Here is an 89,894-nt window from a genome sequence, read left to right on the forward strand (position 1 = left end):
TGCTCCCCAACGGCCCCGCCGCCCCCATCGTCGCCGGTGCCAACGCCCGCCTCGAACTCCAGCACTTCATGGAAGATCCCATCGTACAGGCCCTGCTCGCCACCCACCCCAGCCTCGGCCGCATCCTCCGCCCGCTCCACACCATGCTCGGCCTGCGCTACCCAGCCAGCATCAAACGCCCCAAATCGACCAAGCCCCGGCCCAAGCGCACCCGCAAACCAAAGCGCCAGCCCAGCTTCATGGACCAATACAAAATCAACCCCGACGGCAGCATCGACTTCACGCCGGAACAACTCCACGAAATCCTCGGCCCACCCCCACCGCCCGTGCCGCCCTGGCACCAGCCCTTCGTGCCGTCCTTCAATGTGAAAAAAATGTGGCGCAAAGGGCCATGATTTCGCACGCCTATTTCGTTACGATAACGTAACTAAAAGCACAAAAGACAAAAGAAGTTCTTCTTTTTTGTGAACAAAAAAGAAGCAAAAAAAACTTTGTTAATTTGGGCCCGTGCCGGTTCAAACGCCCGTGCACCAGAGTCAGAAAGTTTTTTGCTTCTTTTTTACAAAAAAGAAGCCTTCCCTTCCCACCCTACCCCAACGCCCCCAAAACCCCCGCCAGCATCGCGGCATCCCCCAGCGCCAGCACCTCGCCCACGCTATCCAGCGTCAACCGCCGCCCCTGCCAATCCGTCACCGACCCACCAGCCGCCTCGATCACCGGCACAATCGCCGCCCAATCCCACGGTTTCAGCCCGGCTTCGGCGATCACATCGATCTGCCCGAGCGCCAGCAGCCCATAAGCATAGGCATCCCCGCCGTAGGTCACCCGCCGGCACGCGGCGGCGAGCCTGCCGAATTTCGCATGTTGCGCGGGATTGAACATCTCCGGCGCCGTGCAGGACAATTCCGCATCCGCCAGCGCCGCCAGGCTGCGGCAACCCGCCCGGCCGTGCCGCCCGGTAAACCGCAGCACCCCGGCATCCGCCAGCCAGCGCTCCCCGGTAATCGGCTGATCGATCAACCCGAGCACCGGCACGCCCTCATCGAGCAGCGCGATCAACGTCGCAAAAATCGGCCGCCCGGTAATGAACGCCCGCGTCCCATCGATCGGATCGACCACCCAGGTGAAGCGCCCGCTGGCCACCCCACCCATCTCCTCGCCGATAATCCCGAACTCCGGCGTCCGCTCGGCCAGCACCGCCCGGATCGCGGCCTCCGCACCCTGGTCCGCCAGCGTTACCGGGCTGTCGTCGCTCTTGGTCACCACATCCGGCAGCGCCCGGAAATACCGCCCGATCACCGCCCCCGCGGCATCCGCCGCCGCCGCAGCGACGGCGGCATACCCATCGCTCACTTCAGCGGCGCAGGGCTGGCCGATTGCGCGTTCAGATACGCCACCACATCGGCGCGCACCTGGTTATTCTTGATCCCCGGATACGCCATATGCGTCCCCGGAATATCCTTCATCGGATTATACAGCCACTCGTTCAGCTTATGCGGCGTCCATTTGCCATGCGCCGCCTTCTTCACCGCGCCCGAAAAACTATACCCCGCCTTGGCGAACATCGGTGACCCCACCACGCCGTACAAATTCGGCCCGACGCCGTTGGCCCCCCCACTGTTGATCGAATGACACGCCGAGCATTGCTGCTGGAAAAAACTCTCCCCCTTGGCGACCACCGCGCTGGCGAGCAGCGGCTTGATCGAGGGCGCCCCGCTGCTCAGCCCCGCCGGCGCCGCCGCCGCGGTCACCGTCGCACCGCCCGCACCCGGCTTGGGCAGCGGAATCGGGTTGGACGACAGCGTCCGCAAATACGCAATCGTATCCGCGCGCACCTGGTCGTTCTTGATCCCGGTATAGCCCATCCGCGTGCCCGGCACGTCCTTCTGCGGATCATCGAGCCATTCGTTCATCTTCTGATAGGTCCACACGCCCGACGCCTTCGCCTTCGCGGCCGAGGAAAAATCATACCCCGCCTTGGCGAACATCTTGTCGTTCATCACACCGTACAAATTCGGCCCGACCCCGTTCGCCCCGCCGCTGTTCACCGAATGGCACGCCGCGCATTGCTGCGCCACGAAGCTTGCCCCCTTGCTGACATCGGCCTTGACGATCAACCCGTCGATCGAGGGCACCCCACCCCCGGCCGGCGCCGTCGCGACGGCCGCCGTCGCAATCACCGGCTTCTTCGGCGCATCCTTGCCGGAAATAATCCCGGCCGCATGAGTCGCGATCCAGAACACCAGCCCGGCCGACAGAATGCCGCCCGCGATCTTGTTCAGCAGCAACGGATCACGACGCTTGCCGCTGGTACCGTTCGCATGGGGGTTCGGCGTATTCATCGTCAGGCATCCTCCAGAGCTTTACCGGGGGATGTATAACGATTTAGGAAAGTGCGACAAGCGATAACGTGATCGCACGCAGGGAGGCCGCAATTTCATCACCGATCATCATGATCCCCGCCCGGCTCGGCTCGACCCGCCTGCCCGGCAAACCGCTGGCCGATATCGCCGGCCTGCCCATGATCGTCCACGTGCTGCGCCGCGCCCAGGCCGCCGCGATCGGGCCGGTCGTCATCGCCTGCGCCGAACCCGCCATCGCCGATGCCGTGCAGCAAGCCGGCGGCACCGCAATCATGACCGAGCCCGATCTACCCAGCGGTTCGGACCGCATCGCCGCCGCCCTGGCGTCGTTCGACCCCGCCCGCACGCATGACATCGTGATCAACCTGCAAGGCGACCTGCCCGGCTTCGACCCCGCAACCCTGCACGACCTGCTCGCCGTGCTCGAAAACCCAGGCTTCGACATCGCAACCCTGGTCGCCCCGATCACCAGCCCCGATGAAGCCGCGGCCGATCAGGTGGTCAAAGCCGCCTGCGGTTTCGAATCAAGCGACATCGCCCCGGCACTCTATTTCTCGCGCCACATCATCCCCTCCGGCGCCGGGCCGCTGTGGCATCACATCGGCGTCTACGCCTACCGCCGCGCGGCGCTCGAACGCTTCGTCGCCGCCCCGCCCTCCCCGCTCGAACGGCGCGAGAAACTCGAACAATTGCGCGCCCTCGAACTCGGCCTGCGGATCGGCGCCGCACGCATCACCCACGCGCCGTTCGGCGTCGACACGCCAGACGATCTGGCCCGCGCCCGCCGCGAACTCGCCGCCAAGGACCTCAATCAGCCATGACCGACACCATCGCCTTTCAGGGCGTCCCCGGCGCCTATTCCGATCTCGCCTGCCGCACCGCCTTCCCCGGCATGGCAACCCTGCCCTGCCAGACCTTCGAAGCCGCGATCGATGCGGTCCGCTCCGGCGCCGCAACCCTCGCCATGCTGCCGACCGAAAACTCCCTGTCCGGCCGCGTGCCGGACATGCACACCCTGCTGCCGGACTCCGGCCTCTCGATCATCGCGGAGCATTTCCAGCGCGTCGAGCATTGCCTGCTCGGCACACCCGGCGCCACGCTGGCGGACGTGCGGAAAATCCACTCCCACGCCGTCGCCCTCGGCCAGATCCGCGCCCTGGTCCGCGAGCTCGGCGCGCAAACCGTGGTCGAGGCCGATACCGCCGGCTCGGCCGAGCTGGTCGCGCGCTGGAACCGTTCGGAAAGTGCCGCCGTCGCCTCATCACTCGCCGCCGAAATCTACGGGCTCGACATCCTCCGCCGCAATGTCGAAGACGCCGCCCACAACACCACCCGATTCTACGTGATGGCAAAAACCCCCCGCCTGCCGCCGGTCGAGGCAGATAATCTGATCACCAGCTTCGTCTTCCGCGTCCGCAACGTGCCCGCCGCGCTGTTCAAGGCGCTCGGCGGCTTCGCCACCAACGGCGTCAACATGACCCGGCTGGAAAGCTACATGGTCGGCGGCCAGTTCTCCGCCACCCAATTCCTCGCCGAAATCGACGGTCACCCCGAGCGGCGCGACGTCCGCCTCGCGCTTGAGGAACTCGATTTCTTCTCCCGCGAAATCCGCATCCTCGGCGTCTATCCCGCCGCGCCCTTCCGCCTGGCCCAGCGCGCGGCCCAGAGCGGCGCCGACTGAAACCTGGCGTTGTACGAACCCTCCGGCAACGAATCGTTAGATATTGCACCATGACCACAAAAGCACTGCCGAATTTCATTGTGACCAACGATCGGCTTTGCTAACACTCACCGCGATCGAGGCGCAATAACCGCCTCACAGGGCAGGCACCGGCACAAAACGCAACCGGTGATTGTCAGGAGAGTGCGATGACCGTGCCGAGCGAGACGTTCAACCCGATCAGCACACCGGCCGCCGACTGGAGCGATCCGGCGAACTGGTCGGGCGGCGTGGTGCCGGGCGCCGGCGTCGCCGCCGCCATCACCGGCACGACCGCCCTGCTCGACCCCGGCGTCACGATCGAAGCCAGCCTCGCCCTCGCCGGCGCCGCCGTGCTGAGCGGCAACGATGGTGCCGTGGTGCTCGGATCATCGGCCGCCGTCACCATCTCCGGCAGCGGCGCGCTCTACGCGAATGATTCCGTGGTCAACCAGGGTGTCATCGCGCTCGGCGCGGCATCGAGCCTCAGCGTCGTGGTCGAACTCGGCGCGCTCAGCGGCCTCACCGGCGCGGCACCGCCCAGCTTCGCCAGCACCGGCACCATCGCACTCGAAACCGGCGCCACGCTCGCCATCACCGGCACCGCATTCGAAAACACGGGCACGCTCGCGCTCGCAGGCGGCACGCTGATGCTCGACGGCGGCGCGCTCGGCGGCGGCGGCACGATCGATCTCACCGGCGGCGCGCTCGCCTGGCTGGGGGACGGCGTGGCCGACCAGCAATTCAGCTTCGCCGGCGGCACGCTCGCCCTGGCCGATCCCCTGCTCGGCGCCGCGGTCTCGCTCACCGGCTTCACCAGCGGCGATGTCCTGCTGCTGCCGACCCTGGCGGACGCGCGCATCGCCCAAAGCAACGGCCAGGTCACCATCGAGACCGCGACCGGCATCGTCGAAGGCAGTTTCGCGCTCGCCGGCGCGCCCGCGCTCAGCGTCGTCGCATCGGGCAGCGGCAGCGCCGTGGTCATCGCCGCCGCCAGCGCGCCCGCCCCGGCGAACGACCCGCCGTGCTTCGCGCGCGGCACCGCCATCCTCACCCCCAGCGGCTATCGCCCGGTCGAACACCTCGCGGTCGGCGATCCGGTGATCACCGCCAGCGGCGGCGTGCAGCCGATCGTCTGGGTCGGCCAGCATACGTCGGACCTCGCGACCCACCCCGCACCCCACCGGGTGCAGCCCATCCGCATCGCCGCCGGCGCGCTCGCGCACAGCGTGCCGCGCCGCGCCCTGCGGGTCTCGCCCGACCACGCCATCGCGCTGGACGGCGTGCTGATCCCCGCGAAACTACTGGTCAACGGCGCCACGATCATCCAGGAACAGGATTGCCTCGCGATCACCTATCACCACATCGAACTCGCCCGGCATGACATCGTGCTGGCCGAAGCCGCACCCTGCGAAACCTATCTCGATACCGGCAACCGCGCCGGTTTCAGCACCGCCTCATCCTGGCCGGTGCGCCAGAAACGCTGGGACCACGATGCCTGCGCGCCACTGGTCACCGCCGGCGCCCGCTTGCGCCGCAGCCGCGCCGCGCTGCACGACCGGGCCTGCGCGCTCGGCTTTGCCCCGGCAGCCGCCGCCACGGTCAGCCTCTGGATCGATGGCCGGCCCGCCGCGCGCGATGCCGCCGGGCGCTTCGCCGTGCCGCTGGTGCACGGCGGCCGCGCGATCATCCGCTCCCACCGCTTCATCCCCGCACATTTCGATCCTGGGTCGGACGACCGTCGCGAACTCGGCGTCGCCATCACCGCCCTGCGCGCCGGCCGCCGCCACTTCAACCCCGACGATCTCGCCCAATCGGGCTTTCACCCCCGCGCCAGCGGCGATACCGCCCGCTGGACCGATGGCAACGGCGTGATCCATCTGCCAACCTGTGTGCGATCGATCGCGGTCGACATCGCTGGCCTGCCCCTGGCCTGGCAGCGCGCCGCACCGCCACAGTGACAAATCGATGACACTGCCTCACCCCGGGTTGCGTCACACGCCGGGGCATTTCAAAAACCGGGCATCGTTCAACATCAAGGATCATCGATGACACGATTTCGCCTGGCCCTCGCGCTCGCCGCATCGCTCCTGCCCGCCATCGCCGCCGCCGCGCCGCCGCAGTTCGCCCTGACCGGCAGCATCCCGATCGCCGGACCGGTGAAATGGGACTATCTGACCACCCAGCCCGGCACCAACCGCCTGTTCGCGGCGGAGGGCGACCGCGTCGTCGTGGTCGATACCGAGACGCGGAAACTCATCGCCACCATCGCCCCGATCGATGGGGCCCACGGCATCGCCCTCGCGCCGCGCCTCAATCGCGGCTTCGCGACCGCGGGCATCGCCGGCACGGTCACGATGTTCAACCTGAAGACCCTCAAACCGATCAAGACCATCGACGTCGCCCCCGGCCCGGACGCCATCGCCTACGACCCCGCGACCGAACGCGTCTTCGTGCCCAATGAAAAAACCCAGGCGCTGATCGCGATCGATGCCCGCACCGGCAAAATCATCAAACGCATCCCGTTCCACGCCGATCCCGAATTCATCGTCACCGATGGCCGCGGCACCGCCTATCTCAACCTCAACTCGGCCGATCAGATCGCGGTGGTGAACACCCGCACGCTGAAGATCATGCGGCGAATCAACGTAGCCCCCACCTGCCACGGCCCCACCGGCCTTGCGATCGATCGGGCCCGCCAACGGCTGTTCGTGTCCTGCCGCAATCACGCGGTCGATGTCGTCGCGGCGCGCTCCGGGCGCATCCTGGCAACCCTGCCGATCCCGGCATTTTCCGATGCGATGCGGTTCGACCCCTCACGCAACCTCGCCTTCGCCCCCAGCATCGACGGCACCCTCACGGTGATCGGCGCCGCCGGCAAGCACGGCTATAAAATCGTCCAGACCCTGAAAACCGCGCCCACCGCCCGCACCATGGCGTTCGATCAGGCGACCCAGACCGCGTATCTCTCGGCCGCCACCATCGTCAAAACCCTGCCGCCGGCACCGGGCAAAACCTATGGCAGGCCCGTATTCGCACCGGGGAGCTTCCGCATCCTGATCGTCAGGGCCGAACACCATTGAGCCGAACCCAGCGCGTCCGGTGGGCCGCGCTGTCAGCCGAGCAGGCGGCCGATGACGCGGGCCGTGTAATCGACCACCGGAATGATCTTGCCGTAGTTGATCCGGCTAGGGCCGATCACGCCGATCGCGCCGACGATCCGATCATTCCGGTTGCGCGCCGGGGCGACCACCATCGACATGCCGGACGCCCCGAACAGGCCACTCTCCGCGCCGATGAAAATCCGCACCCCGTCCGATTGTTCGGCCAGTTCCAGCAGTTTCAGCATGGTCTCCTGCGCTTCGAGCCGCTCGAACAATTGCTGCAGCGCGGCCAGCTTTTCGACCTGGTCGATATCGGCCAGCAACCGCCCCTGGCCGCGCACGATCAACGACCCGCCGCGCCCCTCGCCCGACCAGGTGGCGAGCCCTGCCTCGACAATGCCGGCCGCGATCGAATCGAGCGCCGAACGGTCCGCGGTCATGTCCGCCGCCACCCGCCGCCGCAGATCCGCCAACGACAGGCCGGACAATTGCGCGTTCAGATAATTGCTCGCCTCCTGCAACGCCGAAGGCGGCAGGCCGAGCGGCGTCTCGATCACCCGATTCTCGACCTGGCCATCCGCCGAAACCAGCACCACCAGCGCCCGGCCGGAACTCAGCGGCACGAATTCGATATGCTTGATCGCGCCTTCCGATTTCGGCGCGAGCACGATCCCCGCCGCCGACGACAGGCCCGACAGCAGGGTGGATGCCTCAGTCAGCGTGTCCTGCACCGACCGGCCGGACTGCGCGAGCGCCGCCTCGATCCGCTCGCGCTCCTCATCGGATAATTCACCGAAATGCAACAACCCATCGACGAACAGCCGCAACCCCCGGTCGGTCGGCAGGCGCCCGGCCGAAATATGCGGCGAAAACAGCAATCCCGCCTCGGTCAGATCGGCCATGACATTGCGGATCGTCGCCGGCGACAGGCCCAGCGGCAACAGGCGCGATAACGTGCGGCTGCCCACCGGCTCACCGGTTTCGACATATTGTTCGACGATTTCGCGCAACACCGCAGCCGATCGGGCATCGAGCCCGGGCGGCCGTTTGGTCGGGGCGCCTGACTGAAACGTGCGCGGCGGTCGCGGGGGTGACTGGTCCATCAGCCGAGAAGAGGCTATCGCGGGGCGAAAATCAAGCAACCATCGCAACCGCACCGGAGCCCCCATCATGAACACCCCCACACGACCCAGCGGCCGCACGGCCGATGCGCTGCGCCGCGTTGAAATCGTCACCGGCTTTTCCCACCACGCCGAAGGCTCGGCGCTGATCCGCATGGGCGGCACCGAAGTGCTGTGCGCCGCCAGCGTGGAATCCCGCGTACCCGGCTTTCTGCGCAACACCGGCCTGGGTTGGGTGACGGCGGAATACGGCATGCTGCCGCGCGCCACCCACACCCGCGGCGACCGCGAAGCCGCACGCGGCAAGCAATCCGGCCGCACCCAGGAAATCCAGCGCCTGATCGGCCGCAGCCTGCGCGCCGTGGTCGATCGGAAATTGCTCGGTGAAATGAGCATCACCCTCGATTGCGACGTGCTGAACGCCGATGGCGGCACCCGCTGCGCCGCGATCACCGGCTCTTACGTGGCTCTGGCCCTCGCGATCAGGAAACTCCAGGCCAACAACGTGCTCAAGGTCAACCCGCTGATCGGCCAGGTCGCCGCGGTGTCCTGCGGGATATACGAGGGCCGCCCGGTGCTCGACCTCGACTATGCCGAAGATTCCAACGCCGAGGCCGATGCGAATTTCGTGCTGACCGCCGCGGGCGGCATCGTCGAAATCCAGGCGACGGCGGAACAGGCGACCTTCGACGAAGCCGCCTTCGCCGCCTTGCTCGGCCTCGCCCGGAGCGGCACCGCCGCGCTGTTCGCCGCCCAGACCGCGGCCATCGAGGCGGCGTGATGCGGCTCGAACGCGGCCAGCGGCTGATCATCGCGACCCATAACCCGGGCAAACTCGCGGAGTTCGCCCTGCTGCTGGCACCGTTCGGGTTGAACTGCGTCGCATCGAGCGCGCTGGGTCTGCCAGAACCGGCGGAAACCGCGCCGGATTTCGCGGGCAACGCACAAATCAAGGCCCTGGAAGCCGCACGCGCCAGCGACACCTGGGCACTCGCCGATGATTCCGGCCTGCTGGTCAGCGCCATGGCCAACGCCCCCGGCGTACGCTCGGCGCGCTTCGCCACCGAAGCCGGCGGCTACACCCAGGCCATGGCGCGCATCATCGCAGCCACCCGCACCAACGATCACGCCGCCTTCGCCTGCGCCATCTGCCTCGCGACGCCGGATGGCAAAACCGCAACCTACCTCGGCTACTGCCACGGCCATATCGCCGCCACGCCGCGCGGAGCCAGCGGCTTCGGCTACGACCCGATCTTCATCCCCGCCGGCGCAACCCAGAGCTTCGGCGAAATGGACAAACCCACCAAAGCCGCCATCAGCCACCGCGGCCGGGCACTCAGGCAGTTCGTGGCAGCGCATCGCGGGTGATGCTGGCCGGTGGTGGTGGGCGATTGAAGTAGGTAAGGCCAGGGGCTCTGCCCCTGGACCCCGTTAAAGGCGGAGCCTTTAAAATCCATTAGTTTTAGGCAAGGGGAGGGCGACCCAGGCCAGATCGACGGAACCACCGAGGCAGCGCCCTCCCCTTGCCTAAAACTAGCGGGTTCTAAGGGCTCCGCCCTTAGTGGGGGTCGAGGGGGCGGAGGAGCCGAAGGTTCCAGCGATGCTCTTCATCGCTGGAATGGCTCCGGAGGGAAAGCCCCCCGCCTTGCTTACTTCAAGCGCCCCTACCACCACCCGGCATTACTCCGCCGGCACCAGCACGCGGTCTGCCGTCATCATTGGCACGGGCAGGAATTTTGCGTAATCGCGTGGGACGATCATCCAGACGTGCTGGATGGTGCGGTCCCATGCGTTTAGCAGTGCTTCGGCGTAGCGGCTCTGGGTTTCGCGTGCGTGTTCGGTGACCAGGGCGCGCAGTTGGTCGGCCCAGTAGGGCTCGGAAACACGGTTCCATAATAGTGTTTCCGGGTTGATCCGCAGCTCGAAATCATCGCTGGCGTCGTAGACGAAGGCGATGCCGCCGGTGAAGCCGGCGCCGAAATTATCGCCGGTCGCACCCAGAATGACCACGGTGCCGCCGGTCATGTATTCGCAGGCGTTCGAGCCTGAGCCTTCGATGACGGCGACGGCGCCGGAGTTGCGGACCGCGAAGCGCTCACCCGCCTGCCCGGCTGCAAATAATTTGCCTGCCGTGGCACCATAGAGGCAGGTGTTGCCGATGATGGTGTTTTCGTTGCTGATCATGTTCGAGGATGGTGCCGGGCGCACCACGATGGTCGCACCCGACAGGCCTTTGCCGACATAGTCGTTGGCGTCGCCGAAGACTTCCAGTTTCAGCCCCTGGACCGCGAACGCGCCGAGCGACTGGCCGGCCGCACCGCGCAGCCGCACGGTGACATGATCGGGCTTGAGGTCCATGCCCTTCATGGTCCGCACGATGCGCGATGAAAACTTGGTACCGATTGCGCGATGGGTATTGCGGATGCCGTATTGCAGCTGCATTTTTTCACCGCGCTCGAAGAACGCGCCGGCATCCGCGATCATCTGGGCATCGAGCGTTTCGGGCACCTCGTTACGGCCTTCGAGCGTGCAGTAGCGCGCGTGCGGGCCGGGGTCGGCCTGGGCGAGAATCGCGTTCAGATCGAGATCGTCGAGAATCTCCGAGCCGCGCGAGACCTGGTGCAGGTAATCGGTCCGCCCGATCACATCCGCCAGATGGCGCACGCCGAGCGAGGCCAGGATATGCCGGACATCCTCGGCCACGAACGAGAACAGATTGATGACTTTCTCGGGTGTACCTTCAAACTTCGCACGCAACGCCTCATCTTGCGTGCACACGCCCACCGGGCAGGTGTTGGAATGGCACTGGCGCACCATGATGCAGCCCATGGCGACGAGCGATGCGGTGCCGATGCCGAATTCCTCGGCGCCGAGCATGGCGGCGATCACCACGTCGCGCCCCGTCTTGATGCCGCCATCGGTGCGCAGTTTCACCTTGTGGCGCAGGCGATTGAGCATCAGGACCTGATGCGCTTCCGACAGGCCCATTTCCCAGGGCAGGCCAGCGTATTTGATCGAGCTTTGCGGGCTCGCGCCGGTACCGCCGGAATGGCCGGAAATCAGGATCGCATCAGCCTTTGCCTTGGCGACGCCAGCGGCAATCGTTCCGATTCCGGATCGTGAAACCAGCTTCACGCACACGCTCGCCTGCGGGTTGATCTGTTTCAGATCATAGATAAGCTGAGCCAGATCCTCGATCGAATAGATATCGTGATGCGGCGGCGGGCTGATCAGCATGACGCCCGGTGTCGCGTGGCGCAGCTTTGCGATCAGGCCGGTCACCTTGAAACCGGGCAGCTGGCCACCCTCGCCCGGCTTGGCGCCCTGGGCCACTTTGATCTCGATCTCGCGGCAGTTGTTGAGATATTCCGCGTTGACGCCGAACCGGCCGGAGGCGATCTGCTTGATTGCGGAGGATGCGTTATCGCCGTTGGCGCGGGGTTTCGCGCGCTCGGCATCTTCGCCGCCTTCGCCGGAATCCGATCGTGCGCCGATCCGGTTCATCGCGATCGAGAGCGTCTCATGCGCTTCCGGTGAGAGGGCGCCGAGCGAAATGCCTGGTGCCAGCAGGCGTTTTCTGATCTCGGTGATGCTCTCCACCTCATCGACCGGAATTGGTGTAAGCCCCTCGCGGCGGAAATCGAGCAGGTCGCGCAGGGCGACCGGTGCCTGGCTGTGCACGGCATCGGCGTATTTTTTGTAGAGCGTGTAGCTATCGGTCGCGACCGCGGTTTGCAGCATGTGCACCATACCGCCATCGAACGCATGGGTCTCGCCCTGGCGGCGCAGACGATACACGCCACCGACCGGCAGGGTCACCGCATCGGAATCCCATGCGGTTGCGTGCAGTTCGAGCAGTTTGTGGGCGATGCCCGGCAGACCGATGCCGGAAATTCGCGAGAGCATGCCTGGGAAAAACTCAGCGACCAGTGCGCGTGACAGGCCGATCGCCTCGAAATTATAGCCGCCGCGATAGGATGAAATCACCGAGATGCCGAGTTTCGACATCACCTTGAGCAGGCCCTTGCTCACGGCTTTCTTGTAGCGCCCGACGCAATCTTTCAGCGACAGCGTGCCGAACAGGCCGCGCCGATGGCGGTCCGCGATGCTTTCCTGCGCGAGATAGGCGTTGATCGTGGTGGCGCCGACGCCGATCAGCACGGCGAAATAATGCACATCCATGCATTCCGCCGCGCGCACGTTCAGGCTGGTGAACGTGCGCAGCGACTGGCGCACGAGATGGGTGTGCACCGCGCCGGTCGCGAGGATCATCGGGATCGGGGCGTGGGTTTCGTTGAAGGCTTCGTCAGTCAGAATAACATGGGTGCGGCCGGCGCGCACACCTTCCTCGGCCTCGCGGCGGATGCGTTCGATGGCGGCGCGCAAGCCGGCCTCGCCGGCGGCGACGGGAAACGTGCAATCGACCACGCAGGCGTTGACACCCATGGTGCGGCGCATCGCGTCGAACTCGGCGGTCGACAAAACCGGGCTGTCCAGCTGCAACAGATCGCATTGCTCGGAATCTTCATCGAGCACGTTGCCCAGATTGCCGAGCCGGGTCTTGAGCGACATCACGCGCGATTCCCGCAGGCTGTCGATCGCGGGGTTGGTCACTTGCGAAAAATTCTGCCGGAAGTAATTGTGCAGGCCACGATAACGCTCGGATAACACGGCGATCGGCGTGTCATCGCCCATCGAGCCGATCGCCTCGCCCGCGTCCTCGACCATTGGGTGCAGGATCAGTTCGAGTTCCTCGAGCGTGTAGCCGACACCGAGCTGGCGGCGGCGGAGGTCTTCGCCGGCGAACAGCACGGGCTCCGGCGCATCGGTTTTCACGATATGATCGATCACGGTGATCCGCTTGGTCCAAGCACCGAAATCCTGGCGCGCCGCCAGCACATCCATCATTTCGTTGTGGTGATAAAACCGGCCGCTGGCGAGATCGACCGCGATGGTCTCGCCCGGACCGACATGGCCGCGTTCGATGATGCGGATTTCATCGAGTTTCACCATGCCGGTTTCCGAGCCGATGATCAGCAGATCATCGCTGGTCTTGGTGAAGCGCAGCGGGCGCAACCCGTTGCGGTCGAGCCCGGCGATGACGAAGCGGCCATCGGTCGCGGTGATCGCGGCCGGGCCGTCCCACGGTTCCATCACCGCGTTGCAATAGGCGATCAGGTCGCGATGGGCGGTTTTCATCGTGGCATTGCTGCCCATCGCTGGCGGAATCATCAGCGTCTTTGCCATCGGCGCGTCGCGCCCGCCGTGGATCAGCAGTTCGAACACGGCATCGAGCGTCGCGGTGTCGGAGCTGCCGGCCTGGATCACCGGCTTGATGTCATCGAGATGATTGTTGAGCACGGTGGCCGAGAGGCGGGTTTCGTGGCTTTTCATCCAGTTGACGTTGCCGGCCAGCGTGTTGATTTCGCCGTTGTGCGCGAGCGTGCGGAACGGCTGCGCGAGCCGCCAGGTCGGGAACGTGTTGGTGGAATAGCGCTGATGATAGATCGCAAAGCGCGAGACGAAACGATCATCGAGCAGATCGGGGTAGAATTCGGTCAGGCTTTGGGCAAGGAACATGCCTTTGTAGATGATCGAGCGGCATGACAGCGAGCAGATATAGAGTTCGGGAATCTGCGCCTCGATCGCGGATTTTTCGATGCGGCGGCGAATGATGTAGAGATCGCGCTCGTAGTCGGCTTCGGCCTTGCCGAGCGCGTTCCAGATCATGATCTGTTCGATTTCCGGCCGCGTCGCATTGGCTTTTTCGCCGATGCACGCAACATCGATCGGCACCTGCCGCCAGCCGTAGATGCGGTAGCCGAAATTCAGGATCTCGGTTTCGATGATCTGACGGCAGCGCTCCTGCGCCGAAAGATCGGTCTTGGGCAGGAACACCATGCCGACCGCGATCGGGCCCTGGCGCATCCGGTCGCCACCGCGCTCCACCGCATCGGCAAAGAAATCCTGTGGAATTTCCACGTGAATTCCCGCACCATCGCCGGTCTTGCCATCGGCGTCGACCGCGCCGCGGTGCCAGACGGCCTTGAGCGCGTTGATCCCGGCAACGACCACATCGCGGCGCTTTTTGCCGTCGAGGGCGGCGATCAGGCCGACACCGCAATTGTCGTGCTCCTGCGCGGGATCGTAGCTGCCGGCGAGTTTCGCGACATTGCTGTGCCAGGCTGCGAGAAATTCCGCTGCTGTCTCTTCGGTCATCGCATTCACTCCGCTGCGGTCGCGAACGACGCGCTCTGTTCGAGATATTGATGCATCGCGGCCGCGGCGTCGCGCCCGTCCTTGATCGCCCAGACCACCAGGCTCGCGCCGCGCACGATGTCGCCGGCGGCAAATACGCCGGGCAGCGCGGTCATGAAATCCTTCGAGCCAACCTTCAAGGTTCCCCAACGGGTCAGTGCCAGACCGGGCTCGTTGAAGGCACCGGGCAGGTCTTCGGGGTCGAATCCCAGGGCCTTGATGACCAGATCGGCCTCGACCGTGAAGGATGATCCGGCGACCGGTTCGACGATCTGCCGGCCCGATGCATCGGCGAGGCCGAGGTGCATCCGCACCGCGCGCACGCCGGTGACGTGATCATCGCCCAGAAACGCTTCGGGTGCGGCGAGCCAGGTGAATTCGATGCCCTCGTCGATCGCGTTGGTGACCTCGCGCATCGAGCCGGGCATGTTCGCCCGGTCGCGCCGGTACAGGCAGGTGACCGAGGCGGCGTCCTGGCGGATGGCGGTGCGTACGCAATCCATCGCGGTATCGCCGCCGCCGATCACCACCACGCGCTTGCCGGCGGCGTTGAGCAGGCCGGAGTCGTAATCCGGCACGTCGTCGCCCAATCCCTTGCGGTTCGAGGCGATCAGGTAATCGAGCGCCGGCACGATGCCGTGCAGGCCGGACCCGGGGGCCGCGATTTCGCGGGCTTTGTAGACACCGGTTGCGATCAGCACGGCATCGTGCCGGCCGCGCAGTGCTTCAAAGCTCAGTGCGCCGCCGATGTCCTGGTTCAGGTGAAACTGAATGCCGCCGTCTTCCAGCCACAGGCGGCGGCGCTCGACGATCGGTTTTTCCAGCTTGAAGCCGGGAATGCCATAGATCAGCAGGCCGCCCATCCGGTCGTGCCGGTCGTAGACATGGACCTGATAGCCCTGGCGGCGCAGCGCCTCGGCGGCCGCGAGACCGGCTGGGCCGGCGCCGATGATGCCGATCGACTGCGCGCGTTCGCGCCGCGGGCGGATCGGGCGGACCCAACCCTGCTCGAAAGCGGTGTCGGTGATGAAGCGCTCGACCGCGCCGATCGTGACGCTCTCGAAGCCTTTTTCGATGACGCAATTGCCTTCGCACAGCCGGTCCTGCGGGCAGATGCGGCCGCAGATTTCGGGGAAGGTGTTGGTCGCGGCGGAGATTTCGTATGCCTCCTCCAACCGTCCCTCGGCGGAGAGTTTCAGCCAGTCGGGGATGTTGTTCCCGAGCGGACAATGGATTTGGCAGAACGGAATGCCGCATTGGCTGCAACGGCTCGCCTGGGCGGCGGCGCCGGCCTGATCGAACTCCCGATAGATTTCGCCAAAATCCTCGCGGCGTTCCACTACTCCGCGTTTTTGGGGCGGTTGCTGCGGCAGGCGCACGAATTGCTGCATGTGCTCGGTCATCGGCACAACTCCGTTTCCGTTATTTGACTGTCCGGACTTCGTTTATCCGATCAAACGGGCCGATGCCAGCAATATTTTACCTATATGACAGGACAGGTATCATAGTTTGTTGTTTTTCTGCATTACGCGCTACGCTGATCACCTGGCGCGCCGATAAATAGGATCACAATCGGACCTATCGACAATTCAGCTCGGTTTTCCCTTGCCGCCGACCCGGTAGCGGCGCAGGTAATCGGGCACGATCAGGCGGATCGGCGTCGGCGTGATGCCCAGGCTCGCCAGCGTTAGCGCGCCGGGCGAGACCACATTGTCGTGGCGCAGCAGCAATAATTGATCGCGCGTGAGCAGTTTGCCCGGCAGATGTTCCAGCACGCTCGCCTGCACGCCCGCGAGCCAGCGCGGCAGTGCGATCAACGCGCGGTGCCGGCCGGTCTCGTGCAGGATATAGGCCATCAGCGCGCGGAAGGTTTCGATGTCCGGCCCACCGAGCTCATAGGTCTGGCCCATCGTGTCCGGCTGCGCGAGCGCCGCCATGACCGCCTGCGCGACATCACCGACATAGACCGGCTGGAATCGGGTATTGCCTTCGACCACCGGCAAAGCGGGCGAGATCGCGGCCATCGCGCCGAATCGGTTGAAAAACTGATCCTCCGGCCCGAACACGATCGAGGGGCGCAGGATCGTCGCGGTCGGAAATGCGGCGCGCACCGCAATCTCGCCGGCGCCCTTGCTGCGTGCGTATTGGCTGGCGCTGCTGGGATCGGCGCCGATCGCCGAGATCTGGATCAGCCGCGCAACGCCGCCCGCCGCCGCAAGGCGCGCGATCATGCCGGCACCGGCGTGCTGCACGCGCTCGAAATCGCCGCGCCGCCGCTCGGCCAGAATCCCGACCAGATTGACCACCACATCCGCCGATTCGACCGACCGGCGCACCGCCGCCTCGTTATCGAGCGGCGCGTAGAGTGGCACGATCTGCCCGACGCCGCCGAGCGGGCGCAGAAACGCCCCGGCCTCGGTATCGCGCATCGCGGCGCGCACCATATAGCCCTGATCAGCCAGGCGCTTGACCACGTAGCGGCCGATAAAACCGGAGGCGCCGAAAACCGTTGCGATCTTGCGCGATGCCATGAAATCTCCTGGGGTTGCTCTATAAAATGGTCGCACGATCACCCGCGGCAAGACAACTGCCCGCGGCTTGGCGCATTGACGGGCGCAGGCCGCTTCGCTAAAGCGCGGCTCATCGGTTGCCGCCTCTTGGTGCGGCGCTCGAAAGCCCCCAATGCCCAGGTGGCGAAATGGTAGACGCGCAGGCTTCAGGTGCCTGTGGCCGCAAGGCTGTGGAAGTTCGAGTCTTCTCCTGGGCATTTTGGTGGGGCATTTCAGTGGGGCGTCAGGCCGATCCTTATAAATTTGTTGGAAAATCACATGAGCCAGACGCAGTTTGCCGCCGGCGCGACCATCCATATCCATCGCCACGATCTGCCGGATGGCATCACGTTCGGCGCGATGGTCGCGATCGATACCGAAACCATGGGCCTCGACCCCAGGCGCGACCGGCTCTGCCTGGTGCAGCTATCGGCCGGTGATGGTACCGCGCATCTGGTTCAGATCATTCCGCCGGCCATGGGCGGGCGCGGGGCCGATTGCCCCAATTTGAAGGCGCTGCTGACCAACCCGGACGTGATCAAGATTTTTCACTTCGCCCGGTTCGATGTCGCCGCACTCTACAATGGGCTCGGCGTGATGACCGCGCCGGTGATCTGCACCAAAATCGCCTCGAAACTGATCCGCACCTACACCGACCGGCATGGGTTGAAGGATCTGTGCCGTGATCTCATCGGCGTCGATCTGTCCAAGCAGCAGCAGACCAGCGATTGGGGCGCACCCGAACTGACCGCCGAGCAATGCGCCTATGCCGCATCGGATGTGCTGCATCTGCACGCGTTGTGGGCGAAGCTCGATGCGTTGCTGGTACGGGAAAACCGGCGCGATATCGCCCAGGCCTGCTACGATTTCCTGCCGATGCGTGGCCGGCTCGACCTGCTGGGCTATGAGGACCCGGACCTGTTCAGCCACCGTTGAGCGCGCCACCGATTACACTTGGTTGCGCCCGGATCAGTTGACCCGACGCGATCCATCGTCCCATACAGGATCATGAGTCTGAGGCAGACATTGGATCATCCCCGCATCGGCCGCACGGCCGGGGGCGGCGATGACGAATTGGCGTCGGTTGCGCGCGATCTCGCGGTCGCGCGCGACGTGCTGAGCACCGAGGCCGACGCGCTGAAAGCACTGGCCGGCACGTTGGGTGCGGGGTTCTCGGCCGCGGTTTCGCTGCTGCACGCCGCAAGTGGCCGCGTGGTGGTGACCGGCATGGGCAAATCCGGCCATGTCGCCCGCAAAATCGCAGCGACGCTTGCTTCGACCGGCACCCCTGCCCTGTTCGTCCATCCGGCGGAGGCGAGCCATGGCGACCTCGGCATGATCGTGCCGGGCGATGTCGTGCTGGCCCTGTCCAATTCCGGTGAAGCGGCGGAACTGGCGGATATCGTGACCCATGCGCGGCGGTTTGCCCTGCCGCTGATCGCGATCACCGCGCGCGCCGACAGCACGTTGGCACGCGCGGCAACGCAGGTACTGCTGCTGCCGAACGCGCCGGAGGCCGGCCCGATCGGCCTGGCGCCGACCACCAGCACCACCATGCAGATGGCGCTGGGCGATGCGCTGGCCGTCACGCTGCTATGCCGGCGCGGCTTTACCGCGGCGGATTTTTCCTCGTTCCATCCCGGCGGCAAGCTCGGCGCGCGGCTCAAGCGGGTGGGCGATCTGATGCACACCGGCGCCGCGATCCCACTCGCCGCGCCCGATACCACGATGGACCGGGCGATTCTGCTGATCACGGAAAAGCATTTCGGCTGCCTCGGCATCGTCGATCCGGCTGGCACGCTGCTCGGCATCGTCACCGATGGCGATATGCGCCGCGCGATGGGCCCGGAGTTCCTGGGCCGGCGCGCCGATGCCATCATGACGCGGACACCCCGGGTGATCGGCGCGGCGGCGCTCGCCGAAGACGCGCTGCACGACATGACGGCGCTGGAACCCAAGGTGATGTCGCTGTTCGTGGTCGATGCGGCGCGGCGCGTGATCGGGATCGTGCACATGCATGATCTGCTGCGCGCCGGGGTGGCGTGAGCATGACCCCGCCAATCGCACCCGAACGGGCCGCCGTCCGCCCCGATCCACGCGGTGAGAAAAAAACGGGCTCGCTGCTGACCAGCGAGGGCATTCTGGCCGCACTCAGCCGCACGCGCGAAGAACAGCGCGCCGTGCTGGGACGCCACCGCCGCGCGGTGTCGATTTTCAAATATACGCTGCCAGCCCTGGCCGCGGTGCTGATCACCGCGCTGGCCGTGCTGCCCAACCTGCGCAACGGCGCTGCGATCGGCCGGATTTCATACAAGAAACAGGCGATTGCGGCCGGCGCGCCGCTTTCGCGCATGAGCACGGCGCGGTATCGCGGTGTGGATGCGCAGGGCGAGAAATTCACCATCACGGCGCAGCGCGTCATCCAGGTCACGCAGGACCGGCTGAACCTGGTGGCGCCAAAGGGCGACCTGACCACCAAATCCGGCAATTGGCTGATGCTGAACGCGCGCCACGGCTTGTATCACCAGAACAGCCAGTTGCTCGATCTGGCCGGCAAGGTGACGCTGTACCGCCAGGACGGCACGATCCTGCACACCAGCCGCGCCGCGATCGATATCAAGGGCGGCTCGGCCAAGGGCTCCGATCCGGTCAAGGCGTTCGGCCCGTTCGGCACGCTGCACGCGCAGGATGGCTTCGTTGCGACCAATCATGGCAGCGATATTCTGTTCAAGGGCGCTTCGCACGTGGTGCTTGATCAGGTTGCGGTTCCGGCCGTTGGGGGCGGATCGTGACGGTAAGGCAAGGCAAGGACTGCTTTTTTGTAAAAAAGCAGCAAAAAACTTTTATTAATCTGGGGCACGGGCGGTTTCATCGTCACGGACTCATGGTTGGAAAGTTTTTTTGCTTCTTTTTTTCCAAAAAAAGAAGTGCTTCCTTCCGTCTCTTTCTGGCGTTCGCAGCACCCGTAGCCGCCCAAGCCCAATCCCTCGGCTTCGACGGCGGGTCCGGCCCAACACCGGTGCCGATCAACATCACCGCGAGCAACGGCATCGCCTGGAACCAGACGGCGCACACCGTGACGGCGATGGGCAGCGCCCAGGCCGTGCGCGGCAAGGTGACGGTGACGGCTAACCAACTGGTCGCGCATTATCAGCCGAAAACGGGCACCTTGCCGCCCGCGACCAAGCCCGCCGCGACCGATGGCGGGCTGGGCGGGCTCGATTCCGGCTCGTCGCAGATCACGCAGCTCGATGCCGTCGGCAATGTGCATATTTTCACCGCGACCGATCAGGCGTTCGGCGATCTTGCGGTGTTCCATATGGACCGGCACGAATTGGTCCTGACCGGCAAGCACCTGAAACTGACCACGCCGACCGACACTGTGACCGCGCGCGATCAGATCCAGTATTGGTCGCAGGAGCGCAAGGCGGTGGCGATCGGCGACGCGCTGATCGTGACGAACGACCAGCGCTCGATCGCGGCCGATACGCTGACCGGCTATTTCGTCGCGGCCGCGCCGCCGGGTGTCGCGACGGCGGACCCATCGTCCGATCAGGCGAGCAAGCTGCGCAAGGTGGTTGCGGTCGGGCATGTCGTGGTGCGGACGGCGACCGATATCGCGACCGGTGAACACGGCGTGTATCATCCGGCGACCGGCATCGCGATCCTGACCGGCGATGTGCATATCACGCACGGACCGAACGAATTGGCCGGGCAGCGCGGCCAGGTGAACATGAAGACCGGCATCGCGACACTGATGGCGACCAAGGGCCATCGCGTCGAGGGCATGGTGCTGCCCAATTCCGCCCCTGGACCTGCCGCGAAGTCGCCGCAATCCGCGCGGAAACCGGGTTCATGAACGAGCAATCGCGCGTCAGCGAGGGCGGGTATCGGGAGCCGGCCGGTATGATTTCGATCCCATCGGGGACGGGGCTGGTGGCGACCGGTCTTGGCAAGAGTTTTCGCAAACGCCCGGTGGTGCGCAACGTGTCGGTCACGCTGCGGCGCGGCGAGGTGGTCGGGCTGCTCGGGCCGAACGGCGCGGGCAAGACGACGACGTTCTACATGATCGTCGGGCTGATCCAGCCGGATACCGGCTCGATCGTGCTGGATGGCGCGGATATCTCGACCCTGCCGATGTATCGCCGCGCCCGCCTGGGGGTTGGCTACCTGCCGCAGGAGGCGAGCGTGTTTCGCGGCCTGACGGTGGAGCAGAACATCATGGCGGCGCTGGAAGTGGTCGAAGACGACCGCGACCGGCGCGATGCGATGCTGACCGAGTTGCTGGCGGAATTCAGCATTCTGCACCTGCGGCGCACCCCGGCCGTCGCGCTGTCGGGCGGTGAACGCCGCCGCGTCGAAATCGCCCGCGCGCTCGCCACCGGCCCCAGCTACATCCTGCTCGATGAACCGCTGGCCGGTATCGATCCCATCGCGGTCGGTGAAATCCGCGACATGGTCACCCAACTCAAGGACCGCGGTCTCGGCGTGGTGATCACCGACCATAATGTGCGCGAGACGCTCGAAGTGATCGACCGGGCCTATATTTTGCACGATGGGCAGGTTTTGATGGAGGGCCTGCCGGATGAGGTTGTCGCGCATCCGGATGTGCGGCGGGTTTATCTCGGGGATCGGTTTATTCTGTAAAAGAAGGGTTCTTTTTTGTAAAAAAGAACCAAAAAACTTTTACTCGTTATCTTGCAAATAATTGGTCTGTGGTGTTCGAGATGTAGATCTCGTGGCGGGCGGTCAGATTGTCGCCGATCACCAGACGATTGTCGATCTGCGCCAGATGACCACCGACGGCAATGATCGGGTGATGCCAGACGAGCCCGCCGAAGATGAGCGTCTTGAAGCGGTACAGTTTTGCGATGAAGATCTGGTTGCCGACGCCGCTGTATTTCCGCTCCCCCACGATCTGTGGATGCTCCGCCGCGAGGCCGGAGGCGTGGAACAGGTATTCCGACAGAAAACTGCTTGCCGCACCGGTATCAAGAATCGCGGTCAGGCGATGACCATCCAGCGTCACCGGGAATTTCGGTGCGCCATTGCCCGCCTTGCCGAAATCGACCGGGTGTAGCGCACCGCTCCATGGTACGATCGTGCCGCAATCGAACGTATCGACCAGAAAGACCTGCTGCGCCGGCAGGTCGATGTCGATATCGTAATAACGCAGGATGTCGTTGCCGATCAGGCCGCCGAGATGCCGCCCATCAGGCAGTTTGTGGTCCGACAACGCGAGCACGGGCAGCAGGATCTTGCTGCCGCGCGCAGCACCGAGTTGAAAATCGCGCACCGTCGCGACCGAGGTGAACGTCGACCCGCCCGCTCCGGCGACCAGCAGCGATTTGCTGGCCTCGACCGGCAGATTGAGCGCGGTGGCGACCGACGGTGTCACGCTGGAAAACGCGCCACCGGTATCGATCATGATATCCACCGGCAATCCGTTCATCCGCGCGCGGACGATCGGCATCGGGCTGTTCGGAAAGGCGGTGTTGAGCAGGGCAACCGGCTTGGGTTTGCACACGCCCGATGAAGCACAACCGCCCAAAGCCAGCATCATCACGATACCAGCCAGCACAAAAGCAAAATTCACAAACATCCCCCCCTGATCGCAAACCGATTAGGGGGCGGAATGTTACGGTCCGTCCAATCACGTCACCGTGATCATGCGGCCGGCGTCAGGCGGCGGCTTTGGCCTCCCGGCGCCGGTCATGCAGGATGAATTCGGTATAACCGTTCGGCTGTGTGCGGCCCTTGAACACCAGGTCGCAGGCGGCCTGGAACGCGATGCCGTCGAAACCCGGCGCCATCGGCTTGTAGAGCGCATCGCCGGCGTTCTGGCCATCGACCACCGCGGCCATCCGCTTCATCGTCGCCATCACCTGCGCCTCGGTGACGATGCCGTGGTGCAGCCAGTTGGCGATGTGCTGGGCGGAAATCCGCAGGGTCGCGCGGTCTTCCATCAGCGCCACGTTATGAATATCGGGCACTTTCGAGCAGCCGATGCCCTGGTCGATCCAGCGCACCACATAGCCGAGAATGCCCTGCGCATTGTTGTCGAGCTCCTGCTGAATATCGTCCGGCTGCCAGTTCGGCCGGCCGGCCAGCGGGATCATCAGCAGATCATTCAGCGATCCCATCGGGCGGGATTTCAGCTCGGCCTGGCGGGCAGCGATATCGACCATGTGGTAGTGCAGCGCATGCAGCGTCGCCGCGGTGGGCGATGGCACCCAGGCGGTGTTCGCGCCGGCGCGCGGATGGCCGATTTTCTGCTCGAGCATCGCGGCCATCGCATCCGGGGCCGCCCACATGCCCTTGCCGATCTGGGCGTGGCCGGGCAGGCCGCAGGCGATGCCGATATCGACGTTGCGATCCTCGTAGGATTTGATCCAGGGCGTGTTCTTGATCTCGTTTTTGCGGATCATCGGGCCCGCTTCGATCGAGGTGTGGATTTCATCGCCGGTGCGGTCGAGAAAGCCGGTGTTGATGAAAAAGATGCGGTGCTGTGCCGCCTCGATACAGGCGGCGAGATTGGCCGAGGTGCGGCGTTCCTCGTCCATGATACCCATTTTGATCGTGTTCGCCGGCAGATGCAGCAGGGTTTCCACCGCACCGAACAACGCATCGGCGTAAGCGACTTCATCCGCGCCATGCATCTTGGGCTTGACGATGTAAATCGACCCGGCGCGCGAGTTTTTGACCCCCGTGGTGCGCTTGATGTCGTGCAGGCCGCACAGCGCTGTCACCACCAGATCGAGCATGGTCTCGGGAATCGGGTTGCCGGCTGCATCGAGCACGGTGTCGGTATAGATATGGTGCCCGACATTGCGGATCAGCATCAGCACCCGGCCGGGCAGTGCGAACTCGGTGCCATCCGGCGCGGTGTAGACCCGATCGGCGGCGAGGCGGCGGGTGAAGCGCGTGCCGCCTTTTTCGACCTGCTCTTCGAGCGTGCCGTTCATCAGACCGAGCCAGTTGCGATAGACCAGCACCTTGTCCTCGGCATCCACCGCGGCGACGCTGTCCTCGGCATCCATGATCGAGCTGATCGCGGATTCGATCACCAGATCGGCGATGCCGGCCGGATCGGTCTTGCCGATCGTGTTGGTCGCATCGATCACGATTTCGACGTACAAATTGTGGTTGCGCAGCAGGATCGCGGTCGGCTTTGCCGGATCGCCGCGGTAGCCGGCGAATTGCGCGCCGTGCTTGATGCCGGTTTCACCGCGTTCCAGCACGATCGCGAGATGGCCGTTATGGATGTGATAGCCGCGCGCCTCCTTGTGGCTGCCGACCGAGAGCGGAAAATTCGCATCGAGAAACGCGCGCCCGCGTGCAACCACGGCGGCACCGCGCTTTTCATTATAGGTCTTGCCGCGCGCCTGACCATCGGATTCGGCGATCGCATCGGTGCCGTAGAGCGCATCGTAAAGGCTGCCCCAGCGCGCGTTGGCGGCGTTCAGCGCGTAGCGCGCGTTCATCACCGGCACCACCAGCTGCGGACCGGCGATGGTGGCGATTTCCGCATCGACCGTGCTGGTGCTGACCGCAAACGTCGAAGGCTCCGGCTGCAGATAGCCGATTTCACGCAGGAACGCCTGATACGCCGCCTGATCGATCGGCTGCGCCTTGTGGGTGCGATGCCACTGATCGATCGCGGTCTGCAAACGGTCACGCTCGGCCATCAGCTCGGCATTGCGCGGCGCGTGCTTGGCGATCAGCGCGCTGAAACCGTGCCAGAATTCGCTCGGCTCGAGCCCGGAGCCGGGCAGAGCTTCGGAGGCGATGAACTGGTGCAGCGGTGCGGCAATTTTGATGCTGCCGGCATCGATATAGGTTTGGCTCATAAAGGGGGTCTCCATCCGTTGCGGTGGTTTTGGCCAAACGCCGGGCGCTTGTCGAGTGGGCGGGACCTGCGGGCTGACAACCTCCTCTTGCAACCGTGATTTTACGAACATATAGTGAACAAATGATTGATGGTCCGATCGATGGATGAAGCGCTCGACACAAAACTACGAATTCTGGCCGATGCCGCGAAATACGATGCCTCCTGCGCCTCGTCCGGCGGCAAAAAACGCGCGGCGGGTAAAAACGGCATCGGCTCGACCACCGGCTCGGGCATCTGCCATTCGTACACGCCCGATGGTCGCTGCATTTCGCTGCTGAAAATCCTGCTGACCAATTACTGCCTGTTCGACTGCGCCTATTGCATCAATCGCCGCTCCTCGAACACGAAACGCGCCCGCTTCACGGTGGCGGAGGTGGTTTCCCTCACCATCGGTTTTTACAAGCGCAACTATATCGAAGGGCTGTTCCTCTCGTCCGGCATCATCCGATCGCCCGATTACACGATGGAGCAGATGATGCTGGTGGCGAAAACCCTGCGCAACGAGCACGGGTTCGCCGGCTACATCCATCTCAAAACCATCCCCGAGGCGAATCCCTGGCTGATCGAGCAGGCCGGGCTGTTCGCGGATCGGCTGTCGATCAATCTCGAATTGCCGCTCCAGAAAAGCCTCGAAGATCTCGCCCCCGAAAAGAATACCGCGACCATCAAGACCGCGATGGGGCAGATGCGCGAACGCATCATCGAGGCAAAAGAGGAACGCCGGCATTTCGCGCCAGCCGGGCAGAGCACGCAATTGATCATCGGCGCCGATACCGCAACCGACGACGTCGTGCTCACCACCAGCGCATCGCTGTACAAAAACTACGCGCTCAAGCGGGTCTATTATTCGGCGTTCAGTCCGATCCCGGAGGCAAGCCGGTTCCTGCCCGCGAAATCGCCGCCGTTGCAACGCGAACACCGGCTGTATCAGGCGGACTGGCTGCTGCGCTACTACGGCTTCACCGTGCCCGAAATCACCGAAGGCGGCGATGCCAGTATGCTCGACCTCGACATCGACCCGAAACTCGCCTGGGCGCTGAAGCACCGCGCGCTGTTTCCGGTCGATGTGAACACCGCGCCGCGCGAAATGCTGTTGCGGGTGCCGGGGCTGGGCACAAGGGCGGTCGATAAAATCCTCGCCGCACGCCGGCACATGCGCCTGCGGCTCGATGACATCGCCCGCCTGACCAGCGGGCTCAAACGACTGCGACCGTTCCTGATCACGCTCGATCATCGCCCCACCCGGCTGATCGACCGCGCCGATCTGCGCCAGAGCCTGATCGCACCGCCGGTGCAACCGAGCCTGTTCGATTGAACACAGCCGTCACCCTCGCCGCCGGCGCCGACCAGGACGGATTTCGCCTCGCAGTCCGGCGCCTGCTCGCCGCCGATATCGCGCCGGATGCGGTGGTCTGGGGCACGCCGGATGCGGGCGATCTGTTCGGCGGCAGCCTCGCGGGCGATGCGCCACCGGTCATGCTGCCGCGGGCGCTCGCTGCGATGATCACGCCGGTGGTCTGCCATCGTGACCCCGAACGCTACGCGCTGCTGTATCGGCTGATCTGGCGGATGCGCCATGGTGAGCCTGAGCTGCTGGCCAACCCGGCCGACGCGCTGGTCCGCCGCCTCGAGATGATGCGCAAAGCCATCCGCCGCGATCTGCACAAAATGCACGCCTTCGTGCGGTTTCGCGAAACCATCGGACCCGATGGCACGGCACGCTACATCGCCTGGTTCGAGCCGGATCATTACATCGTCGAAGCGACGGCGGGGTTCTTCGTCGAACGATTCCGCAGCATGATCTGGGCCATCCTGACCCCGGTCGGCTCGCTGTTCTGGGATACCGAACGCCTCGCCATCGGCGGCCCAGGCACCAAAGACCACCTGCCGGCCGATGACGCGTTCGAAGCCGGCTGGTGCAGCTATTACGAAAGCATCTTCAATCCCGCACGGCTCAACACGGTCGCGATGCGCAGCGAAATGGCCGGCAAATACTGGCACAACCTGCCCGAAGCGCGCCTGATCCCGGCCCTCGTGCGCGGCGCACCGGAGCGGCTGCGCGATATGGTCGCACGCGAAGCCACCACCCCGATCCACCGCGACCCCGCGCTGGCGGTGGCCGCAATGGCCAAGCAAAACCCGAAAACCCTCGCCGATCTCAACCGCATCATCGCCGCCGCCCCCAGCCTCGTACCAGGCGCAACCCGCGCGGTGCTCGGCGAAGGCCCGATCGGGGCGGCCATCATGCTGGTCGGCGAACAACCGGGCGATGCCGAAGACAACGCCGGCCGCCCCTTCGTCGGCCCGGCCGGCCAAATGCTCGATCGCGCCCTCGCCGAGGCCGGAATCGATCGCACCACCACCTACCTCACCAACGCCGTCAAACATTTCAAATACCAGCAACGCGGCAAACGCCGGCTGCACGCATCCCCCACCACCAGCGAAGTGAAACACTACCGCTGGTGGCTGATGCAGGAACTCGGCTTCGTGCAGCCCAAACTGGTCGTGGCCCTCGGCGCGACGGCTCTGCTCGCCCTCACCGGCCAGCCCCTGCCGCTGCTGCGCAACCGCGGCCCCATCAGTTTCGACGGCCAGGCCGGCTTCGTTACAACCCACCCCGCCTACCTGCTGCGCCTGCCCGATCCCGCCACCCAACAAACCGCCTACACCGCCTTCGTCGCCGACCTCCAACACGCCCGGTCCCTGGCCTCCGCGTGTTAACCTGATGCCTGCCGTCTTGGGGGGCGCTTTGGGTGAGCAAGGCGGGGGGCTTTGCCCCCTCGACCCCCACTAAGGGCGGAGCCCTTAGAACCCGCTAGTTTTAGGTAAGGGGAGGGCGATACAGGCCAGATCAGCGGAAAGTCCGAGGCAGCGCCCTCCCCTTACCTAAAACTAATGGATTTTAAAGGCTCCGCCTTTAACGGGGTCCAGGGGCAGAGCCCCTGGCCTTGCTTGCCCAACGCGCCACCCCCAAAACGGCAGGCATCGGGTTGTCACGCGTGGCCCGGGGCCAGGAGGGTGGCGATCTGGGTGGCGAAGTCGCCCCACACTGCGGACATGGCGGCGGCGATCTGGGTGGGCGTGGTGCCGTTGGTGGGCGAGCGCAGGTGGATGAGGCGGGTTTGGCGGTGTTGGCTGGTTTGGGGTTTGATCGAGACATCGGCGTCGAGGGTGATTTGGCCGGTAGCATCGGGGTCGAAGGTCAGGATGTTGATTTCGATGATCAGGCTATCGGGCAGGTCGATGGCGCCGCCGCCGCCGATCACGGTGGCGTAGGGCAGGCGTTGGGCGAGGTTCTGGACCATGCTGATGCGCAGCAGGTCGGTGAGGGAGCCGGCCCATTGATTATCATCGAAGGTGGCGAAGCTGGTGCGGCTGCTGGGTTTGGGCAGGCCGCTCTGGTTCAGATAGGACGGGATGATGATCGGCCGCAGGGCGATATTGGCGTGCACCGTGCGATCGACGGCGCCTGGGGTTGGCGCGATGCGGTAATATTGCGTGACGACGGCGGTGCCGCACCCGGCCAGCGGGGCGCAGAGGGCGGCGGCGCCGGCGATCAGGGTGGTGCGGCGGGTTGCCATCAATGCTTGCTCCTTCCGAACAGGACCGCTTGCGGGTGCTGCGACAGGTAATTGGTCAATTGCTGGACCGATTGCAGGGTCTGGTTGCTCTGGCTGATCAGGCGTTCGAGGTTGATCTCGAAATCGGAATCCGGGCCATAGCTGCGGTTCAGCGATTTCAGCAGTTGATTGGTCGATTGCGCGGTCTGGGATACCGAGTTCAGGGTATGGTCGATCGGCGCGTGCTCCAGCGTACGGTTAGCGGTGACGATCAGTTTGTTCATGTTATCGCCAATCTGCTGGATCGGCAGTTTGTCGAGCTTGGCTGAAACGCTGGCGAGCGATTGCATGATGGCGTCGAGCCCGCCGGGCTGGCTGGGCAGCACCATCACATGGTGCTCATGCGTGACCGAGGCGGGTTTGGCGTGCGGCACCATGGTGAAGGCAATGATCTTCTGGCCGGTGACGATATTGCCGGTCTCGATTTCGACGCGCATGCCCCGATCGACCAGTTTCTGGAATTCGGTGGTTTCGTTGATCGATTGCAGCGCCTGCGGATTCGGGAAAATCCGGCCGGGTTGCAGGCGCATTTCGACCTTGGCGCGGATGAGTGCGGAGTGCAGATCGACCACGAGTTTCAGCTTGGAGACCACGCCGACCTGGATGCCGAGAAACATCACCGGCGCCCCTTCGGTCAGGCCGCTGACCGAGGAGGTGAAGTATGAAACGACCGGCAATTGCGTCTGGTAGCCCGCGGTCTCCGCCGCTTCGTGGGTCGGGTAGAGCGGGAACACCGCTTCGGAGGGGCTGGGTTTGTCCTTGTCCGCGCGTGGCGGCAACGCAAAGGTGACGCCGCCGGTCACCAGCGCCTGGATGGACTGCACCTCGATATGAAACGCGCCGCCGATGATGCCGGCGGTGATACCGGACGAGTTCCAGAACAGGCTCTCCGGCTTGACCAGATTATCGAACGGGGCGCGCACGAAAATCCTGATTTTCGCCGGGCCGAGGCCGTTGCCCAGATCATAGCCGAGCACCTCGCCCACCTGAACGTCGCGGTAGAACACTGGCGAGCCGGTATTGAGTGATCCGATGTCCTTGGCGCGCAGCACGAAGGTGCGGCCGGCGACATCCGAGCGCACGCCGGGCGGTTGTTCGAGGCCGATGAAATAGGATTGCGGCTTGCCACCCGGTGCGCCGGGATCGACGCCGATGAACGCGCCGGACACCAGCGTATCGAGGCCGGAGGGGTCCTTGAACGAGAAATGCGGCCGCACCACCCAGAACCGCGCATGGCTGGTGAGGAATCGTGCGCCGACATTGTTCATCCGCACATGCGCGATGACGTGGCGGTTGTTGCGGCTGAGATCGATGGTCTCGAGCGTGCCCAGCGTCATCGCCTTGTATTTGACCTGGGTCTGCCCGGCGACCAGGCCTTGCGCGGTATCGAATTGCAGGGTCAGCAGCGGGCCTTGCTGGGCCAGTGTGCGGTAGCCGAGATAGGCCGCAATCCCGATCGCGATCAGCGGCACCAGCCAGACGAAGGAGAAGCGTTTGCGTTTCAGCCGAGCCGGCTTCGGGGCGGGCGTTTCGCTCATGAGGGCTCCGCGATCAGCGTGGGGTCATGCGGGGTTTCGGGTGCGGCTTCGCGTGCGCCGTCCCACATCAGGCGCGGATCAAAGCTCTCGACCGCGACCATCGTGATCACCACGACACCGGCGAAGCAGGCCGCACCGGTCGAGGCCCGCACATTGGCGAACTGGCCGAACCGCACCAGTGCGACCAGGATCGAGACCATGAAGACATCGATCATCGACCAGCGGCCGATGAACGCGACAAAGCGATAGGTGCGTGTCAGGCCGAGCAGATGCCGCCCGCTCGGGCGCTGCGCCTCGATCAGCATGCAGGCCATCGACAGCAGCTTGACCAGCGGGATTGCGATGCTCGCGAGCAGCACGAGCAGGCCGAGCGGCCAGACGCCGGCCGCGAACAATTCCACGATGCCGCCCATGATGGTGAAGGGCGTGGTGCGGGCGAGCTGGGTGATCAGCATCACCGGATAGAGATTGGCCGGAATATAAAGCGCCATCGCCGCGATCACGAAGGCCCAGCTGCGGACGATGCTGTCGGGTTTGCGGTCGCGCAGCACCGTGTCGCACCGCGTGCACGCCATGCCAGGTTCGGCGCGGTTGATCAGGAAACAGCAATGGCACCCGATCAGATGGCCGCCGCGGTGATCGGCATCGAGCGGGCGTGGCGCGGGGCCGGTATCGAGCGCATCCCAGATCGCGCCGGTATCCAGCGAGCCATCGAGTGCGGCCATCGAGATCATCAGGCCGACCAGGGCGAACAGCGACAGGTCAAGATGCACGGTCGCCATCGCGGTCAGGCGCGTGTAGGCGACCAGGAAGCCGAGCAGATAGACATCGACCATCGCCCACGGCCCGATCAGCGGATACCAGCGGAAGATCGCCTTGAGAAAGCGGGTCGGTTGGTGCTCCAGACGGATGCCGAACAGGGTGAGCAGCACGATGCCGAGCTTGATTCCCGGGAATATAATGGTAACCGCCAGCACCAGGAACCCGACAAGATCGAACCCCTGCACTGTCAGTTGTAGCGGACCGGTCGCGATATCCGCGCGCTGCAACCGGCCAAAGATCGAAATCTGTACGAACGGGCCGGCCAGCGCGAGCAGATAGAACAAGCCGGCGGCAAGCGCCCAGCCGCGCGGGATGCGCATGTCGGGGTGCCAGATCCGCCCAAGACTGCTGGTGCATTGCGGGCAACTGGCCGCGACGCCGCGCACATTGTGAGGCACCGTCGAGATCAAGCCACATAACGGGCAGTCGCGCAGAGCGACGGAATGCGCGCCGTCACCCGTCAAGCGCGGCAGGCTCCGATCCGATGATCCGGGCAGAGTGGCGCGAGGCGGGTTCGGCGTCCGTCATGACGGTTATAGTGGGGATGCGAGGCAACCGGCGCAATGTGGGGATACACTAGGTAAAGGAAGGTCTTCTTTTTTGAAAAAAAGAAGCGAAAAACTTTCCGACCCTGGGGCACGGGCGCTGAAACCGGCATGGACCCAAATTAACAAAGTTTTTTTTGCTTCTTTTTTGTTCACAAAAAAGAAGACCTTCCCTTCCCTTCCTTTTTTGCCGTTACAGCCCGCCGCCGAAAAACCCAAGCCTCAATGATTATCGCGCGGCACGCCGAACCGCTCCGCGATCCGCTGATAGCCGACCGCGTGTTCCATCACCGCACCGGTTTCCAACTGGCCGGTGAAGCGGCGGTGGATTTCCTGCCAGGGGGTCTGGTTGAGCAGTTCCGGCAGTTCCATCGCCTCGCGGCGCCGGGTCAGTTCGGCTTCGTCGATCAGGATATTGGCGGTGCGGGTCTTGAGATCGACCCGGATGCGATCGCCGGTTTTCAGCAGCAGCAGGCCGCCGCCGACCGCCGATTCGGGTGATGCGTTCAGGATCGAGGGGCTGCCCGAGGTGCCGCTTTGCCGCCCGTCGCCGATGCAGGGCAGCTGGTTGACGCCTTGTTTCACCAGCGCATCCGGCGGCAGCATGTTCACCACCTCGGCCGAGCCGGGATAGCCGATCGGGCCGCAGTTGCGGATCACCAGGATGCAATCGGCATCGATGCCGAGCGAGGCGTCGTTGATCCGGTCGTGATAATCCTCCGGCCCTTCGAACACGATGGCGCGGCCCTCGAACGCATCGTGATCGCCCGGCTTGCGCATGAAGCGGTCGCGGAACTCGGGCGAGATCACCGAGGTTTTCATAATCGCGCTGTGGAACAGATTGCCGGTGAGCACGGCGAACCCGGCGTGTTCGTGCAGCGGGGTTGCGTAATCGGTGATCATTTCGGCATCGATGCTGCGCTTGCCGCGGTTTTCCTCACCCATGGTGCGGCCGGACACGGTCAGCGCCCCTTCGCGGATCTTGCCGTGGCGCATCAGCTCGCCGATCACGGCGGGCAGGCCGCCGGCGCGGTGGAACCGCTCGCCGAGATATTTGCCGGCCGGCATCATGTTGACCAGCAGCGGGATTTCGTAGCCGATTTTGTCCCAATCCGCGATGTCGAGTTCGACGCCGATATGCCGCGCGATCGCGATCACATGCGGCGGGCAATTGGTCGAAGCACCGATCGCCGAGGCGCAGACGATGGCGTTTTCGAACGCCTCGCGCGTCAGGATGCGCGACGGGCGCAAATCTTCATGCACCATGTCGACGATGCGCTTGCCGGTCTCGTAGGCGATCTGCGCGCGCTCGCGGTACGGGCCGGGGATCGCGGCGCAGCCGGGCAGCGACATCCCCAGCGCTTCGGCCATCGCGTTCATCGAGCTGGCGGTGCCCATGGTGTTGCAATGGCCCACGCTGGGCGCCGAGCCGGCCACCATGTCGATAAATTTGTTGTAGGCGATTTCACCGGCGGCGAGGCGGCGGCGGGCTTCCCACACCACGGTGCCGGAACCGACCAATTCGCCCTCGAACCAGCCATCGAGCATCGGCCCACCGGACAGCACGATGGCGGGGATATCGACGGTGGCGGCCCCCATGATCATCGCCGGGGTCGTTTTATCGCAGCCGGTGGTGAGCACCACGCCGTCGAGCGGGTAGCCGAACAGCACTTCGACCAGCCCGAGATAGGTCAGGTTGCGGTCGAGCGCCGCGGTCGGGCGCTTGCCGGTTTCCTGGATCGGGTGGACCGGAAACTCGATCGGCACGCCGCCGGCGGCGCGAATGCCATCGGCCACCCGCTTGGCGAGTTCGATATGATGGCGGTTGCATGGCGACAGATCGCTGCCGGTCTGGGCGATGCCGATGATCGGCTTGCCGGATTGCAATTCCTCACGGGTCAGCCCGTAATTCAGGTAGCGCTCCAAATAGAGCGCGGTCATGCCGGGATTGCCGGGATTGTCGAACCATTGGGCCGAACGCAGCTTGGTCGGGGTATTGCTCATCGGGGTTACTTTCAGTTCGACCAGCCGCCGTCGATCACATGAGCGACGCCGGTGGTGAAGCGGGATTCATCGGAGGCGAGATACAAGGCGAGCATCGCCATTTCATCGGGCGTGCCGAGCCTGCCCATCGGCTGGCGGCCGACGAACTCCGCCTCGATCGTCGCGGTATCGGTGTTGCGGGAAGCGGCCAGGGCGGCAATGCGGCCGCGCAGCGACGGGCTTTCCACCGTGCCGGGGCAGATCGCGTTGCAGCGCACGCCTTTGGTGACGTAGTCGGCCGCGACCGATTTGGTCAGCCCGACCACGGCGGCCTTCGACGCGCCATAGGCGAAGCGGTTGACCGTGCCCTTGATCGACCCGACCGTGGAGGCGATGTTGATGATCGAGCCGCCACGCTGTTCCAGCATGCCCGGCAGAAACGCCCGAATCGTGTGAAACATCGATGTCACATTGAGATCGAACGAGAATTGCCAATCCTTGTCGGCACAATCGAGCACCGAGCCATGCGCGACATAGCCGGCGGCGTTGACCAGAATATCGACCGCGCCGACCGATTGCGCCATTGCCGCGATCGCGGCGGCATCGGTCACGTCGAGCGCCATCGCCCCCTCGATCCCGGCGAGCAGGCTGGCATCGCGGTCGGTCGCGATCACCATGGCCCCCTCGCGCATCAAGGTTTCAGCAATCGCGCGGCCGATTCCCTGCCCCGCGGCCGTGACGAAAGCGGTCTTGCCGGCAACGCGTCCTGTGTTCGACATCGTCGTTCCTCATCATCATCTTGTTGCTTGCCAGCAGGGCCGACTGGACCGAAACTGGTGCGGTTGATAGATGACGATTACCAATAACCAACACACACCGCAAGCAGACCAACGCGCGCAGAAAGCAAGAGGGGGGGGACACCGACAATGACCGAAGGTTACCATATCTATGATCCGCGGATGCGGCCGATGCTGCTGATGAACGCGGCGGTCGAACGGATCGCGACCGGGTTTCGCTGGGCGGAAGGCCCGGTCTGGTTCGGCGATGCGAATTGCCTGCTGTGGTCCGACATTCCGAACGACCGGATCATGCGCTGGTGGCCGACCGGGGAGATGGATGTCTATCGCGCCCCTGCCCGCTTCACCAACGGCCACACCCGCGACCGGCAGGGCCGGCTGATCAGCTGCGAACACGGCGGGCGCTGCATCAGCCGCACCGAATACGACGGCCGCGTGACCGTGCTGGTCGACCGGTTCGAGAACAAGAAGCTGAACTCACCCAATGATGTGGTGGTGAAATCGGACGGCTCGATCTGGTTCACCGACCCCGATTACGGCATCATGTCCGATTACGAGGGGCACCGCGCGGAGAGCGAAATCGGCGCCTGCCGCGTCTACCGGTTCGACCCGGCGAGCAACACGCTCGCGGTGGTCGCCGATGATTACGAACGGCCGAACGGCATTGCCTTCAGCCCGGACGAGCGGTTCCTGTACGTGGCGGATACCGGCTTCACCCATCGCGAGGGCGGCCCGCATCACATCAGGGTGCACGAGGTGATCGATGGGGTGCGCCTCGGCGCGGGCCGGGTGTTCACCGTGATCGAACCCGGCTTCGCGGATGGGTTCCGGCTCGATGAGCACGGTAACATCTGGACCAGTTGCGGTTCGGGCAATGCGGTCGCCGCCTTCGCGCCGGATGCCACGCCGCTCGGCAAGATCGACATCCCCGAAATGGTGAGCAACCTCTGTTTCGGCGGCCCGAAGCGCAACCGGCTGTTCATCACCGCGACGACATCGGTCTATTCGCTCTACCTCGGCGTGCGCGGGCATCCTATTTCATAGCGATGAACCGCAACACCGCCCTTCTCGTGATCGATGTGCAGCGCGATTTCTGCGCCGGCGGCGCGCTCGCCGTACCGGATGGCGATGCGGTGGTGCCGGTGATCAACGCGCTGGCCCAGCACTATCAAACCGTGGTGATCACGCAGGACTGGCATCCGCCGCAGCACGTCTCGTTCGCCAGCACGCATCCCGGGCGGGCACCGTTCGAGACCATCACGCTCGACTACGGAACCCAAATGCTGTGGCCGGATCATTGCGTGATGGCCAGCGCGGGGGCAGCACTGCACCCCGATCTCGCGATCCCGCACGCAGCACTGATCCTGCGCAAAGGGTCGAACCGGGGCATCGATTCGTATTCGGCGTTTCTCGAAGCCGACCGGACCAGCCGCACCGGGCTCGATGGCTATCTGGCCGCGCGCGGCATCACCGCCGTCGATCTGTGCGGGCTTGCGACCGATTATTGCGTGTCCTGGTCGGCGCAGGACGCGCGGCACTTCGGGTTCGCGGCACGGGTGATCGAGCCAGCGTGCCGGGCGATCGACGTCGATGGATCGCTGGCGGCGGCGTGGGCGGCGATGGGGGGTGCGGGTGTTGTGCGGGGTTGAGAGAAGGGAAGGCTTCTTTTTTGAAAAAAAGAAGCAAAAAACTTTCTGACTCTGGGGCACGGGCGCTGAAACCGGCACGGGCGCAAATTAACAAAGTTTTTTTTGCTTCTTTTTTGTTCACAAAAAGGAAGACCCTTACCTCCCTCCCCGTTTTCCGCACTTCCGAGCCCGGGGGTCGCACAGAGCCGCCCGGTCTGATACCAGCGCGCGCATGAGCGACGCGGCGGATCATCGGACCAGGGTTGCGCGGCGGATCATTGCCGTGCTGGTGGTGATCGGGCTCGCCGCCGTCGCGATCGTCTACCTGCCGCGCATCGCCTCGGGCAATTACCACCGCGCGGCGATCGAGCGGCTGGCAAGCGATGCGCTGGGGCGGCGCGTGAGCATTGCCGGGCCGATCGAATTGTCGCTGCTGCCCGATCCGCAGCTGCGCGCTGACACGATCACCATCGGCAGTCCGAAGGGCGGGCTGATCACGGCGGCGACGCTGAAGCTCGACCTCGCCCCCCTGCCCTTGCTGCTCGGGCGGCTACGCGCGACCAGGCTGACGCTGCGCAAACCCGATGTGACGCTGCCCTGGCCGCTGCCGGGTGGTGCCGCCGCGGTGGCGCCGCCACTCTGGCTGGCATCGCTGCATGCCACCATCGTCGATGGCGTGTTCCGGCTGGGATCACTGACATTCGACCATGTCGATCTGTCGATTTTCACCGGCGGGCCGAACGCCGTGCTGGCGGCATCCGGCACGCTGACGATCGGTGGCATGCCGGCCTCGGTGACGCTGGATATCGACAATACCGGCGGCGCCGCGCCCGCGCCGGTGCAGAGCACGATCCGGCTCGACGGCAATGCCGGGCGGATGGCGTTCAAAGGCACGCTCGACCACGCGAGCGTGCTGCGCGGCACGCTGAGCGGCATGTTGGCCGGGCTCGGCGGCACATCCGGCCCGGTGGATTTCCATGGCGACCTCGCCGCCGATGGCGCGGTGGTGATGCTGCGCGAGATCGATGCGCGCGTGACCGACCCCAGGATCGGCGATGCCAGCCATACCCGCGGCAGCGCCACGATCGTGCTGCGACCGGCGCCGCTGTTGCGGCTCGACCTGACCGGCGCGCGCTGGCGGATCGGCGCCGGGCAGACAATGCTGCGGCGGATGGCGGCGGTGCTGCCGATTGCGGCGCGGCTCGACCTGACGGACAGCCGGTTCGACCATCTCACCGTCAAATCGATCCACGCCGATCTCACGAGCGATGCGGCGGGGACGCAATTGCAGGCGCTGGCGATGAGCCTGCCGGGTGCCGGATCGCTCACGCTGGCACGATCCACCACGCCCGGCGAGGCGGAACGAGTACGGATTGCCGCCCCCGATCCGGCCCGCACCATCGCTGCCCTGCGCGCCAGCTACGCTTGGCTGCCGGCCTGGCCGGATGGGCTCGGCGCGCTGACGCTCACGGGACATTTGCGAATGCGGGCGGATGGCGCGATCGACCTCGCCGGGCTGAAGGGCGCGCTCGGCGGCAAGACCTGGCCGCGCTCGGGCTTCACCGGCGGGTTGAAGGTGCGGCCCGGCCGGCATGGTGCCACGATGGCCGCAGACCTCGCGTTCGACCGGCTGCGCCTGACGCCGGCCGCACTCGGCGCGCTGCGCGCCGCGCTGCTGGCCAAGACCGCCACCATCACCGGGCCGATCGCGCTGCGGGCCCGCACGCTCGACATCGTGACGCAGGCGAAGACCGCGCCGCCGCTGTTCACCGGCACGCATCTGCTGATCGACGGCGCGCTGCGCGATGCCACATCGGGCGGCGGTGTCGCATTGTCGCTGGCGACGCTGCGGATCGGCCAGACCCTGCTGGTCGGGCATGGCGCGCGGCGGAGCGATGGCGGCATCATGGCGGCGCGCTGGCTGATCACCGGGCCGGATGCGGCGGCGACGCTTGCGGCGGTCACGCATGGATTTGGCGGCAAGCCGCCTCCCTGGTTCGGCTTGCCGGTGTGGCATCACCGCTTCGCGGCCGCCCTGGTCGCGGCGGGGCCGATGCGGGCGCTGCATACCGGGCTCACGCTGCATCTCGGCGCGATCCGGGCGGCGGCGCTGCCGGTGATCGATCTGGCCGGCGGCATCGCGACCGGCGCGGTGACGCTGCATGCGCCGAACGCGGTGGCATTGATCCGCGATCTGGGCGGGGCCGCGGTGCTCGGCCCGCGCAACGGGCTGGACTGGCCGGGTGCCGGGTCGGTCAGCCTGCGGGCCTCGGCGTTTCTGAGCGATGACCGCATCGGCCTGCCCGATTTCGTGCTCTCGCTCGGCGCGCTGACCACCAGCGGATCGTTGAGCCTGCGCTTGGGCGACCGGCCCGCGGTCGCCGGCAGCATCGCGGCCGATACGCTGATGATCCCGGCGGCGGGGACACTGCTGCATCTGGCCGGCGCGGCGATGGCGGGCAAGGTGCGGATTGCGCTGCCGCGCATCACCGCCGCCCGCATCGCGGATGCGGAGACGGTCGTGGCCCGGCATGTCGCCGGCAGTCTCGCCCTTGGCGATGGCGCGGTGACGCTCGGCGTCGACCGGGCGGATGTCGCGGGCGGCGTGCTGGGTGGCGAAGCGACAATCACCGACGGCACCGCCCCCGGCCTCACGATCAAGGCGCATCTGCAGAACGCCGACGCCGCGAGGCTCGCGCAGGACAGCGGTATCGCCGCGCCGATCGGTGCCGGCACAATGGGTGTTGCCGCCGATCTGACGGCGCACGGCACCACGCCGGCAGACTGGCGCAAGACGCTCACCGGCAGCGTGATGGCGCTCGGCAGCGCACTCGCGATCCGAGGGGTCGATCTCGCCGCGGCGTCCAACGCGCTGGCACAGGCGCTGGCCCGGCAGCCGGCGCACCCGGCCGATGCGCTGCTGCGCACGGTGGTGCGGGCCGCCTTGCAGAACGGCACCACGGTGTTCGATACGGCAACGCTGCAAGGCGCCGTGGCGGGCGGGGTGATGACGCTGGATCAGTCCAGCCTCACCGGCACGGCGGGATCGATCGGGCTCGGCGGCACGGTGGATTTCGCGAACGATCGGCTGGCGCTGACCGCGACCCTGCAACCGCATCTCGATGGAACCATCCCGGCCCCGGCGCTGCCGATCGATCTGACCGGCTCGCTCGATCATCCGCACATCGTCGCGCATCGCGGGGCGTCACCGCCATGACGCGGGAGCGGCGCTGGCAACTCGCGGCCTATTTATTGCTCAACGGCGGCTTCTTCTTTTTCGACACCGCGATGGGCCTGTTCGATGTCGCGACCTACGGGTATTTCGCGCGCGAGCACGTGGCTTCCTATCTGTTCGCGCTGGATTTCGTGATGGTCAGCGTGCCGATGTTGCTCGGCGGCTGGCTCGCGCATCTGCTCAACCGGCGGTTCGGCGTGCGCGCGGTGATCGGGCTGGGCTACACGATCGCGACTGCTGGGTTTTTGGTGCTGTTTCTGACCGGGCTGTACCGGATTCCGCTGTGCCTGCTGATCGTGGCGTTTCTGCTCGGCATCGTGTTCAGCGCGATCCTGCCGGCCCTGTCGCGCTTCATCCGCGATGTATTCGGCGCGGGCAAAGGGGCTGTGCTGGCGCTGAAGCTCGATGCGATCTTCATGGCGGTCGGCATGGTCGCCGGTGTTGGTTTCGGCACGGTCTGGTTCGATCGCGAGGGGCTGGCGGTGTTCTTTCCCCTCGCGACCGGCTGTTTCGCGCTGGCGGGGATGATCCATGTCAGCACCCTGTTTTTCCCCGGCGTGCTGCGCGACTACGCCGGGCCGGAAGTGCCGGCGCGCTGGGCGGCCACGCTGCGGGCGATGCGCCGGGCCGAGACGAAATGGCGCAGCCTGATGCTGCAACCCTCGCTGAACATGGTGATCGTGCCGCTGATGGTCGGGCTGCCGGCCGCCGCCGCCGAGCGGCACTACGGCGCGCTGCCGGTGATCGGGCTGGTCGCGGCCCCGATCATCGTGTTGGCCGGGCGGCGCACCGGCATGCTGGCCGGGCGGCTGCTGGCGCCGGAATTCGTGCTGCGGCTGATGGTCGCACGGCGCGGCGCGGCGCTGGTGCCGATGATCGGGTTTTTCATATTATACGCGCTGGCGTTCGTGGTGCCGTCGCTGCCGCTGGTGTTTGCCCTGGTGTTCTGCGCGCATCTGCTGAGTAATGTCGTGGCGGGTGCGGTGTTCTATGGCGTGCAGACCGAGTTTCCCGCCGGCGAGACGGCTGCGGCCAGCGCGCTGCAATCGCAGCTATCGACCGGCGTCTGGGTGATCGTGGCCTCGCTGGCGACCGTGCTGCTGGTCTTTCTGCCGCCGCCGGCCACAATCGGGCTGGCCGGATGCGGGCTGGTGGTGGCGGCGCTGGTGTTGCGCGGGTCCGGCATCGGCGGGTTGCAACCCGGCGTGGCGCGCCCGATCGCGAAATGAATCGCGGCGATCAATGATGACGCGGCACGCGACCGTCAATGAAGCGCCGAAGACGACCCTGTTCCACCGCGCGGCAGAGCACGCCGCCTGAACGCGCGATACGGCCGGATCGCGCATCCGGCCCAAAGCGCCAGCGCCAGTCCCGCCAGCGCGACCGATAGCCGCGTGCCGCGCGGGCGGTAGCTGAACGTCACGCTGCTGCGCCCGGCCGGCAGCGCGACCGATTGAAACAACGCGCCGTGCCGGGCAACCGGCACCGCGCGCCCGTTCAACCGCGCCCGCCAGCCGGGAAACCAGGCTTCCTGACGGGTCAGGATCGCCGGTGTCGCGCACTCGGCACTGACTTTGTCGCGCCCTGTCGCGCTCAGGCGGCAGGCAGGCGTCGCGCTGAAATAGCGGTGATACGACCGGATGCGAAAAATCGACATGACCGGGTCGTGATACACCGGCATGGCCGACCCACCCGGCAGCGTCTGGCTCAGGCGCAGAGCGGGCATCGTCGCGCCGGCAGCAGAGCGGCGCAGCCAGAGCGCCACGGGATGCGCGCCGGTCACATGGGTCAGGCGCAGATGCAGTGCCGCACCCGCGGTCAGGTCGATGGCTGGATGCAGGGGGATGTTCAGCCAGGCATCGTCCTGCGCGGTGGCGAGCGGCGCGGTGCCGCCGGCGCACAGCGCCCCCGCGCAGAGGCGGGCGGACAGGATGCCGGTCGAACTGCCGTCGTAGGTGCCGATCAGGACGGCGACATGATCGATCCTGGTCAGCGTGGCGGCCACCGCCGCGACCTGCCCGGCAGCGAGCGTCGTATCGCGCGAATCGCCGGCACCCAGAGCCGCGGCACCCGCAAAAATATCGGCGCGCGGCAGGCTGACGCTGCGCAGGAACGGGCTGATCTGGCCCGGGCTGGTGATGACATATTTCACGCCGATCGCGGCATAGTCGCGCACATGATCGAACAGAATGGTTCGCCCCTGGCCGCTGCCGGGCGGCGCTTTCCACCATCCCACGAACATCATGCCCGTGTCATACGGATCGAGATGGTGCCTGATATAGTCGCTCCACGCCTGCGACACCGGCAACTGGCTGTCATCGATCGAGGCGAGGCGGTAGCCGGCCGGGTAGTCCGGCCCGAACGGGCGGAGCGAATAGACCCGCGCGAGCCCGAGATGCGCCTTGAGATACGCGATGCCGCCGGTGTAGTACCGATACGGGCGCGGCGCCGAGAGTTGCGGCAGGGCTGCGACCACGAAGGCATCGAGCAGCATCGCCGCCGCGATCATGCGCGCGCGGTTGCGGTGGGCCACAGGGTTCAGCCCGGCCAGCGCCGCCAGAATGACCAATCCTGCCAGACCCTCGAACACCGTGCCCAGCACGATCGTGGCGCGCACCGGCGGGCTCGCGAAATGATACCAGCCGGTGATGATGGCCCGGTCAGGCAGGATGACGGCGGCGATCACCGCGACGAGCAGGGCGCCGATCATGCCGCCCTGCCGCAGGCTCAGCGTGCATGTGATGCAACGATCGAGCCCGATGCCGGCGAGCACGAACACCGCCATCGACAGCGCCGGCCACAGGAACCGCGCGGTGTTGAGCAATCCAAGATCGGGGATGATGGCGTTCAGCACGAAGGCGACACCGGGGACGCCGTAGCAGCGCGCGAGACCGACGCCGAGGAACATGCCAAGGCCGATGATCAGGCCGCGCGCGGGATCGGTCCGGGCGCGCAGCAGCGCGGCCAGAGCCGGGATCACGGCGGTGAGGCCGAACCAGCCGCCCAGCTTGACCAGCGGCAAAGTCGGCAGAGCGGCCGCGACCCAGCCGGCCGATGCATGGATGCCGGTCGGGCCATAGATCAGCGGGAACAGCGCCAGCGGCATCAGCATCGGCGGCAGGTGATCGACCGCGTAGGCCGCCTTGTGCGCGCCGAGGTAGCTCTGGGCGGCATAATTCAGGAACGGCACCACCAGCGGCAACGCAAGAGCGAGGCCGATCATCACGGCAAGGATGATCTTGCCGGCAAAGCGCCAGCGCGCGGCGCCGAGGGTTCCAAAACGTGCCAACGTCCAGGCCGCGGCCAGCAATCCGTCAAGGTAGGCGACCTCCGGATAGCCGCCGTACAGCGAATAGGCGAGGCCGAACACGATCCAGTGCCAGCCCTGCGCCGCACCCGAGCGCGCGGCGGCGGCGCTGCGCTCGATGCCGAGCAGGATCAGCGGCAAAAACGCGAGCGACCCCATGGCGTGCGGTTCCATCAGGAACGCGCCGTTCAGCGCGAACAGGCCGGCGCTGACCAGGCCAGGCGTGCGCCGGCAGCCGATCTGGAGCATCAGCGCATAGGTGCCGAGCCCCGCGATGACCTGCATCAGCAGTTTCACGACGAACCAGCCCTGCCAGTATTTCATGATCAGCACGAAGGGCAGGAAGAACGACAATGTCTGCATTTCGGCCGCGAGCGGCATGCCGATTCCGGTATAGGGATTCCACCAGGGGACGACGCCGCGCAGCCAGTCCGATGCGCTGAGCCGGGCCAGGGGTTGGGTCAGCAGGCCGATCGAGGCGTCCCAATAACCCGGCGGGCCGCCGAGCAGCGTGGGCGAGCCGGGCGTGGTCAACGAACTCCAGACGTCGGCGGGGTTGTTGCTGCGCAGGCCCAACACGAACAAAGCGCTGGCCGCGACCGGCAGCAGGATGAGGGCGGCGATCGGCCAGAGATGCGGGCGCAGCCGGGTGAGCATCGGTCGCTTATCGGACCAACGCGGTCAGCAGGGAGTTGAGCCGCTTGCGCCCTTCGGCGGTGGCGATCAGACGGTCGGGCGTCGCTTCGAGGTAGCCGGCGAGCAGGGCCTGATCGAGGATGTCGGGGTCGAGCGTGTCGATCAGCGCCCGGCCGGTGCGGGCGGCGTAGGCCTTGGTGTCGATGCCTTCGGCAAGGCGCAGGCCCATCAGCAGGGCTTCGCGGGCGCGTTCATCGGCGCTGACCTCGGCCTCCTCGACGCTGCCATGGCCGCGCGCCTCGACGCGCCCGGCCCATGCCTCCGGCGCGCGGTGGCGGCGTGTGGCGATCAATTGATCGCCGATGGTGATGCGGCCATGCGCGCCGGCGCCGATGCCGGCGTAATCCTGATAGCGCCAGTAGGCGAGGTTGTGGCGGGATTCCTGGCCGGGTTTCGCGTAGTTCGAAATCTCGTACGGCGCGAGGCCGAACCGGGCGGCGATCTCGGCGGTGGCGTCGTACAATGCGGCGGCATCCTCATCGTCCGGCAGGGTGAAGGCGGCGCGGCCGTAAAGAGTTGCGAATTGCGTGCCGGGCTCGATGGTGAGTTGGTAGAGCGAAAGGTGATCGAGCCCGACGGCGAGCGCGGTGGCGAGTTCGGCGCGCCAGGCGGCGAGGGTCTGGCCGGGGCGGGCGTAGATCAAGTCGAAACTGGCGCGGGGGAAAATATCGCGGCCGATTTCGACCGCTGCCATCGCCTGGGCGGCGGAGTGGTTGCGGCCGAGGAAGGTCAGCGCCGCGTCATCGAGGCTCTGCACGCCGATCGAGATACGGTTGACGCCGGCATCCCGATAGGCGCGGAAGCGGCCGGCCTCGATGCTGGTGGGGTTGGCTTCCAGGGTGATTTCAAGATCCGGTGCGGGGGTGAACAGCGCGGTCGCATCGGCGATCACGGCTGCGACGCTTTCAGGTGCCATCAGGCTCGGCGTGCCGCCGCCGAAAAAGATCGAGGCAAGCCGGCGCGGGCCGAGGCGGGCGGCTTCGAAGGCGAGTTCGGTGCGCAGGGCGGCGAGGATGCGGGCTTCGGGGATTGCCGCGCGGACGTGGGAGTTGAAGTCGCAATAGGGGCATTTCGACAGGCAGAACGGCCAGTGGATGTAGAGGGCGAGGAATTGCATGGGGCGGTTGTGTCGTATTTGGCGAAACGCGCAAGGGAAGGGAGAGTCTTCTTTTTTGTGAACAAAAAAGAAGCGAAAAAAACTTCGTCGATTGGGGCCCGTGACCGTGAAAACGCCCGTGCCCCCGAGTCAGGACGTTTCTTGCGTCTTTTTTACAAAAAAGAAGCCTTCCCTCCCCATCAACCCAACCCAGACCACCAGCGCCGCCAGCGCCAGGCTCACCGCAAGCCGCGTGCCGCGTGGGCGATAGAAAAAGCGCACCCGGCTATGGCCCGCCGGCAGCGTGATCGATTGGAACACCGCCCCGGTTCGCCGGATCGCGGCGGGATGGCCATCGATGGTGACGTGCCAGCCCGGGAACCAGGCTTCCAACCGGGTCAGCTTCGCCGGTGCGGGGCAATCGGCGTCGAGCTTGTTCAGCCCGTAAGGGGTCAGGCGGCAGGCGGGCGATGCGGTGAACAGCGCGCGGTGCTGCGGCAGGCGATAGATCGTCATCACCCGATCCTGATAGACCCGCCTGATCTGCTGGCTCTGGCGGTCCGTGCTGATGGTCAGCCGCGGCATGGTCGTGCCATCGGCGTTGCGGCGCAGCCAGATCGCCACCGCACCCACCCCCTGCCGGTGGGTGAGGCGTAGCGTGATCGTCTGACCGGCCGCGATCGGCAGCGGCGGGGTGAGATTGATCGGCAGCGGCGCGTCATCGGTTGCGTGATCGAGCGGCGCTGAGCCAGTTGCGCAGATCGACCCGGCGCAGAGCCGGGCGGCGAGGCTGCCGTGGGCGTGGCCGTTGTATGTGCCGATCAGGATGGCGATGCGGTCGATCGGGTTGGCGGTGCCGCGGATGATGCTGGTCTCGGCCGCCGGCAGGGTGGTTTCGAGTGACTGGCCGGAACCCAGCACGGCCGCACCGGCGGGTGGGGCGTGGTCCGGCACCGGGCGCTCGACGCGGAACGGATCGGTGCCCGGATCGGCGATGATGTATTTCACGCCGCTCGCCTCGTAGTTCGCGAGATTGCGGCGCAGGGCCGCGACGCCGCCTGCCATGCCCTGCGGGGTCCACCAGCCGACGAACATGATCGCGTCGGATTCGGCGTTGAGCCGGCTCGTGATGTAGTGGCTCCAGCCGCGCGAGACCGGCAGTTGATTGTCGTTCAGCGCGGCGAGTTCGTCACCGGCCGGATAGTCCGGGCCGAACGGGCGCAGCGAGTAGAACCGGTTCAAACCGAGATGCGCCCTCAGATAGGCGATGCCGCCGCGATGAAACTGATAGGCGCGCGGCGCGCAGAGTTGCGGCACACTCGCGATGATGAAGCTGTCGAGCACGATCAGGCCCAGCACGAGCGATGCGGCCAGCCTGGTCGGGCGGCGCAGCAGCGCGATCAGGATGGCGGCGCCGGCGGATAGTTCCAGCAGATTGCCGAACAGGATGAGATGACGGAGCGCGGGGGATGACGCGTGATACCAGGCGAGGATGGCATGGGCGGCGGGAAGCACCGCGGTGAGACCGGCCGCGATGAGGAGTGCCACCAGCGCTGTGGCGGTGGGCGAGCGGGGTGGCCCGTCGTTGATCCACCGATCGAAGCCAAAGCCGGCCAGGATGAAGACGGCGAGTTCGACCGCCGGGATGATGAACCTGACCGCATCGATCCGCGCAAGATCGGGGATGATGGCGTTGAGGATGGCGGTGACATACGGCAGGCCGAAGCAGCGCGCGAGGCCGATCAGGCTGAACAGGGTGAGTGCCACGATCAGGGTGCGGTTGCGGTCGGTGCGGGCGCGGACGATGGCGGCCAGCGCCGGCACCACGGCAGTGAGGCCGAGCCAGCCGCCCAGATCGGGCCAATCATAGATGAAGGGGGCAGGAATGCCGAGCGGCCGCCCTGATGGGATCGGGCCATAGATGAAGGGGAACAGAAAGACCGGCGCCATTTCCGGGCGCAGATGCAGGATCGCGTAGAATCGCTTGTGGAAGCCGAGAAATGTATGGCCGACATAATGCAGGAACGGGATGATCTGCGGCAGGGTGAGCATGAGACCGATGGCTGTGCCGATCGCGAGTTTGGCCGCGAAGCGGTGTCGGTGCGGGCCGAGACCGGCCAGGCGGACCAGCGCCCACACGGCCGCCAGTAATCCATCGAGATAGGCGACCTCGGGGTAGCCACCGTACAGCGAATAGGCCAAGGCGAAAGGGATGAGGTTCCAGCCACCCGTCTGGCCAGCGCGGGCGGCTTGGGCGGCGCGTTCGAGCCCCAGCAGCAGCAGCGGTAGAAAGGCCATCGACCCCATCGCCTGCGTTGCCATCAGGAAACTGCTGTTGAGGGCGAACAAGGCGCCGGTCAGCCACGCCGCTCGTTTGCGGCAACCGAGCGCGCGCATCAGGTAATAGGATGATAATCCTGCGATACACTGCATCAGGATTTTCACGACCAGCCAGCCCTGCCACCATTTGAAGATCAGGATGAACGGCAGGAAGAAGGACATGGTCTGCATTTCGGCCGCGAGCGGCATGCCGATGCCGGAATAGGGATTCCACCAGGGCACGATGCCGTGCAACCAGTCGAGCGCGCTGAGCCGGCCGAGCGGCTGGTTCAGAATGCCGATCGAGGCGTCGACATAGCCGGGTGAACCGAACAGCCAGGGTTGGCCGTGGTAGGTGGCTAGAAAACTCCAGGCTCCGGCGGGGTTGACCGCGACGACGCCGAGCAGGGCGAGGATGCTGGCGCCGATCGGCAGGGCGATCAGGCCACAAAGGGCGAGCGGCTTCATGGCGCGGTTTTGTCCGAACTGGCGAAACAAGCAAGATCGGTCGCGTGTGACGCATAGGTTTGCCCGATGAACCAGATATGGAGAATCGACTTCACCTATAACGCCATGGGGTGCTCTAAGGAGGCTTCGTGGCGGAACTGAATCAATCAACAAACCAACGGAGACACAATGGACGGCGATAGCAAATGCCCGGTTGCGGGCGGCGGGTCTGACAGGCGCACGGTGCTTGCGGCGATGTCGAACCAGACGTGGTGGCCCAACCAGCTGAATTTGAAGATCCTGCATCAGAACGGATCGTTGTCCGATCCGCTGGGCGAAAGTTTCAACTATGCCGAGGAATTCAAGAGCCTCGATCTGGCGGCGGTGAAGGCGGATCTGTTCGCGCTGATGACCGATTCGCAGGATTGGTGGCCGGCGGATTATGGCCATTACGGGCCGTTCTTCATCCGCATGGCGTGGCACAGCGCCGGCACCTACCGGATCGGCGACGGGCGTGGCGGCGCGGGTGCGGGCACGCAGCGGTTCGCGCCGCTCAACAGCTGGCCCGACAATGCCAATCTCGACAAGGCGCGCCGGCTGCTCTGGCCGATCAAGCAGAAATACGGGCGCAAACTGTCCTGGGCCGATCTGCTGATCCTGGCCGGCAATTGCGCGCTGGAGTCGATGGGGTTCAAGACCTTCGGCTTCGCCGGCGGGCGTGAGGATGTGTGGGAGCCGGAAGAGGATATCTACTGGGGCTCGGAAGACACCTGGCTCGGCGATCAGCGCTACACCGGCGATCGTCAACTCGAAAACCCGCTCGGCGCCGTGCAGATGGGGCTGATCTATGTCAATCCCGAAGGGCCGAACGGCAAGCCCGATCCGCTCGCCTCGGCGCGCGACATTCGCGAGACGTTCGCGCGGATGGCGATGAATGATGAAGAGACGGTGGCGTTGATCGCGGGCGGCCACACCTTCGGCAAGACCCATGGCGCGGCGGACCCGGGCCGGTATGTCGGGCGTGAGCCGGAAGGTGCTTCGATCGAGGAGCAGGGGCTGGGGTGGAAGAACACCTACGGCACCGGCAACGGCGCGCATACCATCACCAGCGGTCTCGAAGGGGCGTGGAGCCACAACCCGACGCAATGGGACAACAATTATTTCGACAATCTGTTCAACTACGACTGGGTGCTGACCAAGAGCCCGGCCGGTGCGCATCAATGGACCCCGGCCGATCCGGCGGCGCACGATGCCGTGCCGGATGCGCATGATCCGGCCAAGCGCCATGCGCCGATGATGCTGACCACCGACCTCGCGCTGAAGGTCGACCCGCAGTATGGGCCGATCTCCAAGCGGTTCCATGAGAATCCGGATCAGTTCGCCGAGGCCTTCGCCAAGGCGTGGTTCAAGCTGACCCATCGCGATATGGGACCCTACATCCGGGGACTCGGGCCTGAAGTGCCGGCCGCACCGCAGATCTGGCAGGACCCGGTGCCGCCGGTGACCCATGAGCTGATCGGGCCGGCCGAGATCGCGGATTTGAAGGCGCGGATTCTGACTTCGGGCCTGTCGGTTTCGCAGTTGGTTTCGACCGCGTTCGCCTCGGCCTCGACGTTTCGGGGGACCGACAAGCGTGGCGGTGCGAACGGGGCGCGCATCCGGCTGGCACCGCAGAAGGATTGGGAGGTCAATCAGCCGGCGGTCTTGGCGCAGGTGCTGGAAACGCTGGAAGGCATCCGATCCGCGTTCAATGCGGCGCAGACCGGCGGCAAGGCGGTTTCGCTGGCCGATCTGATCGTGCTCGGCGGGTGCGCCGCGGTCGAGCAGGCGGCGGGGCACACGATCGAGGTGCCGTTCACGCCGGGGCGGACCGATGCGTCGCAGGACGAGACCGATGTGCATTCGTTCGCGGTGCTCGAGCCCAAGGTTGATGGGTTCCGCAATTATTTCGCCGGTGGCCATCGCCGCTCGGCGGAGGAATTGCTGGTCGATCGGGCGCAGTTGCTGACGCTGACGGCGCCGGAAATGACGGTGCTGCTCGGCGGGTTGCGGGTGCTCAACGTGACCTCCGGGCAGAAGGGGGTGGGCGTGTTCACCCATCAGCCCGAGCGGTTGACCACGGATTTCTTCGTCAATCTGCTCGATATGGATATCGTCTGGCAGAAATCCGCGGTGTCGGACGACGTGTTCGAAGGGCGCGACCGGCGGACCGGCGCGGTGAAATGGACCGGCAGCCGGGTTGACCTGGTGTTCGGCTCGAACTCGCAACTGCGGGCGATCGCGGAGTTGTTCGCGTGCTCTGACTCGCAGGAGCTGTTCGTGACCGATTTCGTTCGGGTGTGGGACAAGGTGATGAACCTCGATCGGTTCGACCTGGTCTGATTGCAGCGATCGGTTGAGGTGCGGCGGCGTCGGTGACGCCGCCGTACTGATTCCGGGGGTTTGGTTTCGTTGTTTTGTTGCTATATCGTAACGATTTAGGCGTGCGAACTCATGGACCCTTGCGCCACATTTTTTTGACGTTGAAGGACGGCACGAAGGGCTGGTGCCAGGGCGGTACGGGGGGTGGCGGCGGGCCGAGGATTTCGTGGAGTTGTTCTGGCGTGAAGTCGATGCTGCCGTCGGGGTTGATTTTGTATTGGTCCATGAAGCTGGGCTGGCGCTTTGGTTTGCGGATGCGCTTGGGCCGGGGCTTGGTCGATTTGGGGCGCTTGATGCTGGCTGGGTAGCGCAGGCCGAGCATGGTGTGGACCGGGCGGAGGATGCGGCCGAGGCTGGGGTGGGTGGCCAGCAGCGCCTGGACGATGGGATCTTCCATGAAGTGCTGGAGTTCGAGGCGGGCGTTGGCACCGGCGACGATGGGGGCGGCTGGGCCGTTGGGGAGCAGGCGGATGAGCCAGGCGAAGCCGCGCGGGAGGGTTAGGGCGGGTTTGGGTTTGGGTTCGGTGGCTTCTTTGCGTTCGGTCTTGGCGCGGATGCGGGGGGTTTGCGGGGGTTTGGCGGCGATTTTGGCGAAGCGGGCGATCTGGCGGCTGAGGTAGTTCCAGATCAGGACGAGGAGCGGGCCGTGGATTTTGAGGCGGTAGCCGTTGTCGGCCACGGAGCGTTGCAGGGCGCGGAAGATCATCGCGAAGCGCTCGGACGGGTCGGCGGGCATGAAAGGCGCGTTCGAGATCATGGGGGGAGATAAACATAGAGGGTGGGGGGTGAGAAAGGGGTTTGTTAGGGGATGCGTTAGAATTTTTGGTTTGGGTTCTGGCGGGGGTGGATTGATGGGCTTCGCAAGGGCTCTGCCCATCCTACAGCCTGCTGATGAATAAGAGTTTTTTGGTTCTTTTTTGCAAAAAAGAACTGCTTCCTTGCCTTCCCTGCCCTTCTGCGGCATACCGCGCGCGTCAGCTTTTGCTGATAATTCGCACATGGAGCGCCTTCCCCTGTTTGGGGTCCGGTGCCGCGAGGCATGGCTCTGTGGAGGTTTTAACCGGACGATCGCCGAAGTGCGGTCATAGAAAGGATGTTGCTCATGGCTATGCCAGAGGTTTCGTTGCGTCAGTTGCTCGAGTCGGGTGTGCATTTCGGGCACAACACGCGGCGGTGGAATCCGCGGATGGCGCCGTATTTGTTTGGCGTGCGCAATCAGGTTCATATCATTGATTTGCAGCAGACGGTGCCGATGCTGGAGCGGGCGTTGCGCGAGGTGCGTAATGTTGCGGCCGGTGGCGGGCGTGTGTTGTTTGTTGGCACCAAGCGCGCGGCGGCGGATCATGTGGCCGAGGCGGCGACGCGGTGTGGGCAGTATTATGTCAATCATCGGTGGTTGGGCGGGATGCTGACGAATTGGAAGACGATTACCAATTCGATCCGCAAATTGCGCCAGATGGAAGACACCGTGAGTGGTGAGGCGCAGGGCCTGACCAAGAAGGAAATTCTGAACCTGTCGCGCGAGAAGGAGAAGCTGGAGCGCGCGTTGGGTGGCATCAAGGAGATGGGCGGGCTGCCGGATATTCTGTTCATCATCGACACCAACAAGGAGAAGTTGGCGGTCGAGGAGGCGAACAAGCTTGGGATTCCGGTGATTGCGGTGCTGGATTCCAATTCGGACCCTGAGGGCGTGACCTATCCGATTCCGGGCAACGACGATGCGATCCGCGCGATTACGATGTATTGCGATCTGATTGCGGGCGCGGTGCTCGAGGGGATCAGTGCTGAGATGGCGGGTTCGGGTGTGGATATCGGGGCGATGGAAGAGTTGCCGCCGGATGCGGGCGCCGATGAGGATGCCGCAGTTCACGCCTGAGTTTTTTTGATCAATTGAGGAGGATGACCATGGCCGAAGTTACGGGCACGATGGTGAAGGATCTGCGCGACAAGACGGGCGCGGGGATGATGGATTGCAAGAAGGCGCTGGTTGAGGCCGGCGGCGACATGGAAGCCGCGGTGGATTGGCTGCGCAAGAAGGGTCTGGCGGCGGCGGCCAAGAAATCGGGCCGGGTTGCGGCCGAGGGCCTGGTTGGCGTGGCGCATGAGGGCAACAAGGCGGCGATGGTCGAGGTGAATGCCGAGACCGATTTCGTGGCGCGCAATGATGCGTTTCAGGCGTTCGTCGAGACGGTTGCCACGCTTGCGCTGAGCGTGGGCGAGGATGTCGAGGCGTTGAAGGCGGCGGCGTATCCGGGGACTTCGCATTCGGTGGCCGAGGAGTTGACGCATCTGATTGCGACGGTGGGCGAGAACATGACGATCCGGCGGGTTGCCGTGATCGAGGTTTCGCGCGGGGCGGCGGCTTCGTATGTGCATGGCGCGTTGAAGCCGGGCCTGGGCAAGATTGGCGTGCTGGTTGCGCTGGAGGGTGACGCCGAGGCGGCGTTGGCGGCACTCGGGCGGCAGATTGGCATGCATATTGCGGCGACGCGGCCGGATGCGATCAGCGCGGCGGATGTGGACCCGGCGGCGGTTGCGCGCGAGCGGGCGATTTTCGCGGACCAGGCGCGGGCCGAGGGCAAGCCGGATGCGATCATCGAAAAGATGGTCGAGGGGCGGGTTCGCAAGTATTTCGCGGATGTGGTGTTGCTCGAGCAGGTGTGGGTGCATGACGGCGAGAGCAAGGTGCAGAAGATTGTGCACAATGCCGGGGCCGAGGTGACGCGGTTTGTGCGGTTCACGCTTGGTGAGGGGATTGAGAAGGAGACCACCGATTTCGCGGCCGAGGTTGCGGCGGCGGCGGGGGTTTGAGGTTGGGGGTTTTTCCGTAAGGGGGAGGCTTCGGCGTTTTTGAGGGTTGGGCCGGCGGCGTGGGGTTTTCACGCCGCCGGTTTTTTTTTGGTTGGGGGTGGGGTGGGGTGATGGGGGTTGGAGGCATGGTCGTACTTACTTGTCAAACGGACATTCGATCGGCACAGTTCAGTGATGCCCTCACCACATTTCCCCGGCGTTAAAACACCACCTCGGTACGAGGGCGCATTCCTTCGGTTCATGAATCCATTATTGGATGCGATGCGCGAGAAAGGTGGGCAAGCGCGGCCGCGCGAAATCTATGATACGATCGCGCACAGGCTTAATCTGTCCGAGGAAGAGCGAACAGTTACTAACAAGAATGGTTATCCGCGCTTTGAAAATCAAATCGCATGGGCACGCTCCTATCTGGTCAAAACCGGCTACCTGGATTCACCCTCTCGCGGTGTCTGGAGGCTTACTGACAAAGGCAAAGAAGCCTATCTCGATGGCCCCGACATAGATTTGATTTGGCAGCGCGTCATGGAGATGAACGCCCTGGCAAAGGCCAAGATCGGAAGCGATGAGGGAGTGGCGCAGGGGGTCGTCTTCGATCGGCAACCCTCTGTGAAAGACGAGGAAGATGAGGTCATCGCCCCTTCGCCGCAGACTTCGCCTTATAGCGATCATCGAGCCGCCCTCGTCACGTTGATCGGGAGTATGACGCCTGCTGGCTTTGAAGATTTCTGCTCAGAGTTGCTGGCGCGTGTCGGGGTGGAAGATGTTCAGACCACGCGGTATTCCAAAGATGGCGGCATCGATGGTACGGGCCGGTTGCGGATCAACGAATTTGTGTCTCAACCAATCGCCTTTCAGGCGAAAAAATTTGATGGCTCGGGACGGAAGGTTTCGTCGGAGGAAATCCAGCGATTTCGGGGGGCCATTGGCGGGCACATTGCGAAAGGAATTTTCTTTACAACAACAACGTTTTCTGAGGATGGACGGCGTGAAGCGCGAGCGCCCGGAAAAGTCGAAATCGAGCTTGTTGATCTGGATCGGATATTGGAGATATGCGAGACTTATGAGATTGGGCTCATCGAGCAGAAGATTCTTGTCACGGAGCCCTCTTTCTTCGAGCGATTTCGTCGTTAGCGAGCGTAGAGCGGAAGAACGCAGCTTCATCCGCCAACTTTAGCGACGTTAGTCTAGGTTTGATTATTGTGAAGCGTTGCTTGGAAGTATGCAGCCGAAGTTAGTTGCATACTCAGATTGTTGTGGTGAAGGTAATCTCGGGGAATGGTGTGCAACGGCGAGAGAGACGGCGGATTGCGCTTCGCTTTTCCGCCCTACGGTTGTTGCATTATTGAAAGTTTTTGCTTCTTTTTACAAAAAGAAGCGCTTGCTTGATTGATGGTGAAACGGGATCGTTGATCGTTCGGGAAGGAGGCGGATTACGCTTCGCTTTTCCGCCCTACGGTTGCTGGGGTTGGTGGTCCGGTTCGCCCATTTCGGGGTGGGGGTCGGGGGTGTCGGGGGATGACCATGTGGGGTCGTAGAGGCCTTGGGCGACGCATTTTTGGAAGGTGGAGAAGGGCCAGGCGGCGGGGTGGGGGGCGAGGCCGTGTTTGACCGGGTTGAAGTGGATGTAGTCCATGTGGGCGCGGTAGTCGTTTTCGGTGCGGATGGTGTGTTCCCAATAGCGGTTTTGCCAGGGGCTGGGAGCGAAGTTTTGTGTGGTGGCTTTGGTGAAGCGGGTTTTGAGGGCGCGCCAGCGGGCGGCGTAATCGGTGTCGCCTTCGGGGAGGGTCCAGAGGCAGTGCATGTGGTCGGGGAGGATCACCCAGGCGTCGATGTGGAAGGGGGCGCGGTGGCGGGTGGTGCGGATGGCGGTGCGGAGGGCTTCGATTTCGCGGGTCAGGAGGTCGGAATTGCGGTTGGCGAGGTTGATGGTGAAGAAGTAGGTGCCGCCTGGGGTGCGGTTGCGGCGGTAGTTGGGCATGGAAGGATGTTAGCAGGGCGGGGGGCATTGGGGTAGATTGATTTTGTGGCGACGGAGCGAAATTGATGAAAGTTTTTGCTTCTTTTTTTTAAAAGAAGCGCTTGTTTTCTTTTTTAGGGCCGGGTTGATTGCGTGTGGTTAGAGAAGAGGCGGATTACGCTTCGCTATTCCGCCCTACAAGTCGAAGAGGTGGGTTGCGTGTGGTTGGAAAGGGGCGGATTGCGCTTCGCTTTTCCGCCCTACCAGGGGGGTGGGGTTAGACGGAGAAATACTTGGCTTTGGGGTTGAGGACGACGATGGCGCTGGTGGATTGTTCTGGGTGGAGTTGGTGTTCGTCGGACAGGGACACGCCGATGCGTTCCGCGTCGAGCAGGCGGAGGAGTTGGGTTTGGTCTTCTAATTTCGGGCAGGCGGGGTAGCCGAAGCTGTAGCGGGAGCCGCGGTAGGATTGGCTTAGCATTTTTTCCATGTCGCGGTCGTCTTCCGATGCGAAGCCGCATTCGGCGCGGATGCGTTTGTGGGTGTGTTCGGCCATGGCTTCGGCCATTTCTACCGACAGGCCGTGCAAGTATAGGTAATCCTGGTAGCGGTTGTCTTCGAACCAGTCGCGCGCGATTTCGGAGGATTTCTGGCCCATGGTGACGACTTGCAAAGCGATGATGTCGCGTTCGGGGTCTTCGATGTCGCGGAAGAAGTCGGCGATGCAGTCGCCGTCTTCGCGGGGTTGGCGCGGCAGGGTGAAGCGGGCGATCTCGGTGGTGCCGTCCTGCTCGAAGAGGATGAGGTCGTTGCCTTGGCCGGCGGCTTTCCAGTAGCCGTAGATGGCTTGGGGCTTGAGGATGTTTTCGGCTTCGCAGAGGGCGAGCATGCGCTTCATGATCGGGCGGAGTTCCTGGCGGGCCCAGCCGAGGAATTCTTCGAGGGTTTTGCCCTGTTTGCGGAAGCCCCATTGGAACTGGAAGAGGGAGCGCTCGTTGATGAAGGGGACGAGGGCTTTGGCCGGGGTTTCGATGACGCGGGCGCCCCAGAACGGCGGGGTGGGTACGGCGAGGTTTTCGGTGAGGCGGCGGCGGCGGGCTTGGGCTGCGTTGACGTCGACCGGGGCGAAGCCGCGGGTGTCGGCTTCGCCGAGTTTGCGCTTGGTGTTGCGCGATTTGCCTTTGCGCTTGGCTTGCAGGGCGGCGAGGTAGTCATCGAACGCGTTGCCGGTGACTTTATCCATGAGGTGCAGGCCATCGAACGCGTCGCGCGCGTAGGCGACGCGGCCACCGGCGTAGGCGGCGACGCAATCATCCTCGACGTAGTTGCGGGTTAGCGCGGCGCCGCCGAGCAGGACCGGGATTTCGAGACCCTGGCGGGCCATTTCCTCGAGGTTTTCGCGCATCACGACGGTGGATTTGACCAGCAGGCCGGACATGCCGATGGCGTGGGCACGGTGCTCCTTGGCGGCGGCGACCATGTCCGCCAGCGGGACTTTGATGCCGAGGTTGACGACGCGGTAGCCGTTGTTGGTCAGGATGATGTCGACCAGGTTTTTGCCGATGTCGTGCACGTCGCCTTTGACGGTGGCGAGCACGATGGTGCCTTTTTCCTGGCCGGCGATGCGTTCCATTTTCGGTTCGAGATAGGCGACCGAGGCTTTCATGGTTTCGGCGGATTGCAGGACGAAGGGGAGCTGCATTTTGCCGGCGCCGAAGAGCTCGCCGACGACTTTCATGCCGTCGAGCAGGATGTTGTTGATGATGTCGAGCGGTTTGTGGGTTTGCAGGGCGTCGTCGAGTTCGTCGGTCAGGCCTTTGCGGTCGCCATCGATGATGCGGTCGCGAAGGCGGCCTTCGACGGTTTCGGCGCGGGTTTTTTTGGTCGCCTGGGCGGCTTTGCGGTCGGCGAACATGGCGAGGACTTTTTGCAGCGGGTCGTAGTCTTCGCGGCGGCGATCAAAGATGAGGTCTTCCATGACTTCGATCTCTTCGGGGGAGATCAAATGGAGGGGGCGGATTTTACTGACGTGGACGATGGCGCCGGTCATGCCGGCTTTGACCGCGAGGTCGAGGAAGACCGAGTTGAGCACGGCGCGGGCGGCGGGGTTGAGGCCGAAGGAGATATTGGAGAGGCCGAGAATGATCTGGATATCGGGGAATTCATCGCGGATCAGCTTGATGCCTTCGAGCGTCCATTGGCCTAATTTGCGATCATCCTCATTGCCGGTGGCGATGGTGAGGGTCAGCGGGTCGATCATCAGGTCGGACTGGGGCAGGCCGTATTGGTTGCAGGCGACATCGACCAGGCGGCGGGCGATTTCGAGTTTTTGCTGCGGCTCCTTGGCCATGCCGACTTCATCGATGGTCAGCGCGATGATGGCGGCACCGAATTTTTTGGCAAGCGTCAGGCGCTCGCGGGCGATGTGTTCGCCGTCTTCGAAATTGATCGAGTTGATGATCGGTTTGCCGCCGTGAAGTTTGAGGGCGGCTTCGATCACCGGGGTTTCTGTGGAGTCGATGACTAAGGGGGCGTTTACCGAGGAGGTGAAACGGGTAATGACTTCGTTCATCTCGTAGAGTTCGTCGCGGCCGACGAAGGCGGTGCAGATGTCGAGCGCGTTGGAGGCTTCGGCGACCTGTTCGCGGCCCATGGCAACGCAGCCGTCCCAATCGGCGTTTTCCTGGAGTTCGCGCCATTTTTTGGAGCCGTTGGCGTTGCAGCGCTCGCCGATCGAGAAATAGGAGTTTTCCTGGCGCAGCGGGGTGGCGCCGTAGAGGCTGGCGACCGAGGGGACCCAGTAGGATTTGCGGGCGACCGGGGTGGGGCGCGGGTTGCCCAATTTGGTCAGCATGGCGTTTAGGGCTTCGATGTGCGGGATGGAGGTGCCGCAGCAGCCGCCGACCAAGTTGATGCCGTCTTCGAGGACGAAGCGCTCCATCCAGGAGGCGAGTTCGGCGGCGCCGAGCGGGTAGTGGGTGGCGCCGTCGACCAGTTCGGGCAGGCCGGCGTTGGGCTGGATCGAGATCAGGCCGGGCCAGTTTTGGGAGAGGTAGCGGACGTGTTCGGCCATTTCCTGCGGGCCGGTGGCGCAGTTCAGGCCGATCAGGGGGATGTCGAGCGCGTGGATCACGGTGCTGGCGGCGGCGATGTCGGGGCCGACCAGCAGGGTGCCGGTGGTCTCGACGGTGACCTGGACGAAGATGGGGATGTCGCGTTTGAGTTCGGCGCGGGCGATTTTGGCACCGTTGACGGCGGCTTTGATCTGCAGCGTGTCCTGGCAGGTTTCGATCAGGATGGCATCGACGCCGCCTGTGATCAGGCCGCGGCATTGCTCGGCGAGGCCGGCTTCCAGCGGGTCGTAGGCGATGTTGCCGAGGCTGGGGAGTTTGGTGCCGGGTCCGACGCTGCCGATGACGTAGCGGTGGCGGGAATCGGCGAAGGTTTCGGCGGCTTCGCGGGCGAGTTCGGCGGCGATGCGGTTGATCTCGAAGGCGCGGTTGCCGAGCTGGAACTCTTCGAGCGTGATGGGCGAGCCGCCGAAGCTGTTGGTTTCCACCATGTCCGCGCCGGCGTCGAAATAGCTGCGGTGGATTTCGCGGATCAGATCCGGGCGGGAGAGGTTGAGGATTTCGGTGCAGTTTTCCTTGTCCCAATAGTCGCGCTCGACATCGAGGGTGAGCGCCTGGACGCGCGCGCCCATGCCGCCGTCGCAGAGGAGCACGTGGTGGCGCAGGGCGTCGAGAAGGTGTGGTTTGCTCATGATGCCTCACGATATAGCACGGACCGGGTGATTCCAATGTTCGATGCAACGGGGGAGCAATGATCGAAGTGGTGTTCGGCGGGGCGGTGGGGCCAGAGGATGCGGTACTGATCGAGGGGGATGCGCCGGCACCGGCGGCCGCGGCGGTGGCGCGGTTCGTGGTGCCGGATCATCCGTTGCATGGCGTGGGGTGTGCGTGCTGCGCGCCGCGCGGGCCGGCGAGTGAGGCGTTGGCGCGGTTGTTTCTGGCGCGGGCGCGCGGCGAGGTGGCGTGGTTCGCGCGGGTGGTGGTGCTGGCGGGGGATGATGGCGTGGCGCTGGTGCTTGCGGCGCTGGCGGGGGATGCGGTGACGCGGGCGCGGTTTCGCGGTGTGGCAATATCGTCTGACTGAATGTTAGTTATATTGACATCGCGATAGTGTTCCCGTATCGTTCTCCCTGTAACCAGGGAGGCTCACCATGCCGGGACGTCGCGATTGGACTGAAACCGCCGATAACACGATCCGCCAGATGCGGGCCGCCGGGGCGACCTGGGCGGCGATCGGCGATGTGCTGGGATTGTCACGCAACACGATCATTGAACGGGGGCGGCGGATTCAGGCGCAGGGCGGGCCGGTGCCGCCGCGCAAGGCGGAGCGGCGGCCGGAAGATGAACCGAACCGCGCACCGCTGCACGCCGGGCATCCGGTCGCGTGGGATGTGCTGACGTCGGGGACGATTCTGGAGGGCACGCTGTTCGTGCCGCTGAGCGCCGGGCGGCGGGAGTTGCGGCGATGAGCGGGCGGGTGGTGGGTATGGCAGCATCGGTGCGGGCGCAGGCGCCGGGCGCGGTGCTGGGCTCGGGTGTTGCGGCGCGCGGCGGCATTCGGCCCTGCCCGGCCGTGACGGGTTCGGCCGATCCGGCGGCGGCGCTGGTGGCGCGGTTGGAGGATGCCGGATCGACGCTGCTGGCGATGCCGAATTCAGGCTATTCGCCGCATCTGCGGATGATGCGCTACGAGGTGGTGCACAGCGCGCTCGATGCGTATGGCTGGCAGCCGGCGCAGGTGCGCCAGCCGCATCCCTCCGGTGCGGCGATCGACCGGATGGACGAGGCGCTGGGGTGGCTCGCGATCATTCCGGAAGACCGGTTCGTGCTGCGGCGGATCGTGGGCGCGCGGGCGCTGACGCACCCGCTGACCGGGCGGTATCTGTTTCCCTGGCGCCGGCTGGGGAGCGTGCTGGGGGCGGATCATAAATCGGTGCAGCGCTGGCATAAGGATGGGCTGGGGATTATTTTGACGGGGCTTGGGGAAATGGTTAGAAAGTGAGGGTATGGAGTGCGGTGCTGCGCGTGGTACCGCTACGCTTGATACCGCTGCGTTTGGTCCGTTGGATGACCGGTTGAGGGATGTGATGGGTTTATCGACCACGATGGGCGTGCGTTCGGCCAAACCACCGCGGGCGCGGCGGTCACGGATCGATCGGGTGCTGGCCGGGCTTGGGTCGGCGGCGATTTTCTTTGCCGGCCCGACCAGGCTGCCCGCCGCCAAGCAGCGCGGCGGGATCGCGGCGGATTGGCGGGCCGTCGGCGACGATCTGGCGGCCGCGATGAAGCATCGTGAGCGCTGAGCCGGATAGCGGCGCAGACCCCGACGACGACATAATATCCGATCCGGCAGCGGCTGTCGCGCTGTTGCATCATAACACGCCGGTTGCGCTCGCGCTGGTCGGCGTGCCCTCGGTCGGCGCGATCGGCTGGTTCGTGCGGGCGCGAATCGAGCCGGCCGAACCCGACTGAAATCGCCGCGATGCCGCCCCGCCTTGCCCAAACCGGCGCATCGGGCTAAGCCGCCGCATCCTTATCGCAGATCGAGTGTATTTTTCATGAAGCAGCAGGCGAACCTTATCCGCGCTGGCCAGGTCATTGAACATGACGGCAACCGCTGGACCGTGCTCAAGCAGCAGATCATCACGCCAGGCAAAGGCGGCGCTTTCATCCAGGTGGAAATGCGCAACCTCAAGACCGGCAACAAGACCAACGAACGCTGGCGCACCGCCGATACCGTCGAGCGGTTGATGACCGATAACCGCGATTACACCTATTCCTACACGGACGGTGACAACCTCGTGCTGATGGACGGGGAAACCTTCGAGCAGTTCCTGGTGCCCACCGATCTGCTCGGCGACATGCTGCCGTTTCTACAGGATAACATGCCCGTCGTGGTCGATCTGGTCGAGGGCGATCCGGTCGGCATCCACCTACCCGCCACAGTCACACTCGAAATCGTCGAGGCGGACCCGGTGGTCAAAGGCCAGACCGCATCATCGTCCTACAAACCCGCCAAACTCGCCAACGGCGTGAAAACCATGGTGCCACCCTTCGTCGAAGCCGGCGAACGCGTGGTCGTGCGCACGGAAGACGCGAGCTATGTGGAACGCGCCAAGGGGTAAGGAAGACCAAGGGGCTCCGCCCCCTGGACCCCCGCTGGGGCCTTAGGCCCCAGACCCCGCTCGTTTCAGATGAGAGGGGGCATCAAGTCCGTACTCTTTGAAACAGTAAGTCAGCCCCCTCTCATCTGAAACTAATGAGGTCCAGGAACTAAGTTCCTGGCGGGGGTCCAGGGGGCGGAGCCCCTTGGCCTTCTTAACCCTTTTGGAGTGTCTCACATGGTTCCCCGTCGTTCTGCGCATATGACGATCATGGTTGCTGCGGCGCAGAAGGCGGCGAAGCGGTTGATCCGGGATTTCAACGAGGTCGAGCATTTGCAGGTTTCCGTGAAGGGGCCTTCGGATTTTGTCAGTCAGGCGGATGTGCGATCGGAGCAGACGCTGATCGAGGAGTTGGAGCGGGCGCGGCCGGGGTATGCGTTTCTGGGTGAGGAGGGTGGTGCACGCGGGTCGGACAATTGGGCGTGGCGGTGGGTGATCGATCCGCTGGATGGGACGACCAATTTTCTGCATGCGATTCCGAACTGGGCGATTTCGATTGCGCTGGAGAAGCGGCTGGCGGATGGCGGGTCCGAGGTTGTGGCGGGGCTGGTGTTTGCGCCGGCGCTGGACGAGATTTATTGGGCGGAAAAGGGTGGCGGGGCTTATTTGAACGACAAGCGGCTGCGGGTTTCGGCGCGGCGGGACTGGTCGGCTTGTTTGTTCGCGACCGGGATTCCGTTTGCGAAGACGGCGCCGAAGAACCGGCTGGCGTTTGCGCGGGTGCTGGGGGCGTTGATGCCGGAGACGGCCGGGGTGCGGCGGGTTGGCGCGGCATCGCTCGATCTCGCGTGGACGGCGGCCGGGCGATATGATGCGTATTGGGAATTGGGCACCCATGCCTGGGATGTGATGGCGGGGGTGTTGTTGGTGCGCGAAGCGGGCGGGTATGCGACCGATCCGGCCGGGCATGAGCATGTTTCGGGCGATGTGGTCGCCGGTAATCCGCATATTCAGCCGCGGTTGCGGGAGTTGGTGGCTGAGGCGCTCGAGGGGCCTAGGGGGTAGGAAGGAAGGCTTCTTTTTTGAAAAAAAGGAGCAAAAAACTTTCTGACGTTGGGGCACGGGCGCTGAAACCGGCACGGGCCCAAATTAACAAAGTTTTTTTTGCTTCTTTTTTGTTCACAAAAAAGAAGACCTCCCCTCGCCTTAGCCTTTCTTTACCGGCCATTGAGCGCAAGCCGCGTTCTACGCTAGACTCACGCCCGATGAGACAGGTTTTCGCAACGATCCTGCTGGGTCTGGCCGCACTGTACGGTGCATGTACGGCATCGGCGCAGGTTGTGGTGAACCAGCAGGCGTTGCAGCAGTTATCCGGCAAGCCGGTGGCGCCGCAGCGGCCGGTGGTGCGCCGGCCGTATCGGCCGATCGTGCGGCGGCCCGTTGTCCGGCGGCGCGCGGTGATGCGCCCCCTGCCCTTGCCGCCGCCACCGCCACCGCCGCCGGTTTCGGTGCCGGTTGTCGCGGCCGTGCCGCCGCCACCCAAACCGGCGAGGCCGCGGGCGGTGACGCTGGTGTTTCCGAGTGTGGATGTGGCGTTGCCGGGCGGAGCTGCGCGGCGATTATCGAGTTTCATCGGCGCCAAGGTGAATGCGCGGGCGCATTATGTGGTGCAGGCGACGGCGCCGGGGATTGCGAGCGATCCTTCGGTGGCGCGGCGGATGGCGCTCAACCGGGGGCTCGCGGTGCGGGCGGTGTTGCGGCGGGCGGGCGTTTCGTCCGATCACATCATTGTTCAGGCGCTGGGGAATCCGCCCGGCATCGTGCCCGATCATGTTACGCTGACGGAAATACCTTAGGGATTTTTTGCCATCATGACGCGACCGAACCGCTACCTTATTCGTATGCTGGTGTTTCTGGTCCTGGTGTATGGGCTGGCGGCGATCATCGCGCCGACGCTGGCGAAGTTTTATATGGCGAACCCGGTGGTCAATTCGGTGATCGTGCTGGTCGAGATTTTCGGGATCGGGTGGAATCTGCGCCAGGTGCTGCGGCTGAGCCCGGAGGTGGATTGGGTCGAGCGGTTTCAGCGTTCGCGCGCCTCGATCGAGCAGGGGCCGAAGCCGCGCCTGTTGTTGCCGATGGCGCGGATGTTCGGCGCGCGCGGCGACGACAACAAGCGGATGAGCCTGTCGATTGCGAGCATGCGGACGATGCTGGATGGCATTGCCAGCCGGTTGGACGAGAGCCGCGAGACCTCGCGCTACGTGACCGGGGTGATGATTTTTCTCGGCCTGCTCGGCACGTTCTGGGGCTTGTTGAAGACCGTGCATGCGGTGGCCGGGGTGATCGGCGGGATGAATGTTTCGGGCGGCGATGTGAATGCGATGTTCGACCAGTTGAAATCCGGGTTGGCCGGGCCGCTGGCGGGCATGGGGACGGCGTTTTCATCCTCGATGTTCGGCCTGTCGGGGGCGTTGATCCTGGGGTTTCTCGATCTGACCGCAGGGCAGGCGATGAACCGGTTTTTCAATGAGTTGGAAGAATGGCTGGCGGGGCTGACCCGGGTTTCATCGGGTGCGCTGGCGATCGAGGGCGAGGCCTCGATGCCGGCGTATGTGCAGGCGCTGCTGGAGCAGAGTGCGGAGAACATCGAAGCCTTGCAGCGTGTGCTGCTGCGCAACGAGGAGAGCCGGGCGCAGACCGCGCAGGCGACGCAGACGCTGACCGAGCGGATGAACACGCTGACTGAGGCGATCCATAATTCGCACCGCATCATGCTGAAGATCGGCGAGGGTCAGGCGGCGCTGGCGCGGATGGCGGAGCAGGCGGATCAGGGCAATGATGAAATATCGCGCGCGCATTTGCGGAATATCGAATTGCTGCTGGCGCGGATGATTACGGAATCAGAACAGGGGCGGATGCAGGGAATGGCGGATTTGCGGCATGACCTGAAGATTCTGACGCGGACGGTGGCGGCGCGGCTCGATGATGTGAGGGGCTGAGCGATGGCGCGGCTGCACCGGAGCCGGGGCAACGGGCTGGATATCTGGCCGGGCTATGTCGATGCGTTGTCGACATTGTTGATGGTGACGATTTTCGTGCTGCTGGTGTTCGTGCTGGCGGAGGCGTTTCTGTCGGTGGCGTTGAGCGGCAGCAACAAGACGATTGCGACGCTGCGCGGCGAGATCGCGCAATTGTCGAACGTGCTGGCGCTGGAGAAATCGAAGACGGCTTCGTTGCAGGATGAGTTGGCGAGCATGGCCTCGCTGATGAAGGCAAAGCAGGCGGCGAGTGCGGCAGCACTTTCCGGGCAGGTGAAGCTGAACGCGCGGGAGGTTTCGACGGTGGCGCTGCTCGATCAGCAGATTGCGGCGTTGCGGCTGCAACTGGCGAGCCTGGCGGCGGCGCTGGATGCGGCGGCGGCGCAGGATGCGGCGGATCACGTGCAGATTGCCGACCTCGGCAAGCAGTTGAACGAGGCGTTGGCCCGCAAGGTGGCGCGTTTGCAGCAGTATCGCAGCGAATTCTTCGGTGATCTGCGCAAGGCGCTGGCGGGGGAGAAGAATATCAAGATCGTCGGGGATCGTTTCGTGTTCGAAAGCGATGTGCTGTTTCCCTCGGATTCCGCGCAATTGTCGGATGCGGGGACGCAGGAGATTGCCGATGTGGCTGCGGCGATCGAGAAGATTGCGCCGAAGATTCCGCCGCATCTGAACTGGGTGCTGAGCGTGGGTGGCTATGCCGACAAAGAGGCGGTGAAGGGCGGCAAGTATAAGGATAATTTTGATCTGTCGGCCGCGCGCGCGCTTTCCGTGTTGCATTTGCTGATTGCGGATGGGGTGGCGAAGAATCGGGTGATTGCCACGGGGTATGGGGCGGCGCATCCGATTTCGACCGGGGATGCGCCGGCCGATTTGGCGAAGAACCGGCGGATCGAGTTTCGGTTGACCTCGGCGGATTGATCAGCGCGGCCACATCTTGGTGATGGCCGCAGGAGGCTTGCCGCGTACGTCCTGCTCGGCGAGTCTGGATCAGCGGCGCGAAGGAAGCATTTCTTTTTTGAAAAAAAGAAACAAAAAACTTTTTTAAATTTGGTTGTGGGGCGTGGATACCCGGCAAAAGCCGGTCAGAATGGGTTGGCCACGCGGAGTTGACCCTCGATCAGCAGCCCGTCCTGCATGTCCTCCGACCACAGCGTCGTGCAGCCCGCATCGAGCGCTGCCGCCACGATCATCGCATCGTAGATCGAAAGACCGTAGCGCTCCGCGACCGCGAGGCCGGCTTGATGGACACCCGCCGTCACCGGCCGCACCTCCAGCACACTCCTGATCGTTGAAAGGAACTCCCGCGTCTGTTGCCACGGGAGACGCAATTTGCGGCGGGCCACGTTAGCCAATTCGTTCAGGACCTGCACGCTGATGATGCCGCCGGCGGCGACGGTCTGTTCTGCTCGATCCGCTTTTATCGTGTCGCTTGATGCCAGGTAGATCAGCACGTTGGTGTCGATGAAACTAACGGGCATTGGCCTCGTCGCGGTCGAATTTGAAATCGGGCGGCAGGCGCCCGCGAAAATCCCGAAGCCTTACCAACAGCTCAGCGCGGCTTGGCTTGCGGGCGATGGCGAAGGTGCGCGGGTCTGCGACTTCGATCTCGATATCGTCCCCTTCCCGCAACTGAAGAAGTTCGACGATGGCGGACGGCAGACGAACGGCGAGGCTGTTGCCCCATTTTGCGACCTGCATGAGACCTTCCTTGATATACATGATTGAATGTATATCAAGGAAGGGCGGCGGGCAAGCGGGGGTCGATTATGCAACCAGCGGTGCCCGTAACGCGGCGGCGCGGGCCCAGCTTTCGGCGACGTCTTCATCGAACAATTCAGCGAGTTTCTTCATCATGGTGCCGCCGAGTTCTTCGGCGTCGACCAGGGTTACGGCGCGGCGGTAGTAGCGGGTGACGTCGTGGCCGATGCCGATGGCGGTGAGTTCGACGAGGTCGCGGCTTTCGATTTCGCGGATGACGTCGCGCAGGTGGCGTTCGAGGTAGTTGCCCTGGTTGACCGAGAGGGTGCTGTCGTCGACCGGGGCGCCATCCGAGATGACCATCAGGATGCGGCGGTGTTCGGGGCGGGCGAGCAGGCGGCGGTAGGCCCAGGCGAGGGCTTCGCCGTCGATGTTTTCCTTGAGCAGGCCTTCGCGCAGCATCAGGCCGAGGTTGCGCCGGGCGCGGCGCCAGGGCTGATCGGCGGCTTTGTAGATGATGTGGCGGAGGTCGTTGAGGCGGCCGGGGTTGCGGGGCTTGCCTTCGCCGACCCATTTTTCGCGGCTTTGGCCACCCTTCCAGGCGCGGGTGGTGAAGCCGAGGATTTCCACCTTCACGGCGCAGCGTTCAAGCGTGCGGGCCAGGATGTCGCCGCACATGGCGGCAACGGAAATGGGTCTGCCGCGCATCGAGCCGGAATTGTCGATCAGCAGGGTGACGACGGTGTCGCGGAACTCGGTGTCGCGTTCGCGTTTGAACGACAGGGGCAGCAACGGGTCGACCACGACGCGGGCGAGGCGGCCGACATCGAGCAAGCCGTCCTCGAGGTCGAACTCCCACGCGCGTTGTTGTTGCGCCAGCAAGCGGCGCTGCAGGCGGTTGGCGAGTTTGGAGACGACGCCGTGCAGATGCTGGAGTTGCTGGTCGAGTTGCTGGCGCAGCCTTGCCAGTTCCTCGGTATCGCATAATTCGTCGGCGGCGATTTCCTCGTCGAACGCGCGGGTGAAGGCGCGGTAGGCGGTGGTTGGGTCTTCGGGGACCGGTTTGCGGCGCTGCTGCGGGCCGGCGGGGGCTTCATCGGCGGCGGCGGCGTTGTCTTCTTCCGATTCCTCATCGGCTTCGGCTTCGCTGGATTCTGCCTCCATCGAGTCCGGCGCTTCGGACATCAGCTGGTCCTGGTCCTGCTGCGATTCGGTCTCGCCCTCACCGGAATTGTCCTGCTGGAGCGATTGTTCGCCCTGGTCGCCGGCGTCTTCGCTGTCATCGCCCTCTTCCGAGGAGGTTTCAGCTTCGGCAAGGTCCATTGCAGCGAGCAGGCGGCGGGCGGCGCGGGCGAAACCGTCCTGGTCGGCGCGCTCGGCGGCGAGTTCATCGAGGGCGGATTCGGCATCCGCGGGCAGGGTGCCGCGCCAGAGGTTGAGGATGTTGCGGGCGACTTCGGGGACCGAGGCGGGGTCCATCCGTTCGCGGACCAGCAGGGCGAGCGCCTGGGCGGTGGGCAGTTGCTCGCGCCGGCTCATGCGGTCGAGACCGTCCGCTTCGGAATCTTCCTGCAATTTGCGGTGCAGATTGGCGGCCACCCCATCCATGAAGGCGGCACCGACGATTTCGACCCGCGCCTGCTCCAACGCATCGTAGGCGTCACGCGCCTCGCGGGCGACCGGCGCGCGGTTGGCGTGGACCGCATCGTCGTGATGACGCAATCGCAACGCCATCGAATCGGCGATGCCGCGCAACCGCGTTATTTCAGCGGCGGGCAGCGCACGCGTGGGCGATGGCAGGCGGGCGCGCTTGCCGGCGAGACCGGCAGCGCCAGGCTGGTAGGCGACCTGGACCTCATCGCTGCCGGCGATGGCGCGCACCGCGCCGGCGGTGGCGCGTTTGAAATCCTCGCTGCGGGATTGCTCGCCGGCCATCAGATCTTGCGCGGATGCACGCCGGTTTCGACCTCGGCATTGAAGCAGCGCTGGTAGTATTCGGCGACCGTGCTGCGTTCCGCCTCATCGCATTTGTTGAGGAAGGTGAGGCGGAAGGCGAAGGCGATGTCGTTGAAGATTTTCGCGTTTTCCGCCCAGGTGATCACGGTGCGCGGGGACATCACGGTGGAGATGTCGCCGTTGATGAAACCGGCGCGGGTCAGATCGGCCAAAGCCACCATGCTTTCGATTTTCTTTTTCTCGGCGGTGTTGGATGCCTCGATGCCGAGCTTGGCCATCACGATCGACACCTCCTGCGCGTGCGGGAGATAGTTCAGCGTGGCGACGATGTTCCAGCGGTCCATCTGGCCCTGGTTGATCTGCTGGGTGCCGTGATACAGACCCGTCGTGTCGCCGAGGCCGACCGTGTTGGCGGTGGCGAACAGGCGGAAGGCCGGATGCGGGCGGATCACGCGGTTCTGGTCGAGCAAGGTGAGCTTGCCCTCGACCTCGAGCACGCGCTGGATCACGAACATCACGTCCGGCCGGCCGGCATCGTATTCATCGAACACCAGGGCGCACGGATGCTGCAACGCCCACGGCAGCAAGCCCTCGCGGAACTCGGTGATCTGCTTGCCTTCCTTCAACACGATCGCGTCCTTGCCGATCAGGTCGATGCGGCTGATGTGACTGTCGAGATTGACGCGGATGCAGGGCCAGTTCAACCGCGCGGCCACCTGCTCGATATGGGTGGATTTGCCGGTGCCGTGATAGCCCTGGATCATGACGCGACGGTTGAGCGCGAAACCCGCGAGAATCGCGATGGTGGTCTCGCGATCGAACTTATAGGTGTCGTCGATCTCGGGGACATGCTCGGTGCGCTCGGAAAACGCCGGCAATTCGAACCCGCACTCAATGCCGAATACCTCGCGCGAGGAGACGCGACGGTCCGGCAGATTGATCGCCGAGGTCGGCACGCCACGGGCTTCAGGCAAAGCGGCAAGATTGGTCATCGATCGGGCTTCCTTTTATCCTGGTTCGGTAAACTACTCGCCACGGCGCAGTCTGCAAGGGTGGGTGGGTGCTTGGGGACGGTAAGAAGGCCAGGGGGCTCTGCCCCCTGGACCCCCGTTAAAGGCGGAGCCTTTAAAATCCATTAGTTTTAGGGGTAGGGAGGGCGGCTGCCGGGCTTTCAAACAGTGTGGTCTGGACGCCCTCCCTACCCCTAAAACTAGCGGGTTCTAAGGGCTGAGCCCTTAGTGGGGGGGTCGGGGGGCAAAGCCCCCTGATCTTCTTGCTGTCCTCACGCACTCGCCCCCACTGGCAGATGGGTGCGGATGGCGGCGTAGGCGAGGTTGATGGTTTTGAGGCGTTCTTCGGCGGCTTTATCGCCGCCGTTGGCGTCGGGGTGGTGTTGTTTGGCGAGGGTTTTGTAGCGTGTGTGTGCGGCTTCGCGCGAGGTTGGCCAGTCGAGGCCGAGGATGGCGAGGGCTTCGCGGATTTCGGGTGGGGCGCGTTCGGCGTCGGGCGTGGTGCGGGCGCGGCCGATGCCGGCGAAGGCGGCGAGTTCGGCTTCGAGGGCTTCGCTGATGCCGCCGTTGCGGCCGAGCGGCCAGGTGGGGCGTTGCCAGCCGGTATCGTTACGGAGGTTCGATTCGATTTCGCCGGGGCTCATGCCTTTGTAATAGTCCCAGCCGGCGTTGTAGGCGCGGACGTGTTCGAGGCAGAACCAGTGGTATTCACGCAGCGATTCGCGCGATTTGGGGGCGCGGTAGTCGCCGGCGTTGTGGCAATCGGGGATATCGCATTCGCGGCCCGGCGCATCGGGATCGGGCGCGAAGGCGCGGACGCGGCGGGTGGAGCGGGAGAAGGGAGGCGCGGGCATGGATGCTAATTTGCCCTTTGTGCGCAACTTGGCAACCGTTGAAAGCCAGCGCACAATCCACCTATGACAAACCGTACCGATCGAATCCGCGCCGTTCTGACATCGGCGTTTGCGCCCGAGGTGCTCGAATTGAAAGACGACAGCGCGAAACATGCGAACCATGCGCATCGAATGAGCGAACCCGGTCATGCGCCGGCGGTTGGCGAGACGCATTATCGGCTGGCGATGATTTCAGCGAAGTTTGCGGGGATGAATCGGGTGGCGCGGTCGCGTGCAGTGCATGAGGCGCTGGATGCGGAGTTCAAATCCGGCCTGCATGCGCTGGCGCTTGATTTGAAGGCGCCGGGCGAGTGAGGGTGATGGGCGTGGGCGCTCAGGTAGGAAGGCCAGGGGGCTCTGCCCCCTGGACCCCCGCCAGGAACTTAGTTCCTGGACCTCATCAGTTTAAGAATGGAGGGGGCATCAAGTCCGGTACCATTGAACCCCCAAGAATGCCCCCTCCATTCTTAAACTGTCGGGGTCTGGGGCCTAAGGCCCCAGCGGGGTCCAGGGGCGGAGCCCTGGCCTTCCTACCTGAGTGCCGACATCCATGACCCTCATGCTCGACCGTCGGTTCGCCGCCCTGTTTTGGTGTCAGGCGTTTGCGGCGTTCAACGATAATTTTTTGAAGACGGCGCTGGCGGTGTTGATTTTGTATCGGGCGCATGGGCAGTCGGCTTTGGTGGCGTTGGCGGGGGCGGTGTTTATTGTGCCGTTTTTGTTGGTTTCGGGGATTGCCGGGGAGATGGCGGACCGGTTCGACAAGGCGGTGTTGGCGACGCGGATCAAGGCGGTCGAGATTGTGGCGGCGGGGTTGGCGGTGGTGGGGTTTCTGGCGCAGTCGGTGCCGGTGTTGTTTGTGGCGTTGCTGGCGTTCGGGGTGTTGGCGGCGTTGTTCGGGCCGGTGAAGTATGGGTTGTTACCGGATTTGCTGGAGACGGCGCGGTTGCCGTTTGCGAATGCGCTGGTGGATTTCGCGACGTTTCTGGCGATTTTGTTGGGGACGGCGCTCGGCGGGTTGCTGGGGGCGCGGGATCCGTTGGTGTTGGCGGTGTTGGTGATGGGGTTTTCGGTGCTGGCGTTTGGTGCGGCGCGGTTGATTCCCCGGCCGGGGGCGGCGCGGCCGGATTTGGTGTTGCGGGGGAATCCGGTGGCGGCGTCGCGCGATTTGTTGCGATCGTTGCGGCAATCGGCACGGTTATGGCGGGCGGCGTTGGTGAATACGTGGTTCTGGTTTGTCGGGATTGTGGTGCTGACGTTGTTGCCGGTGATGGTCAAGGATGTGCTTCATCGCGGCCCCAATGCCGTGACATTGGCGCTGACGATGTTTTCGCTGGGGGTTGGGGTGGGTAGTTTTGGTGCAGCGCGGAATATGCGGGGACGGATTTCATTGGCGACGGCGCGGAGCGGCACGATTTCGCTCGCATTCGGGGCGTTTCTGGTTGCCGGGATCGCGACCCCCGGGCATTTCGGTTTTGTGCTGACTGCGCTGTTCATCATCGCGGCCGGCGGCGGCCAGATCGCGGTGGCGAGTTTCGCGGCGGTTCAGGCGTGGTCCGACCCGGGGGCGCGGGCGCGGGCGGTGGCGGGCACCAATATATTGTCGGCCGCGGCGATGGTGGGGGCGAGTTTGGTGTTGACCGTTCTGCTGCATCTCGGCGTTGGCGTGCGGCCGATTTTCGCCGGGCTCGGGGTGGTCGCGTTCGTTATGGTGGCGTTGCTGCACCGGTAAACCGGGCGGGGCGTTTTTCGGCGAAGGCGCGCACGCCTTCGGCGAAGTCTGGCGTGCGGCCCATGGTGCGTTGCAGGTCGCGTTCGAGGTCGAGTTGGGCATCGAGGCTGTTGGTGGCGGCGGCGTTGAAGGCTTGTTTCATTGCGGCGATCGCCTGGGTGGGTTTGGCGGCGAGGCTGGTGGCGAGGGCGAGGGCGGCTTGGGCGAAGCCGGCGTCGGGCAGGCAGCGCCAGATCAGGCCGATCGCGGCGGCTTCGGTCGCGGTGATGGTTTCACCCAGCATGGCGAGGCCGCGGGCGCGGGCATCGCCCACCAAATGCGGCAGGAAGAAGGTGCCGCCGGCATCAGGGATCAGACCGATGCGGATGAAGGCCTCGGTGAAATTAGCGGATTCGCAGGCGATCACGATATCGGCGGCGAGGGCGAGGTTGGCGCCGGCGCCGGCGGCGACGCCGTTGACCGCTGCGATGATCGGTTTCGGCAGGGCGCGCATGCGGCGGACCAGCGGGTTGTAGTGTTGATCGATCGCGGCGCCGAGGTCGCGCTGCGTGCCGCCGAGGTTCTGCATGAGGTCGGCGCCGGAGCAGAAGCCGCGGCCGGCGCCGGTGAGCAGGACGGCGCGGATGGTGTCGTCGGATTCGATCGCGGTGAAGGCTGCGGCGAGGGCTTCGTGGACGGCGGGGTTGAGGGCGTTGAGTTTTTCCGGGCGGTTGAGGGTGAGGGTTCGCACCGCGCCCTCGGTATGCACCAGTAGTTCGTCAGCCATCGTCGTATCCCCCATTGCGTTTCTGTGGTCATTGTGGCGCAGCATGACGTTTGCGGCAATGAGGGGTTTTGATGATTTCGATCGCGATTCATGGCGGTGCGGGCACGATGCGGGCGGCGGATTTGACCGCGGCGATGACCGAGGCGCGGCATGAGGGGTTGCGGGCGGCGTTGCGGGCGGGGTGGTCGGTGCTGCGCGGCGGCGGTGCGGCGCTCGATGCGGTGAGTGCGGCGGTGTGTGCGCTGGAGGATGATCCGCTGTTCAATGCCGGGCATGGCGCGGTGCTGACCGATGCCGGCACGATCGAGATGGATGCCGGGATCATGAACGGGGCGGATCGTCGGGCCGGGGCGGTGGCGGGGATTTGCGGACCGCGCAACCCGGTGCTGGGGGCGCGCGCGGTGATGGAGACGACGCCGCATCTGCTGATGATCGGCGCGGGGGCGCATGGCGTGGCGCGCGATGCCGGGTTGGTGTTCATGCCGGACGCGTATTTCGAGACGCCGAACCGGCGGGCGGCGCTGGAGCGCGAGATGGCGCGGCGGGCGGCGGGGGCGCCGGATACGCGGTCCGACGCGGATCGGCATGGCACAGTGGGTGCGGTGGCGCGGGATGCTGGTGGGCATTTGGCGGCGGCGACATCGACCGGCGGGATGACCGGCAAGCGGTCTGGTCGGGTGGGTGATACGCCGGTGATCGGGGCTGGGACCTATGCCGATGATGTGTGCGCGGTGAGTTGCACTGGCACCGGCGAGGTGTTCATTCGGTACACGGCGGCGGCGGAGATTGCGGCGCGGATACGCTATAAGGGTGAGGCGATCGGGCAGGCGGCGGGCGATGTGGTGGCTGAACTGGCGGGGCACGGTGGGGATGGCGGGTTGATTGCGCTGGGGCGGGCTGGAGAACCGGTGCTGCCGTTCAATTCATCGGGCATGTATCGCGGGTATGTCGATGCCGAGGGGCGGTTGTGCACGGCGATTCATCGGGAGGCGTTTCGGTACGGCTGATCGCATGATGGGAAGCGATTCTCCTTGTAGATAATGTAAAATTGCATTATTATTGCGTTCGGTTTTGGAGAAACATCATGACCGCGCTGACCGTTACCGCTCGGGGACAAGTTACGTTCCGCAAGGATGTGCTGCAACACCTCGGCATCCGGCCGGGCGACATGATCGAGGTGGACAAGCTGCCGAACGGGACGGTGGCGCTGCGGGCCGCGCGTCCGGCAGGATCGCTCGATGGGTTCGTCGGTTTGCTGGCGGGTAAAACCACAAAAATCGCCACGATCGAGGAGATGAACGAGGCCATGGCAGCAGGCTGGGCGGGCGATCCGTGAAAATTACGGTCGATACCAATGTCCTGGTGCGGGCGGTGGTGCAGGACGACAAGAGACAGGCGAAATTGGCCGTGGATCTCTTGAAATCAGCAGAAATCATCGCGGTTGCCGGGTCCTGCCTGTGCGAGTTCGTGTGGGTGCTGCGTCGGGTTTACGGGTTCGGGCAGAGCGAGATTTCGGCGGCAATCACTGCGTTGCTTGCCGCCGGCAATGTGGTGGTCGATCGGCCGGCTGTCGAGGCGGGGCTGGCTGTGCTGGATGCGGGTGGTGACTTCGCCGATGGCCTGATCGCCTACCAGGGACGCTGGCTTGGTGGCGAAAATTTCGTTTCGTTCGATAAGAAGGCGGTTTCGTTGTTGGCGGGGCACGGTTCGTCGGCTCGGCTTCTGGAATGATCAACCACACCGATCGTCAAACGCCAGAACCCAGCAACAGGTCGCTGGATGATGAATGCATGAGCATTTTGATAAGACTCGCATGATGGCCAAGTCGCACGTGGTGGTCGGGATCGCAGCGTGGGTCGTTGCCGCACCCCTGCTGGATCGCGCGCCGCTCGATCCGATCGACCTCGGCCTCGCGATTGCGGGTTCGCTGCTGCCGGATATCGACCACCCGCAGTCCTGGGTCGGGCGGCGGACGCGCCCGGTTTCGACGGTGATCGCGCGAAGCCTCGGGCATCGCGGCATCACCCATTCGGCAATCGCGGTGGGCGGGCTGGTCGCTGCCTTGCTCTGGGCGGGGCAACGCCGCGATGCGGTCACTGCACTCGCCATCGGCTATTTGTCCCATCTGGCAGCGGATATGCTGACCCCGCGCGGGTTACGCCTCGCATGGCCGCTGCGGCGAAGCTGGGGTTTTCCACTCTGCCGCACCGGGTCGCCGGCGGAGGCGCTGATCGTGTTCGGGCTGGTCTGCGGGCTCGCGTGGTGGGTGGTTTCCGATCATATCCTGCGGATCGGTTCATGACACGCGGCACGCCCATGCACGCAATATGCTTGCGCCGATCCCACGGGAAAGCTACCTGAAACTACGGTTTTGTTTGAGGAATATTGTGATGGGTTACAAGGTTGCGGTTGTCGGTGCTACCGGTGCGGTCGGGCGCGAGATGCTCAAGACGCTGGCGGAGCGCCAATTTCCGATTACCGACGTGGTCGCCCTCGCCTCGCCCCGCTCGGCCGGGCAGCAGGTGAGTTTCGGCGAAGACCAGGTGCTGACCGTGCGCAATCTGGAAACCTATGATTTTCATGGCACGGATTTCGGGTTTTTTTCGCCGGGTGCGGAGATTTCCGCGATCCACGCGCCGCGCGCGGGCGATGCCGGGTGCATCGTGATCGATAATACCAGCCAGTTCCGGATGGACCCGGACGTGCCGCTGGTGGTGCCGGAAGTGAACCCGCAGGCGCTGGATAAATTCGCCGCCCGCAAGGATTGGCGCCGCATCATCGCCAATCCGAACTGCTCGACCATCCAGATGGTGGTGGCGCTCAAGCCGCTGCACGATAAATTCACCGTGCGGAGGGTCGTGGTTTCGACCTATCAATCGGTGTCCGGCGCCGGCAAGGAAGGCATGGACGAACTCGAACGTTCGACCAAGGCCACCTATGTCAACGATTACGGCAAGCCCGAGATTTTCACCAAGCCGATCGCCTTCAACGTGATCCCGCACATCGACCGGTTCATGGCCGACGGCGCGACCAAGGAAGAGTGGAAAATGGCGGTCGAAACCCGCAAGATTCTCGACCCCGACATCGCGGTGATCGCCACCTGCGTGCGGGTGCCGGTGTTCATCGGCCACGCCGAGGCCGTGCATGTCGAATTTGCTAACCCGGCGCCGCTGGAGAAGGCCCGCGCCGCCCTGCGCAGCGCGCCCGGCATCATCGTGTTCGATGAGCGCGATGACGGCGGCTACATCACCCCGTTCGAATCGCAGGGGGAAGATGCCGTCTACGTGTCGCGTCTGCGCGTCGATTCGACCGTGCCGCACGGGCTCGCGTTCTGGTGCGTCGCGGATAATCTGCGCAAAGGTGCGGCGCTCAACGCGGTGCAAATTGCCGAAACCATGATCGCCCGCGACCTGATGGGACAGAAAGCCGCATGATCGCCCCCGACATGGAATTGACGACCACGCCGTTGTCGGCCTAAACCGCACCCCGGCGGCGGACGTAGCTCAGTTGGTAGAGCGCCAGGTTGTGGTCTTGGATGTCGTGGGTTCGAAACCCATCGTTCGCCCCATTTTTCCCCCATCATATCGGTTGGGCCTCAGCCCTCGGCGGGACAAGGCCAGGGGCTCTGCCCCTGGACCCCGCCAAAGGCGGAGCCTTTGGACTCCACTCGTTTTAGCCGGGGACGGGCGATGCCCGTGCCTTTCCGCGGCATATGCGTGGATCGCCCTTCCCCGACTAAACCTAACGGGTTCTAAGGGCTCCGCCCTTAGTGGGGGGCCAGGGAGCAAAGCCCCCTGGCCTTCTGTCCCCCCGAACACTCCGGCCGACCCGATATGACGGCGGTGTACGGATTGATCCTGGCCGGCGGGGCCGGGCGGCGGTTGGGGGGGGTGGACAAGGCGTTCGTGGGTTTGTGGGGGCGGCCGTTGGTGGCGCATGTGGTTGAGCGCCTGGCGGGCCAGGCGGAGGGGCTGGTGATCAGTGCGGCGGGCGATGTGTCGCGGTTCGATTTGTTTGGGTTGCCGGTGTTGGGGGATGGCGCGCATCGCGGCAAGGGGCCATTGGCGGGGTTGTTGGCGGGGTTGCGCTGGGCGGCGGCGCTTGGGGGTGATTTCGTGGTGAGTGTGCCGGTCGATACGCCGTTTGTGCCGCTCGATCTGGTGGCCCGGCTTGGCGATGGGCCAGCGGTGGCGGCGTATGGCGGGCGGGTGCATCATTTGGTTGCCAGGTGGCCGGTGGCGGCGGCGGGGGCGCTGGAGGGGTTTTTATGTTCGGATGGGCCGTATCGGGTGTCGGATTTCGCGCGTGGGTTGGGGATGCGGGTGGTTGAGTTTGCGGATCGGCGTGATCCGTTCATGAATATCAACACGCCGGAGGATTTGGCGTTGGCCGAGGGGTTGCGATGCTGAGTCAATTCACCGGCGAGTTTTTATATGCGGTGGTGGCGTTGTTCGTCATTATCGATCCGGTCGGCACGGCAATTCTGTTTGCCGGGCTGACGGTCCATGACGATGCGGCGAAGCGGCGCAGCATTGCGAAGCGCGCCTCGGTGATCAGTTTCGTGGTGCTGCTGATTTTCGGCCTGGCGGGTGAGAAGCTGTTGCGTCTGCTCGGGATCGGGATTCCGGCGTTGCAGATTGCCGGCGGGGCGCTGCTGTTTTTATCGGCGAAGGACATGGTGACGGCGAAGGGCGAGTTGCGCGCGACCGATGAGGAAAAGGCGGCGGCGAGCAACACGACCGAGGACATCAGCGTGTTTCCGCTGGCGATTCCGTTGATTGCCGGGCCGGGCGCGATGACGACGATGGTCCTGCTGCATGCCAAGGCGAACGGCGCGCCGGGGGCGATTTTCGCGATCAGCCTGGGTCTGGCGGCGTTGATTGTGGCAACCCTGGTGGCAATGCTGTCGGCCCGTGCCCTGGCGCGGCTGATGGGAACGACCGGGGCAAGCGTGGTCGGGCGCGTGCTGGGCATTCTGGTGGCGGCGCTGGCGGCGCAGTTCATTCTGGAGGGGTTGCAGACCGCGCTGCATCTGGGCTGAGCGATTATTCGAAGCCGAAAAATCTGCTTGTTTTCAATAATCTACCCGAAATCCGGTTGACCCGGTAGCGTCTCTCTGGCACGCTCGCGAAAACGGGAGGCGGGATTATGACGAGGTCCGAACTGATCACCGCGCTGGCGGCGGATCATCCACATCTGACGCTCGCGGATGTGGAACGCATTGTTTCCGCCTTGTTTGATGAAATGACGGCGAGTTTAGCGCGTGGCGACCGGGTGGAGTTGCGTGGATTCGGAGCGTTTTCGGTCAAGCGGCGTCAGGCGCGGGCCGGGCGCAACCCACGCACCGGCGAGACGGTGGATGTGACGGAAAAGACCGTGCCGTTTTTCCGCGCGGGGCGGGAATTGCGCGAAATGATCAATGCTGGCATGGCCGTAGCCGAGGTTGCGGCAAGCGAAGCGCCGAAGCGGAAAGGGATCAAACGCTGAAATTCGTTCGGTATTTTATTGCTTTTCTGGTGCTGCTGGTGCTCGTGGTGTTTCTGCTGTCGAACCGCAGCGCCGCGCTTATCGACTTCTGGCCGTTCGGTACGCTGGGGGCGGCGCCGATCGGCGCCATCGTGCTGGTGGCGTTTGCGCTGGGCGTGCTGATCGGCATGTTGCTGTTGGTGCCGCATCGGCTTCGCGCGCATCGCCGGGCACGGCGGGCGGAAAAGCAGGTCGCGGCGATGCAGGCCGCCCAACCGGTGGCACCGGTGATGACCACCACGACAGCGCCACTTTCGTTGCCGCCGGCGCGTTGACGCCGGTTGTGCTCGAGCCAGCCAGGAACTTGCCTCATAATCGACTGATCACCGCGATCGATACCGGTGATGCCGCACGGGCGCACGAGCTGGTCGAGGCGGTCGGGCCGCATTGCGGGTTGATCAAGCTGGGGCTCGAGGCGTTCAGCGCCCTCGGCCCGGCGGTGTTTGCCGCGAGCGGTGGCTATCCGGTGTTTCTGGATGTGAAGCTGCACGATATTCCCAACACGGTCGCGGGCGCGGTACGGGCGTTGCTGCCGTGCCGGCCGGCGATGCTGACGATCCACGCCGCGGGTGGGGCGGCAATGATCGCCGCGGCACGCGAGGCCGCCGAAAATGCGGGGGATGCGCGGCCCTTGCTGCTGGCGGTAACGGTACTCACCAGTCTTTCCGCCGGCGAATTATCACAGACCGGCGTTGCCGGCGGGCCGCGCCAACAGGTGTTGCGCCTGGGGCGCCTGGCGTTGAACGCAGGCGCGGATGGGCTGGTATGCAGCGCCGCGGAAATTTCGGTCCTGCGCGATGCGTTCGGCGCGGCGCCGGTTCTGGTCGTGCCGGGCATTCGGCCCGCGGGTGCCGGGCACGGCGATCAGGCCCGGGTGGCGACACCACAGGAGGCCGTGGCGGCAGGCGCCAGCTACATCGTGGTCGGCCGGCCGATCACCCAGGCTGCCGATCCGGCGGCGGCAGCGGCGGCCATCGCCGCCTCGATCGTCTGATGGCACGCACAAAAATTTGCGGCATCAACACGGCGGCCGCGTATCGCGCGGCGGTCGAGGCCGGGGCGGATTGGGTCGGGTTGAACTTCTACCCGCGCTCGCCACGCTACATCACCGGCCCCCAGGCTGCCGCACTGGGCGCCGATGGCACCGTGCCACGGGTGGGGCTGTTCGTCGCGCCCGATGCCGCAATGATCGCCACCGTGCTCGCAGCAACCTCGCTGGATATCCTGCAACTATACACCGACGCGGCAACCTGCCGCACCCTGCGGGCCGCGTTCGGCCTGCCAGTGTGGCGCGCCGTGGGCGTGGCCACCGCAGCAGACCTGCCGACCGATGACGAGGGACTGGACGGGTTCATCATCGAATCCAAGCCCCCCGCCGGCGCCGACCGCCCCGGCGGCAACGCCGTGGTCTTGGACTGGTCGGTCACGCAAGACTGGCAAGCCCCCTCCCCCTGGCTGCTCGCCGGCGGCTTGACGCCCGACAACGTGGCCGAGGCCATCGCCCGCAGCGGCACAACAGCCGTCGATGTATCATCAGGCGTCGAAACCACACCAGGCCTGAAATCGTCCGACCTGATGCAGCACTTCGTGCGCGCAGCGCGCGGCACGTGATACCGGCGGGATTGGGCTTGGCGCTGGGAGCAAGGAAGGCCAGGGGCTCTGCCCCTGGACCCCGTTAAAGGCAGAGCCTTTAAAATCCATTAGTTTTAGGCAAGGGGAGGGCGACCCAGGCCAGATCGACGGAAAATCCGAGGCAGCGCCCTCCCCTTGCCTAAAACTAGCGGGTTCTAAGGGCTCCGCCCTTAGTGGGGGTCGAGGGGGCAAAGCCCCCCGCCTTGCTTCCTCCAAGGGCCACACCCCAAACCCCGCCGGTATCACGCGTCAGGCCTGCGTGCGCCTGCACCAGAAGGTGGAGCGGTTGGCTTGGGTGGCGCGTTCGATGCCTGTGCAGTGGGGTGGGCCTGGGCAGCGTTCGCAGGGTTGGCCGGTGCGGCCGTAGACTTTCCAGGCGTGTTGGAAGTAGCCGAGTTCGCCTGAGGGCTGGACGTAGTCGCGCAAGGATGAGCCGCCGGCGGCGATGGCTTCGGTCAGGGTGGTGCGGATGGCTTTGACGAGGTTGCGGATCTGGGCGGGTGTGAGTGTACCGGCCAGGCGGAACGGGCTGATTTTGGCGCGGAACAGGGCTTCGCTGACATAGATATTGCCGAGCCCGGCGATGATGGATTGGTCGAGCAGGGCGGATTTGATCGGCGTTGCCTTGCCGGCGAGGGCGGCGCCGAGGACGCGGGCGGTGAAGGTGGGCAGCAGGGGTTCGGGGCCGAGGCCGAGGATCAGGCGGTGGCTGTCTTCCGCGGCGGTGGCGACCAGATCGAGCGCGCCGAACCGGCGTGGATCGACGAAGCCGATGACGCCGCCCTGATCGGTGGTGAGGGTGAGGTGCTGGTGGGGTAGCGGGTCGCGGTCGATCGTCATGCGGCCGGACATGCCGAGGTGGATGAGCACCGAGACCTCGCGATCGAGTTGCATGAACATGTATTTGCCGCGCCGGCGAAACGCATCGACTCGCGCGCCGACGATGGCCTGCACGAAGCCATCCGGCACGGCCCAGCGCAGATCGCCGCGCGCGAGGCGGGCGGCGGCGATGCGCCGGCCTTGCAGACTGGCTGCGAGGCCGCGCATGACGGTTTCGACTTCGGGGAGTTCCGGCATGATGAATTTGTCGCTATAGCCTGATGCCATGGCCGATACCAGCAGCAGCGATACCGTCGATTTCGGGTTTTCCACCGTCGAGCGCAGTGCGAAAAGCCAGCGCGTGCGTGATGTGTTCAACAGTGTCGCGCGGCGATACGACGTGATGAATGATTTGATGTCGCTGGGGGTGCATCGGCTTTGGAAGCGTGATTTCGTCACGCTGATGGACCCGCGGCCGAACCGCATGTTGCTCGACCTGGCGGGCGGCACGGGCGACATTTCGTTTCAGTGGCGGCGGCGCGGGGGCGGGCCGGTTTTGTTGACCGACATCAATGAGCAGATGCTCGGTGTGGGGCGCGAGCGCGCGGAGCAGCGCGGCCTGATCGGCGGGATTTCATTTGCGGTGACCGATGCCGAGGCGCTGCCGGTGGCGGATGGCACGGTGGACCGGGTTTCGATGGCGTTTGGCTTGCGCAACTGCACCAACAAGGATCGGGTGCTGAGCGAGGCGCTGCGGGTGCTCAAGCCGGGCGGGCGGTTTTTCTGCCTCGAATTTTCGAAGTTGCAGGTGGCGGTCGCAGCGCCGTTGTATGAGCGGTGGTCGTTCGCGGCGCTGCCGGCGATCGGCGCGCGGGTTGCCGGGGACCGGGAGTCTTATCAATATCTGGCCGAGAGCATCAGGATGTTTCCCGATCAGGAGACGCTGGCGGGGATGATGCGGGCGGCGGGATTTGCGCGGGTGACCTACCGGAATCTGACGGGCGGGATTGCCGCGATCCATGCGGGATGGCGGATTTGAGTGCAGGCGGCGCAGGGGCGGGCAAGCGGGTTCTGCTGATCGTCAGTGGCGGGATCGCTGCCTATAAATCGCTCGAACTGATCCGCTTGCTGCGCAAGGCCGCAATCGGCGTGCGCGTGGTGCTGACGCGGGGTGGGGCGGAATTCGTCACGGCGCTGTCGTTGCAGGCGCTTTGTGAGGATCGGGTGTTTACTGATCTGTTCTCGCTGACCGATGAGAGCGAGATGGGGCATATTCAACTCTCGCGCAGTGCGGATTTACTGGTGGTGGTGCCGGCTTCGGCGGATATTCTGGCGCGGATGGCGGCCGGGATTGCCGATGATCTGGCAACGACGGTGCTGCTCGCGACGGACAAGCCGGTGCTCGTAGCACCGGCGATGAACGTGCGGATGTGGCAGCACGCGGCGACCACCGCTAACATCGCGACATTGACGGCGCGCGGCATCGCGGTGATCGGGCCGGATGATGGGGCGATGGCCTGCGGTGAATTCGGGCCGGGGCGGCTGGCTGAACCCGAGGCGATTTTCGCGGCGATTGCAGCACGCCTTGCCGGATCGGGCGCACTGGCGGGGCGGCATGCGATTGTGACCAGCGGGCCGACGCATGAGGCGATCGATCCGGTGCGGTATATTGCCAATCGCAGTTCCGGCAGGCAGGGCCATGCGATTGCGCAAGCGCTGGCGGCCGCGGGGGCGCGCGTGACGCTGGTGACCGGGCCGGTTTCAGTGGCCGATCCATCTGGCGTGTCATGCGTGCATGTCGAATCGGCGCGCGCGATGCACGCGGCGGTGGAGGCAGCACTGCCGGCCGATATTGCCGTGTTCTGTGCGGCGGTGGCGGATTGGCATGTTGTGACATCGGAACATAAAATCAAGAAATCCGGTATCCTGCCGCAGTTTTCGTTAGTCGAGAATCCGGATATTCTGAGTGACATTGCGCACCGCACCGAGGGGCGGCCGACGTTGGTCATCGGCTTTGCGGCCGAGACGGAGCATCTGCTCGACAATGCGACGGCGAAGCTTGCGCGCAAAGGGTGTGACTGGATCATCGCCAATGATGTCGGGGCGGGTTCGGACGTGATGGGCGGCGAGGCCAACGAGGTTGTGCTGGTCGACAAAAATGGGGCAGAACACTGGGCGCGGGCTTCCAAGACCGCAATCGCGGATCGGCTCGTCTCCCGGATGATCGAGGTTTTTTCATGAGTGTTGTTGTTTCGGTCAAGCGCCTGCCCCATGGCGCCAATCTGCCGTTGCCTGACTACGCCACGTCCGGCGCGGCCGGGATCGATCTGTTGGCGGCGAATGCAGAGCCGATGGTGATTGCCCCCCTCGCCCGCGCGCTGGTGCCGACCGGGCTGGCGATCGCCTTGCCGCCTGATTTTGAATTGCAGATCCGCCCGCGTTCGGGGCTGGCGCTCAAGCAGGGTATCATGATCGCGAACAGCCCGGGCACGATCGATGCGGATTATCGGGGCGAGATCCAGATCATTATTTTCAATGCGGGGAATGCCGCCTTCACCGTGACGCGCGGTATGCGGATTGCCCAGGCGGTGCTGGCGCCGGTGAGCCGGATTGCCTGGCGCGAAACCGACGATCTGGATCGGACCGAGCGCGATGCACAAGGTTTTGGCAGTACCGGCACGAATATTTTGACAGGAGGTTGATCATGGCACGGGATAAATCCGACGCATTCAAGCGACTCGCCGAAAACCGCACCAACGAGGCGTTGGATGCGATTCGCAAAATCGGTAATTTGTCGAACCGCAACAATTACAGTTTTTCACCCGAGCAGATCACCCGGATTTTCACCGCGATCCGCGCCGCACTCGACACCGCCGAACGGCGGTTCGGTGAGAGCGAAGAGGCCGCCGAGGATCGGTTTACGCTGTGATCTAATCCTGCCCCTTGGTGCCGCGCGCAATCAGGGGGAAGAACACGCCGTAGGGCAGGCTTCGCAGAATCCGCAGCGGCCGGGCCAATCCTTCGGGAAATGCGATCAAGAATGTGTTGGCGTCGAGCCCTTTGATGATGGTGTTCGCGGCGGCATCCGCCTCCATCAGGAACGGCATCGGGAAGGTGTTTTTCGCGGTCAGCGGCGACTTCACGAAGCCGGGGCAGATGGCGGATATGGCGACGCCGCGCTTGTCCAGATCGAATTTGAGGGATTCGGCCAGCGCGATCAGCCCGGCCTTGGTCGCGGAATAGGAGCCGGAGCCTGGCAGACCGGCGAGACCGGCGAGCGAGGCGACCAGGCCGATCTGGCCGGCGTTGCGCGCGATCATGCGCGGCATGATCGCCTCGAGGCAGATGGCGGTGCCGGTCAGATTGAGGTCGACCTGGCGGCGGAAGCGCGCGGCGCTGAAGGTTTCGGCGGTATCGCGCTCGTAGGTGCCGGCATTCAGGATGGCGCGGGCGATTTTCTGCCCGGCCTCGATTGCGGCGACGGCTGCGTTGATTGCATCGGCATCGGTGATATCGGCCGGTTGCACGATGACCCGACCGGGAAACCGTGCCGCCAGGGCCTGCAACGGCTCTGTGCGCCGGGCGGTGACCGCGACGGTCCAGCCGCGCGCGAGATGCGCTTCGGCCAAAGCGAGGCCGATGCCGCTGGATGCGCCGGTGATCCACACGATGCCGTCGGCGGGTTTCGGGATTTTCAAAGTTTCACACCTTCTGAAAGAGCCTTGCGTAGATGCGCCGCGCGCGCCTGCAAGGCAATGCGTTTCGTCTCAGCCATGCCGCGCCAGCTGCGCACCGGCATCGCCATGCGGGGGTTGTTGGCGAAGCGGTCCTGGTGGCGGGCGATGAAATCCCAATACAGCGCGTTGAACGGGCAGGCGCGGGCGCCGGTTGCGTCCTTCACATCGTAGCTGCATTTCGCACAGTAGTTGCTCATCCGGTTGATATAGGCGCCCGATGCGGCATAGGGTTTCGAGCCGACGATGCCGCCATCGGCGTGCAGCGCCATGCCGCGGGTGTTGGGCATTTCGACCCATTCATAGGCATCGGCGTAGACCGCGAGATACCATCGATCGACCGCATCGGGGTGGATGCCGGCGAGCAGGGCAAAATTGCCGGTGATCATCAGGCGCTGGATGTGATGGGCGTAGGCGTGGCGCAGGGTCTGGCCGATGGTATCGGCCATGCAGCGCATCGCGGTGTCGCCGGTCCAGTAGAATTCTGGCAGATCCAACGTGGCGTCGAGCGCGTTTTTCGTTGCGTAGTCGGGCATATACAGCCAGTAGACGCCGCGCACGAACTCCCGCCAGCCGAGGATCTGGCGGATGAAGCCCTCCACCGCGTTCAGCGGCGCGCGGCCGGCGGCATATTCGGCCTCGGCCCTGCGGCACAGATCGAGCGGATCGAGCAGGCCGAGATTGAGCGGTGCGGAAACCAGGGCGTGAAACATGTAGGGTGTGCCTGCGGCCATCGCGTCCTGCCAGTCGCCGAATTGGGGCAGGCGGTGGGACAGGAAATCGGCAAACCCGGCCTCGGCATCCTGGGCGGTGACCGGGTAATCGAACCGGTCCAGCGTACCGTAATGGCCCGCGAAGCGCGCCGCGACCAGATCGATCACGGCGGTGGTTTCGGCGCTGGGGGCAAAGCGGAGCGGGGTTGGGATTTCGATGGTTTCAGGCAGGGATTTGCGGTTTTCGCTGTCGAAATTCCAGCGGCCGCCGACCGGTTCTTCGCCCTCCATCAGGATGCGATGTTTGCGGCGCATCACGCGGTAGAAGAACTCCATGCGCAGCTGCTTGCGATCTTCGGCCCATTGGGCGAATTCATCGGCGGTTGCGAGGAATCTGGTATCCTCGCGGATTTCGCAGGGAATTCCGGTTTCGGTGGACCAGTTGCGCATCGCCTCGCGCACGCGGTACTCGCCGGGTTCGGTCGCGATGATGCGGGTCGGGTGCAGGGCGTGGACGGCGCGGGCAACCTCGTCTGACAAGGTGCCGGTGTTGTCCGGATCATCGAGCGGAATGTAGCGCACCATGATGCCGCGGGCGGTCAGGGCCTGGGCGAAATGGCGCATCGCGGCCAGGATCATGGCGATTTTCTGGGGGTGGTGCGGCACATAGGTGCATTCGCCCAGCACCTCGGCCATCAAGACGACATCGCTCTGCGGATCGATGTCCGCGAGGCTGGCGACGCCGCGCGACAACTGATCGCCCAGGATGACCCGCAAGGCGGCGGTGCGGCTTGGGGGCATGGCGCGATCAGCCAAGGACGGGCTTGTAGGTGATATGGCCCTTATGGTCGAACGCAAGGCCGGACCAGATGTTTTTCTGATCGTAATAGACCGAAAGCCGGATCGGGCCGGTGAGTTTATATTGCTGGGCCGTAACGGTTCCGCCAGGCAGCGCGGGCAGTTTGAACCAGCCGATTTTCGCGATGGTCGGGGTATCGGTATGGCCGGTCTGCATGTTGATCATCGGGCCGTTCAGCATTGCCTTGTTCCAGTAGGTGAGCGGCAGCGCGTTGGCGGCGGCGACGTAACGCGGCGTGCGATTGCCCTGGATGACGACGCCGCTGGTCTGGCGTTCGACGAACAATTGATGCGGGGTGCCGTTGTCATCGATGGCGCTGGTGGCCGAGACGAATTGTTCATCGCGCCAATGCTCGACGATATGTGCGGTGTAGCGAAACAGCGGGATCGCCAGCAATCCCACCTTCAATTCGACGTGATTATCGACCGTGAGCATATCGCCGGCATCGATGAAGCGCAGGTGTTGCTCGCCCACCTTGCTGCCGTTGCGGAACACATCGAACGAGAGCCGGTTGCCCCGCGGCAACGGAATCGCCACGGCGGCAGCCATGGCGATGAAACTGCGGCGATCGATCGATGGTGGCATGCGATTCGTCCTTTCCGTCAGGGTTTGGTGCGCAGGATGCCGCGCCCGCCATCGACGCCGATGATTTGGCCGGTGATCCAGCCGGCATCGGCCGACAGCAGGAACGCGGCGAGGGCGGCGCTGTCCTCGGCTTCGCCAAGGCGGGGAATCGGGTGCTGTGCCGCGATGGCTTTCGCCATCGCCTCGTTGCCCGTCAGCCCGGCGGCCATTTTGGTGCGCGACAGGCTGGGCGCGATGCAATTGACCCGCACCGGTGCGAGTTCGGCGGCCAGCGCGATCGCCAGGCCTTCGACCGCCGCCTTGGCGCTGCCGATGACGGTGTGGTTGGGAAATCCGGCACGCGCCGCGACCGAGGAAAACAGCACGACAGCGCCGCCGGTGGCACGCAGACCCACCTCGGCCGCCGCGACCGCGCGGGCCGCACCGATGACGTTGAGCGCGTAGGTATCGGCGAAATCGGCCACGGTCGCGCGTTTCAGCGGCTTCATCACGATCGAACCGACGCAATAGGCGAGACCCGCGATGCGGGGACCCGCCGCAGCGATCGCGGCGGTGAGGCCAGCATCATCGGTGACATCGGCCATTGCGTGGCGCGCACCGAGCTCGGTTGCGAGCGCCGCAAGCGCCGCGCCATCGCGCCCGATGAGATGCAGATCGGCGCCGCGCGCCGCCAGCGTGCGCGCGAGCGCGGCACCGACGCCGCCGGTGGCGCCGAGAATAACGATTGGATCAGACATGCATACCTCCGCCGATATAAATGGGGTGGCCGCTCTTTATCGCGAGGTCACACAGGCTCATAAACATGACTACGGTAAAATTCGCGAAAGAGCTTCATGCACCAGCTGATTCTGATGCGCCACGCCAAGGCCGAACGTGGCCGCGACGATGAACCCGATCATATGCGGGCCCTGAGCCCTGCCGGTCGCGATGCCGCGCTGCGGATGCGCGGCCTCGCGCGCAGCCTGGGGCTGGAACCGGATGTGGTGCTGGTGTCCTCGGCACGGCGCACGCGCGAGACGCTGGATTGCGTCGCGTTCTGGGACGATCAGCCGAATATCGAAACGCTCGACGCGCTCTATATGGCGCCACCGGCCCGCCTGCTCGAAATTCTGCAAGGGCTGCGCGAGACGGTGCGCAGCGTGATGATCATCGGCCATAATCCCGGCTTGCACGATCTGGCGCTGGACCTTGCGGCGGGCGCGCCGGGCGCAAGGGCCGCGCCCTCGGCCGCGCACATCGCGTTGAACGAGGGATTTCCGACCGCGCGGCTGGCGGATTTCCTGGTGCTGACGCCCTGGCGCGACCTGCGGGCGGCGGGCGTGCGATTGCAGCGGGTGATCGATCCGCCCACCACGCGATGATTTATGCTGCATGCGCGAAGGTTGCGCGATGATGCGGGTTCGATTTACACTCGCTTAAGTTTTAGCCGGTATCGTTTGATCAAATGCGCGATGGGACACAACGCACCGTCCCGATCGCCCCAAGGGACCATGCCAATGAGCGCCAGCGCCAAACCGAGCCAAGCCACCATCACCATCGAAGGCAGCAACACGACGGCGGTGCTGCCGCTGCTGTCCGGCACATTGGGGCCGCAGGTCGCCGATATCCGCAAGCTGCAAGCCCAGGCCGGAATCTTCACCTTCGATCCCGGCTATGGCGAGACGGCTTCGTGCGAAAGCAAGATCACCTATATCGATGGCGATGAGGGCGTGCTGCTCTATCGGGGCTATCCGATTGCGCAACTCGCTGAAAAATCGACGTTTCTGGAAGTCGCCTACCTGCTGATGTATGGCGACCTGCCGAACGCGGCGCAGTTCGAGGAGTTCAACCACGGCGTGACCATGCACACCATGCTGCATGAGCAGATCCGCCGGTTCTGGGAAGGCTTCCGGCGTGATGCGCACCCGATGGCGGTGCTCTGCGGCGTGGTCGGCGCAATGTCGGCGTTCTATCCCGACAGTGTGAACATCAACGATGCGCGCGAGCGCGAGATCAGCGCGTTCCGGCTGATCGCGAAAATTCCGACCATCACGGCCTGGGCGTATAAATATTCGATCGGTCAGCCGTTCATGTATCCGCGCAACGATTTGTCGTACGCGGAGAATTTTTTATACATGATGAACGCGGTGCCGGCCGAATCGTACCGCAAAAACCCCATCCTCGAACGGGCGATGGACCGGATCTTGATCCTGCACGCCGATCATGAACAAAACGCCTCGACCTCGACCGTGCGCCTCGCCGGATCGACCGGCGCCAACCCGTTCGCCTGCATCGCCGCCGGCATTGCAGCGCTGTGGGGCCCCGCTCACGGTGGTGCCAACGAAGCCGTGCTAAAAATGCTCGGTGAAATCGGTGATAAAAAGAACATCCCCGCATTCATCGCCGAAGTGAAAGACAAGAGCAGCCATACCAAACTGATGGGTTTCGGCCACCGGGTGTATAAAAACTTCGACCCGCGCGCGAAAATCATGCAGCAGACCTGCTACGAAGTGCTCGGCGAACTCGGCATCAAGAACGATCCTCTGCTCGACCTCGCCATGGAACTCGAGAAAATCGCGCTCGATGACGATTATTTCGTCAGCCGCAAACTCTACCCGAACGTCGATTTCTACTCAGGTATCATCCTGAAAGCGATGGGCTTTCCAACCACCATGTTCACCCCGCTGTTCGCCCTCGCCCGCACCACCGGTTGGATCAGCCAATGGATGGAAATGATCGAAGATCCCCAGCAACGCATCGGCCGCCCACGCCAGCTTTATACCGGCGCCCCACAACGCGACTACGTCGCCATCGCCGCGCGAGCGTAGCCGCGCGGCACCCTGGTGCCGACCGGTTGGGTGCCGCTCGGAGCGAGTAAGGCGGGGGGCTTTGCCCCCTCGACCCCCACTAAGGGCGGAGCCCTTAGAACCCGCTAGTTTTAGGCAAGGGGAGGGCGCTGCCTCGGTGGTTCCGTCGATCTGGCCTGGACAGCCCTCCCCTTGCCTAAAACTAATGGATTTTAAAGGCTCCGCCTTTAACGGGGTCCAGGGGCAGAGCCCCTGGCCTTGCTTTCTCCCAGCATCACCCCACCCATCGCCATCAGGGCGCGACGTCGCCTGTGCGCCGCTGGCGGGTTGTTTTGGCCCATTTCCGTCGTTGGGCGGCTTCGGCGCGTTTATCGCCGCGGCGTGCGAGGTGGGCCATTTCGCGATCGAGTTTGGCGTAATCGGTCAGGCGGTGGGCTTCGAGCGTGCCGTCGGCGATGGCGGCCTGAACGGCGCAGCCGGGTTCGGCTTCGTGCCGGCAATCGGAGAACCGGCAGTGTGTGGCGATTGTCGTGATGTCGGCGAAGGCGTCGTCGAGCCCTTCGGTCTGCCATTGGGTGATCGCGCGGATGCCGGGGGTATCGAGGATGAGACCGCCGCCATCGAGGGCGAACAGGTCGCGGCTGGTGGTGGTGTGGCGGCCGCGGCCGTTTTCATCGGTGATGGAGGTGGCCTGGCGGTCGGTGCCGAGCAGGCGGTTGACCAAGCTGGATTTGCCGACGCCGGAGGAGCCGACCAGCAGGGCGGTTTCGCCGGGACGGATCAGGGCGCGCAGGGCGGCGATGCCTTCGCCGGTCGCGTTGGAGACCAGGTGGACGGCGACGCCGGGGGCTTCGATGGCGAGTTGGTCGATCATCGGTGGGGCGAGTCCGAGGTCGATTTTGGTCAGCACGATCATCGGGACGGCGCCGGAGCCATAGGCGGCGCCGAGCAGGCGTTCGAGGCGGCGGGTCGAGAAATCGGCATCGGCGCCGGTCACGATGAAGACGTAATCGATATTGGCGGCGATGATCTGTTCGCCTTTGGCGACGTCGTGACGGGTCAGATCGCCGACCGCGCGGGCGAATTTGGTGCGGCGGGGCAACACGGCATCGATGGTCGCGCCACCGCCTTCGAGGCGGGCGACGACGAAATCGCCGACCACGGGCAGGCCGAGGTCGGTGTCGCGATGGCGCATCCGCCCTGCACATTGGGCGCGGATGGTGCCGCCGGCGTAGGCGAGTTCATAATGGCCGCGGTGATGCGCGATGATGCGGCCGGCGATGTGGGTGGGTTCGGCGATGTCAGCGAAGGATTGAGCGAGGGTTTCGCTCCATCCGAGATGGTCGAGATCGGTCATTTCGATCAGGCTCCGTGAGGATAGCGGCAGGCGGGCCTGAGGGTCCGGTCGGTGCTCGTCAGGCGCGGGGGCGGGCGACGCGCAGAGCGTCGGGGCGGTTCACAATGACTGTCATGCTGCCCTCCTGTTGCCTGGGTTGGTACTCGTTTCAGATGGACCGTTTGGCGGCGGATGTCGAGGATAAAGGTCTGTCGGCGGCACTTCTTTTCTGCACGACCACAGCAGCCCGTCCTTATACCAACCGCCCTAACGCGTAACCTGTGCCCAATCTCTAGTCCCGATTGAGGTAATTTTTGCAGGATCGCTGACGAGGAAGTTCCAAGCGTTTTTGGCTGCATTGCGCATGTCCTGATAGCTGTTCCAGACGAGACTGCTCAGCTTGTTTCGTAACCATCCGGTCTG

81 protein-coding genes, 2 tRNA genes and 1 pseudogene are annotated in these 89,894 nt (G+C 64.7%); 53 read left to right on the plus strand and 31 right to left on the minus strand.

From position 1 onward, the window contains the following. Positions 1-395, plus strand: a pseudogene (locus BW994_RS19695) (hypothetical protein); the annotation flags it as partial. Positions 396-588: 193 nt separating this feature from the next. Here the strand turns inward: BW994_RS19695 and BW994_RS12315 are convergent. After that, positions 589-1,353 carry an inositol monophosphatase family protein gene (locus tag BW994_RS12315; RefSeq protein ID WP_029314041.1) on the minus strand — a complete coding sequence of 255 codons (765 nt, stop codon included), beginning with the start codon at positions 1,351-1,353 and terminating at the stop codon, positions 589-591. Beyond that, a complete protein-coding gene (locus BW994_RS12320; protein WP_081849228.1) occupies positions 1,350-2,342 on the minus strand; it encodes a c-type cytochrome in 993 nt (330 codons plus the stop codon). Before BW994_RS12320 ends, BW994_RS12315 begins: the two co-directional genes overlap by 4 nt. Positions 2,343-2,434: 92 nt before the next feature. Here BW994_RS12320 and BW994_RS12325 point away from each other — a divergent pair, with 92 nt between their 5' ends. The 4 genes from BW994_RS12325 (at position 2,435) to BW994_RS12340 (ending at position 7,145) form a co-directional block, all read left to right on the plus strand. Then, positions 2,435-3,184, plus strand: coding sequence for a 3-deoxy-manno-octulosonate cytidylyltransferase (locus BW994_RS12325; RefSeq protein ID WP_029314038.1), 750 nt, complete (start codon positions 2,435-2,437; stop codon positions 3,182-3,184). Next, positions 3,181-4,044, plus strand: a complete 864-nt coding sequence (locus BW994_RS12330) for a prephenate dehydratase (protein ID WP_029314037.1) — start codon at positions 3,181-3,183, stop codon at positions 4,042-4,044. Before BW994_RS12325 ends, BW994_RS12330 begins: the two co-directional genes overlap by 4 nt. A gap of 188 nt (positions 4,045-4,232) precedes the next feature. Beyond that, positions 4,233-6,023 carry a Hint domain-containing protein gene (locus BW994_RS12335; RefSeq protein ID WP_029314036.1) on the plus strand — a complete coding sequence of 597 codons (1,791 nt, stop codon included), beginning with the start codon at positions 4,233-4,235 and terminating at the stop codon, positions 6,021-6,023. 87 nt (positions 6,024-6,110) lie between these two features. Further along, the gene (locus BW994_RS12340; protein WP_029314035.1) at positions 6,111-7,145 is read left to right on the plus strand and encodes a YncE family protein; all 1,035 of its coding nucleotides are present in this window, start codon (positions 6,111-6,113) and stop codon (positions 7,143-7,145) included. 32 nt (positions 7,146-7,177) lie between these two features. Here the strand turns inward: BW994_RS12340 and hrcA are convergent, their stop codons facing one another. Continuing rightward, positions 7,178-8,269 carry a heat-inducible transcriptional repressor HrcA gene (gene hrcA, locus BW994_RS12345; protein ID WP_029314034.1) on the minus strand — a complete coding sequence of 364 codons (1,092 nt, stop codon included), beginning with the start codon at positions 8,267-8,269 and terminating at the stop codon, positions 7,178-7,180. 67 nt (positions 8,270-8,336) lie between these two features. On the opposite strand from hrcA, the gene rph reads away from it, so the two are divergent. Next, on the plus strand, positions 8,337-9,068 hold the full coding sequence (gene rph / locus BW994_RS12350; RefSeq protein WP_029314033.1) for a ribonuclease PH: 732 nt from the start codon (positions 8,337-8,339) through the stop codon (positions 9,066-9,068). Further along, on the plus strand, positions 9,068-9,655 hold the full coding sequence (gene rdgB, locus BW994_RS12355; RefSeq protein WP_029314032.1) for an RdgB/HAM1 family non-canonical purine NTP pyrophosphatase: 588 nt from the start codon (positions 9,068-9,070) through the stop codon (positions 9,653-9,655). The genes rph and rdgB overlap by 1 nt, the downstream gene beginning before the upstream one ends. Positions 9,656-9,967: 312 nt before the next feature. Here the strand turns inward: rdgB and gltB are convergent, their stop codons facing one another. From gltB to BW994_RS12370, 3 genes are all read right to left on the minus strand, one after another. Continuing rightward, positions 9,968-14,506 (minus strand): glutamate synthase large subunit, encoded by a 4,539-nt coding sequence (gene gltB, locus BW994_RS12360; protein ID WP_029313686.1) that lies wholly within the window; start codon positions 14,504-14,506, stop codon positions 9,968-9,970. A 5-nt stretch (positions 14,507-14,511) separates the two neighbouring features. After that, positions 14,512-15,948, minus strand: a complete 1,437-nt coding sequence (locus BW994_RS12365) for an NAD(P)-dependent oxidoreductase (RefSeq protein ID WP_029313688.1) — start codon at positions 15,946-15,948, stop codon at positions 14,512-14,514. 186 nt (positions 15,949-16,134) lie between these two features. Then, the gene (locus tag BW994_RS12370) at positions 16,135-17,076 is read right to left on the minus strand and encodes a complex I NDUFA9 subunit family protein (protein ID WP_029313689.1); all 942 of its coding nucleotides are present in this window, start codon (positions 17,074-17,076) and stop codon (positions 16,135-16,137) included. Positions 17,077-17,229: 153 nt separating this feature from the next. Between BW994_RS12370 and BW994_RS12375 the strand changes: the two genes are divergently transcribed. From BW994_RS12375 to lptB, 6 genes are all read left to right on the plus strand, one after another. Further along, a tRNA-Leu gene (locus BW994_RS12375) sits at positions 17,230-17,312 on the plus strand. Between the two features lie 61 nt (positions 17,313-17,373). Next, on the plus strand, positions 17,374-18,030 hold the full coding sequence (locus BW994_RS12380; protein ID WP_029313690.1) for a ribonuclease D: 657 nt from the start codon (positions 17,374-17,376) through the stop codon (positions 18,028-18,030). 72 nt (positions 18,031-18,102) lie between these two features. Beyond that, positions 18,103-19,140 carry a KpsF/GutQ family sugar-phosphate isomerase gene (locus BW994_RS12385; RefSeq protein WP_081849209.1) on the plus strand — a complete coding sequence of 346 codons (1,038 nt, stop codon included), beginning with the start codon at positions 18,103-18,105 and terminating at the stop codon, positions 19,138-19,140. 2 nt (positions 19,141-19,142) lie between these two features. Further along, positions 19,143-19,886 carry an LPS export ABC transporter periplasmic protein LptC gene (gene lptC, locus BW994_RS12390; protein WP_051657618.1) on the plus strand — a complete coding sequence of 248 codons (744 nt, stop codon included), beginning with the start codon at positions 19,143-19,145 and terminating at the stop codon, positions 19,884-19,886. A gap of 227 nt (positions 19,887-20,113) precedes the next feature. Next, complete coding sequence (locus BW994_RS12395; protein ID WP_245594222.1) at positions 20,114-20,953, plus strand: LptA/OstA family protein; 840 nt, start codon at positions 20,114-20,116, stop codon at positions 20,951-20,953. A 47-nt stretch (positions 20,954-21,000) separates the two neighbouring features. Then, positions 21,001-21,741: an LPS export ABC transporter ATP-binding protein gene (lptB, locus tag BW994_RS12400; protein ID WP_029313695.1), complete on the plus strand. Its 741-nt coding sequence runs from the start codon at positions 21,001-21,003 to the stop codon at positions 21,739-21,741. 46 nt (positions 21,742-21,787) lie between these two features. Here lptB and BW994_RS12405 read toward each other — a convergent pair whose 3' ends face one another. Both BW994_RS12405 and BW994_RS12410 read right to left on the minus strand, forming a co-directional pair. Beyond that, complete coding sequence (locus BW994_RS12405; RefSeq protein WP_162176825.1) at positions 21,788-22,690, minus strand: retropepsin-like aspartic protease; 903 nt, start codon at positions 22,688-22,690, stop codon at positions 21,788-21,790. 85 nt (positions 22,691-22,775) lie between these two features. Then, on the minus strand, positions 22,776-24,944 hold the full coding sequence (locus BW994_RS12410) for a malate synthase G (protein WP_029313698.1): 2,169 nt from the start codon (positions 24,942-24,944) through the stop codon (positions 22,776-22,778). 141 nt (positions 24,945-25,085) lie between these two features. Here BW994_RS12410 and BW994_RS12415 point away from each other — a divergent pair, with 141 nt between their 5' ends. Further along, entirely contained in the window at positions 25,086-26,300 is a 1,215-nt protein-coding gene (locus BW994_RS12415) for a putative DNA modification/repair radical SAM protein (RefSeq protein ID WP_029313699.1), read from the plus strand. Then, entirely contained in the window at positions 26,297-27,706 is a 1,410-nt protein-coding gene (locus BW994_RS12420) for a UdgX family uracil-DNA binding protein (RefSeq protein WP_035230970.1), read from the plus strand. Before BW994_RS12415 ends, BW994_RS12420 begins: the two co-directional genes overlap by 4 nt. A gap of 272 nt (positions 27,707-27,978) precedes the next feature. Here BW994_RS12420 and BW994_RS12425 read toward each other — a convergent pair whose 3' ends face one another. The 5 genes from BW994_RS12425 to BW994_RS12445 form a co-directional block, all read right to left on the minus strand. After that, positions 27,979-28,566, minus strand: coding sequence for a PqiC family protein (locus BW994_RS12425; RefSeq protein ID WP_029313496.1), 588 nt, complete (start codon positions 28,564-28,566; stop codon positions 27,979-27,981). Then, complete coding sequence (locus tag BW994_RS12430; RefSeq protein ID WP_076454617.1) at positions 28,566-30,143, minus strand: PqiB family protein; 1,578 nt, start codon at positions 30,141-30,143, stop codon at positions 28,566-28,568. Before BW994_RS12430 ends, BW994_RS12425 begins: the two co-directional genes overlap by 1 nt. Next, entirely contained in the window at positions 30,140-31,429 is a 1,290-nt protein-coding gene (locus BW994_RS12435) for a paraquat-inducible protein A (protein WP_139334103.1), read from the minus strand. The genes BW994_RS12430 and BW994_RS12435 overlap by 4 nt, the downstream gene beginning before the upstream one ends. A 303-nt stretch (positions 31,430-31,732) precedes the next feature. Next, entirely contained in the window at positions 31,733-33,514 is a 1,782-nt protein-coding gene (locus tag BW994_RS12440) for an IlvD/Edd family dehydratase (RefSeq protein WP_029313499.1), read from the minus strand. A gap of 11 nt (positions 33,515-33,525) precedes the next feature. Next, positions 33,526-34,272, minus strand: a complete 747-nt coding sequence (locus tag BW994_RS12445; RefSeq protein WP_029313500.1) for an SDR family oxidoreductase — start codon at positions 34,270-34,272, stop codon at positions 33,526-33,528. Positions 34,273-34,419: 147 nt separating this feature from the next. Between BW994_RS12445 and BW994_RS12450 the strand changes: the two genes are divergently transcribed. The 4 genes from BW994_RS12450 to BW994_RS12465 all read left to right on the plus strand — a co-directional run bounded on the left by BW994_RS12450 (position 34,420) and on the right by BW994_RS12465 (position 40,382). Next, positions 34,420-35,334 (plus strand): SMP-30/gluconolactonase/LRE family protein, encoded by a 915-nt coding sequence (locus BW994_RS12450; RefSeq protein ID WP_029313501.1) that lies wholly within the window; start codon positions 34,420-34,422, stop codon positions 35,332-35,334. A 2-nt stretch (positions 35,335-35,336) separates the two neighbouring features. Then, positions 35,337-35,939: a bifunctional nicotinamidase/pyrazinamidase gene (gene pncA, locus BW994_RS12455; RefSeq protein ID WP_029313502.1), complete on the plus strand. Its 603-nt coding sequence runs from the start codon at positions 35,337-35,339 to the stop codon at positions 35,937-35,939. 211 nt (positions 35,940-36,150) lie between these two features. Beyond that, positions 36,151-39,135 carry an AsmA family protein gene (locus BW994_RS12460; protein WP_051657596.1) on the plus strand — a complete coding sequence of 995 codons (2,985 nt, stop codon included), beginning with the start codon at positions 36,151-36,153 and terminating at the stop codon, positions 39,133-39,135. Further along, entirely contained in the window at positions 39,132-40,382 is a 1,251-nt protein-coding gene (locus BW994_RS12465; protein WP_029313504.1) for an MFS transporter, read from the plus strand. Before BW994_RS12460 ends, BW994_RS12465 begins: the two co-directional genes overlap by 4 nt. 35 nt (positions 40,383-40,417) lie before the next feature. Here the strand turns inward: BW994_RS12465 and BW994_RS12470 are convergent, their stop codons facing one another. The 3 genes from BW994_RS12470 to BW994_RS12480 form a co-directional block, all read right to left on the minus strand. Beyond that, the gene (locus BW994_RS12470) at positions 40,418-43,117 is read right to left on the minus strand and encodes a glycosyltransferase family protein (protein WP_029313505.1); all 2,700 of its coding nucleotides are present in this window, start codon (positions 43,115-43,117) and stop codon (positions 40,418-40,420) included. 7 nt (positions 43,118-43,124) lie between these two features. Beyond that, the gene (hemW, locus tag BW994_RS12475; RefSeq protein ID WP_029313506.1) at positions 43,125-44,273 is read right to left on the minus strand and encodes a radical SAM family heme chaperone HemW; all 1,149 of its coding nucleotides are present in this window, start codon (positions 44,271-44,273) and stop codon (positions 43,125-43,127) included. A gap of 129 nt (positions 44,274-44,402) precedes the next feature. Beyond that, entirely contained in the window at positions 44,403-47,039 is a 2,637-nt protein-coding gene (locus tag BW994_RS12480) for a hypothetical protein (protein ID WP_029313507.1), read from the minus strand. A gap of 168 nt (positions 47,040-47,207) precedes the next feature. Here BW994_RS12480 and katG point away from each other — a divergent pair, with 168 nt between their 5' ends. Beyond that, positions 47,208-49,400 carry a catalase/peroxidase HPI gene (gene katG, locus BW994_RS12485; RefSeq protein ID WP_029313508.1) on the plus strand — a complete coding sequence of 731 codons (2,193 nt, stop codon included), beginning with the start codon at positions 47,208-47,210 and terminating at the stop codon, positions 49,398-49,400. 109 nt (positions 49,401-49,509) lie between these two features. Here the strand turns inward: katG and BW994_RS12490 are convergent, their stop codons facing one another. Then, entirely contained in the window at positions 49,510-50,175 is a 666-nt protein-coding gene (locus BW994_RS12490; RefSeq protein ID WP_139334104.1) for a hypothetical protein, read from the minus strand. 366 nt (positions 50,176-50,541) lie between these two features. Here BW994_RS12490 and rpsB point away from each other — a divergent pair, with 366 nt between their 5' ends. The 3 genes from rpsB (at position 50,542) to BW994_RS12505 (ending at position 53,381) form a co-directional block, all read left to right on the plus strand. After that, positions 50,542-51,315: a 30S ribosomal protein S2 gene (rpsB, locus tag BW994_RS12495; protein ID WP_035230102.1), complete on the plus strand. Its 774-nt coding sequence runs from the start codon at positions 50,542-50,544 to the stop codon at positions 51,313-51,315. Positions 51,316-51,344: 29 nt separating this feature from the next. After that, positions 51,345-52,250 (plus strand): translation elongation factor Ts, encoded by a 906-nt coding sequence (gene tsf, locus BW994_RS12500; protein ID WP_029313323.1) that lies wholly within the window; start codon positions 51,345-51,347, stop codon positions 52,248-52,250. Between the two features lie 240 nt (positions 52,251-52,490). Beyond that, on the plus strand, positions 52,491-53,381 hold the full coding sequence (locus BW994_RS12505; protein WP_029313322.1) for a restriction endonuclease: 891 nt from the start codon (positions 52,491-52,493) through the stop codon (positions 53,379-53,381). Positions 53,382-53,700: 319 nt separating this feature from the next. On the opposite strand, the gene BW994_RS12510 is transcribed toward BW994_RS12505, so the two are convergent. After that, the gene (locus BW994_RS12510) at positions 53,701-54,228 is read right to left on the minus strand and encodes an REP-associated tyrosine transposase (protein ID WP_029313321.1); all 528 of its coding nucleotides are present in this window, start codon (positions 54,226-54,228) and stop codon (positions 53,701-53,703) included. Positions 54,229-54,484: 256 nt separating this feature from the next. After that, complete coding sequence (gene metH / locus BW994_RS12515) at positions 54,485-57,970, minus strand: methionine synthase (protein ID WP_029313320.1); 3,486 nt, start codon at positions 57,968-57,970, stop codon at positions 54,485-54,487. A 59-nt stretch (positions 57,971-58,029) separates the two neighbouring features. On the opposite strand from metH, the gene BW994_RS12520 reads away from it, so the two are divergent. The 10 genes from BW994_RS12520 (at position 58,030) to BW994_RS12565 (ending at position 64,344) form a co-directional block, all read left to right on the plus strand. Beyond that, positions 58,030-58,362 (plus strand): hypothetical protein, encoded by a 333-nt coding sequence (locus BW994_RS12520; protein WP_035230091.1) that lies wholly within the window; start codon positions 58,030-58,032, stop codon positions 58,360-58,362. A 67-nt stretch (positions 58,363-58,429) separates the two neighbouring features. Further along, the gene (locus BW994_RS12525; RefSeq protein WP_029313318.1) at positions 58,430-58,747 is read left to right on the plus strand and encodes a hypothetical protein; all 318 of its coding nucleotides are present in this window, start codon (positions 58,430-58,432) and stop codon (positions 58,745-58,747) included. Continuing rightward, positions 58,744-59,280, plus strand: coding sequence for a DUF6362 family protein (locus BW994_RS12530; RefSeq protein ID WP_245594201.1), 537 nt, complete (start codon positions 58,744-58,746; stop codon positions 59,278-59,280). The genes BW994_RS12525 and BW994_RS12530 overlap by 4 nt, the downstream gene beginning before the upstream one ends. An 85-nt stretch (positions 59,281-59,365) precedes the next feature. Continuing rightward, positions 59,366-59,581 (plus strand): hypothetical protein, encoded by a 216-nt coding sequence (locus BW994_RS12535; protein ID WP_029313316.1) that lies wholly within the window; start codon positions 59,366-59,368, stop codon positions 59,579-59,581. Then, positions 59,571-59,750, plus strand: a complete 180-nt coding sequence (locus tag BW994_RS12540; protein WP_029313315.1) for a hypothetical protein — start codon at positions 59,571-59,573, stop codon at positions 59,748-59,750. Before BW994_RS12535 ends, BW994_RS12540 begins: the two co-directional genes overlap by 11 nt. A gap of 86 nt (positions 59,751-59,836) precedes the next feature. Further along, positions 59,837-60,403: an elongation factor P gene (gene efp / locus BW994_RS12545; protein WP_029313314.1), complete on the plus strand. Its 567-nt coding sequence runs from the start codon at positions 59,837-59,839 to the stop codon at positions 60,401-60,403. A gap of 240 nt (positions 60,404-60,643) precedes the next feature. Further along, positions 60,644-61,447, plus strand: coding sequence for an inositol monophosphatase family protein (locus tag BW994_RS12550; RefSeq protein ID WP_029313313.1), 804 nt, complete (start codon positions 60,644-60,646; stop codon positions 61,445-61,447). Between the two features lie 200 nt (positions 61,448-61,647). Next, a complete protein-coding gene (locus BW994_RS12555) occupies positions 61,648-62,238 on the plus strand; it encodes a hypothetical protein (protein WP_051657569.1) in 591 nt (196 codons plus the stop codon). Positions 62,239-62,253: 15 nt separating this feature from the next. Continuing rightward, entirely contained in the window at positions 62,254-63,384 is a 1,131-nt protein-coding gene (locus tag BW994_RS12560) for a hypothetical protein (RefSeq protein ID WP_029313311.1), read from the plus strand. Between the two features lie 3 nt (positions 63,385-63,387). Beyond that, positions 63,388-64,344 (plus strand): peptidoglycan-binding protein, encoded by a 957-nt coding sequence (locus tag BW994_RS12565; protein ID WP_029313310.1) that lies wholly within the window; start codon positions 63,388-63,390, stop codon positions 64,342-64,344. Positions 64,345-64,508: 164 nt separating this feature from the next. Here BW994_RS12565 and BW994_RS12570 read toward each other — a convergent pair whose 3' ends face one another. The 5 genes from BW994_RS12570 to BW994_RS12590 form a co-directional block, all read right to left on the minus strand. Continuing rightward, on the minus strand, positions 64,509-64,904 hold the full coding sequence (locus BW994_RS12570; RefSeq protein WP_029313309.1) for a PIN domain-containing protein: 396 nt from the start codon (positions 64,902-64,904) through the stop codon (positions 64,509-64,511). Next, positions 64,894-65,145: an AbrB/MazE/SpoVT family DNA-binding domain-containing protein gene (locus BW994_RS12575; RefSeq protein WP_245801571.1), complete on the minus strand. Its 252-nt coding sequence runs from the start codon at positions 65,143-65,145 to the stop codon at positions 64,894-64,896. Before BW994_RS12575 ends, BW994_RS12570 begins: the two co-directional genes overlap by 11 nt. 45 nt (positions 65,146-65,190) lie before the next feature. After that, positions 65,191-67,059, minus strand: coding sequence for a cobaltochelatase subunit CobT (gene cobT / locus BW994_RS12580; RefSeq protein WP_029313307.1), 1,869 nt, complete (start codon positions 67,057-67,059; stop codon positions 65,191-65,193). Further along, positions 67,059-68,072: a cobaltochelatase subunit CobS gene (gene cobS / locus BW994_RS12585; RefSeq protein ID WP_029313306.1), complete on the minus strand. Its 1,014-nt coding sequence runs from the start codon at positions 68,070-68,072 to the stop codon at positions 67,059-67,061. Before cobS ends, cobT begins: the two co-directional genes overlap by 1 nt. Positions 68,073-68,362: 290 nt before the next feature. Continuing rightward, positions 68,363-68,944, minus strand: a complete 582-nt coding sequence (locus BW994_RS12590) for a DnaJ domain-containing protein (RefSeq protein ID WP_029313305.1) — start codon at positions 68,942-68,944, stop codon at positions 68,363-68,365. Between the two features lie 63 nt (positions 68,945-69,007). Here BW994_RS12590 and BW994_RS12595 point away from each other — a divergent pair, with 63 nt between their 5' ends. Continuing rightward, complete coding sequence (locus tag BW994_RS12595) at positions 69,008-69,298, plus strand: BolA family protein (protein WP_029313304.1); 291 nt, start codon at positions 69,008-69,010, stop codon at positions 69,296-69,298. 235 nt (positions 69,299-69,533) lie between these two features. After that, on the plus strand, positions 69,534-70,715 hold the full coding sequence (locus tag BW994_RS12600; RefSeq protein WP_029313303.1) for an MFS transporter: 1,182 nt from the start codon (positions 69,534-69,536) through the stop codon (positions 70,713-70,715). Here BW994_RS12600 and paaG read toward each other — a convergent pair. Continuing rightward, positions 70,690-71,481, minus strand: coding sequence for a 2-(1,2-epoxy-1,2-dihydrophenyl)acetyl-CoA isomerase PaaG (gene paaG / locus BW994_RS12605; protein WP_029313302.1), 792 nt, complete (start codon positions 71,479-71,481; stop codon positions 70,690-70,692). The two genes, BW994_RS12600 and paaG, sit on opposite strands and share 26 nt — an antisense overlap. Before the next feature lie 71 nt (positions 71,482-71,552). Here paaG and BW994_RS12610 point away from each other — a divergent pair, with 71 nt between their 5' ends. From BW994_RS12610 to BW994_RS12665, 12 genes are all read left to right on the plus strand, one after another. Then, the gene (locus BW994_RS12610; protein WP_029313301.1) at positions 71,553-72,488 is read left to right on the plus strand and encodes an isoaspartyl peptidase/L-asparaginase family protein; all 936 of its coding nucleotides are present in this window, start codon (positions 71,553-71,555) and stop codon (positions 72,486-72,488) included. Positions 72,489-72,565: 77 nt separating this feature from the next. Continuing rightward, positions 72,566-72,817: an AbrB/MazE/SpoVT family DNA-binding domain-containing protein gene (locus BW994_RS12615; protein ID WP_029313300.1), complete on the plus strand. Its 252-nt coding sequence runs from the start codon at positions 72,566-72,568 to the stop codon at positions 72,815-72,817. Further along, the gene (locus tag BW994_RS12620; RefSeq protein ID WP_029313299.1) at positions 72,814-73,212 is read left to right on the plus strand and encodes a type II toxin-antitoxin system VapC family toxin; all 399 of its coding nucleotides are present in this window, start codon (positions 72,814-72,816) and stop codon (positions 73,210-73,212) included. Before BW994_RS12615 ends, BW994_RS12620 begins: the two co-directional genes overlap by 4 nt. 82 nt (positions 73,213-73,294) lie before the next feature. Next, positions 73,295-73,783 carry a metal-dependent hydrolase gene (locus tag BW994_RS12625; RefSeq protein WP_029313298.1) on the plus strand — a complete coding sequence of 163 codons (489 nt, stop codon included), beginning with the start codon at positions 73,295-73,297 and terminating at the stop codon, positions 73,781-73,783. Between the two features lie 88 nt (positions 73,784-73,871). Next, positions 73,872-74,915, plus strand: coding sequence for an aspartate-semialdehyde dehydrogenase (locus BW994_RS12630; RefSeq protein ID WP_029313297.1), 1,044 nt, complete (start codon positions 73,872-73,874; stop codon positions 74,913-74,915). A gap of 58 nt (positions 74,916-74,973) precedes the next feature. Then, positions 74,974-75,049 (plus strand) — tRNA-His (locus BW994_RS12635). A 265-nt stretch (positions 75,050-75,314) separates the two neighbouring features. Next, positions 75,315-75,890 carry a molybdenum cofactor guanylyltransferase MobA gene (mobA, locus tag BW994_RS12640; protein ID WP_029313296.1) on the plus strand — a complete coding sequence of 192 codons (576 nt, stop codon included), beginning with the start codon at positions 75,315-75,317 and terminating at the stop codon, positions 75,888-75,890. Beyond that, positions 75,884-76,522, plus strand: coding sequence for a MarC family protein (locus BW994_RS12645; RefSeq protein ID WP_029313295.1), 639 nt, complete (start codon positions 75,884-75,886; stop codon positions 76,520-76,522). The genes mobA and BW994_RS12645 overlap by 7 nt, the downstream gene beginning before the upstream one ends. Before the next feature lie 107 nt (positions 76,523-76,629). Further along, positions 76,630-76,968, plus strand: a complete 339-nt coding sequence (locus BW994_RS12650) for an integration host factor subunit beta (protein WP_051657568.1) — start codon at positions 76,630-76,632, stop codon at positions 76,966-76,968. 29 nt (positions 76,969-76,997) lie between these two features. After that, on the plus strand, positions 76,998-77,282 hold the full coding sequence (locus BW994_RS12655; RefSeq protein WP_051657567.1) for a lipopolysaccharide assembly protein LapA domain-containing protein: 285 nt from the start codon (positions 76,998-77,000) through the stop codon (positions 77,280-77,282). A 29-nt stretch (positions 77,283-77,311) separates the two neighbouring features. Then, on the plus strand, positions 77,312-78,001 hold the full coding sequence (gene pyrF, locus BW994_RS12660) for an orotidine-5'-phosphate decarboxylase (protein WP_029313292.1): 690 nt from the start codon (positions 77,312-77,314) through the stop codon (positions 77,999-78,001). Continuing rightward, positions 78,001-78,618 carry a phosphoribosylanthranilate isomerase gene (locus tag BW994_RS12665; RefSeq protein ID WP_029313291.1) on the plus strand — a complete coding sequence of 206 codons (618 nt, stop codon included), beginning with the start codon at positions 78,001-78,003 and terminating at the stop codon, positions 78,616-78,618. Before pyrF ends, BW994_RS12665 begins: the two co-directional genes overlap by 1 nt. Before the next feature lie 270 nt (positions 78,619-78,888). Here BW994_RS12665 and mutM read toward each other — a convergent pair whose 3' ends face one another. After that, complete coding sequence (mutM, locus tag BW994_RS12670) at positions 78,889-79,716, minus strand: bifunctional DNA-formamidopyrimidine glycosylase/DNA-(apurinic or apyrimidinic site) lyase (protein WP_029314066.1); 828 nt, start codon at positions 79,714-79,716, stop codon at positions 78,889-78,891. Between the two features lie 28 nt (positions 79,717-79,744). Here mutM and BW994_RS12675 point away from each other — a divergent pair, with 28 nt between their 5' ends. The 4 genes from BW994_RS12675 to BW994_RS12690 are packed head-to-tail and all read left to right on the plus strand — an operon-like array spanning position 79,745 to position 82,387. Beyond that, a complete protein-coding gene (locus tag BW994_RS12675; RefSeq protein WP_029314067.1) occupies positions 79,745-80,497 on the plus strand; it encodes a class I SAM-dependent methyltransferase in 753 nt (250 codons plus the stop codon). After that, positions 80,485-81,699, plus strand: a complete 1,215-nt coding sequence (gene coaBC, locus BW994_RS12680; RefSeq protein ID WP_029314068.1) for a bifunctional phosphopantothenoylcysteine decarboxylase/phosphopantothenate--cysteine ligase CoaBC — start codon at positions 80,485-80,487, stop codon at positions 81,697-81,699. The genes BW994_RS12675 and coaBC overlap by 13 nt, the downstream gene beginning before the upstream one ends. Further along, positions 81,696-82,160: a dUTP diphosphatase gene (dut, locus tag BW994_RS12685; protein WP_029314069.1), complete on the plus strand. Its 465-nt coding sequence runs from the start codon at positions 81,696-81,698 to the stop codon at positions 82,158-82,160. Before coaBC ends, dut begins: the two co-directional genes overlap by 4 nt. Before the next feature lie 2 nt (positions 82,161-82,162). Further along, positions 82,163-82,387, plus strand: a complete 225-nt coding sequence (locus BW994_RS12690; RefSeq protein WP_035231627.1) for a hypothetical protein — start codon at positions 82,163-82,165, stop codon at positions 82,385-82,387. A 1-nt stretch (position 82,388) separates the two neighbouring features. Here BW994_RS12690 and BW994_RS12695 read toward each other — a convergent pair whose 3' ends face one another. The 4 genes from BW994_RS12695 to BW994_RS12710 are packed head-to-tail and all read right to left on the minus strand — an operon-like array spanning position 82,389 to position 86,086. Beyond that, positions 82,389-83,156, minus strand: a complete 768-nt coding sequence (locus BW994_RS12695; RefSeq protein ID WP_029314072.1) for an SDR family NAD(P)-dependent oxidoreductase — start codon at positions 83,154-83,156, stop codon at positions 82,389-82,391. Further along, positions 83,153-84,706: a cryptochrome/photolyase family protein gene (locus tag BW994_RS12700; protein WP_029314073.1), complete on the minus strand. Its 1,554-nt coding sequence runs from the start codon at positions 84,704-84,706 to the stop codon at positions 83,153-83,155. Before BW994_RS12700 ends, BW994_RS12695 begins: the two co-directional genes overlap by 4 nt. Positions 84,707-84,713: 7 nt before the next feature. Continuing rightward, positions 84,714-85,349 (minus strand): DUF6134 family protein, encoded by a 636-nt coding sequence (locus tag BW994_RS12705; protein ID WP_029314074.1) that lies wholly within the window; start codon positions 85,347-85,349, stop codon positions 84,714-84,716. 17 nt (positions 85,350-85,366) lie between these two features. Continuing rightward, positions 85,367-86,086 carry an SDR family NAD(P)-dependent oxidoreductase gene (locus tag BW994_RS12710; RefSeq protein ID WP_029314076.1) on the minus strand — a complete coding sequence of 240 codons (720 nt, stop codon included), beginning with the start codon at positions 86,084-86,086 and terminating at the stop codon, positions 85,367-85,369. Positions 86,087-86,182: 96 nt separating this feature from the next. Here BW994_RS12710 and BW994_RS12715 point away from each other — a divergent pair, with 96 nt between their 5' ends. Further along, positions 86,183-86,710, plus strand: coding sequence for a SixA phosphatase family protein (locus BW994_RS12715; protein ID WP_029314078.1), 528 nt, complete (start codon positions 86,183-86,185; stop codon positions 86,708-86,710). Positions 86,711-86,845: 135 nt separating this feature from the next. Beyond that, on the plus strand, positions 86,846-88,156 hold the full coding sequence (gene gltA / locus BW994_RS12720; RefSeq protein ID WP_029314079.1) for a citrate synthase: 1,311 nt from the start codon (positions 86,846-86,848) through the stop codon (positions 88,154-88,156). A 271-nt stretch (positions 88,157-88,427) separates the two neighbouring features. Here the strand turns inward: gltA and rsgA are convergent, their stop codons facing one another. Beyond that, complete coding sequence (gene rsgA / locus BW994_RS12725) at positions 88,428-89,492, minus strand: ribosome small subunit-dependent GTPase A (RefSeq protein ID WP_029314474.1); 1,065 nt, start codon at positions 89,490-89,492, stop codon at positions 88,428-88,430. Between the last annotated feature and the right edge of the window lie 402 nt (positions 89,493-89,894).

This window comes from Acidiphilium rubrum, from assembly GCF_900156265.1.
Taxonomy (GTDB): domain Bacteria; phylum Pseudomonadota; class Alphaproteobacteria; order Acetobacterales; family Acetobacteraceae; genus Acidiphilium; species Acidiphilium rubrum.

Coding starts and splice junctions, on each gene's coding strand:
- BW994_RS12320 (WP_081849228.1), bottom strand. CDS start 2,342: ATGAATACGCCGAACCCCCATGCGAACGGTACCAGCGGCAAGCGTCGT.
- BW994_RS12330 (WP_029314037.1), top strand. CDS start 3,181: ATGACCGACACCATCGCCTTTCAGGGCGTCCCCGGCGCCTATTCCGAT.
- BW994_RS12335 (WP_029314036.1), top strand. CDS start 4,233: ATGACCGTGCCGAGCGAGACGTTCAACCCGATCAGCACACCGGCCGCC.
- BW994_RS12340 (WP_029314035.1), top strand. CDS start 6,111: ATGACACGATTTCGCCTGGCCCTCGCGCTCGCCGCATCGCTCCTGCCC.
- hrcA (WP_029314034.1), bottom strand. CDS start 8,269: ATGGACCAGTCACCCCCGCGACCGCCGCGCACGTTTCAGTCAGGCGCC.
- rph (WP_029314033.1), top strand. CDS start 8,337: ATGAACACCCCCACACGACCCAGCGGCCGCACGGCCGATGCGCTGCGC.
- rdgB (WP_029314032.1), top strand. CDS start 9,068: ATGCGGCTCGAACGCGGCCAGCGGCTGATCATCGCGACCCATAACCCG.
- gltB (WP_029313686.1), bottom strand. CDS start 14,506: ATGACCGAAGAGACAGCAGCGGAATTTCTCGCAGCCTGGCACAGCAAT.
- BW994_RS12365 (WP_029313688.1), bottom strand. CDS start 15,948: ATGACCGAGCACATGCAGCAATTCGTGCGCCTGCCGCAGCAACCGCCC.
- BW994_RS12370 (WP_029313689.1), bottom strand. CDS start 17,076: ATGGCATCGCGCAAGATCGCAACGGTTTTCGGCGCCTCCGGTTTTATC.
- BW994_RS12380 (WP_029313690.1), top strand. CDS start 17,374: ATGAGCCAGACGCAGTTTGCCGCCGGCGCGACCATCCATATCCATCGC.
- BW994_RS12385 (WP_081849209.1), top strand. CDS start 18,103: ATGAGTCTGAGGCAGACATTGGATCATCCCCGCATCGGCCGCACGGCC.
- lptC (WP_051657618.1), top strand. CDS start 19,143: ATGACCCCGCCAATCGCACCCGAACGGGCCGCCGTCCGCCCCGATCCA.
- lptB (WP_029313695.1), top strand. CDS start 21,001: ATGATTTCGATCCCATCGGGGACGGGGCTGGTGGCGACCGGTCTTGGC.
- BW994_RS12410 (WP_029313698.1), bottom strand. CDS start 24,944: ATGAGCCAAACCTATATCGATGCCGGCAGCATCAAAATTGCCGCACCG.
- BW994_RS12415 (WP_029313699.1), top strand. CDS start 25,086: ATGGATGAAGCGCTCGACACAAAACTACGAATTCTGGCCGATGCCGCG.
- BW994_RS12425 (WP_029313496.1), bottom strand. CDS start 28,566: ATGGCAACCCGCCGCACCACCCTGATCGCCGGCGCCGCCGCCCTCTGC.
- BW994_RS12430 (WP_076454617.1), bottom strand. CDS start 30,143: ATGAGCGAAACGCCCGCCCCGAAGCCGGCTCGGCTGAAACGCAAACGC.
- BW994_RS12440 (WP_029313499.1), bottom strand. CDS start 33,514: ATGAGCAATACCCCGACCAAGCTGCGTTCGGCCCAATGGTTCGACAAT.
- BW994_RS12445 (WP_029313500.1), bottom strand. CDS start 34,272: ATGTCGAACACAGGACGCGTTGCCGGCAAGACCGCTTTCGTCACGGCC.
- BW994_RS12450 (WP_029313501.1), top strand. CDS start 34,420: ATGACCGAAGGTTACCATATCTATGATCCGCGGATGCGGCCGATGCTG.
- pncA (WP_029313502.1), top strand. CDS start 35,337: ATGAACCGCAACACCGCCCTTCTCGTGATCGATGTGCAGCGCGATTTC.
- BW994_RS12460 (WP_051657596.1), top strand. CDS start 36,151: ATGAGCGACGCGGCGGATCATCGGACCAGGGTTGCGCGGCGGATCATT.
- BW994_RS12465 (WP_029313504.1), top strand. CDS start 39,132: ATGACGCGGGAGCGGCGCTGGCAACTCGCGGCCTATTTATTGCTCAAC.
- BW994_RS12470 (WP_029313505.1), bottom strand. CDS start 43,117: ATGCTCACCCGGCTGCGCCCGCATCTCTGGCCGATCGCCGCCCTCATC.
- hemW (WP_029313506.1), bottom strand. CDS start 44,273: ATGCAATTCCTCGCCCTCTACATCCACTGGCCGTTCTGCCTGTCGAAA.
- BW994_RS12480 (WP_029313507.1), bottom strand. CDS start 47,039: ATGAAGCCGCTCGCCCTTTGTGGCCTGATCGCCCTGCCGATCGGCGCC.
- katG (WP_029313508.1), top strand. CDS start 47,208: ATGGACGGCGATAGCAAATGCCCGGTTGCGGGCGGCGGGTCTGACAGG.
- BW994_RS12490 (WP_139334104.1), bottom strand. CDS start 50,175: ATGCCCGCCGACCCGTCCGAGCGCTTCGCGATGATCTTCCGCGCCCTG.
- rpsB (WP_035230102.1), top strand. CDS start 50,542: ATGGCTATGCCAGAGGTTTCGTTGCGTCAGTTGCTCGAGTCGGGTGTG.
- tsf (WP_029313323.1), top strand. CDS start 51,345: ATGGCCGAAGTTACGGGCACGATGGTGAAGGATCTGCGCGACAAGACG.
- BW994_RS12505 (WP_029313322.1), top strand. CDS start 52,491: ATGAATCCATTATTGGATGCGATGCGCGAGAAAGGTGGGCAAGCGCGG.
- BW994_RS12510 (WP_029313321.1), bottom strand. CDS start 54,228: ATGCCCAACTACCGCCGCAACCGCACCCCAGGCGGCACCTACTTCTTC.
- metH (WP_029313320.1), bottom strand. CDS start 57,970: ATGAGCAAACCACACCTTCTCGACGCCCTGCGCCACCACGTGCTCCTC.
- BW994_RS12520 (WP_035230091.1), top strand. CDS start 58,030: ATGATCGAAGTGGTGTTCGGCGGGGCGGTGGGGCCAGAGGATGCGGTA.
- BW994_RS12525 (WP_029313318.1), top strand. CDS start 58,430: ATGCCGGGACGTCGCGATTGGACTGAAACCGCCGATAACACGATCCGC.
- BW994_RS12530 (WP_245594201.1), top strand. CDS start 58,744: ATGAGCGGGCGGGTGGTGGGTATGGCAGCATCGGTGCGGGCGCAGGCG.
- BW994_RS12535 (WP_029313316.1), top strand. CDS start 59,366: ATGGGTTTATCGACCACGATGGGCGTGCGTTCGGCCAAACCACCGCGG.
- efp (WP_029313314.1), top strand. CDS start 59,837: ATGAAGCAGCAGGCGAACCTTATCCGCGCTGGCCAGGTCATTGAACAT.
- BW994_RS12550 (WP_029313313.1), top strand. CDS start 60,644: ATGACGATCATGGTTGCTGCGGCGCAGAAGGCGGCGAAGCGGTTGATC.
- BW994_RS12555 (WP_051657569.1), top strand. CDS start 61,648: ATGAGACAGGTTTTCGCAACGATCCTGCTGGGTCTGGCCGCACTGTAC.
- BW994_RS12560 (WP_029313311.1), top strand. CDS start 62,254: ATGACGCGACCGAACCGCTACCTTATTCGTATGCTGGTGTTTCTGGTC.
- BW994_RS12565 (WP_029313310.1), top strand. CDS start 63,388: ATGGCGCGGCTGCACCGGAGCCGGGGCAACGGGCTGGATATCTGGCCG.
- BW994_RS12570 (WP_029313309.1), bottom strand. CDS start 64,904: ATGCCCGTTAGTTTCATCGACACCAACGTGCTGATCTACCTGGCATCA.
- BW994_RS12575 (WP_245801571.1), bottom strand. CDS start 65,145: ATGTATATCAAGGAAGGTCTCATGCAGGTCGCAAAATGGGGCAACAGC.
- cobT (WP_029313307.1), bottom strand. CDS start 67,059: ATGGCCGGCGAGCAATCCCGCAGCGAGGATTTCAAACGCGCCACCGCC.
- cobS (WP_029313306.1), bottom strand. CDS start 68,072: ATGACCAATCTTGCCGCTTTGCCTGAAGCCCGTGGCGTGCCGACCTCG.
- BW994_RS12590 (WP_029313305.1), bottom strand. CDS start 68,944: ATGCCCGCGCCTCCCTTCTCCCGCTCCACCCGCCGCGTCCGCGCCTTC.
- BW994_RS12595 (WP_029313304.1), top strand. CDS start 69,008: ATGACAAACCGTACCGATCGAATCCGCGCCGTTCTGACATCGGCGTTT.
- BW994_RS12600 (WP_029313303.1), top strand. CDS start 69,534: ATGACCCTCATGCTCGACCGTCGGTTCGCCGCCCTGTTTTGGTGTCAG.
- paaG (WP_029313302.1), bottom strand. CDS start 71,481: ATGGCTGACGAACTACTGGTGCATACCGAGGGCGCGGTGCGAACCCTC.
- BW994_RS12610 (WP_029313301.1), top strand. CDS start 71,553: ATGATTTCGATCGCGATTCATGGCGGTGCGGGCACGATGCGGGCGGCG.
- BW994_RS12615 (WP_029313300.1), top strand. CDS start 72,566: ATGACCGCGCTGACCGTTACCGCTCGGGGACAAGTTACGTTCCGCAAG.
- BW994_RS12625 (WP_029313298.1), top strand. CDS start 73,295: ATGATGGCCAAGTCGCACGTGGTGGTCGGGATCGCAGCGTGGGTCGTT.
- BW994_RS12630 (WP_029313297.1), top strand. CDS start 73,872: ATGGGTTACAAGGTTGCGGTTGTCGGTGCTACCGGTGCGGTCGGGCGC.
- mobA (WP_029313296.1), top strand. CDS start 75,315: ATGACGGCGGTGTACGGATTGATCCTGGCCGGCGGGGCCGGGCGGCGG.
- BW994_RS12645 (WP_029313295.1), top strand. CDS start 75,884: ATGCTGAGTCAATTCACCGGCGAGTTTTTATATGCGGTGGTGGCGTTG.
- BW994_RS12650 (WP_051657568.1), top strand. CDS start 76,630: ATGACGAGGTCCGAACTGATCACCGCGCTGGCGGCGGATCATCCACAT.
- BW994_RS12665 (WP_029313291.1), top strand. CDS start 78,001: ATGGCACGCACAAAAATTTGCGGCATCAACACGGCGGCCGCGTATCGC.
- mutM (WP_029314066.1), bottom strand. CDS start 79,716: ATGCCGGAACTCCCCGAAGTCGAAACCGTCATGCGCGGCCTCGCAGCC.
- BW994_RS12675 (WP_029314067.1), top strand. CDS start 79,745: ATGGCCGATACCAGCAGCAGCGATACCGTCGATTTCGGGTTTTCCACC.
- coaBC (WP_029314068.1), top strand. CDS start 80,485: ATGGCGGATTTGAGTGCAGGCGGCGCAGGGGCGGGCAAGCGGGTTCTG.
- dut (WP_029314069.1), top strand. CDS start 81,696: ATGAGTGTTGTTGTTTCGGTCAAGCGCCTGCCCCATGGCGCCAATCTG.
- BW994_RS12690 (WP_035231627.1), top strand. CDS start 82,163: ATGGCACGGGATAAATCCGACGCATTCAAGCGACTCGCCGAAAACCGC.
- BW994_RS12700 (WP_029314073.1), bottom strand. CDS start 84,706: ATGCCCCCAAGCCGCACCGCCGCCTTGCGGGTCATCCTGGGCGATCAG.
- BW994_RS12705 (WP_029314074.1), bottom strand. CDS start 85,349: ATGCCACCATCGATCGATCGCCGCAGTTTCATCGCCATGGCTGCCGCC.
- BW994_RS12710 (WP_029314076.1), bottom strand. CDS start 86,086: ATGTCTGATCCAATCGTTATTCTCGGCGCCACCGGCGGCGTCGGTGCC.
- BW994_RS12715 (WP_029314078.1), top strand. CDS start 86,183: ATGCACCAGCTGATTCTGATGCGCCACGCCAAGGCCGAACGTGGCCGC.
- gltA (WP_029314079.1), top strand. CDS start 86,846: ATGAGCGCCAGCGCCAAACCGAGCCAAGCCACCATCACCATCGAAGGC.
- rsgA (WP_029314474.1), bottom strand. CDS start 89,492: ATGACCGATCTCGACCATCTCGGATGGAGCGAAACCCTCGCTCAATCC.